116 protein-coding genes (2 of these 116 running past the window's edge) are annotated in these 115,343 nt (G+C 44.0%); 49 read left to right on the top strand and 67 right to left on the bottom strand.

Features of this window, described 5'->3' with window-relative positions:
* From L1D23_RS01595 to L1D23_RS01565, 7 genes are all read right to left on the bottom strand, one after another.
* Positions 1–709, bottom strand: the 5' portion of a protein-coding gene (locus L1D23_RS01595) for a response regulator (RefSeq protein WP_239863852.1). Its footprint begins 296 nt before the window's first position; 709 of the gene's 1,005 nt are visible here — the first part of the coding sequence; the start codon lies at positions 707–709; the stop codon falls past the left edge of the window.
* Between the two features lie 177 nt (positions 710–886).
* Positions 887–2,017, bottom strand: a complete 1,131-nt coding sequence (locus L1D23_RS01590) for a two-component system response regulator (protein ID WP_239863851.1) — start codon at positions 2,015–2,017, stop codon at positions 887–889.
* Positions 2,010–5,177, bottom strand: a complete 3,168-nt coding sequence (locus L1D23_RS01585) for a response regulator (RefSeq protein WP_239863850.1) — start codon at positions 5,175–5,177, stop codon at positions 2,010–2,012. Before L1D23_RS01585 ends, L1D23_RS01590 begins: the two co-directional genes overlap by 8 nt.
* On the bottom strand, positions 5,170–5,754 hold the full coding sequence (locus L1D23_RS01580) for a SpoIIE family protein phosphatase (RefSeq protein ID WP_239863849.1): 585 nt from the start codon (positions 5,752–5,754) through the stop codon (positions 5,170–5,172). The genes L1D23_RS01585 and L1D23_RS01580 overlap by 8 nt, the downstream gene beginning before the upstream one ends.
* On the bottom strand, positions 5,755–6,177 hold the full coding sequence (locus L1D23_RS01575; RefSeq protein WP_239863848.1) for an ATP-binding protein: 423 nt from the start codon (positions 6,175–6,177) through the stop codon (positions 5,755–5,757).
* A gap of 3 nt (positions 6,178–6,180) precedes the next feature.
* The gene (locus L1D23_RS01570; RefSeq protein WP_239863847.1) at positions 6,181–6,534 is read right to left on the bottom strand and encodes an STAS domain-containing protein; all 354 of its coding nucleotides are present in this window, start codon (positions 6,532–6,534) and stop codon (positions 6,181–6,183) included.
* A 15-nt stretch (positions 6,535–6,549) separates the two neighbouring features.
* Positions 6,550–7,473 carry a protoglobin domain-containing protein gene (locus L1D23_RS01565; protein WP_239863846.1) on the bottom strand — a complete coding sequence of 308 codons (924 nt, stop codon included), beginning with the start codon at positions 7,471–7,473 and terminating at the stop codon, positions 6,550–6,552.
* 237 nt (positions 7,474–7,710) lie between these two features.
* Here L1D23_RS01565 and L1D23_RS01560 point away from each other — a divergent pair, with 237 nt between their 5' ends.
* On the top strand, positions 7,711–9,267 hold the full coding sequence (locus L1D23_RS01560; protein ID WP_239863845.1) for a PAS domain-containing methyl-accepting chemotaxis protein: 1,557 nt from the start codon (positions 7,711–7,713) through the stop codon (positions 9,265–9,267).
* Between the two features lie 54 nt (positions 9,268–9,321).
* Here the strand turns inward: L1D23_RS01560 and L1D23_RS01555 are convergent, their stop codons facing one another.
* Positions 9,322–9,783: a TetR/AcrR family transcriptional regulator gene (locus tag L1D23_RS01555; RefSeq protein WP_239835359.1), complete on the bottom strand. Its 462-nt coding sequence runs from the start codon at positions 9,781–9,783 to the stop codon at positions 9,322–9,324.
* Between the two features lie 508 nt (positions 9,784–10,291).
* Here L1D23_RS01555 and L1D23_RS01550 point away from each other — a divergent pair.
* Entirely contained in the window at positions 10,292–10,591 is a 300-nt protein-coding gene (locus L1D23_RS01550; RefSeq protein ID WP_239835360.1) for a YfcZ/YiiS family protein, read from the top strand.
* A 114-nt stretch (positions 10,592–10,705) separates the two neighbouring features.
* Entirely contained in the window at positions 10,706–11,305 is a 600-nt protein-coding gene (locus L1D23_RS01545; RefSeq protein WP_239863844.1) for a hypothetical protein, read from the top strand.
* A 127-nt stretch (positions 11,306–11,432) separates the two neighbouring features.
* Here the strand turns inward: L1D23_RS01545 and rnb are convergent, their stop codons facing one another.
* Complete coding sequence (gene rnb / locus L1D23_RS01540; RefSeq protein ID WP_239863843.1) at positions 11,433–13,430, bottom strand: exoribonuclease II; 1,998 nt, start codon at positions 13,428–13,430, stop codon at positions 11,433–11,435.
* Positions 13,431–13,982: 552 nt separating this feature from the next.
* On the opposite strand from rnb, the gene L1D23_RS01535 reads away from it, so the two are divergent.
* Positions 13,983–15,905, top strand: coding sequence for a DEAD/DEAH box helicase (locus tag L1D23_RS01535; RefSeq protein ID WP_239835363.1), 1,923 nt, complete (start codon positions 13,983–13,985; stop codon positions 15,903–15,905).
* 56 nt (positions 15,906–15,961) lie between these two features.
* Here the strand turns inward: L1D23_RS01535 and L1D23_RS01530 are convergent, their stop codons facing one another.
* The gene (locus L1D23_RS01530; protein WP_239863842.1) at positions 15,962–16,930 is read right to left on the bottom strand and encodes an ABC transporter substrate binding protein; all 969 of its coding nucleotides are present in this window, start codon (positions 16,928–16,930) and stop codon (positions 15,962–15,964) included.
* Between the two features lie 128 nt (positions 16,931–17,058).
* Between L1D23_RS01530 and L1D23_RS01525 the strand changes: the two genes are divergently transcribed.
* Entirely contained in the window at positions 17,059–18,990 is a 1,932-nt protein-coding gene (locus tag L1D23_RS01525) for an ATP-binding protein (protein ID WP_239863841.1), read from the top strand.
* 10 nt (positions 18,991–19,000) lie between these two features.
* Here L1D23_RS01525 and L1D23_RS01520 read toward each other — a convergent pair whose 3' ends face one another.
* The 7 genes from L1D23_RS01520 to rbsD all read right to left on the bottom strand — a co-directional run bounded on the left by L1D23_RS01520 (position 19,001) and on the right by rbsD (position 26,670).
* Complete coding sequence (locus L1D23_RS01520) at positions 19,001–20,551, bottom strand: response regulator (protein ID WP_239863839.1); 1,551 nt, start codon at positions 20,549–20,551, stop codon at positions 19,001–19,003.
* Between the two features lie 167 nt (positions 20,552–20,718).
* Positions 20,719–21,723 carry a substrate-binding domain-containing protein gene (locus L1D23_RS01515; RefSeq protein ID WP_239863838.1) on the bottom strand — a complete coding sequence of 335 codons (1,005 nt, stop codon included), beginning with the start codon at positions 21,721–21,723 and terminating at the stop codon, positions 20,719–20,721.
* Positions 21,724–21,745: 22 nt separating this feature from the next.
* Positions 21,746–22,666, bottom strand: coding sequence for a ribokinase (rbsK, locus tag L1D23_RS01510; RefSeq protein ID WP_239863837.1), 921 nt, complete (start codon positions 22,664–22,666; stop codon positions 21,746–21,748).
* A 137-nt stretch (positions 22,667–22,803) separates the two neighbouring features.
* The gene (gene rbsB / locus L1D23_RS01505) at positions 22,804–23,682 is read right to left on the bottom strand and encodes a ribose ABC transporter substrate-binding protein RbsB (RefSeq protein WP_239835369.1); all 879 of its coding nucleotides are present in this window, start codon (positions 23,680–23,682) and stop codon (positions 22,804–22,806) included.
* A 58-nt stretch (positions 23,683–23,740) separates the two neighbouring features.
* A complete protein-coding gene (gene rbsC / locus L1D23_RS01500; protein ID WP_006960603.1) occupies positions 23,741–24,724 on the bottom strand; it encodes a ribose ABC transporter permease in 984 nt (327 codons plus the stop codon).
* Positions 24,721–26,226: a ribose ABC transporter ATP-binding protein RbsA gene (rbsA, locus tag L1D23_RS01495; RefSeq protein WP_239863836.1), complete on the bottom strand. Its 1,506-nt coding sequence runs from the start codon at positions 26,224–26,226 to the stop codon at positions 24,721–24,723. The genes rbsC and rbsA overlap by 4 nt, the downstream gene beginning before the upstream one ends.
* A 24-nt stretch (positions 26,227–26,250) precedes the next feature.
* Entirely contained in the window at positions 26,251–26,670 is a 420-nt protein-coding gene (gene rbsD / locus L1D23_RS01490) for a D-ribose pyranase (RefSeq protein ID WP_239863835.1), read from the bottom strand.
* A gap of 294 nt (positions 26,671–26,964) precedes the next feature.
* Here rbsD and L1D23_RS01485 point away from each other — a divergent pair, with 294 nt between their 5' ends.
* Positions 26,965–27,228 carry a DUF3012 domain-containing protein gene (locus L1D23_RS01485; protein ID WP_239835372.1) on the top strand — a complete coding sequence of 88 codons (264 nt, stop codon included), beginning with the start codon at positions 26,965–26,967 and terminating at the stop codon, positions 27,226–27,228.
* A 209-nt stretch (positions 27,229–27,437) separates the two neighbouring features.
* Positions 27,438–27,899, top strand: coding sequence for an RDD family protein (locus tag L1D23_RS01480; RefSeq protein WP_239863834.1), 462 nt, complete (start codon positions 27,438–27,440; stop codon positions 27,897–27,899).
* A 40-nt stretch (positions 27,900–27,939) separates the two neighbouring features.
* Here L1D23_RS01480 and L1D23_RS01475 read toward each other — a convergent pair whose 3' ends face one another.
* Positions 27,940–29,343: a UDP-glucose/GDP-mannose dehydrogenase family protein gene (locus L1D23_RS01475; protein ID WP_239863833.1), complete on the bottom strand. Its 1,404-nt coding sequence runs from the start codon at positions 29,341–29,343 to the stop codon at positions 27,940–27,942.
* A 52-nt stretch (positions 29,344–29,395) separates the two neighbouring features.
* On the bottom strand, positions 29,396–31,660 hold the full coding sequence (locus L1D23_RS01470; RefSeq protein ID WP_239863832.1) for an ATP-binding protein: 2,265 nt from the start codon (positions 31,658–31,660) through the stop codon (positions 29,396–29,398).
* A 306-nt stretch (positions 31,661–31,966) separates the two neighbouring features.
* On the opposite strand from L1D23_RS01470, the gene L1D23_RS01465 reads away from it, so the two are divergent.
* Positions 31,967–32,515, top strand: coding sequence for a hypothetical protein (locus tag L1D23_RS01465; RefSeq protein ID WP_239863830.1), 549 nt, complete (start codon positions 31,967–31,969; stop codon positions 32,513–32,515).
* 34 nt (positions 32,516–32,549) lie between these two features.
* Here L1D23_RS01465 and L1D23_RS01460 read toward each other — a convergent pair whose 3' ends face one another.
* The 3 genes from L1D23_RS01460 to L1D23_RS01450 form a co-directional block, all read right to left on the bottom strand.
* The gene (locus tag L1D23_RS01460) at positions 32,550–33,332 is read right to left on the bottom strand and encodes a transporter substrate-binding domain-containing protein (protein WP_239863828.1); all 783 of its coding nucleotides are present in this window, start codon (positions 33,330–33,332) and stop codon (positions 32,550–32,552) included.
* Between the two features lie 72 nt (positions 33,333–33,404).
* Positions 33,405–33,680, bottom strand: a complete 276-nt coding sequence (locus tag L1D23_RS01455) for a hypothetical protein (protein WP_239863827.1) — start codon at positions 33,678–33,680, stop codon at positions 33,405–33,407.
* Between the two features lie 65 nt (positions 33,681–33,745).
* On the bottom strand, positions 33,746–34,657 hold the full coding sequence (locus L1D23_RS01450) for a DMT family transporter (RefSeq protein ID WP_239863825.1): 912 nt from the start codon (positions 34,655–34,657) through the stop codon (positions 33,746–33,748).
* An 86-nt stretch (positions 34,658–34,743) separates the two neighbouring features.
* Here L1D23_RS01450 and L1D23_RS01445 point away from each other — a divergent pair, with 86 nt between their 5' ends.
* From L1D23_RS01445 to L1D23_RS01415, 7 genes are all read left to right on the top strand, one after another.
* Complete coding sequence (locus L1D23_RS01445) at positions 34,744–36,204, top strand: PLP-dependent aminotransferase family protein (protein ID WP_239863823.1); 1,461 nt, start codon at positions 34,744–34,746, stop codon at positions 36,202–36,204.
* A gap of 76 nt (positions 36,205–36,280) precedes the next feature.
* Positions 36,281–36,829, top strand: coding sequence for a DUF924 family protein (locus L1D23_RS01440; protein ID WP_239863822.1), 549 nt, complete (start codon positions 36,281–36,283; stop codon positions 36,827–36,829).
* Between the two features lie 163 nt (positions 36,830–36,992).
* Positions 36,993–37,400 (top strand): VOC family protein, encoded by a 408-nt coding sequence (locus tag L1D23_RS01435; protein WP_239863820.1) that lies wholly within the window; start codon positions 36,993–36,995, stop codon positions 37,398–37,400.
* 119 nt (positions 37,401–37,519) lie between these two features.
* On the top strand, positions 37,520–37,816 hold the full coding sequence (locus tag L1D23_RS01430) for a Dabb family protein (RefSeq protein WP_239835383.1): 297 nt from the start codon (positions 37,520–37,522) through the stop codon (positions 37,814–37,816).
* A 4-nt stretch (positions 37,817–37,820) separates the two neighbouring features.
* The gene (locus L1D23_RS01425; protein ID WP_239835384.1) at positions 37,821–38,135 is read left to right on the top strand and encodes a cupin domain-containing protein; all 315 of its coding nucleotides are present in this window, start codon (positions 37,821–37,823) and stop codon (positions 38,133–38,135) included.
* 2 nt (positions 38,136–38,137) lie between these two features.
* Positions 38,138–38,392 (top strand): Rho-binding antiterminator, encoded by a 255-nt coding sequence (locus L1D23_RS01420; RefSeq protein WP_239863818.1) that lies wholly within the window; start codon positions 38,138–38,140, stop codon positions 38,390–38,392.
* A gap of 72 nt (positions 38,393–38,464) precedes the next feature.
* A complete protein-coding gene (locus tag L1D23_RS01415) occupies positions 38,465–38,716 on the top strand; it encodes a DUF2999 family protein (RefSeq protein WP_239835386.1) in 252 nt (83 codons plus the stop codon).
* A 106-nt stretch (positions 38,717–38,822) separates the two neighbouring features.
* Here the strand turns inward: L1D23_RS01415 and L1D23_RS01410 are convergent, their stop codons facing one another.
* The gene (locus L1D23_RS01410) at positions 38,823–40,637 is read right to left on the bottom strand and encodes a M4 family metallopeptidase (RefSeq protein WP_239863816.1); all 1,815 of its coding nucleotides are present in this window, start codon (positions 40,635–40,637) and stop codon (positions 38,823–38,825) included.
* 392 nt (positions 40,638–41,029) lie between these two features.
* Positions 41,030–41,605, bottom strand: coding sequence for a hypothetical protein (locus tag L1D23_RS01405; protein ID WP_239863814.1), 576 nt, complete (start codon positions 41,603–41,605; stop codon positions 41,030–41,032).
* A 161-nt stretch (positions 41,606–41,766) separates the two neighbouring features.
* Between L1D23_RS01405 and L1D23_RS01400 the strand changes: the two genes are divergently transcribed.
* Positions 41,767–43,296, top strand: a complete 1,530-nt coding sequence (locus tag L1D23_RS01400; RefSeq protein WP_038158333.1) for a DUF3612 domain-containing protein — start codon at positions 41,767–41,769, stop codon at positions 43,294–43,296.
* Positions 43,297–43,581: 285 nt separating this feature from the next.
* Here L1D23_RS01400 and gntR read toward each other — a convergent pair whose 3' ends face one another.
* The 8 genes from gntR to L1D23_RS01360 form a co-directional block, all read right to left on the bottom strand.
* Positions 43,582–44,583 (bottom strand): gluconate operon transcriptional repressor GntR, encoded by a 1,002-nt coding sequence (gntR, locus tag L1D23_RS01395; protein ID WP_081305604.1) that lies wholly within the window; start codon positions 44,581–44,583, stop codon positions 43,582–43,584.
* 115 nt (positions 44,584–44,698) lie between these two features.
* Entirely contained in the window at positions 44,699–46,192 is a 1,494-nt protein-coding gene (gndA, locus tag L1D23_RS01390) for an NADP-dependent phosphogluconate dehydrogenase (RefSeq protein ID WP_239863813.1), read from the bottom strand.
* Positions 46,189–46,689: a gluconokinase gene (locus L1D23_RS01385; RefSeq protein ID WP_239863812.1), complete on the bottom strand. Its 501-nt coding sequence runs from the start codon at positions 46,687–46,689 to the stop codon at positions 46,189–46,191. Before L1D23_RS01385 ends, gndA begins: the two co-directional genes overlap by 4 nt.
* Before the next feature lie 85 nt (positions 46,690–46,774).
* Positions 46,775–48,091 carry a TRAP transporter large permease subunit gene (locus L1D23_RS01380; RefSeq protein ID WP_239863811.1) on the bottom strand — a complete coding sequence of 439 codons (1,317 nt, stop codon included), beginning with the start codon at positions 48,089–48,091 and terminating at the stop codon, positions 46,775–46,777.
* Positions 48,084–48,641: a TRAP transporter small permease subunit gene (locus tag L1D23_RS01375; protein WP_239863810.1), complete on the bottom strand. Its 558-nt coding sequence runs from the start codon at positions 48,639–48,641 to the stop codon at positions 48,084–48,086. The genes L1D23_RS01380 and L1D23_RS01375 overlap by 8 nt, the downstream gene beginning before the upstream one ends.
* A gap of 65 nt (positions 48,642–48,706) precedes the next feature.
* The gene (locus tag L1D23_RS01370; protein WP_006960566.1) at positions 48,707–49,723 is read right to left on the bottom strand and encodes a TRAP transporter substrate-binding protein; all 1,017 of its coding nucleotides are present in this window, start codon (positions 49,721–49,723) and stop codon (positions 48,707–48,709) included.
* A 267-nt stretch (positions 49,724–49,990) separates the two neighbouring features.
* Entirely contained in the window at positions 49,991–50,425 is a 435-nt protein-coding gene (locus tag L1D23_RS01365) for an Mpo1-like protein (protein ID WP_239863809.1), read from the bottom strand.
* Positions 50,426–50,502: 77 nt separating this feature from the next.
* A complete protein-coding gene (locus tag L1D23_RS01360) occupies positions 50,503–51,876 on the bottom strand; it encodes a diguanylate cyclase (RefSeq protein ID WP_239863808.1) in 1,374 nt (457 codons plus the stop codon).
* A 197-nt stretch (positions 51,877–52,073) separates the two neighbouring features.
* Between L1D23_RS01360 and L1D23_RS01355 the strand changes: the two genes are divergently transcribed.
* The gene (locus L1D23_RS01355; RefSeq protein ID WP_239863807.1) at positions 52,074–52,673 is read left to right on the top strand and encodes an alpha-ketoglutarate-dependent dioxygenase AlkB; all 600 of its coding nucleotides are present in this window, start codon (positions 52,074–52,076) and stop codon (positions 52,671–52,673) included.
* Between the two features lie 8 nt (positions 52,674–52,681).
* Here the strand turns inward: L1D23_RS01355 and L1D23_RS01350 are convergent, their stop codons facing one another.
* Positions 52,682–53,593, bottom strand: a complete 912-nt coding sequence (locus L1D23_RS01350; RefSeq protein ID WP_239863805.1) for a DMT family transporter — start codon at positions 53,591–53,593, stop codon at positions 52,682–52,684.
* A gap of 90 nt (positions 53,594–53,683) precedes the next feature.
* Here L1D23_RS01350 and L1D23_RS01345 point away from each other — a divergent pair, with 90 nt between their 5' ends.
* Positions 53,684–54,571: a LysR substrate-binding domain-containing protein gene (locus L1D23_RS01345; protein ID WP_239863803.1), complete on the top strand. Its 888-nt coding sequence runs from the start codon at positions 53,684–53,686 to the stop codon at positions 54,569–54,571.
* Between the two features lie 295 nt (positions 54,572–54,866).
* Positions 54,867–56,033, top strand: coding sequence for a GGDEF domain-containing protein (locus L1D23_RS01340; protein WP_239863801.1), 1,167 nt, complete (start codon positions 54,867–54,869; stop codon positions 56,031–56,033).
* Here L1D23_RS01340 and L1D23_RS01335 read toward each other — a convergent pair.
* Both L1D23_RS01335 and L1D23_RS01330 read right to left on the bottom strand, forming a co-directional pair.
* Positions 56,020–56,307: a hypothetical protein gene (locus L1D23_RS01335; protein WP_239836357.1), complete on the bottom strand. Its 288-nt coding sequence runs from the start codon at positions 56,305–56,307 to the stop codon at positions 56,020–56,022. The two genes, L1D23_RS01340 and L1D23_RS01335, sit on opposite strands and share 14 nt — an antisense overlap.
* 243 nt (positions 56,308–56,550) lie before the next feature.
* Positions 56,551–56,832, bottom strand: coding sequence for a pyrimidine/purine nucleoside phosphorylase (locus L1D23_RS01330; RefSeq protein ID WP_239863800.1), 282 nt, complete (start codon positions 56,830–56,832; stop codon positions 56,551–56,553).
* A gap of 575 nt (positions 56,833–57,407) precedes the next feature.
* Here L1D23_RS01330 and L1D23_RS01325 point away from each other — a divergent pair.
* The gene (locus tag L1D23_RS01325) at positions 57,408–57,854 is read left to right on the top strand and encodes a DUF2850 domain-containing protein (RefSeq protein WP_239865346.1); all 447 of its coding nucleotides are present in this window, start codon (positions 57,408–57,410) and stop codon (positions 57,852–57,854) included.
* 123 nt (positions 57,855–57,977) lie between these two features.
* A complete protein-coding gene (locus L1D23_RS01320) occupies positions 57,978–59,072 on the top strand; it encodes a mechanosensitive ion channel family protein (RefSeq protein ID WP_239863798.1) in 1,095 nt (364 codons plus the stop codon).
* 54 nt (positions 59,073–59,126) lie between these two features.
* Here the strand turns inward: L1D23_RS01320 and L1D23_RS01315 are convergent, their stop codons facing one another.
* The gene (locus L1D23_RS01315; protein WP_239863796.1) at positions 59,127–60,296 is read right to left on the bottom strand and encodes an MBL fold metallo-hydrolase; all 1,170 of its coding nucleotides are present in this window, start codon (positions 60,294–60,296) and stop codon (positions 59,127–59,129) included.
* A 109-nt stretch (positions 60,297–60,405) separates the two neighbouring features.
* Between L1D23_RS01315 and L1D23_RS01310 the strand changes: the two genes are divergently transcribed.
* The 8 genes from L1D23_RS01310 to L1D23_RS01275 all read left to right on the top strand — a co-directional run bounded on the left by L1D23_RS01310 (position 60,406) and on the right by L1D23_RS01275 (position 69,575).
* Positions 60,406–61,014: a TetR/AcrR family transcriptional regulator gene (locus tag L1D23_RS01310; RefSeq protein ID WP_239835402.1), complete on the top strand. Its 609-nt coding sequence runs from the start codon at positions 60,406–60,408 to the stop codon at positions 61,012–61,014.
* A gap of 436 nt (positions 61,015–61,450) precedes the next feature.
* The gene (gene vpsL, locus L1D23_RS01305; protein ID WP_239863794.1) at positions 61,451–62,845 is read left to right on the top strand and encodes an exopolysaccharide biosynthesis glycosyltransferase VpsL; all 1,395 of its coding nucleotides are present in this window, start codon (positions 61,451–61,453) and stop codon (positions 62,843–62,845) included.
* A 20-nt stretch (positions 62,846–62,865) separates the two neighbouring features.
* Positions 62,866–64,056 carry an outer membrane beta-barrel protein gene (locus tag L1D23_RS01300; RefSeq protein ID WP_239863792.1) on the top strand — a complete coding sequence of 397 codons (1,191 nt, stop codon included), beginning with the start codon at positions 62,866–62,868 and terminating at the stop codon, positions 64,054–64,056.
* Positions 64,057–64,060: 4 nt separating this feature from the next.
* Complete coding sequence (vpsN, locus tag L1D23_RS01295) at positions 64,061–64,579, top strand: exopolysaccharide export protein VpsN (RefSeq protein WP_239835405.1); 519 nt, start codon at positions 64,061–64,063, stop codon at positions 64,577–64,579.
* A gap of 9 nt (positions 64,580–64,588) precedes the next feature.
* Positions 64,589–66,793, top strand: coding sequence for an exopolysaccharide regulatory tyrosine autokinase VpsO (gene vpsO, locus L1D23_RS01290; protein WP_239863790.1), 2,205 nt, complete (start codon positions 64,589–64,591; stop codon positions 66,791–66,793).
* Entirely contained in the window at positions 66,793–67,485 is a 693-nt protein-coding gene (locus tag L1D23_RS01285) for a VpsP family polysaccharide biosynthesis protein (RefSeq protein ID WP_239863787.1), read from the top strand. Before vpsO ends, L1D23_RS01285 begins: the two co-directional genes overlap by 1 nt.
* 137 nt (positions 67,486–67,622) lie before the next feature.
* Complete coding sequence (locus L1D23_RS01280) at positions 67,623–68,198, top strand: hypothetical protein (RefSeq protein WP_239863786.1); 576 nt, start codon at positions 67,623–67,625, stop codon at positions 68,196–68,198.
* Between the two features lie 57 nt (positions 68,199–68,255).
* Positions 68,256–69,575 carry an O-antigen ligase gene (locus L1D23_RS01275; protein ID WP_239863784.1) on the top strand — a complete coding sequence of 440 codons (1,320 nt, stop codon included), beginning with the start codon at positions 68,256–68,258 and terminating at the stop codon, positions 69,573–69,575.
* 47 nt (positions 69,576–69,622) lie between these two features.
* Here L1D23_RS01275 and L1D23_RS01270 read toward each other — a convergent pair whose 3' ends face one another.
* From L1D23_RS01270 to L1D23_RS01245, 6 genes are all read right to left on the bottom strand, one after another.
* Positions 69,623–70,324 carry a DsbA family protein gene (locus L1D23_RS01270; protein WP_239863783.1) on the bottom strand — a complete coding sequence of 234 codons (702 nt, stop codon included), beginning with the start codon at positions 70,322–70,324 and terminating at the stop codon, positions 69,623–69,625.
* Between the two features lie 9 nt (positions 70,325–70,333).
* Positions 70,334–70,834, bottom strand: a complete 501-nt coding sequence (locus tag L1D23_RS01265) for a protein disulfide oxidoreductase (RefSeq protein WP_239863782.1) — start codon at positions 70,832–70,834, stop codon at positions 70,334–70,336.
* Positions 70,834–72,933, bottom strand: coding sequence for a protein-disulfide reductase DsbD domain-containing protein (locus tag L1D23_RS01260; RefSeq protein ID WP_239863781.1), 2,100 nt, complete (start codon positions 72,931–72,933; stop codon positions 70,834–70,836). The genes L1D23_RS01265 and L1D23_RS01260 overlap by 1 nt, the downstream gene beginning before the upstream one ends.
* A 92-nt stretch (positions 72,934–73,025) precedes the next feature.
* On the bottom strand, positions 73,026–73,391 hold the full coding sequence (locus tag L1D23_RS01255) for a hypothetical protein (RefSeq protein WP_239863780.1): 366 nt from the start codon (positions 73,389–73,391) through the stop codon (positions 73,026–73,028).
* 82 nt (positions 73,392–73,473) lie between these two features.
* Positions 73,474–73,893 carry a GNAT family N-acetyltransferase gene (locus L1D23_RS01250; RefSeq protein WP_239863779.1) on the bottom strand — a complete coding sequence of 140 codons (420 nt, stop codon included), beginning with the start codon at positions 73,891–73,893 and terminating at the stop codon, positions 73,474–73,476.
* Between the two features lie 49 nt (positions 73,894–73,942).
* Positions 73,943–74,581, bottom strand: a complete 639-nt coding sequence (locus L1D23_RS01245; RefSeq protein WP_239863778.1) for a LysE family translocator — start codon at positions 74,579–74,581, stop codon at positions 73,943–73,945.
* Between the two features lie 208 nt (positions 74,582–74,789).
* Between L1D23_RS01245 and L1D23_RS01240 the strand changes: the two genes are divergently transcribed.
* The 3 genes from L1D23_RS01240 to L1D23_RS01230 all read left to right on the top strand — a co-directional run bounded on the left by L1D23_RS01240 (position 74,790) and on the right by L1D23_RS01230 (position 76,719).
* Positions 74,790–75,617 carry an AraC family transcriptional regulator gene (locus L1D23_RS01240; RefSeq protein WP_239863777.1) on the top strand — a complete coding sequence of 276 codons (828 nt, stop codon included), beginning with the start codon at positions 74,790–74,792 and terminating at the stop codon, positions 75,615–75,617.
* A 77-nt stretch (positions 75,618–75,694) separates the two neighbouring features.
* A complete protein-coding gene (locus L1D23_RS01235) occupies positions 75,695–76,411 on the top strand; it encodes an AzlC family ABC transporter permease (RefSeq protein ID WP_239863776.1) in 717 nt (238 codons plus the stop codon).
* A complete protein-coding gene (locus tag L1D23_RS01230; RefSeq protein ID WP_239863775.1) occupies positions 76,411–76,719 on the top strand; it encodes an AzlD domain-containing protein in 309 nt (102 codons plus the stop codon). Before L1D23_RS01235 ends, L1D23_RS01230 begins: the two co-directional genes overlap by 1 nt.
* A gap of 173 nt (positions 76,720–76,892) precedes the next feature.
* Here the strand turns inward: L1D23_RS01230 and L1D23_RS01225 are convergent, their stop codons facing one another.
* From L1D23_RS01225 to yegD, 3 genes are all read right to left on the bottom strand, one after another.
* Positions 76,893–77,507 carry a fumarylacetoacetate hydrolase family protein gene (locus tag L1D23_RS01225; RefSeq protein ID WP_239835419.1) on the bottom strand — a complete coding sequence of 205 codons (615 nt, stop codon included), beginning with the start codon at positions 77,505–77,507 and terminating at the stop codon, positions 76,893–76,895.
* 191 nt (positions 77,508–77,698) lie between these two features.
* Complete coding sequence (locus L1D23_RS01220; protein ID WP_239863774.1) at positions 77,699–78,709, bottom strand: porin; 1,011 nt, start codon at positions 78,707–78,709, stop codon at positions 77,699–77,701.
* 388 nt (positions 78,710–79,097) lie between these two features.
* The gene (yegD, locus tag L1D23_RS01215) at positions 79,098–80,450 is read right to left on the bottom strand and encodes a molecular chaperone (protein WP_239863773.1); all 1,353 of its coding nucleotides are present in this window, start codon (positions 80,448–80,450) and stop codon (positions 79,098–79,100) included.
* A gap of 152 nt (positions 80,451–80,602) precedes the next feature.
* Here yegD and L1D23_RS01210 point away from each other — a divergent pair, with 152 nt between their 5' ends.
* The 7 genes from L1D23_RS01210 (at position 80,603) to L1D23_RS01180 (ending at position 88,095) form a co-directional block, all read left to right on the top strand.
* Positions 80,603–81,478 (top strand): LysR family transcriptional regulator, encoded by an 876-nt coding sequence (locus L1D23_RS01210; protein WP_239863772.1) that lies wholly within the window; start codon positions 80,603–80,605, stop codon positions 81,476–81,478.
* A gap of 102 nt (positions 81,479–81,580) precedes the next feature.
* Complete coding sequence (gene dgcN, locus L1D23_RS01205; RefSeq protein ID WP_239863771.1) at positions 81,581–82,591, top strand: N-acetyltransferase DgcN; 1,011 nt, start codon at positions 81,581–81,583, stop codon at positions 82,589–82,591.
* Position 82,592: 1 nt separating this feature from the next.
* Entirely contained in the window at positions 82,593–83,564 is a 972-nt protein-coding gene (gene dgcA, locus L1D23_RS01200) for an N-acetyl-D-Glu racemase DgcA (RefSeq protein ID WP_239863770.1), read from the top strand.
* 352 nt (positions 83,565–83,916) lie between these two features.
* Entirely contained in the window at positions 83,917–84,225 is a 309-nt protein-coding gene (locus tag L1D23_RS01195) for a helix-turn-helix transcriptional regulator (protein WP_239863769.1), read from the top strand.
* A gap of 154 nt (positions 84,226–84,379) precedes the next feature.
* Positions 84,380–84,988, top strand: coding sequence for a GGDEF domain-containing protein (locus tag L1D23_RS01190; RefSeq protein WP_239863768.1), 609 nt, complete (start codon positions 84,380–84,382; stop codon positions 84,986–84,988).
* A gap of 133 nt (positions 84,989–85,121) precedes the next feature.
* Positions 85,122–86,291 (top strand): substrate-binding protein, encoded by a 1,170-nt coding sequence (locus L1D23_RS01185; protein ID WP_239863766.1) that lies wholly within the window; start codon positions 85,122–85,124, stop codon positions 86,289–86,291.
* Positions 86,284–88,095, top strand: coding sequence for a diguanylate cyclase (locus tag L1D23_RS01180; RefSeq protein ID WP_239863764.1), 1,812 nt, complete (start codon positions 86,284–86,286; stop codon positions 88,093–88,095). The genes L1D23_RS01185 and L1D23_RS01180 overlap by 8 nt, the downstream gene beginning before the upstream one ends.
* Positions 88,096–88,144: 49 nt before the next feature.
* On the opposite strand, the gene L1D23_RS01175 is transcribed toward L1D23_RS01180, so the two are convergent.
* Entirely contained in the window at positions 88,145–88,339 is a 195-nt protein-coding gene (locus L1D23_RS01175; RefSeq protein WP_239835429.1) for a hypothetical protein, read from the bottom strand.
* A gap of 377 nt (positions 88,340–88,716) precedes the next feature.
* Between L1D23_RS01175 and L1D23_RS01170 the strand changes: the two genes are divergently transcribed.
* Positions 88,717–90,507 (top strand): M28 family metallopeptidase, encoded by a 1,791-nt coding sequence (locus tag L1D23_RS01170; RefSeq protein WP_239863762.1) that lies wholly within the window; start codon positions 88,717–88,719, stop codon positions 90,505–90,507.
* A gap of 171 nt (positions 90,508–90,678) precedes the next feature.
* The gene (locus tag L1D23_RS01165) at positions 90,679–92,463 is read left to right on the top strand and encodes an alpha-amylase family glycosyl hydrolase (RefSeq protein ID WP_239863761.1); all 1,785 of its coding nucleotides are present in this window, start codon (positions 90,679–90,681) and stop codon (positions 92,461–92,463) included.
* Positions 92,464–92,516: 53 nt separating this feature from the next.
* Here L1D23_RS01165 and L1D23_RS01160 read toward each other — a convergent pair whose 3' ends face one another.
* On the bottom strand, positions 92,517–93,131 hold the full coding sequence (locus L1D23_RS01160; protein WP_239863760.1) for a DsbA family protein: 615 nt from the start codon (positions 93,129–93,131) through the stop codon (positions 92,517–92,519).
* A 173-nt stretch (positions 93,132–93,304) separates the two neighbouring features.
* Between L1D23_RS01160 and L1D23_RS01155 the strand changes: the two genes are divergently transcribed.
* Positions 93,305–93,487 (top strand): hypothetical protein, encoded by a 183-nt coding sequence (locus L1D23_RS01155; protein WP_019274709.1) that lies wholly within the window; start codon positions 93,305–93,307, stop codon positions 93,485–93,487.
* Positions 93,488–93,536: 49 nt separating this feature from the next.
* Here L1D23_RS01155 and L1D23_RS01150 read toward each other — a convergent pair whose 3' ends face one another.
* The 8 genes from L1D23_RS01150 to L1D23_RS01115 form a co-directional block, all read right to left on the bottom strand.
* Positions 93,537–94,163, bottom strand: coding sequence for a LysE family translocator (locus tag L1D23_RS01150; RefSeq protein ID WP_239863759.1), 627 nt, complete (start codon positions 94,161–94,163; stop codon positions 93,537–93,539).
* 112 nt (positions 94,164–94,275) lie between these two features.
* Positions 94,276–95,061, bottom strand: a complete 786-nt coding sequence (locus L1D23_RS01145) for a LytTR family DNA-binding domain-containing protein (RefSeq protein ID WP_239863758.1) — start codon at positions 95,059–95,061, stop codon at positions 94,276–94,278.
* A complete protein-coding gene (locus tag L1D23_RS01140) occupies positions 95,051–96,109 on the bottom strand; it encodes a histidine kinase (protein WP_239863757.1) in 1,059 nt (352 codons plus the stop codon). The genes L1D23_RS01145 and L1D23_RS01140 overlap by 11 nt, the downstream gene beginning before the upstream one ends.
* On the bottom strand, positions 96,109–97,341 hold the full coding sequence (locus L1D23_RS01135) for a hypothetical protein (protein ID WP_239865342.1): 1,233 nt from the start codon (positions 97,339–97,341) through the stop codon (positions 96,109–96,111). Before L1D23_RS01135 ends, L1D23_RS01140 begins: the two co-directional genes overlap by 1 nt.
* 34 nt (positions 97,342–97,375) lie before the next feature.
* Complete coding sequence (locus tag L1D23_RS01130) at positions 97,376–98,125, bottom strand: outer membrane lipoprotein-sorting protein (protein ID WP_239863756.1); 750 nt, start codon at positions 98,123–98,125, stop codon at positions 97,376–97,378.
* Positions 98,118–99,377, bottom strand: a complete 1,260-nt coding sequence (locus L1D23_RS01125) for an FtsX-like permease family protein (RefSeq protein WP_239863754.1) — start codon at positions 99,375–99,377, stop codon at positions 98,118–98,120. Before L1D23_RS01125 ends, L1D23_RS01130 begins: the two co-directional genes overlap by 8 nt.
* On the bottom strand, positions 99,365–100,048 hold the full coding sequence (locus L1D23_RS01120; RefSeq protein WP_239863752.1) for an ABC transporter ATP-binding protein: 684 nt from the start codon (positions 100,046–100,048) through the stop codon (positions 99,365–99,367). Before L1D23_RS01120 ends, L1D23_RS01125 begins: the two co-directional genes overlap by 13 nt.
* A gap of 9 nt (positions 100,049–100,057) precedes the next feature.
* Positions 100,058–100,690 (bottom strand): hypothetical protein, encoded by a 633-nt coding sequence (locus L1D23_RS01115; RefSeq protein WP_239863749.1) that lies wholly within the window; start codon positions 100,688–100,690, stop codon positions 100,058–100,060.
* A 231-nt stretch (positions 100,691–100,921) separates the two neighbouring features.
* Between L1D23_RS01115 and L1D23_RS01110 the strand changes: the two genes are divergently transcribed.
* Positions 100,922–101,170, top strand: coding sequence for a hypothetical protein (locus L1D23_RS01110; protein ID WP_239836360.1), 249 nt, complete (start codon positions 100,922–100,924; stop codon positions 101,168–101,170).
* A 45-nt stretch (positions 101,171–101,215) separates the two neighbouring features.
* Here the strand turns inward: L1D23_RS01110 and L1D23_RS01105 are convergent, their stop codons facing one another.
* Both L1D23_RS01105 and L1D23_RS01100 read right to left on the bottom strand, forming a co-directional pair.
* Positions 101,216–102,646: an NAD-dependent succinate-semialdehyde dehydrogenase gene (locus L1D23_RS01105; protein ID WP_239863747.1), complete on the bottom strand. Its 1,431-nt coding sequence runs from the start codon at positions 102,644–102,646 to the stop codon at positions 101,216–101,218.
* A gap of 47 nt (positions 102,647–102,693) precedes the next feature.
* Positions 102,694–103,353, bottom strand: a complete 660-nt coding sequence (locus tag L1D23_RS01100; protein WP_345779099.1) for a DJ-1/PfpI family protein — start codon at positions 103,351–103,353, stop codon at positions 102,694–102,696.
* Positions 103,354–103,501: 148 nt separating this feature from the next.
* Between L1D23_RS01100 and L1D23_RS01095 the strand changes: the two genes are divergently transcribed.
* The gene (locus L1D23_RS01095; protein ID WP_239863744.1) at positions 103,502–104,449 is read left to right on the top strand and encodes a LysR family transcriptional regulator; all 948 of its coding nucleotides are present in this window, start codon (positions 103,502–103,504) and stop codon (positions 104,447–104,449) included.
* Between the two features lie 163 nt (positions 104,450–104,612).
* On the opposite strand, the gene L1D23_RS01090 is transcribed toward L1D23_RS01095, so the two are convergent.
* From L1D23_RS01090 to L1D23_RS22195, 4 genes are all read right to left on the bottom strand, one after another.
* On the bottom strand, positions 104,613–105,680 hold the full coding sequence (locus L1D23_RS01090) for a sensor domain-containing diguanylate cyclase (protein WP_239863743.1): 1,068 nt from the start codon (positions 105,678–105,680) through the stop codon (positions 104,613–104,615).
* Positions 105,681–105,981: 301 nt separating this feature from the next.
* A complete protein-coding gene (locus tag L1D23_RS01085; protein WP_239863742.1) occupies positions 105,982–106,350 on the bottom strand; it encodes a hypothetical protein in 369 nt (122 codons plus the stop codon).
* On the bottom strand, positions 106,351–107,610 hold the full coding sequence (locus L1D23_RS01080; protein ID WP_239863741.1) for a hypothetical protein: 1,260 nt from the start codon (positions 107,608–107,610) through the stop codon (positions 106,351–106,353).
* Positions 107,611–107,923: 313 nt separating this feature from the next.
* Positions 107,924–108,052 (bottom strand): hypothetical protein, encoded by a 129-nt coding sequence (locus L1D23_RS22195; RefSeq protein WP_275667189.1) that lies wholly within the window; start codon positions 108,050–108,052, stop codon positions 107,924–107,926.
* A 78-nt stretch (positions 108,053–108,130) separates the two neighbouring features.
* Here L1D23_RS22195 and L1D23_RS01075 point away from each other — a divergent pair, with 78 nt between their 5' ends.
* Positions 108,131–108,814 (top strand): substrate binding domain-containing protein, encoded by a 684-nt coding sequence (locus tag L1D23_RS01075; RefSeq protein ID WP_239863740.1) that lies wholly within the window; start codon positions 108,131–108,133, stop codon positions 108,812–108,814.
* A 194-nt stretch (positions 108,815–109,008) separates the two neighbouring features.
* Here L1D23_RS01075 and L1D23_RS01070 read toward each other — a convergent pair whose 3' ends face one another.
* The 3 genes from L1D23_RS01070 to L1D23_RS01060 all read right to left on the bottom strand — a co-directional run bounded on the left by L1D23_RS01070 (position 109,009) and on the right by L1D23_RS01060 (position 109,961).
* Positions 109,009–109,263, bottom strand: coding sequence for a hypothetical protein (locus tag L1D23_RS01070; protein WP_239863739.1), 255 nt, complete (start codon positions 109,261–109,263; stop codon positions 109,009–109,011).
* Positions 109,264–109,304: 41 nt separating this feature from the next.
* On the bottom strand, positions 109,305–109,520 hold the full coding sequence (locus tag L1D23_RS01065) for a DUF3820 family protein (RefSeq protein ID WP_239863738.1): 216 nt from the start codon (positions 109,518–109,520) through the stop codon (positions 109,305–109,307).
* A 93-nt stretch (positions 109,521–109,613) separates the two neighbouring features.
* Positions 109,614–109,961 (bottom strand): helix-turn-helix transcriptional regulator, encoded by a 348-nt coding sequence (locus tag L1D23_RS01060; protein WP_239835445.1) that lies wholly within the window; start codon positions 109,959–109,961, stop codon positions 109,614–109,616.
* A gap of 415 nt (positions 109,962–110,376) precedes the next feature.
* Here L1D23_RS01060 and L1D23_RS01055 point away from each other — a divergent pair, with 415 nt between their 5' ends.
* Entirely contained in the window at positions 110,377–110,898 is a 522-nt protein-coding gene (locus tag L1D23_RS01055) for a cytochrome b/b6 domain-containing protein (RefSeq protein ID WP_239863737.1), read from the top strand.
* A gap of 41 nt (positions 110,899–110,939) precedes the next feature.
* Here L1D23_RS01055 and L1D23_RS01050 read toward each other — a convergent pair whose 3' ends face one another.
* Together L1D23_RS01050 and L1D23_RS01045 are read right to left on the bottom strand one after the other, a co-directional pair.
* On the bottom strand, positions 110,940–112,106 hold the full coding sequence (locus L1D23_RS01050; RefSeq protein ID WP_239863736.1) for a D-alanyl-D-alanine carboxypeptidase family protein: 1,167 nt from the start codon (positions 112,104–112,106) through the stop codon (positions 110,940–110,942).
* Positions 112,107–112,317: 211 nt separating this feature from the next.
* On the bottom strand, positions 112,318–112,680 hold the full coding sequence (locus tag L1D23_RS01045) for an NADH:ubiquinone oxidoreductase (RefSeq protein WP_239865341.1): 363 nt from the start codon (positions 112,678–112,680) through the stop codon (positions 112,318–112,320).
* Positions 112,681–113,150: 470 nt separating this feature from the next.
* Here L1D23_RS01045 and L1D23_RS01040 point away from each other — a divergent pair, with 470 nt between their 5' ends.
* Positions 113,151–114,314: a threonine/serine exporter family protein gene (locus tag L1D23_RS01040; protein WP_239835448.1), complete on the top strand. Its 1,164-nt coding sequence runs from the start codon at positions 113,151–113,153 to the stop codon at positions 114,312–114,314.
* Between the two features lie 30 nt (positions 114,315–114,344).
* On the opposite strand, the gene L1D23_RS01035 is transcribed toward L1D23_RS01040, so the two are convergent.
* Entirely contained in the window at positions 114,345–114,557 is a 213-nt protein-coding gene (locus L1D23_RS01035) for a ribosome alternative rescue factor ArfA (RefSeq protein WP_239835449.1), read from the bottom strand.
* A 380-nt stretch (positions 114,558–114,937) separates the two neighbouring features.
* On the opposite strand from L1D23_RS01035, the gene L1D23_RS01030 reads away from it, so the two are divergent.
* Positions 114,938–115,147 carry a cold-shock protein gene (locus L1D23_RS01030; RefSeq protein WP_006960450.1) on the top strand — a complete coding sequence of 70 codons (210 nt, stop codon included), beginning with the start codon at positions 114,938–114,940 and terminating at the stop codon, positions 115,145–115,147.
* Positions 115,148–115,216: 69 nt separating this feature from the next.
* Positions 115,217–115,343: the beginning of a YaeQ family protein gene (locus L1D23_RS01025; protein ID WP_239863735.1), read on the top strand. Its footprint extends 413 nt past the window's final position; the window shows 127 of its 540 coding nt (coding positions 1–127); it begins with the start codon at positions 115,217–115,219; its stop codon lies beyond the right edge, outside the window.

Below are 115,343 nucleotides of genomic sequence, written 5' to 3'. Positions count from 1 at the left end.
CCAGCTCTTCGCTATCAGCCGGGACTTTCATTAATTTTTTTAAATCACAAACACTGGAATCACTGAGCAAGACCAATGCTTCTCCGGCAATGCCTTCTCCACTGAAACCTTGGCAGACTCCCGACACCTGATCGTTCTCAGCCAAATCACGCAGCGCCATATGCAATTCACTAACTTCGAAGATATTAACATTAGGAAGAGGAAGGTGTACGAAGACATCGAAGTGCCGAGCAAGGGCATCAGCCGCTCTACCGATAGAGACGTTGGCCACTTCCATATAAATATCGCGTCGACGTAATACGGGTAAATCAACAGACACAGGCGTGACTATTTGTGGCTGAGTGGGCTTTTCAACTAACTCTTTTAATACAGCGTTTAACGCGTCTTTATCGATCGGTTTTTGTATAAAAGCTTTGGCCCCAAGAGCCATGACCCGCTCTTTCGCTTTAGGCTGAATATCGCCGGAAACCACCACAACTTGTATGTTGATGTCACGATTGCTTATCTCTTCTAACGTACCAAAGCCATCAAGCTCAGGCATGGTTAAGTCGAGAAACATCAATCTAAAGTCATTCTGTTCTAGTTGTTCTAGTGCATCCAGACCATGGACGGCAAAAGTAATCTCTGCATTCAAAGAAGCAGGTAATGAGCGCGCCATTTGCTTTCGGGCTAACGCAGAGTCGTCACAGATAAGGACAGGAAAAGCCATGCATATACCTACTGCTATTCTTGTTACTAATAGTTTAAGTGTAACAGATAGTTAACTCATCAGACACGAATCCAACGAGATAAAACACATCTGATATGGGAACTCCGATCAGACAGTGTGATGTTGCCAAATGATACAAGCCAAGCTAGGCAGTAAAGAGCAACTTACCACGAACCGTTATTCTTCACCGCTCGCTTTTAACTGAAACGTGCTTTCATCAAACCCTTCATCTTGATAGGTGGATGCAATTTCTTTAAAAGTGTTTTCAATGTTCAAAAACGCGTCCACGATTAAAGGCTCGAAGTGGCTGCCTGAGCCTTCAGATATAATGTCCAAAGCCTTTTCGTGAGGAAATGCTGGTTTGTAGACTCGCTCGGAAATTAATGCATCATATACATCAGCTAATGCCATCAGTCTTGCGCTGAGAGGAATGTCTAATCCGGCCAGTCCCTCTGGATAGCCACTTCCATCCCACTTTTCTTGATGGCTATATGCAATTTCTTTAGCAACGGTTAAAAAATCGCATTTGAAGTCTATCGATTCTTCTACTGTCATTAACACTGCTCGCCCAAGAGTTGTGTGATACTTCATGACATCAAACTCATCATCGGTTAATCGAGCAGGCTTGAGTAACACACTATCAGGTATGCCAACTTTACCGATATCATGCAAAGGCGCCGATTTGTAAAGTAACTCGATCGCTTCTGGTGTAAGGTCCTCCACATAATGACCTCCACGTACCAGTTCTTCAGCTAAGGCTTTGACGTAATGCTGTGTACGTCGAATGTGGTTACCCGTTTCATTATCACGAGTTTCAGCAAGAGAGGCCATCGCACCAATGGTCGCGTCTTGCAACATTTCCAGTTCTCTCGTGCGTTTTTTAACTCTTCTCTCCAACTCTTCATTTTGCTCAGCTAACTCATCCATGGCACCACGCAATCTTAGGTGAGTATTAATCCGAGAAATTAGTATTGGTGGGCTGATGGGCTTGAGTATGTAATCCACCGCACCCGCGGCAAAGCCTCTCTGTTCATCTTCAATTTGTGACTTCGCAGTGAGAAAAATAACGGGAATATCGCAAGTATCGGGATCCGCCGCTAAACGTGTACATACTTCATAGCCATCCATTTCTGGCATCATGATATCCAAAAGAACAATATCTGGTTTTCTTTGCTTGCAGATATTTATTGCTTGCATCCCACCCGTTGCTACGAGAACGCGATGGTGTGGTTTCAGTAAGCCGCTAAGTAACACTCTGTTCTCAGCATTATCATCGACAACTAAGACGCTGGTTAAATGGTCATCCATGGTTTCCCCCAAACACTTTATCCACATCTAAGGGATAAATGCTGGCTGCTTTTCTTAGGGCAACACTTGCAGACAAGAAGTCACAATCGTGGATACACTTACAGCAAGTGTCGAATTCTTCCGACCCAAGTAAAGTATTGAGGTACAAATAATGCTCGTCAAGGTAATCGAGTGCTTGCGCATCTAACTCCTGAAGAAGCACATCCAGATGGTGTATGATTTTCACGCTTTCATCGTCTAAATCTCCCTTTGAATCAGAGGGTTGTGGTCGATGTAGTGCCTGGCATACGTCATGAACAAAGACCGCGAGATAATCTGACATTTCATTTCTAAGTTGCACCAGCCGCTCAGATAACTCCTCGCCTTCCAACTCTTGTTCAAGACGGGCCGCCGTATCAGATAACCGAATAGCACCAAGGTTAGCTGATGAACCTTTTAAGGTGTGGGTGCTCAGTTTTGCATAGTCGAAGTCCCCTTTATCCAAAGCAACATCGAGTCGTTTTACAAAGTCGTGTTCTTTGTCCACAAGTTGAGATAGAAGACGGTGATAAAGGGCTTCATTACTGGCTACTCTAAGTAAACCATTGTGGGTATCTAGGGCTTCAATTGCCTCAAGTAGTGATGCTGTCGATTGATTTTCTTCAACGGCTTTATCGACAGGACTAGGAAATGGGTGACTGTGACACGCTTGTGTTTTTTCCTGCCCCCCTTGCGGACAACAACGTTTTATCGTCGCGAATAGGTGCTCAGGGTCAATCGGCTTAGAGACATGATCGTTCATTCCAATTTTCATGCAACGGTCACGCTCTTCAACCATTGCATGGGCTGTCATTGCAATCAGTGGAACCGCGTCATATCGAGCATCACTGCGTATACGCTTACTCGCTTCATAGCCATCCATCACGGGCATCTGAAGATCCATGAAGATTATCTCAAACATATCGGGCGTGCCTATTCTTTGCTCCAAACACTCCAACGCTTCAGATCCGTTGTTTGCGACCGTAACCACGATGCCTTTTTCTTCCATCAGTTCAACTGCAATCTGTTGATTGATCTCATTATCTTCCACTAAAAGAACTGACAAGCCTTCAAGGTCTTTGTCCTTATAATGCCGACGAGACGGACTGGCTGGCCTTTCGTTACCACTTTGAAGACCAAAGAGATCCATGATGAGATCAAACAGATACGACTGTCCCACAGGCTTAGAGAGGAAACCTGCAATATCCAATGCTGACACTTCATCAGAGATATCATCTTTATCGTAGGCCGTGACGATAACTATCTTGGGCTGGTGCGCAGCACTGATCTGCTGCCTAATATGCTGGCTAGCTTCAATGCCGCTCATTGTCGGCATCTTCCAGTCCATAAAGACTAAATCGTAGGGCTTCCCAGAGGCTGAAGCACGTTTCAATTCATCCAAGGCCTGTTCACCACTACTGACAAACTTAGGCTTACAAAGGAACATATCGAGCAAGTCTTCCATAATCATAAGCGCGTGCTCATTGTCATCTACAACTAACGCATTGACATGATTGAGCAAATCCGGCACAACGACAGGCGTATATGCCCCCTCAGTCGACGCACCGACCAAAATATTAAAATGAAAGCTACTCCCCACATTCAGTTCACTTTCAACGGAAATCCTTCCCCCCATTAATTCGACTAATCGCCTACAAATAGATAGACCTAAACCCGTACCACCATATTTTCTCGTCGTGCTGCCATCAGCTTGAGTGAAAGCATTAAAGAGCTTGCTAGACTGCTCATCACTCATCCCAATCCCCGTATCTTTTACTACGAATCCCAGATCAATCTTGTCGTCTAGGGTTCTGAGTACTTTAACAGCAACAGAAATTTCCCCTTGTTCGGTAAATTTCACCGCATTGTTAACCAGGTTGATAATGATTTGCCCAAGCCGAAGTGGATCACCATAAAGCATCTTAGGAACGCCTCTAGGAATATCGAAGAGCAGTTCTAAACCTTTTTCGAACGCTTTCTGCCCAGTCACCATAGAAACGTTATGCAGAACATCGTCGAGATAAAACTCAATTTCCTCTATAGATAACTTACCCGCTTCAATTTTACTGAAATCCAATATGTCATTAATGATGCCTAATAAAAGCGAAGCTGAATTGTGTATTTTGGAGATGTAGTCATGTTGTTTAGGGGTTAAGTCTGTTTTCAAAGCAAGATGAGACATGCCAATAATGGCGTTCATCGGTGTTCGAATTTCATGGCTCATATTAGCCAAAAACATGGATTTGATTTCAACGGCTTCTTCAGCCTTTGCTCTCGCTTCATTTAGCTCATTTTCTACTTGCTTTCTCGACGTCACATCGCGAAGAAACATTGCTATACGGTATTCGTCATCGAACAAAAATATCGTCATTCCGAGATCAACGGGAATTAGTTTTCCATCGCGAGTATAGGTCTGTACTTCAAAAAACGAGCCACTCACCTTGTCCTGCTCATCAAGACTTATCTCTCTTGAAATCAGCTCTATTAAATCCTCTGGCAGTTCTGCATTTAATAAATCAAATAGGTTTTTTCCATCAGCTTCTTCCACGCTATAGCCATAGGTCTCGATAGCGGTTTTATTCCACAGAACAATATTTTTGTGCTTATCGACGATGACGACACTGGACGGCGCTCCTTCAATAATCGTTCGAGACAATGCTTCACTCGCCTGCAAGTCTCTAGTTCGTCGTTCAATTTCTGCTTCCAATCCCTCTTGATGAGTCGCCAGCTCTCGATTTTTAACTTGGAGTTCGTGCATGAGATCATCACGTGTTTTTTCAGACAGCACGTTTTTGATTTCAGCAAAATCTGATGGGGTAAGTGGCTTATTCGCATTGAGCGTCCAAGCCAACTCATGACTGGTCTGTGTAAGCGTCAAAAGAGGAATAGAGACATTAGGTAAGCTTTCACCGTCCGTTGAGCACCACAACGCTTGAATGCCGTTGTCATGAACCCTAACTTTAAGTTGTATAGAGGGTAAGGCTGCGAATAACTGGAAAAGTATCTCGCCACATAGGAAAATAACTTGATCTCTGTAATGCCTTTCATAACCCATCAAATCAAGCACAGCAATGAGTTTTCTGCGCAGCACAATTCGAGATTCATCATTGTTCGTTAAGCGGTATACATGCGGCCTATCCATCGGTATACCTCACTGCGATAGCGGTCGCATCGTCATAAGGTTTGCTAAAAGATTCAATAAACTTGGAAGAAAGTGACTCGACAGTTTCGTAATTCACATTAGGCAGTAAATCACCGTTGATATTTTCTTTAATGCCATCAGTGGTGAACATAAATACATCCCCATCAGCAAAAGTAAACTGAAACGGACGCAGAGTAGGCAACATTTCACCAACAATGCCAGGCTGTGCAGGAAAGGACCTTTTCTCGCTGGCAAGCTGACGTACAAGCGTATTTCCAATCCCAATACCATTGGCAGACTTATGAGCAGCATCAAAAAAGACGATCGTTACTGCCGCGCCTATTGAACCAAGGAAGACTCGGTGTAGCTCCGTCATCAACCACTCCACGTCTTCACATCCATGCTCTTCGAGAAAGTGCTCAATCTCACGCGCCAGCTTTGCAGCTTTACTCCCATGCCCAAGGGCATCAATAATCACGACGAGAAGAGCCTCGCTGAACTCCTGGATAAAGAAGCCGTCTCCCGTTTCTAACTCACCAAAGTAGGGAACAGCGCGAGAGCTGTATGAAAATCCCATCTACTCTCTCCATTTCACTACCTGAATTTGGGTTCCTTGACCAATACAGGTGTCGATTTCAAACTCATCCACCATTCTCTGCACACCTGGTAACCCCAAACCAAGAGAGCGTCCAGTTGAATAATTTTCTTCTAACGCTTTATCGACATCTTCTATTCCGGGGCCACTATCTTGAGCAACCACCTTCATTCCTCGCCCTTCTTCCCTTTCTAGCTTCCATACAGAGATAACCCCAGACTCAGCATATTTGACGATGTTCATCCCCAGTTCCGACACAACGGTTGATAATTCACTGACGGCTGGAGTGCTGAATCCAAATTGTGCAGCTAAGGTATACGTGGCGATCACTGAGCTCATAACATCGGATTCCGAGCGAATTTCGTATGTTTCAATTATGTCTTCCACTATGCTCGACGCCGTCATTCACTAACTCCCTATTATCGCCAGACCATCATCTATGCTGCTTACGCAGCGCAAGGATTCTGTCTGGTAAGATATGTTGACTAATGCCATGGCAATGCCCGGACGAATTCCTACGAAGATACAAATACGCCCCATGACTTCGACGGCACTGACAACCTGCATAAGCGAGTCCATGTCTTGCCTATCTAATGTTTTGACACCAGATAGATCAATAAGCACTCCTTTGATCGAGGTTGAATTCATCACCATATTCAACAGCTCTTGCCTGAACTCATCCAACACCGCTTTACTTAAATCCACTTGGATATTGGCAATAAGCGCTTGCTTCATTCGGTTGATGGAAATCGATTTATGCATCTTCTGGCCTACCTGTCACGACTCATCAGAGAGCTGTTTTAAAGCATCAACATTGAGCCCAACCATTTTGAAGGCATTCTCTAACGCATCACGAAGAGTCGCGTTGGTACAAACTTCGCCTACATTGATTCCCAACTGAACCATGGTTTGAGCGATAGAAGGAGAAACACCTGAAACCAAGCAATCACAGCCCATCAGTTTGGTTGCTTTGGTTATTTTAATGAAGTGATTAGCTACCGCAGTATCCACCACTGCTACACCAGAAATATCCATGATGAAAATCTTAGCTCTATGCTCAGAGATTTTATTCAATACCGCAGTCATGATGTCTTGCGCACGCTTAGAATCTATAATCCCTACTATGGGAAGCATTAAGATGTCGCGCCAGATCATGGTAACCGGTGTCGACATCGCTAGCAGAGCTTCGCTTTGCTCAGCGATCCTTTTATTAATTAAGCGCGAATAGGTATCCACGACAATCGTCGTATCAAGATGAAGTAATTTAGTGAATGCAGTGACCAAGGAACTGTATTCATCGCTGTATAAACTGCCGTCATACATTCGCTTAGTAAAAATCACCATTGAGATATTCATGCCAGCAAAGTACGTTGGTAAGGGTAATCCAACCCGAGCGTGTACCTCTCCGACATCTCTTCTCTGCTTTACATAAGCTTCATCGACTTTCGCTTCAAAGAATACGGTCCAATAACGTACTTGGGAGTCTTGCACTCGTACGAGTTTCTTTTCATCACCAAAAAATTGTTTATATTCTGGTAGCTTGTCGAGCCAATCATAAAAGTGCCTAACATAATCATCGAGCTTCGGTACCATCATGCTGCCGAACTTTCTGATCAGCGCCAAGTCAGCCTCATTCAGATCGTGAAGCTCAAGTAAACTTTGGGCACTGTTATAGTTTCCTGTCGAAGAAGTAAGAGACATACCAATAACCTCCATGATTATTGTATTCAAGGCCTTAGTCGAGCTGATTCCTTCCTGCACAGCTCATTAGTATCAGGATAGTCAATAAAATAAGACTGTGAGCAATAAGTTGAATAGTTAGAAACAAATTACTTTAATATCAATAAAAATCAGACAATTCTCTCACGTTTAAAAATTTGTACTTATACTGTTTGAGAAGTACCAAGTCATTTCTATTATTTTGTACGAGGTTGCTCGATGCGCATAAACGAACCTGTGACCCAGAAAGAAGTCACTTATCCTCCTGAATACAATTTGTTGTCCGTCACCAAGACCAGTAGTCACATCAGCTATGCCAGTAAAGAGTTTTGCGATGTTGCTGGATATAGTTTGGATGAACTTGTTGGGCAACCACACAACATCGTTCGCCATCCTGACATGCCACCTGAGGCATTTAAGGATATGTGGGAGTTTCTAAAGTCTGGCAAATCCTGGATGGGGATAGTAAAAAACCGATGTAAAAATGGCGATCACTATTGGGTTGATGCTTTTGCATCGCCGATAAAGGAAAATGGCAAAATCGTTGAGTATCAATCCGTTCGTCTCAGTCCCAATCGTAAACATGTCAAAAACGCCGAAAAAATTTACGCTCAACTCAAAGCAGGTCAAACACCTTTTCAGCTCAAAATGCCTCGCACCCGTCTATGGCAAAGGCTCTGTGCCGCATTTCTTGCTTCTGCTGTAATTTCCACATTGGTTGCATCTGTCTCTCCTATTGCTGCAATCTGGTTATTTTTCCTCCTAGCAACTGGTACTGGTCTCTTATTTACCAGACGATTAGAGGCTCTTTCAGCAGAGGCACGTAAAGTGTTCGATAACCCCCTAATGGAGCTGGTTTATAATGGGCACGTTGATGACCTTTCTGAAATTTCTTTAGCGTTAAAAATGAGACAATCAGAGCTCAACGCTGTAGTGGGGCGAATCCAAAACTCAAACGAGCAAATTGCAGACGCCGCTCAGTCATCAGCACAAAACTGTGAAACAACAGCAGACAACTTGATTGGCCAGACAGCGGAAACGGAACAAGTCGCTGCTGCGATCAATGAAATGCACTCCACCGCAAATGAAATTGCTCAAAATGCTCAAAGTGCTTCGGAAGCAACCGAGCGCGCTAATTCTGCTTTAGGTGAAGGGAAAACCTCTGTTGAACAAACCGTCACTTCGATGAACGAGCTTTCACAACAACTTGGCGTAGCAGCAGATGTGGTTCAACAACTCGCAGAGCATGGTCGTACCATCGGAGAAGTATTAGTTGTCATTCAAGGCGTTGCTGAACAAACCAACTTACTTGCTTTAAACGCTGCTATAGAGGCCGCACGAGCCGGGGATCAAGGACGTGGGTTCGCAGTCGTCGCTGATGAAGTGCGAAAACTCGCCCAGCGAAGCCATGAATCTACAGAAGAAATACAAAATATTATCACCCTCATTCAAACTAGCACTGACAAAGCCGTACAAGCCATGGACGAAGGTAGCAAACTCTCTGATATCTGCGTAGATTGCGCTAGCACATCTGGCGAGAAACTGGATGCTCTATTTGGGCAAGTGACGGATATTTCAGATCGCAACAATCAAATCGCGGCAGCGATTGAAGAGATGGCACGAGTAACAGAAGACATGAACGCCAGCGTGCAATCAATTAGTGAAGTCTGCTCAGCCACAAATATTCTGGCTAGCGATACGCGAGATGAATGTGAAGGGTTAGTTAAAAACCTAAATTCACAAGGGAAACTGGTGAATCAGTTCAGGAAGCTCTAGGCACAAAAAAGCCTTCAAATCTTAGAAGGCTTATTATCGTCGTCTACAACGCGTTTACTTAGCCATGCGAACCAGTGACTTACCAATTAGCCACTCTAATTCTTTAGCACTCTCTGCGCCGTATTGTGCTTCTGTCGTTTTGTATAGGCGCTCAATTCCATTCATTGCAAACTCATGTGTGCTTTGAGAGGTTACGATATGGTGGAATAGTAGGCGTAAAATCGCTAGAAACTCTGCGTTGTCTAACGCTTTCACCCAACTGTCTGAGAACTCTTGCAAGCTGCCGTCAAAATTCAAATGCTCAACAAACATTTTGAAAATTCGACCGTCTAGCGCTGCCGTGAAGTCTGTCTTCTTCGGAAAGTGGTGACTGATACCTGTTCGCGATACACCTGTCTGTTGACTTAGGGTTGTGTACGACATCTTGTCATAGCCCAGACGCAAAAGTTGATCCACTACTGCGTCCATAATCTTCTGAATCGTGATTTCAGTATCTTCTTTACTACGCTTTGGCATGTTCAGGCTCTTCTCTCTGTAAATCCATCTAACTCAAACGAGTCAATAATGTCGCCTATTAGATATCTTACAAGACACCCGTTATAGTCTCAGCAGATCCCTATAGGGAACCTAATAAAACCATCGTACCATATAATACAAACGGCGTCTTAGATGGGTACACAATGTCGTGTAAGATATACTTTTTATAAATCACCACATCCGTGCAATTTATAAAAGAAACAGGCATTATCTTTCATTTATATAATTTGGCTCACGATAATCATACAAATCGAACTCGCTTACAACTAACTGCACACCATCCTGACTCGATAATGACATGATATTTCGCAACAACATGACTAATGTCACACTATTTGACAGGTTTATCAATTCTCAGCTGTTTCCACAATATATTTATAAGATAACATTTCGTTTATCTATACCTTCTGGACTCTTGCTCATTTTTGTGGATTACCATCAAATAACTCGATAAAATATCCATAATTTTTGTAAGAGGATTGTCGTAATGAGCACAGAACTAGAACAAGCTGACGTATGTGAAGCATGTGGTTGCGCTGGTGAGATGGGCTTTATTATCAAAGAAGGGGATGACGTCGCAGAAGTCACGATTTTTTCCGAGGGAAAAGCCCTACTCGAAGCGGAGCTGAATAAATATATAGAGTTAGCAAAACAAGTTTCTGAGAATGTAGAGTATGAAGTCACAGCAATTGAAGAGACGTCCAAAGAGCTAACCGCTCGATTCAAGTTCGAAGTCAGCGCAGAAAAGCTTATTTTTGAGTTAAAAACGCGTTCACTGACACGCTAAGATATGTAAAAAGCGGACATCTAGTCCGCTTTTTTGGTGCCGTTACTCTCTCAATATTGACCCAGGACAGACTCCTCATTAATACTTAAGGCAAATTATCGTCTGGACTGTCTTATGAAGCATTGGCTTCTGCCTTCACTTATCGCTCTACTGTCTGCGCCTACACTTGGTGAGCCGATAGATCATTATCGTATTCTCAATCACCTTGATAACTATGGCAATCTAGACCTTCGCAATAAACCTTATCAAGAACTTCCATCAGGCTTAGTGATTAAAGGCAATCTCAACATTGCCAAAACCAGCATCAAAGAAATTCCTCAAGGCGTTGAGATACAGGGTAGCTTGGATGCTTCAAACAGCCAGCTCAAAAAGATAGCTAAAGGCGTGAACATCAGAGGTTACGCTAATTTACTTGCCTCACAAGTCACTCGCTGGCCATCAGGCATTAAAGTCGGAGGCTATGTCAATCTGACAGACACGCCTCTTACTAAGCTCCCTCCGCGCTTCAAAGTCAAAGGTGACTTGAGCGTGATAAGAACCCCGCTTGAGAAGCTCCCAGAAGGATTAGTCGTCGAAGGTAATCTTTATATTGGAGGGTCAAACATTACTGAATTCCCAAATAAGATGACTGTGAAAGGCAATATCTTCTTAGGTGGGAATCGGATCACTAAATGGCCAACCTCTCTAGATTTAGGTGGGGCAGTCGCGCCGTAGCATAAACCTCTCATCCCTATGCATTGACTAAAGTTCACCTTCCCTGACCCGAAAAAAATCCCCAAGCTAAAAACGCTTGGGGATCGGTAGTCTAAAAGTCATCGCTCAGCTGCAACTTTCGCTTGGACTAGGACTCGACTTGAGGTTCGGATGTTTTCACATCTTCAAACACCTGAGTTGGTTTTGCCACAATACTGCGTGTTTCTTGATTAACATCATTCAGCACTAGCTCAAGCACATCCCCTAGACGATAGATCACTTCTTTATCGATAGAAACAGTGCCAGCTTCACCATTGCACTCCAAGCGCTCTTTGTTCGCCAAAATTAAAGAGCCCGGAATAAATGCCGCCGCGCCATTCTCAATTAAGCGAACCCGAACACCTGCACGTGAGACATCAAAAATTTCACCATTATAGATGGTGCCTTTTGTTGGTTCTTCTGCGAGAGTTCGAGCATACAACCAATCCCCAACACTACGCTCAGCAATTTTATGATGCTTACGATGTAAAGCTAGCTCTTCACCCACAGTTTCATCTGCCGTTTGAACCGGCTCTTTACCCAGAATGTGTGCTTTAAGCATACGATGGTTAATCATGTCGCCATACTTACGAATTGGGGATGTCCAAGTCGCATATAACTCTAGCCCCATCGCGTAATGAGGCAATGGCTGATTACCAATTTCGCTATACGCTTGATACTTACGAATTCGGTTATCAAGGTAACTCGTCTCTTGCTTTGCTAACCAACGACGTAATTGAGCGAAACCTTCGAGAGTAGTAACACTTTCTACCGTAAATGGTAAGTCGCCTTCTGGGTTAATCAATGTAATAACGTCAGCTACTTTCTCAGGTTTAAAACCCGCGTGGGTATTGAACACACCAGAATCAAAGCTCGCTTTTAGTACTTTACCCGCACAGATGTTAGCAGTGATCATCGACTCTTCAACAAGGCGGTTTGCAGAACGTCGCATATCCGCGTGAATCGCAACCACATCGTTATCTTCACTCAGTTCAAAACGATAATCTGGTCGATCAGGGAATACAACGGCATGAGTTTCACGCCATTCTGCTCGAGCTTGAGAAAACGCGTAAAGATCTCGGACGACCTCAGCTATCTCATCATTTGGTTGCCAGGCATCGCAATGGCCGTTTTCAAGCCAATCTGAAACATGGTCGTAAACCAGACGAGCATGAGATTTGATATTTGCAGCAAAGAACTTAACATCATCACCAATCACCCCATCTTTACTCACCGTAACAGTACAGCACAAAGCTGGGCGCTGTTCGTTTTCAATCAGAGAACATAGCTCATCGGCAAGATCTCGCGGCAGCATAGGAATATTACGGCCAGGTAAATAAATCGTGAAGCCACGCTCACGCGCCACTTTGTCCATATCACTATCCGGTGTGATATAAGCCGTTGGATCAGCGATCGCAATCGTCAGCTCAAAATCGCCGGTTTCCGTTTTCTTAGCGTACAACGCATCATCCATATCTTTGGTTGATTCACCATCAATAGTGACAAAAGGGACGTGCGTCATATCGATACGCTCTAACTCTGCGTCATCTTTGATTTCCCAATTATCGATACCGGCCGGTTCGGTGTTTGGTAAGTCGTTTTCAGCTAATGTTACCCACCAAGGCGCGATCTTGTCGTCAGCGTCAGTAATCTTCTGTGAAATTTCTACAAAGAAGCCGTTATCCCCTTTTAAAGGGTGACGAGTCAAATGAGCGACAACCCAATCGCCCTCATTAAAGTCGTCGCTTTTCAAGCCTTTCTGAACTTTTGCTTTCAAAGATAGTTTTTTAAGCTGAGGATGGTCAGGAGCAACGTTCAACTTACCTTTGAATAACTTTACTCGACCAATAAAACGATTGACGCCCTGCTCCAAAAGCTCTTCTGGCTCAGCCACTTCACGCTCTTTCTCTGTACGAATAATCGCCTTCACTTTGTCACCATGCATACATTTTTTCATGTACGGAGGCGGGATAAAGAAGCTTGTCTTGCTATCGACTTCTAGGAAGCCAAAGCCTTTTTCAGTCGCCTTGATTGTGCCTTCCTTTTTAGGAAGGTTTTCTTGGATTTGCTGCTTGAGTTGAGCCAGTAGAGGATTGTCTTGGAACATTTTAACTTCTAACTAATTCGTTCATATCCCGAATGCAGTCGCATTCGACGCTATATTCTTCCTAGTCAACGAGTCATCAGCACTTCGCAATGACCACTCATTTTTTGGAGTCCATTTGTTGCCGCACATGGTACTAGGTAATGTGATCAATGTATATTGCAGAACTGTTTTATCATCAGTTGCTTCTACCAAGGAAACGTTTGATGGCTACTTTGCACACAAATAGTTTCACATGCCCCCAACTTTCGCTCACTGAGCACTCATTTTTGTCCATAGTGAGAAAAATATGTGATGTAATTCAATTTTTTCTGGCTTTTTTTATGCTTTTAGGGAATAATTCGCTCCCTCAAATCGATGCGACTACTTTTATGGCAAAGTGACCACGTGACACAATGCAAAGTAGTGAGCGGCATCGAGAGAATTTATGTCCCTAGTGGCTTGATGCGATTTACGACTTTTCCGCATCTGAATGGAATCAGCTCTCAACTGGATTGGTATTGGAATTGGTAGAGCTCATGGGACCTTTTGTTGACATAATATAGTAGGATCCCAATGACAGATTCTGTAATTCAGTTTAGCGATCTAGCGCTTAACGACTCTATCCTTTCAGCTCTTGACGGTATGGGTTTTGTTTCACCAACACCAATTCAGGCAGCGGCCATTCCGCACCTATTGGCTGGTAAAGACGCACTAGGTAAAGCTCAGACTGGTACTGGTAAAACAGCAGCTTTCTCTCTCCCTCTTCTTAACAAGCTTGACCTAGCACAACGTAAGCCTCAAGCCATTGTGCTTGCACCAACGCGTGAACTTGCGATTCAGGTTGCAGCTGAAATTAAGAACCTAGGCAAAAACATCTCTGGCCTTAAAGTACTTGAGATCTACGGTGGTGCGTCTATCGTCGATCAAATGCGTGCCCTTAAAAACGGTGCTCACATTGTTGTCGGCACACCTGGCCGTGTTCAAGACCTTATCAACCGTGACCGTCTACACCTAGACGAAGTACACACATTCGTTCTTGATGAAGCGGATGAGATGCTAAACATGGGCTTCGTTGATGACGTGACTGAAATCATGGAGCACGCGCCTGAATCAGCACAACGTGTACTTTTCTCTGCGACTATGCCTCCTATGCTTAAGAGCATTGTTGAACGTTTCCTACGTGATCCAGAAACAGTAGACGTTGCGGGTAAAAACCACACAGTAGACAAAGTAGAGCAACAGTTCTGGGTTGTTAAAGGCGTAGAAAAAGACGAAGCAATGTCTCGTCTTCTAGAAACTGAAGAGACTGACGCATCCATCGTATTCGTACGTACTCGTCAAGACACTGAGCGTCTAGCGGATTGGCTATGTGCACGTGGCTTCAAAGCATCTGCCCTACATGGTGACATTCCTCAGTCTCTACGCGAACGTACTGTTGATCACATCAAACAAGGTGTTATCGACATTCTAGTTGCAACTGACGTTGTAGCACGTGGTCTTGACGTTCCACGTATCACGCACGTATTCAACTACGACATTCCATTCGATGTTGAGTCTTACATCCACCGTATCGGCCGTACAGGTCGTGCTGGGCGTAAAGGTAAAGCGATCCTTCTAGTTCGTACTAACCAACTACGTATGCTTCGCACTATTGAGCGCGTAACTAAGTCATCAATGGAAGAGATCCAACTTCCACATCGTGACAAAGTTGCAGAAGCTCGCGTTGCAAAACTGGGGGCAGAACTTGAAGCAGATAAAGAACACAAAGCACTAGAGAAGTTCTCTGAGCTAGTTGAAAAACTGCAAGAATCTCTAGAGCTAGATGCAGCAACACTGGCTGCGATTCTTCTTAAGCGCCAGCAAGGTAAGCGCCCGCTATTCTACATTGGCGAAGACCCAATGATTGAAGCGATTGAGCGTGACAAGAAACGCCGTAAAGAACGTCGTGAAAATGGTCGCGATGGCCGTGACGGTGGCCGTAGCTTCAATACTCAAGATTGGGATACTTACCAACTTCAAGTGGGTCGTGAGCAAGGCGTACAAGTTAAAGATATCGTTGGTGCGCTTGCAAACGAACTTGGCCTGACGAAAGGCTCTATCGGTGCAATCAAACTTGCACAAGGTGAAACTTACGTTCAGCTACCAAAAGCGATGTCTTCAGACACTGCAGGTAAGCTACGCAAACTGCGTATCCGTCAGAAGCAAGTTGACGCTGTAGTGTGTGACTTCAATGATTTCCGCGAACCACGTCGTAGTGGTGGCCGTGATGGAGGTCGTGGAAGTCGCGATGGCAGCCGTCGTGATGGTGGTTACCGTGGTAACCGTGACGGCAATCGTGAAGGTGGCTATCGTGGTAACCGCGAAGGTGGTCGTGGCAATCGAGAAGGCGGCCGTCGTGATGGTGAACGTCGCTTCGACCGCAACCGTGGTGGCGATCACCGTGGCAACTACCGTGGTGAACGTGGTCACAGCCGTGACCGTCGCACCGAAGCTTAATTAGCTGATTTTTAAAATCCCCACCAGCGCAAGCTCGTGGGGATTTTTATATCTTGTCAATCGATAGCCTGCCAATGTGAAGGAGGAGCTAACCCCCAACGCTGCATTTCTGTAGCTGAATAAATCGCTCGTCCCTGCTCTCCGATGATTATAGGGATTTGATCGGCACTTTCTCCGTCTAATATTTTATTCACTAAGTTTGCTGCTTGCTTACCTTGGCTTTCTCCAAAAAGCACAACACCGCCACTTGCTTTCCCCTCACCGACAGCAAAGTCCCAAAAAGCAAATAAAGGAATCGTCGAATTTTCATTGGTCCATTGTAATATCTGCTCTGAAGGAACGCTTTCTCCATGCTCATCTTTCAAAGTATGGTAAAGACCAATAATAATGATGGATACATTGTCGGCAGCAGCACTTTTAATGGCGCTTTCCCATTCATGCTGTGTAGAAAGAAGTAAAATTTCAGTTTCAATACCTAAGTTATCTTTGATCATGTCATGTTGTCGCTCTATGTATTTGGCAGCAATCTTGGAAGTAATTCCAGAATCAAACATGACCCGTACTTTAAAATACCGCTCCGGATATATTACGCTGAGGTCGCCAAGAGTTTTAATATAAAGAGGAAGCTCTAGGACCCCTGTCACTTTAGCACTGCCTCGATACTGATAGAGTAGATAACGAGGATTGGCGTTCACACCTAAAAACACAATAGGAATAGACTCTTTATACAATCTAGGGAGCATGTAGCTCAGAGCATTATCATCGCCCAGAATCACTACATCAGGTTGCAAACTATAATAATAAGACAGGGCTTGATCCGCTCTAGCTTCAAACTCCTCCTTAGGTAACCTTTTGGTATCCATTTGGAATCGGTACAACACCGCAGATTGTGTTAAGGCCTCTTCAATCCCCTTCACGTAGCTTACATCCCATGGGTATTCCGCATGGTAACTTTCTATCAGCAGGACTTTTTCCGCTTGTGACACACTGGCATAAAACAATAAACACAAAACAAGTACCCTCATGGGCACCTCCTGAAACTGACACCTCACACTTTAGTTTAGAAGCAGAAACCATCTTTAGTGTGAATAGGTCATTATAAAACTTAATCAGCGCAAGCTATACTCAAGTAAAAACACGACTTTAGAGCCCTATGAGCCGCAGCAAAAAAGTAGAAGAAAGTATCAACAACCCGTTATATAGCCGAATTGGTCGTCGCATCATTTTACTCATGGTGACATTAAGCAGTGTAGTAACACTGCTTACTACACTGCTGCAACTGTCATGGGACTATGACAAAGAGTTCGATGATGTAGACCAAAGGCACGTCGAAATACGGGATGTTCATGCAAATTTGTTAGCTTCTTCTTTATGGTCGTTTGACTTGGTGGTTCTGCAGGAGAGGTTGGATGGATTAGTTAACTTACCTAAAATAGACTACCTTGAAGTGAACTCGGGCAATTACACATTCAACTCAGGAAAAAAAGTCACAGGCAATGTGGTGAAGGCCACCTATTTACTGACCTATCACGATCTTGATGATGGCCATACCGAGGATATCGGCACCATTTATGTTGAGTCAAATGCTCAAGAAATCTATGACTATCTTATTCAGCAATTCATTTCTACACTGCTTCTAAATGCCTTCAAAACCTTACTCGTGTGCTCAGTGATGATGTTTATCTTCCACGCCAGTGTTAATCGTCGAGTTTTTCAGATCGCACAATATTTGAGAGCCTTTAACCCTCGTCATCCTAGCCCACCTTTAGTTTTAAAACACAAGCGTTGGATAACAGAGAAAAACGATGAGCTCGACTGGCTTGGCGAAGGTGCAAACAAGATCAGTAGCAATATCACCCTTCTCTACAACAACATCAAAGAAGAGCAAGAACGTTTAGCCGATTTTACTCATGTCTCTTCAGACTGGCTGTGGGAAACCAATGAGCTTGGACAACTCACCTACTGTTCCGAGCCTATGAAAGAAGTCCTCGGGCTGACGACGGTTCATGGACTTAGCTTTTCTGATATTCCTGATTTGCAAGAAGCGACAAAACTCCATAAAGCCATTGCAAAGCGCAATGACTTCACTCAAGTTGAAGAAAGTGTCACGATCCACAGCATCACTCGACACCTTCTATTCCAAGCCAAAGCCCGCTATGAGAATAGTCATTTCTTAGGTTTTCGAGGCACGGCAATCAATATCACCGAGCTTAAATTAACCCAGATTGAGCTAGAAGAACTCAACCAAAACCTTGAGCGTATGGTGGCTTCCAGAACCTTGGACCTCAAACAAAGTATGGAGCAGTTACAAGAGGCGCAAAACAAGTTAGTTGAATCAGAGAAGTTAGCTGCACTCGGTGGGTTAGTTGCAGGGGTCGCACATGAAGTGAATACGCCACTCGGCATCGCTGTAACTGCAACATCAGTAATACGAGACGCGACACGTGAACTCAACGCCGCGTTTGCCGCACAAACTTTGACCAGCAGTCAGTTTGAAATATTAATGAAACGGATGTCAGACAGCAGCCAAATGTTGGAACACAACTTAAGCCGCGCTGCCAAACTGGTTAAGGACTTCAAACAAACCGCCGTAGATCAGGTCTCCGAAGCACGTTCTCAATTTAATGTACAGCAAGTATTGGAAGCTCTATTAGCCAGCTTACACCCTGAAACTCGCAAGATCCCTGTCGAACCTCTTTTGACAGGAGATAACACCATTTTAATGAATAGCTTACCCGGTGTACTAACGCAGATTATTTCCAACTTAGTGATGAACAGTATCAATCATGCCTTTGAGCAGCAGCCTAATGCGGCGATCAGCATTCATTTCTATCAAGTTGATGACATGGTCTTGTTTGAATATCGTGATAACGGCAGTGGGGTTGAAGAGTCACTCCATCAAAAAATATTTGAACCTTTCTATACAAGCAAACGAGGGCTGGGTGGCTCAGGACTCGGGTTAAACTTGGTGTTCAACTTAGTCAAACAAAAATTAAAAGGAGAGCTGGAATTCAGCTCTCAACCAGGAGAAGGTGTAATGTTCAAGCTCATTTTGCCAATGAACTTACCTTCAGAATCCGAATAAAAGTAGCGCTTTAGTCAGGAAGCGAATTACGGATTTCGATGAATTCATCCCAGTGCTGAACAAGTAATTCAACCAGTTCTGGTTCAAAATGCTTACCCTTTTGCGCCACCAGTTCGACCATAATATCTTCATCACTCCATGGTTCTTTGTAGCTGCGTTTAGACCCTAATGCATCAAACACGTCAGCTAATGCCGTAATTCTTCCGGTGACCGGGATATCTAAGCCAGACAAACCATTTGGGTACCCAGTGCCATCCCACTTTTCATGGTGATAGCCTGCAATTTCCTTAGCAACGGTAATCAGTCGACGCTTGGACTTGCTGAGAATATCCACACCATAATCGACGTGCTTTTTCATGATCTCCCACTCTTCTGCATTAAGTTTTCCGGGCTTATGCAGAATAGAATCCGGAACCGCAACTTTACCCACATCATGCAGAGGTGAGGCATGTTTAATCATTGAAGCATCATACTCACTTAAGCCATATAGCAATGCCAACTTTTCACTGAAAAGAGAAACACGTTGCACGTGGGCACCTGTCTCTTTACTGCGCGCTTCCACCGCATTTGCTAAGTTGTAAACCAACTCTTTGGACGTTTCACGGATATCAAGCATCAAACTGAGATTCTCAAAAGTCAGCCCTATGTTCTGCATGTAGATTTCAAGCAACTGCATATCCAGCTCGGTCAACTCTCTGCTGACATTCACATATAAGATGCAATCGACACCCTGATCGTCATGCGTATAGAGCACATAGGCATCACCAAAATTCTCAGACTTCTGCCCCTCAAAAACCCGCTTGCATCGTTCTGCCACTACTTCTGGTAACTTTTCAAAGGCGCATTCACTGTAGTAATCGACGAAACTCCCCGTGGCAGCAAGTGTTAAAGCACGAGATTCTTCACCATTCGGTCTTGGTTGAACAATGCAGTAAAGAGCAGATTGATCCAGCTTGAGTAATGAGGTCAGTTGCTCCAACACTGAAGTCGCATAAGCTTGCAAAGTATTGGTGTTTTGAACATAGGCTGAAGCTTCTATCACCTTGCTTAAGCCTTTTTTTTGCTGCTCAATCAGACACAAATCCCGATAAGAGCGAAGCATAGAGTAAAGTAAGGTCTTCAGCTTTTGTGTCGTCAGTTCGGTTTTTTCTTTGTAGTCATCGATTTCATATTCGCGAATCACCGTATCTTCCGGTGCTTGCCCTGCCTGCCCTGTTCGCAAAACAAGGCGAACCAAGCCATTACCTAACTCTTCACGAACATATTTGACTAATTCCAAGCCCGCATGTTCTGTTTCCATCACCACGTCGACAAGAGCAAGTGCAATATCATCGGATTCTCGGAAAATGTCTTTCGCTTCTGCTGCGGAAAAGGCAGAGATGAGATCGAGATACCTGCCCTCAAACTCAAAATCTGACAGAGCCAGTTTCGTCACCTGATGCATTTGCTCATCATCATCAATGAGAAGCACTTTCCAAGGTGGAGCCAAACGCTCAGCAGCACGGTTATCTTCACTGATTTCAGGCTGTTCTGACTGTCGATGGTCCGCAAACAATTCCATTTCTTGTCTAACCCCTTAATTACATTTCTCTAACTTAAGGTTTAGCACAAACTTATAGAAAAGGCTTACCTAGTAAATCAAACAGTTGCTTTTTTGTTGGTAGGCTCAGGTTTTTGATAACTCAGCAAATTTGAACATCGGATAGCTCGGGTGGCCACTATTTTTATTTACTGAATTTGATATACGGTTTTACGCTCAATGAGTGTAGGTTCTAGTTGAACGACTTGTGGCTCTGTTTCGCCACCATCGAGTTTTTTAAGCAATGCTTCAACGGCTGCTTTACCTAATCGATATTTAGGTTGATGGATGGTAGTTAACGCTGGTGTCATGAACTTAGAAATTTGAATGTCGTCGTAACCGACAATAGAAAGGTCTTGAGGAATACGAATCCCCTTTTCACTAGCCGCATTGATCACCCCCATTGCCATCATGTCATTACACACAAATATAGAGCTTGGAAGCGGGCCTTTGGCATGCATTTTAATAAAAGCCTCATGGCCGCCTTCACATTCAAAGTCAGCTTCAATAATCCAATTTGGATTAAATTCTAAGCTCGCTTCAATTAACGCACGTTTATAACCTTCGTAACGCATTTGTGCTTGGTGTTTAACCAAAGGGCCGGTTATACAACCTATTTCTTTATGACCAGCTTCAATCAAATGTTTAGCAGCCATGTAGCCACCGCGTAGCGAGTTGTCCTGAATTTTATCACTGGTAAATAACATCGGTCCCCAGTCCATGACAACAACAGGAATATCAGGGTACTTTTCGAAGACATCGATACGTTCACCTTCCAATGATGAACACATCAAAATTAAGCCATCTACACGCTTTTGTAATAAGGTGTTGATCGACTCACGCATGCGCTCGTTATCCCCTTCAGTATTACAAAGGATCAAATTATACCCTTGCTGATAGCAACTACGTTCAACCCCTTTCACGACCTCACCAAAGAAGGGGTTCGTCGAAGTGGTCACGAGCATACCAATGGTTTTGGTACGATTCATCTTAAGGCTACGTGCAAGCGCGGAAGGCGTATAGTTGAGTTCCTGAGCGGCTTTGTTCACCCGCTCAGAGATTTCTTCACTCACATAACGAGATTTATTAATGACATGACTGACAGTTGAAGTGGAAACACCGGCGAGCCGGGCAATGTCTTTCATTGTAGCCATGTAATTATCTCCTTATCTTTGACTAACTGTGTTGCTCCAGAAAAGCGTCAACTTCAGCTCGACTAGGGATTGAAGTCTGTGCGCCAAAACGTGTGACGGAAATGGCCGCGGCAGCGTGAGCAAACTTTATCGCCGATTCTAGTGGTAAATCTTCCAATAAACCAGTGACTAAGGCCCCATTAAAGGTATCACCTGCAGCGGTTGTGTCTGTTGCTTCAACTCTGAAGCCTGGGATTAGTTCACCACGGCCATTCTGACTTAGCCATACTCCTTTAGCCCCGAGCGTGATCAATACGATTTCTATACCTTTACGGTGAAGTGCATTTGCTGCTTCTTGGGCTGACTCGTTATCGATAACCGTCACACCAGTAAGCACTTCTGCTTCAGTCTCATTTGGGGTAATCACATCAATACAAGCAAGCAGCTCATCCGATAACTCACGCGCAGGCGCTGGGTTAAGGATGACGTTAGTTCTAGACGCTTTCGCGACTTTCGCGGCTTTTTCAATGCCACACATCGGCGTTTCCAACTGCATAAGAAGATAGTTGGCCTGACGGACTCGCTCTAGATCAACTTCAATCGCGTCTTCAGTCAACTTCGCATTCGCCTCTGCAGAAATACAAATACTGTTCTCACCGCTTTCAGCTACCTGAATCATGGCAATTCCGGTCGGACAATTTGGCTGCATTTTGACGCCAGCAATGTTGATGTTGTCCATTTTGAAGTTTTCACGAATGTTGATACCAAACGCATCATCACCAACGCAGGCGATGAATCCAGTATCTGCGTTTAATCGGGCAGCCGCTACGGCTTGGTTTGCCCCTTTACCGCCAGGGATAACTTGATAATTGCGACCATGTAACGTCTCGCCCGGGCGAGGAAAAGAAGGCACTTGGAGAACATGGTCAGCGTTAACACTACCTAATACCACTAACTTATTCATACGGTTATCCTCGGTTCAATTGAACCTTACTAATTTGGAACGGGAATAATAAGTTTGCACTCTCGCAAAAGCGCAAGCTTATTTGCCCTCTTCCCCGAAACGACAGGTTGAAAATGGAGAAAAGGGCAAAATAACGATTACTTGGCAATCACTTTAAGTGGTACTGGGATGTACTCTTCTACAGCCTGACCTTTCAGTACTTTGTCTGCAGCTTCAATCCCCAGTGAGCCAATCAGATCTGGCTGTTGTGCGACTGTTGCCGCCAGTTTGCCGCGGTTCACTGCTGCAATACCATCTTCAGTGCCATCAAAACCAACAATCATCACGTCTTTACCTGATGCTTGAACAGCACGTAAAGCACCCAGTGCCATTTCATCGTTCTGAGCAAAAACGGCTTGCACATTTGGGTTAGCAGCCAAGAGGTTTTCCATTACATTTAGGCCTTTGGTGCGGTCAAAGTCAGCAGGCTGGCTGGCCAGCAGCTCCATCTCACTGCCTTTCACTGCGTTCATAAAGCCTTCACCACGTTCACGCGCAGCTGATGTACCCGCAATACCTTCTAACTGGATCACTTTTGCTTTTTCACCCACTTTTTCCATGATGAAGTGACCTGCCATTTCACCACCAATCACATTATCAGAAGCAATATGGCTAACGACATCACCACGACTTGCACCACGGTCTAGTGTCAATACAGGGATCTTTGAGCGGTTAGCCATGCGAATTGCATTGGAAACGGCATCAGAGTCTGTCGGGTTAATCAGAATTGCCTTCACGCCACGTACCGTGAGATCTTCCACATTTGATAGCTCTTTGCTTGGGTCATTTTGTGAATCAAGAACAATCAGGTCATAGCCCAGCTCTTTCGCTTTCGCTTCAGCACCATCTTTCATCGTAACGAAGAAAGGGTTATTTAGCGTTGACAGTACGATAGCCATCGTATCCTGCGCTTGCGCCGAAACAGAAACGGTGGATGAAAGAAGTGCAGCAGAGATAAGAGTTGCGAGTTTTTTCATTGTGTTTAGTCCTTATGTAGGGTGGCTCGGAGTACTTACCTCCAAGCCTTTTTATGAATTACTTGTTCTTGTTGTCGACCAGTACAGCCAGCAGAATAACCACAGCTTTAGCGATCATCTGGTAGTAAGATGAAACGTCGAGCAAGTTCAGAGCGTTGTTGAGGAAGCCGATGATAAGCGCACCAATTAATGTGCCCATGATCCGACCCTTACCGCCCATAAGGCTAGTACCACCAAGTACAACGGCAGCGATGGCATCCAGTTCATAGCCCATACCAGCCGTTGGCTGAGCAGAAGAAAGACGAGATGTGATAATGATGCCTGCCAGTGCAGACAACAGGCCACATATAGCGTAAACACCAATCTTAACGCGATCGACGTTGATGCCAGATAGGCGTGTCGCAGATTCGTTACCGCCTAATGCATACACATAGCGGCCAAAGCGTGTGTGGTTAAGTAAGTACCAAGCCGCAGCGAAAACGATGACCATCAACCAGACTGGGACCGGAATGCCCAACGCATAACCTGTACCAAACCATGCGAAAGCATCAGCGGTATCGGTAAAGCCTGTCGAAATTGGACGACCATCGGTGTAAACCATAGTGACGCCACGCAACAAGGTCATGGTTACCAGTGTTGCGATAAACGCTTGCACCTTGCCTTTGGCGATGATGATACCGCTGATCGCACCCAGTGCCGCTCCAGCAAACAAGGCTGTTGGAACCGCGACCAATACAGGCACTTCCAAAGCGATCAAACTGGCGGCAAAGGCACCACATAAGGCCAGAACCGAGCCGACACTCAGATCAATCCCTGCGGTCAAGATAACCAACGTCATACCTACTGCAATAATTGCGTTTACGGAGGTCTGACGCAGAATATTAAGAATGTTATCGACCGTAAAAAAATTGGGGTTAAGGAACGATACAACAACAATCAGGAAGATAAGTGCAATGAGCGACTTTTGTTCAATCAGCCACTCTTTGCTGAACAGCTTCTTGCTGCCCGCTTCGTTTGGTTTGCTCATGGTATTAGTACTCATGCTGCTTCCTCATTTATTTCTTTGCCTACTGCACACGCCAACAACTTCTCCTGATCGGCGTCTTTGGCATCAAACTCACCACTAATGCGGCCTTCATGCATCACGATGATGCGGTCGCTCATTCCCAAGACTTCCGTCATTTCTGAAGAAACCAGAATGATACTCATGCCATCGGCTTTGAATTTGTTGATGAGCTGGTAAATTTCTTTCTTTGCACCGACATCGACACCACGGGTGGGCTCATCAAGGATCAGTACTTTAGGTTTAGTCATCAGACCTTTCGCTATCGCCACCTTCTGCTGGTTACCACCAGATAGATTGCCAATGATCTGATCGCGAGTTGGGGTCTTGATGTTGAAGAGTTTGATGAAGTCTTCGACAGCAACCACTTCATCGCTATGCTGAATTCGACCACCTTTGGTTAACTTATCCAGAGAGCAAAGCGACATGTTCTCTTTTACTGACAAGCCTAAGACTAAGCCGTCACCCTTACGGTCTTCAGAGATATAAGCGATACCGTTAGCAAGGCCATCTTGTGGGCTCACTGGGTTGATGGTTTTGTTATTCAGATTGATTACCCCGCGTTCACTGGGTAGAGCGCCATAGATAACTTTCATCAACTCAGTCCGTCCAGCCCCCATCAAACCCGAGACACCGAGTATCTCACCACGCTGGAGTTTAAAACTGACATCGTGAACGCCAGATCCCGTTAGCCCAATCACTTCAAGGCAGATGTCACCGTGTTGAACGTCAATACGTGGATATTGCTCATCTAGCTTACGACCAACCATCATTTCAATCAGTCCATCTTCGTTGGTAGACGCTACAGAGCACTCTCCAATGAACTTTCCGTCACGAAGCACTGTGATGTCATCGCAGATTTCAAAGATCTCTTTCAAACGGTGAGAGATGTAAACAATGCCGCAGCCTTGTTCACGCAGTTCGCGAATCACGCTAAACAGAGACTCTGTTTCTGTATCGGTTAGCGCATCCGTTGGCTCATCCATAATGATGACTTTAGATTCAAATGACAGCGCTTTGGCAATTTCTACCATTTGCTGCTCACCGAGACTGAGCTCACCCAACAATTGTTTAGAGCTGTGCTTAACATTGAGCCTCGCTAAAAGCTTGTCGGCTTCGGCGTACATCCTATCCCACAGAATACGCCCCATTACGCCTGTACATTCTCGGCCAAGGAAAATGTTTTCAGCGATGGTCAATTCAGGGATCAGGTTAAGCTCTTGGTGAATGATACTGATGCCAGCTTCCTGTGAATCGCGTGGGCCATTAAACGCAGCTGGTTGACCTTGGTAATGAATGCTGCCTGAATCTTTACTGTAGATCCCAGTTAGCACCTTCATCAAAGTGGATTTACCCGCGCCATTTTCTCCCATCAAAGCCATAACTTTTCCGGAGTAAACGTTCAGGCTGGCTTTATCCAGAGCTTTCACACCGGGAAATGCCTTCTCAATTTCGCTCAGTTGTAGGATAGCTTGAGTCATAATTGGTCCTCAGTCTCAAACGGCTTAAAACACAACGCCCGCTTGAAAAATAACGTTCGCATAAGGTGTACATTCACCAGTTCGGACAACAGCACGGCTATGTTGCGTGCGTGTTTTGAATTCTTCATGTGATACATAAGTCACTGTGATTGCTTTTCCTGTCGTTTCCTCTTCAACACGCAGTTCCGAAATCAAAGCTTCATGGTGTGTTGGACTAACAGACGCAAACTCTTCTGCAATCACTACCCCTTCAATCTGTGATTCTGAAAGAATTACTCGAACCGTTTCTAGAAAACTCGGAACCCCATGGGTCAAGGCTAGGTCTAGACGCTGAACTTGCTCTGGGATTGGCAGGCCAGCATCACATATCGTGATTTCATCAGTATGGCCTAGTGATGCGACCAAGTAGGAAAGTTCAGAATTTATCAGGGTACTTTTTTTCATTTCATTGACCTATCGAATGCACGTTCAAACTGCAATAACCTTAACTTTTATTAACAAAAAACTCATCGAAACGTTTCGATGAAATCATAAGCTCTACCGGCATTTTTGCGAGAGTCTCATTCATAGAGTGTGAAACGGATCTTTAATTGATGTTTCTGACAGCACCAAACAGTGACCTAATTCACCGAATTTAACGTTTAGAAAGCATCTAAAGTGCGACTTATCACTCGTAATTTACACACTTGGTTTATGATTTTAGGTATAGTGTCGCAAACAAAATTACAGAGAAAAACAATGAAGAGACTAATTGTCATCCTTGCTACTGGTTTCGCTTTGAACGCCTGCAAAGCCGAAGTCGGCACACAAGATTGGTGTGACAATATGCAAGAAAAGCCCAAAAGTGAGTGGAATGCACAAGGGGCATTAGATTTTGCCAAGCACTGTGTATTTCAGAATACAGTTGGCAGTGAAGCTTGGTGTCAGAGCATATCAGACAAACCAAAAGGCGACTGGACTGCAAATGAAGCCACCAGCTACGCCAAGCATTGTATCCTTTAGCAGAACTCACCGAGCTGTTTCTGAGTATTTGACCACTCAATAGCTCAATAGCTCAATAGCTCAATAGACAGGTTTATCAGAGGGTATCTGATTAATTGTAGGGAGAATACTTCTCCCTCAACTTCTGATACATTTCCTTTGCTATTAATGACAATAAAACCATCAAGTCTATCTATCGTTAGGCTCGGCAACTGGCTAGAAGGTAAAAAATGAACAATACATCCATGGTATACGCAGGTTTTTGGATCCGCTTAGCGGCATCAATCATCGACACGATACTACTGTTACTCCTCATTACACCACTTATGCACTGGGTTTATGGGGAACTCTATTGGAGCTCAGATGATTTCCTGCTGGGTGGTTGGGATCTGGTGCTCAATTGGGTTTGCCCTCTCATTGCGACTGTCGCATTTTGGGTCTACCGCTCCGCAACTCCGGGAAAAATGGCACTCAAGCTGGAGGTATTGGATGAAGAAACAGGCCACCGACTGACATTGTCTAAGTCACTCCTTCGTTATCTCGCTTACTACGTCAGTGCAATTCCACTCTGTCTCGGTTTTATTTGGATTGCTTTTAATGGAAAGAAACAAGGTTGGCATGACTTGATCGCCAAAACGGTTGTCGTGCGCAAAGTAACCGAACCTGTAAAACAAACACAATTTCTTGGCTAAGCAGGCAAACAGAAGGGGGAATCCCCCCTTCTATCATTGGCTACGCAGGACGACCTATAGAGTAATATTGAATCCCTCGACTCGAAAGGCGTTCTGGGTCATACAGGTTTCGGCCATCAAAGATCACTGCTTGATTAAGCACCTGTTTAATGAAATCGAAGTCCGGTGCTTTAAAATTCTGCCATTCGGTACAAATGATAAGCCCATCAGCCCCACTCAAAGCCGCTTCTTTGGTTCCCATCAAGCTCAAACCTGAGCGAGTTCCATAAATTCGCTGCGCCTCTTCCATTGCTTTGGGGTCAAAAGCTTGAATCTTGGCGCCCGCTTCCCATAATGATTCCATCAAAACACGGCTAGGCGCTTCACGCATATCATTGGTACGCGGCTTAAACGCCAGCCCCCACAAGGCGAATGTCTTGTTGCGTAGATATTCTCTACCACCAAAATGGGCCTGCACTAAATCAAACAACTTGCGTTTCTGATAGAAATTCACATTCTCTACAGCTTTTAGAATCTCACTACTGTAACCAAAGCTTTCAGAGGTTTTGATCAACGCCTGAATGTCTTTCGGGAAACATGAACCGCCATAACCACAGCCAGGGTAAATAAAGTGATAGCCGATACGCTCATCACTCCCTATCCCTTTGCGAACATCCTCGATGTTGGCCCCCACACGCTCAGCAATGTTAGCCATTTCATTCATAAAACTTATTTTGGTCGCAAGGAGACTATTTGCCGCGTATTTCGTTAGTTCAGCCGACTTTACATCCATAAAAATCAGCTTCTCATGATTGCGATTAAAAGGAGCATATAGCTCCCGCATCAAATCCTTAAGGAGCAGATACCGAGGATGATGTTTATCCAAACCAATAATAATTCTGTCTGGACGCATACAATCCGTCACGGCACTGCCTTCCTTGAGAAACTCCGGATTAGACAGGACCGCAATGTCCAGCTTTTCTAAGCCGCGACGGCTCAGTTGCTGCTGGATTTCACACTCTACAGCCTGTGCAGTTCCAACGGGAACCGTGGACTTGTTGATGATGATTTTATCGGTGTTGATGTAAGACCCTATCTGCGAGGCTACTGCTAACACATGGCTGAGATCCGCCGAGCCATCTTCATCTTGAGGGGTGCCGACGGCAATGAAAATAACATCAGCCAGAGCAAGCGCTTCTTCAGCGTCAGTCATGAAAGTGAGTCGGTCTGCCGATACATTTTCTTCAACTAACTTTTCTAACCCCGGTTCATATATTGGAATGACCCCTTTTCTAAGCTGTTCAACACGATCTTCATCCACATCAATACAGAAAACGTTATGACCGGCCTCACTCAAGACTGCGGCCTGAACTAAGCCAACATAACCGCTACCAAAAATTGCTACTTTCATCATCACACCAATGTTTATCACACTGATATTCAGTTTGTTGAGCAAACGTGACATGACGCTTAAGGTTTTGCGGCAGTATTTTTACAGTTGATGATAGTTCGTTGACTCACTGAGTAGCAGACAGAGGATCCAGAGAAAGGGCAATCCGAGTGCCTTTATTCACTTCACTTTGAACATTAATCGCACCCGCTAATTTTTGTGTACAAATGTTATAAACCATGTGTAGACCGAGTCCAGTCCCTCCTCTAGCTCTCAACGTAGTAAAGAAAGGTTGGAAGATTTTCTTTTGATTTTCGGGTGTGATCCCAACGCCATTGTCTTCAATTACAATATTAATTTTGCCATTGATTTCTTTGGCATTAACGATGATAACCCGCTCATGACTGAGCCCTTCACCATCAAAGCCATGAAGTGCACTGTTGTTGAGTAGCTCTTCAATCACACACTGAAGTGATATCGGCGGCAAAAAGACCTGAAGTGACTCGTCACATTGTATATCGACGTCAATGGATTTATCCAAGAGTGTCTCATTCACATGGAGTACAGCATCGATAATCATCTGCTTTAAATCGACCAGTTTTGGTTCCTCTGTGGTCATTTTTTGGTTGATCTGTTTCAGCTTGCTGACCAAATCGACAGAACGTTCGACATTATTGACAACCATTTCAACACACTCATTCGCCACAGTCAGGAACCGATTCAAATCCTCCGTAGTGATGGTTTTTTGAACAAACTTCTTGGCCACTTCATCAAGTTGCTCACTGAGTACCGAAAGGCTTGTGACTGAAATACCCAACGGCGTATTGAGCTCGTGAGCGACACCGACAACCATTCCTGTCAAAGCAGACATTTTCTCCGCTTCCATCAGCTGGTCTTGAGTGCGCTTAAACTTCTCAATCAGCGTCTGAATGGAGTGTTCACTGGTTTCAATTTGCATCGCCTTATTTTCGATTTCATCTTCGACTTCATCTATTAAAGAGCGTAAGCTGACGATCATCGAATGAAGTGAATTAGCCATGACATCTTTATCGCTACTTGGAACCACGGCAACATCATCGAGATTTCCCTTTGCTACGTGGTGTAAAACTTCAATATTCGCTTCCAGTCTATCCATCAAACGATTAAAGGAAATAGCAACATCTCCAGCTTCCGTACCAAACTCAACAGGGACACGCTTAGAGTAATCACCATCTCGGCTAATATCTTCAATCACTCTTAAGGTCTCCAGCCAACTCATTTGAACCCCGTGTTCAGTGACATTCAAACCCACCTGTTCATCTTCAGGAGAGACTCTATCAAGATCGAAGCATTTCAATAGCCGGAAGCATAGATAGGAATTCGCACCAGCCCAAAGCAAAATGGCCAATAGACCAATAACTTGCACTGCCACATCCCACAATAGATCACCATTTTGAGTTAGGCTCAATGAGTACCCTGTATAAAGGACACCTAACATGCCACAGAAAAGGTGGACAGGAATAGCACCAACGGGATCGTCAATACGCAAGGCGACAAGTATTCTTTCTCCGTAATAAACGGTGAAGGATGCCAATATTCCGAGCAGAACCACCTCGAAAGTACTTAAGATATTTGCGCCTGCGGTCACGATGACTAAGCCGCCTAAAACACTATTCAAAGTAACAAAAACAGGTACATACCTAGACCGATGAACAAGCATAAGCGTAACAAACCCTGCAACGGCACCGCATAGCAGGGTGTTAAACAGTACCACTGGCACACGGGCGTCAAACTGGTAGAAACTTCCTCCATTGAACCCTAACCATGCAAATACCATAAGAAATACGCCTATTGTGACTAACGTATGGTTATAGGATGGGATTTCATTGACTTGTTGAGGGCTAATAAACCGGTCTTTACGAGGGCCAATGATCATAGTACCGACTAAACCAATCATTCCACCCACAACGTGAACAGTAGCACCGCCAGCAAAGTCCTGAAAACCTAATGTATAAAGCCAAGAGTTTGGATTCCACGTCCAATACGACACTACCGGATAAGTGAGAATACCTATAAACGCAGAAGCATAAATGTAGCCGCGAAAACTCATCCGCTCCGCAACACAACCAGAGACAATAGTGGCCGCTGTTGCAACAAACATCAGATTAAACATCACAACAGGTAAATCATCAGCCGCAAGTGGGAAAGTATCGAATGAGAGTAGTGAGCGACCTTGAGCTAGATGAAAACCGACCAGCACATAAACCACAGACACAACCAAGAAGTCAGCCATGTTCTTCATTGCGACATTAACGGAGTTTTTCGCACGAACACAGCCTGTTTCTATCAGAGTAAAACCAGCTTGCATGAAAAAGGCGATACACGTGCAAACTAGCAACCACAGAAGAGACATAAATTCTGTCCCAGCCATACTTACCTTTAGAGTTATATTCCCTACTTACCAGTAAGCGTAGCGTAGTCAATGACGTTCCACACTGATACCTAAGGGTTATAATTTTCAAAACGCACATTTAAGCCGTAACAGGTCTTTACCAAAAATTGACCAATAAAGTGTGGCAGCCTGTTTAAGATTTCACTAAACTATCGCTGTTGTGGGTGCGTACCTCATCTCACTCTTCCCTATTTCGAAGCTCCACTCAGTTCATTTACCTTTGAAATAGGTTTTCTCATAAACTAGAAGCAATTAGTGTATTCATTTATGGACCAAGATAAGTTTACTCATATCTATCGTTTGCCGACCGCGACTCAAATTCGCATAGCCAAATGGCAGCAAACATTTAATGGCACTTCGGATTTGGTGCTACATCAGGCGATAGAAACACGGAATAAGCAATATCGTAAGCCTAATTTTTTTCCGACAGGCTGGAGTGTAAGTCTGTTCAACAAAGAAGACATTTCGATTACCAATCATGGCAAGTATATCCAGACAGCGATGAGAACCATGGTGGACAGGAAAGTTTCCTACAAACGTATTTATTTAACACGTATGCCTATCGAAGAAGCCGAGCCTGCATTACTCCAATTTAAGCTCGAGTGGATTTCTAAACATAACCACGTTGCACGCAAATACAACCAAATTAAGAAAAAGGAATTTCTACGCTACGCTCGTGAAGAGGAAGAAACATTATATCCGTCCATCCCTAAAGGTGGCTTCGATAAAGCACTTTGGAACCAATTGGTCAAATCAGAGCTTGGCCCGGAAAAGAAATTCGACAATCCGTATTTCGTAAAAAAAGCTAAAGTCTAAAATCTCAAAATGCAGCTAAATAGCTGCATTTTTGTTATTCATATTTTTCCATAATTTCTCGATACAAAGACTGACCAGACTCTCCTTTCGTGCTTTTGAGCATATCCATACCCTTCTGCAATTTAGCAATGACTTCTGGCTTTACATCTACATTAAATGCGAAATAGACCTGCCCCTCTCTGACCACATACACTGACTCAAAGAGATCAGGATCCACATTTGCCTGCTTAGCCCACCATATGGCTGCACGATGCGCATATACGAAAAGATCAATCCGCTTTTTCATCAGTTGTTCTGCTAAGGTGGTGACATAATTGGCTTCTTGCATCGAATTTCTAGGTAGCCCCATGGCTAGCAATGTCTGCTCCCCAATATCATCCCTAATAACGCCAATGCGATAATTCGCCATATCCATCGGTTTATCGATGCTAATATCGGCGTCTTTACGAGCCATCACGACAATCTGTATCTCTGCTATTGGTCCAACCCAATGAAATAAAGGCTCTCGATGCTCGGAGCGAGTGGTAGAAAATAACACTGAATCATCCCGTGTTAGAACAGTTCGATAGGAACGAGCCCAAGGCTGTAAAGTCACTTGTGACAACTCAACTTCTTCGCCTACCATTTTGCTTGCTGCACGCAGAATTTCGACCGCATATCCTGTAATCTGATCATTTTCAATATAGTTTGCAGGAGGATAAGATTCGGTGAAATAAGAAAGCTCGCGTAGGTCATCTGTTGAGCCGGAGACAGAGACCGAAGAAAAGAATATTGACCATGCAATAATTAGTGACTGAAGAGAAATTATTCGCTTCATGACAAACTTCCCGCTAGTGAGTACTTTATAAATTTAGCCCACCAAATGGGAGTTCTAAAGAAAATAGAGCAATTAAAGTAAGCCGCTACGCTTCAACCCGCGACGAACGCCAGTACACATTTTGCCGAAACGACGAATTTCATCGAATTGTGGAATAATACCTCGGGCTATCGCAGACTCCCAATAACACAGTTCGGAGTCTAGCAACTCCAACAATTTTTTAGGGCAACCCACACAATTCCCCTTTGAGCCGCAAATAAATGTCTCTGGAGCGTAAATGGGTAGTTCCTGCTTCACTTGTTCTATGATAGCAAGCATAGCACTCACTCTATCTGGCTTTTGATTCATAGCTTGTCATGGTGGTCATTCTGAAACAGGCATTATAAAGTTCGAGAAATGGCTGCCAATACCCACTAAGAATTACTGGTTGCCATATTTGAACGCGGCTTACTCGGGCATTGATGTTTGGGCACTTTAACAACGAGATAAACAGCGAGAGCTGCTAGCGCAAACCCTAACATGGCCAAGCGATCAAACGACTCATCAAAAATGAACCATGCTTGTATTGCCGTCATCGGTGGTACAAGGTAAAACACCGATGCAACCTTTGAAGATGCGCCATTTTCCACCATATAGAGCAACAGTAATATGGCGACGCAAGAGAGTACGACCACCAACCATCCTAACGTTAGAATGAATTCAAGCGTCCAGTTAACCTGCATAGTTTCAAAGCTCATCGCATAAGGCAGAAATACACATCCCGCTGCTAAATACTGAATCAAAGCGCTACCCACCATATCGACACCTTGACAGAAACGCTTCTGATAAAGAGTGCCTAGCGTAATACCAACTAAAGAGAGAATACACAAGCCAATTGCCACCACCTTGTGGGTTTCATCTTGCCATTGGGTTTTGCCTATCAGTACAAGGCTAATACCAACGAATCCCAAGGCTAAACCAAACCACTGCGAAAGCTTGAAGTGCTCCCGCTGGAAGACGACCAGTAATACCGCAGTTAATATGGGTTGTATTCCTACTAACAATGAACTCAAACCAGCTGGCATACCGAGTTTTATTGCTATATAAGTGCCACCCAAATAAAAACCATGAATCAAAACACCGACCATACAACTGTGCCAGAATAACTTTCCCTTCGGTATGGACCGTCGAAGCAAGGTAACCAGTAACCAAAAGAATCCAACATTTGCCAACATGCGTAGCGTCAATAATGTTGCCGGTTCTGCATACTGCAAGCCAAATCTTGCTCCAACAAAACCCGATGCCCAAAGCACGACAAATACAAACGGGATCAACTTCACCAACATGTGATTTCCTCTGGCTCTTATACTCTAATTAGCGCTACTTTAATAAGGGACAGAAAATACAAAAAGACACAGATTAGGCATTTTAAATGGGTACAGATTTTCAAACCGACAAGAAGTTCACGCAAGTGGAACAGCATATACGGCTGGCAATTAGCAAAGGTGTATATCAACCCGATGACAAGCTTCCCTCTATCCGACAGTTGGGTGCAGATCTCAATGTCAGCAAAAATACCGTGATTCGTGCTTATCAGGAGATGGAAGCCGCTGAACTCATTTATGCTGTACCAAAGTCTGGTTATCGTGTTAAAGCCGTGCGCTCAACGCAAACACAGCGACACCAACCGCAATCAGTCGACTTACTGTCCGTTTCCAGAGAGATACTTAGCTATCCGGAGGAAAAAGAACTTTTACCAACGGGCTCAGCTCATCCAAACATTAACGCGCCAGCGATCAAAACACTTTATGCCGAAATCGGTCGCCACAGCCGAATACAGAGCCATATGCCCAGCCACTATCAATTACCGCCGGGCAACAAGAAACTGATTAAACAACTATCTAGAATCAGCCGCGACCTCGGAGTAGAAACCAGCTTGGATGACATTGCCATTACGCACGGTGCCCAGCAAGCTATCAGCCTTGCTCTACGAGCCTTGACTAAGCCCGGAGATATTGTAGCTGTAGAGTCTCCCTGCTATTTTGGCAACTTACTTTTAATGGAATCTCTTGGGTTGCAAGTCGTTGAAGTTCCAAGCTGTATCCGCCGCGGAATGGAGCCACAAGCGTTAGCCAATGCAATACAAGAATGGCCTATCGCAGTGATTCTTATCACACCCAACTTTGCTAACCCAACTGGCTCTCGGATCCCAGAAGAAAGACGATTAGAGCTACTCAAAGTTTCTCGGGATATTCCAATTATCGAGGACGATGTGTTTGGCGCACTTACCTTTGATGATGGAATCCCCCCTTTAAAGACACTCGATACTCAAGATCGTGTCATCTACGTAAATTCACTATCGAAAGTATTAGATTCTCGCTTGCGAATTGGCTGGATTCTTGCGGGTCAATATCACTCTGCAATTGAGAAGTATCTGATCTGCGATAACATGGGTAGCCTTAATTTGATGCAATCCGCGGTAGGAGAATTTCTCTCTAGTGGTAAATATCGCCAGCACATTAATAAAATGAAACGCATCTATCAACAAAACACACGGCGTTTCAGCCAGCAGCTTATAGAGGCATTAAATCAATACTCTGAACTGAAAAACCACTATCATCTTTCCCAGCCTCAAGGTTCTTTTCTAGTTTGGTTGGCTTTACCAAAGTCGGTAAACAGTTTTGAACTTTATCAGCAATGTAAGAAGCACCGAATCAGCATCTTACCCGGCACGGTCTTTGACACGGAAGGTCAGTTTAGCCATTGCATTCGCTTAAGCTGCGCCAATTTTGAAGATAACTTAGTATGGCAGCGAGGTCTCGAACTTTTCGCAAAGCTGGTCTATCAACAGTTCACCCGCCATAGTAAAAAAGAAACAGCAATAAACCTCTGATCAAACATTTAAATTTAGTTATCTCTCTCGTATATTGAAACGACATACAAGCCTATTCATCACAAGGACAAACACTATGACTCCAATCACCGCAGAGGAAGTACTGTCATTTTGGTTTGAGGAATTAGAGCCAAAAGATTGGTTCATTAGTAGTGAAACTATAGACAATAAGATTCAACAACGCTTCGGCGATCTTATAAAGCGTGCAGCCCAATGCGAACTGTACAGCTGGCGAACCAATGCTTTAGGTCGCCTAGCTGAAGTAATAGTACTCGACCAATTTTCACGTAATATTTACCGAGGGACTCCGAGTGCTTTCGCGCAAGATCCTCTTGCTCTTTCATTAGCACAAGAAGCTATCGCTTTAGGAAAAGACGCTGAATTAACGCCCCAGCAGCGCGCTTTTCTTTACATGCCTTTCATGCACAGTGAATCTGCCTTAATCCACGAACGTGCGGTGGAATTATTTCAAGCGCCAGGAATGGAAAACAACTACGAGTTCGAAATCAAGCATAAAGTCATCATTGACCGATTTGGCCGCTACCCACATCGAAATAAAATACTAGGTCGCGAAAGTACTGAAGAAGAAATTGAGTTTCTAACTCAGCCAGACTCTAGCTTTTGATCCTATTGGTTTTTCAACTTGCATTTTGCCCATCACAGCGCTTAATGATGGGCAGTAAAGCCCTTTTTTATAAAGCAAGTCATTAACAGGGCTCTATTTTCTGACCAGCTTAATTTGTGTTAGCGTATGAATGATTATTCTGATTGCTATGGAGTAGCCAAATATGATTGAAGTAAAAGGATTAGATCACGTCGTCCTACGAACAAACAAGATTAAAGATATGCTCCACTTCTACCAAGACATCTTTCATTGCCCTATTGAACGGGAACTTCCAGAACTGGGCCTAACACAGCTCCGAGCTGGTGACGCCCTAATCGATCTTGTTCGTGTTAATAGTGAGCTGGGTAAACTAGGAGGCAAGGCCCCCAGCCAGAATGGCCGTAATGTCGATCACTTCTGCCTACAAATTGCCCCGTTCGAAGAAGATGAACTGCTGAGCTACCTCGATCAATGTGGTCTAAATTACGAACCGTTTGCCGAGCGTTATGGGGCACAAGGCTTCAGTCGTTCAATCTATGTCTATGACCCAGAAGGCAATGTGGTCGAGCTCAAGGCAAAACTAACGCCATAGCAGTATAGAATAACGACTATGCTCCAATCACCAAACTAACTTTCAGTTTTGCCATTTTGCTAATCGCAAAGTGGCAAACTCGTCAAAAAATATAGAGCACACTTACTTCAGGAATAATCATGATCAGACATATTCTTCTCATTCAGTTTAAACCCGATACTACACCACAACAGGTGGAGGATCTGAAGACATCTTTCCTATCTATGACAACCAAAGTCGAAGGTGTCGATAGCGTAGAGTGGGGGCTCAACGACAGCCCAGAAGGAAAAAACAAGCATTACACACACTGTGTAATGATGACATTTTCTGATGAAGATGGTCGCAACCATTACTTGCCACATCCTGAACATGAGGCTTTGAAAGACATCTTCAGACCTATCCTAGAAGACATTGTTGTATTTGATTACACGGTATAGCGCGATGAACCTTCTGCAATCCATCCCTGAAGATTTATCTCAAGAAGTGTTTGAAGATCTGTTGTCTGGAAGTAGCTTTCGTCTGGAGCGTATCGTCTCAAAGGGGCAAAGTTCCGAGCAAGGTTTTTGGTATGATCAAGACGAACATGAATGGGTCATCGTACTAACAGGCTATGCTCGTCTTCAGTATCAAACGGGTGAAGAAATCGAGTTGAAAGCCGGTGACCATCTCAAGATTCCGGCCCATACTAAGCATAGAGTCAGCTATACCACGCCAGATGAAGAAACGATCTGGCTTGCCATCTTTTATAAGGACTGAGCATGATCTCTTGTAACCAATACGATTACATCGAAATAGCTTGTCTCTACCATATCCCTGTTCGGTTGGTAATGGAGTCAGGCCAGATTGTTGAAGGAAAAGCGAAAACCACTAGCTACGATGAACACCGCAGAGAGTGTATCGTTATAGTATCCTCTACAGGCGATCGTCACGTACCTACTGAAAGTTTGGTATCCATGACAGCTCTCATAGAGAACCCACATTTCACAGAGGTAATATTCACTCAAGTCAGTTAGCTGACTCTACAACGCCAACCGGCTTGATGTTAAACTGCCCTTCTATTCAATTAGTGGTTAAAAGGTATTTCGATGAACCCAATTTTAGAGACGCTGAAAGAGAACAACATCAGCGACGAGCAAATCAACGAACTGTTTCAGACATTGACCCAAAACCCTCTAGCAGCAATGGCCACCCTCAGCCAACTTGGTCTGCCACAAGAGAAGCTACAACTTCTTATGGGCCAAGTAATGCAAAACCCGGCTCTCATCAAGGAAGCCGTTGAAGAGCTTGGGTTAGACTTCTCTAAAGTCGAAGAAGCAAAAGCAAAACTTCAGAACTAGACTAAGACTAAATACTCGGCTTCATGCTCTCGGTTTATGGGAATAAAGCCTAAATAAAAACAAAGGGCCTGCAATCGCGGGCCCTTTCACTTAAGAAGTTGTGTTTTTAATCTAATCTTAATGTCACGCCTGAGTAGCTAGAGTAGCCTCTTAGCATCACATGGTAAGTCGTACCCGGTGTTGCTGATAAGCTACACTGTTCGCTGTTACCGTAACGGTATGGGCGACAGTCATAGTTGCCAGTTGTAGGTTGACTACCTGCTTTAACATAAAGGTCCGCATCACCAGTACCACCAGAGATAGAAACAACAACACTTGACGCAGAATCTACCGTAAACGTGTAAAACGTTTCAGAAGAACTAGAGCCTGATAGGTTAGTCACTGGAGTGCCTTTTACCAGAACGTTTGGAGAAGGTGTGCCACAAGATGCGTTTACGCCTACTGTAGTAAATGCCTCTTCAACATCAGACACGTTGTAACCCATATCGGCTGCTGCTTTTGCTACACCACATGCACCTGCGTCGAATGTGCTGTTCGCCGTCCAGTAAAGCTGGTTAGCCAATGTAAAGATCTCAAAACCTTTACGTACGTCCCAACCCGCTTTGTTCGCCAACAAGTAGAATGCTCGGTTATACACACCACTTGAATAGTGAACATTTAGGCCATCGTAGTACTGAGAAGCGTGGTCGATCGAGCGACCGTCTTTGGATGGCAGATCGAAGTAACGTAGACCGCCTTCAGACTTAAAAATGTCCGCACCTACAATCCAGTCAACCGAGCCTTTCATGTAGAATTCCGCTGCTTCACCTGCGATATCAGAGAACGCTTCGTTCATACCACCTGACATGTTGGAATACACTAACCCTGAGTTTTGCTCTGTAAAACCGTGGCTCACTTCGTGTGCACTTACGTTAATATCAACCAGCGGGTAGAATGTGTTCTTGCCATCACCAAATGTCATGGATGAACCATTCCAGAAAGCATTTTCGTAGTCAGTTCCATAATGAACACGCATGGTTAACTGGAAAGTTAACGGCGATGTATTCATCCAGTCTTGGTACATATCAAAAACAACTTTACCAAAGTAATGCGCATCATTGAGAGGCGAATACGCACCATTCACATATTTGTGGTCGTTGTAGTTGGTATCATCACTACATGGGTAACTAAATGCTGAGCTGCCTGACTTACCGCCATTCAAGTCCACCGTTTTTACCGCTGGGGTATTCATCGTACAGGTTGTACCTGTTTTATCGACAATAAAACCCGGATAGTCCGTACCGTAGTTGTATTGACCTGTCTTTTCGTTACCACCAGGGCCTGTACCTGTCGCTTGAGCGTGGTTTATGCCTTCCCAATGTTTCAGCACTTCGCCAGTTGTAGCATCAACCAAGTAGAATGGGCGTCTTGGTACCTTTGCCGCAACAAAAAAGTCTACCATGTAAACGACTTTTGCAGTTTGAGAGTCATCAAGCCACACCATCAGCTTCGATTGGGAGTTTTCGAACGGAGCATCAGAAGCCCCGAGAGAGTGCTTCTTAAACGCGTTTTTCGCTGCTGCGAGCGCTTGTTTCTCATCCAGAGTGGGGGCAACGGTTGCCAAGTCACCACTGATTCCCTGTGCCATGACGCCGTAAACTTCACTCTGGCTGCTTTTTGTCTGAGTGGCGACCACTGAGGTGTTGAACACCGGAAGACCCATGTGGGTTTGTTGATAACGAACCTTCACTTTACCATTCGGCAAAACAACTCGTTTCACTTCAGCGAAGCCGGTTTCCAATGGGACGACGCTGTTTGATTGAGCGTTTAACACTTGCTGTAGTAATGCATCATTTTCAACTTTAACCATCTCTGCGGCTGTTGCTGGTAGGCTAGCTCCTAATCCAGCAGCAATCAGATAAAGCATTTGACGTTGTTTCATTTTACTTTCCTGTTATTGGTATAAAATCCTTCTCCCCAACGGCTCAATAGGAAGTATCTCTGCGATAAATCGCACCAATAACATGAGTGATAGCCACACATTCAAGCAAGTTACATACAGAAAAATAATTCATTAGGTGGCAACAAAAATCCACACCAATTACTCATTAAAATTTTAATTAAAGAAAATTCGATCAGAAAGTGATCATAAAAACAAACAGATAGCAACTAATGATAATTTTATGCAATCAAAAGAGGACATATTTTTATCATTAGTGACACGTGATGCTCAGTCACTTTTTTCCTTTTCATTTCATAAATTTACAGAACATCAGATATAATAAAGGCCCGACACGCTGTAGAGCCTTAATGACATAACAAATTGTAGTTAGATTAGCGACTTAGTGTGTAGCAGCACTCCAAATCATAGTCGTCACCATTCTTTGCCGTATACTCTTTTGCTTCAGTACATGCACGTGGTTTGCCTTTCTCATCCCCTTTCACCAAGCTGATCCAATGGCGCATCGCGGAAATTTCACTGCTTTCCTGAGGAAACATAGTGCAGGTCTCTAGTTGGATGTCATCAATTTCAACCAACTCGACACAGCCTGTGCCTTTTTGATTGCCGAATGTCAGTTCAACATGGCTTCCTGTACCATCTCTAAACAAGATAGATTCAGGGTCTTCTTTCTCACCAGTGTAAGCAACAAAGTGTTTAGAGTGCTTCAAACCACTGTGACTACCATCTTTGAAATAAGCCATTACATGGCGATAGTCGATAACATATGCAGTAACATCTTTATGTGATCCACTCTCAAGTGGAAATAAACGATCTAGCAGTTGTTTTGCTTTTACTTGCTTCTCGGTGGTTTGATTTGAATTCATCTTTTCTACCGCGAAGACTGCTTCAGCGATAAATGGCTTGTCTTGTTTTTGGATTTCTGTTTTATCGAAAGTAAGCATATTCATAGTGTTTCCCTCGCGGATATTTCACAACTTTTCTGTCCTAGAGCAAATATTTCAAACTTGCGTTTAACTGTTTGCAGATTTGTGACTTTGCTTACTTTGTATACTAGTGAAATTTTGACTACAATTTCACAACAAAAATTTTACAATGTGAATTTTACAAAATGATGCTGTCAAAAAGTCTAATTCGTCAGTCCCACTTTTTAGGGACCAAGATTCGAAACCTACGTAAACGCAACCATTTAACCATGGAAGATCTCTCGGCTCGCTGTATACGGGTTAATCCAGAATACGCCCCTTCTGTCTCCTATCTATCAATGATTGAGCGTGGGAAGCGTGTCCCTAGTATTGATATGTTGGAGGTCATCGCTGAAGTCTTCCAAAAAGATCCGACCTGGTTTCTGGATGATGAACCTGAGCAGGCCGACATCACACCTGATAAAGGTAATAGAGGTGGCATTAGTGGAATGGCACTTGAGCCAAGCTTCCTCTTCTCGAATGAGATTTTACAAATTGCTATTCCAGAAATGCTCTCTCAAACCGGTATTACTGGCCGCCAGTTTGCTCACTTATTGATCCGTGCCCATCAGGAAAGCAACCAAAACCACTTTCCTGATCTAGAACGTGCTGCGGAAGAAGTCGGATTGAAACGCCTTAATTTGTCTGCAGAAGATCTAATGGATATTGCTCGTAGTATGGGGCTAACGATACGCTGGGTGTCACGTCCACCACAAGATATTGTCGATGAACTTGGAGTTAGCGCAAAGCAGGTCGTCACCTCTTTCTTTGAACCGCCTGGTTTTATCTATTTAAACGAGATTCTGAAACAATACCCGACTCGCCTGAAATACGATTTGGCCGTCTACATCGGCCATTGTGTCCTGCATAGTAAAGAGGGATTAAAGAGCGTCTTGTCTGTTGGTCACGCCAATAGCTGGGAAGAACACAACCAAGCCGCACCAACCTCAGATCTCAACTCTCAGGATATTTTACAAGCATGGCGAGATTTTGAATCGAGCTTTTTTGCTGGTGCTCTGTTATGTCCAAAGGTGCCTTTCCGCCAGTTGCTCGACCGTAGCGGTTACGAGATTGATGTTCACCTCAAAGCAGGGGTTTCCCCTTCTGTAGCAATGCGCCGAATGACGGTGGTGTCACCTTATCCACACTGGCATTACTTTGATGCCTATGGCCAGAACAAACTAAAAGCGGTTTATCGCGGTAATGGCATCCCACTTCCTTGGGGAAACATGCGTAAGGTTAACGACCCTTGTCAGCACTGGGCGGTATTCAGAAGGCTTTCTGAGCCTCAAAACGGCAGCTCAGCGCAAATCTCTATTCTCAATGTTGGTGACGAGCCAAGAATCTACTGCTGTGAGTCAGTCAACATGACAGATCCTGCGGGCAACAATCGAGTTCTCTGCGCGGGTATCGATTTGAACCCAGCGATAGATGCTCAAGGTGGTGATTCACGCAGTATCGCCGAAGAACTGAAATCTTTGTGTGTTGATAACGGCGGTAGTGCTTCGATTCCTCGCCATATCCAGAGAGAATTCACCACGATTGCCAAGATTCTCAATATTAACTGGATTGAGCGAGGTATTCAGACCGACGCAAGGGTGATCTGTTCCAGAGGCGCTGTGTGCCCTCGAAAACCAAGCTGCTATAACGGATGTCAGGAAAATGTACTGATGTGAGTTGTAAGGGCCTAAAAAGAAAAAAAGCCAATCACAATAATCGTGATTGGCTATATATGAATGTGAACAAAAATAAGGTTCACTAACAACGTCAGTTGGCTAGGTGACCCTCGGCTTAATAAGGGTCATCACTACTAAAGCATGAAGCGTGCCAACTTTAATTATCAATAAAAACCATTGTTTTTGTTCACTTCTGCATCAGATGCATGAAAACCATGCGCATAATCCATTTCTAAATTGCACTTAATTGCAAAATGCAAATATCAAACAAATGCATTTTGCAAATTACAGGCTTTCTCCTAATTCGATTTGATATCCCAAATCAATACTCGCTTTCCAGCTTTCAACACCTTTAAGGCGTTGAATTAATTGCTGTGCTGCAACTTGGCCGATCTCTTCACGTGGCGTAATCACTGTCGCTAGTTTTGGCGTCATTGCCTGACTGATGTCATGACCATGAAATCCAACAATCGCCATTTGTTCTGGGATCTTTATTCCACGTCTCTGGCATTCAAACAAAGCACCAATGGCTAAATCGTCATTGGTACAGAAGATACCGTCTACCTCAGGGTGCTTTTGTAAAAGCTCACCTAATAGTTTAGCGCCCAAGGTAAACGACGAAGCTTCCTCCGTCTGGAGAGTAACTGGCACTTTTCCCTGCTCTTGAAGTGCCAGCTGATAACCGTCCATCTTTAGTCGGGTCCGTTCATCCATCCGCGCAGCAAAATACGCAATGTTCTCTCTTCCCTGCGCTAACATGGCTTTTGTCATGTCCCGAGCCGCAAGCCTGTTATCAAACCCAACAGCCTGCTCAATGCGAGGCGAGAAGGAATCCATGATTTCCACCACAGGGATTGATGCGGTTTCCAGCATCTTGCGGGCCTTGTCGGTATGGACATTCTCCGAAAGGATTATGGCATCAACGTTATACGACAGCAGAGAAGCAATGCTCTTTTCTTCAAGCTCTTCACTGTAGCCGTAGTGTGCGATCATCGTTTGGTAACCTGCTGGTGTGGTCACCGATTCAATACCACGTATCACTTCAGCAAAAACCTGGTTAGTTAAGGAAGGAACCAGCACACCGATAGCATTCGACTTCGCATTGGACAGAATATCCGGTGCGCGGTTGGGAATATATCCCAACTCTTCCACCGCCTGATTAACCTTTTCTTGTATTGCTTGAGAGACAAGAGAAGGGTCGCGTAAACAACGACTGACAGTCATTTTTGTCACCCCAACTTTATCTGCAATATCTTGCAACGTAGGGCGTTTTTTCTTATTGGCCATTGATGATGTTTCTTTCTGCTCTTTATGTTACTGGTAACATTTTACTCATAAAACAAAACGAATTTATTGGTTCAGATAACAAAAAAGCGCTCGCTTTGCAGCGAACGCTCTGTTTTTACACCGTGAGTTGCGTTTTGTTTGGCTCACTCCAAGTTAAATGAAACTTTTCATCTTCTGGTTTATCCACTCTGGAATAGGTATGCGCTCCAAAGTAGTCTCGCTGAGCCTGAAGCAAATTCGCTGGTAAAACACCGCAACGGAGCGAATCGAAATAGCTCAATGCAGAAGAGATAGCCGGCACTGGTACGCCATGAATAGCCGCATTAGACACACTGCTTCGCCAGCCACATGATCTCAGCGCGATTTGCTCGATAAAAACATTGGCGAATAGAAGATGTTCCAACTCAGGTTCATCTTGGTAGGCCTTGGTGATGTCCTGTAAAAAGATGGCGCGGATGATACACCCTGCTCGCCAAATTTTAGCAATATCACCAAAATCTAGATTCCAGCCTTCTTCAACAGAGGTTGTCTTCAGCAGGTCAAAACCCTGTGCGTATACCACGAGTTTGGCGCAGTATAATGCGTCGTGCAGCTCATCGAGCATAGCTTTTTTGTCAAAGCCACCCGCAGGCTTGGTGTGCGTTTTCAGCACTTGTTCCGCATTCACTCTTAGTTGCTTTTGTGCACTTTGTGCTCGGGCAAATACCGCTTGAGCAATGGTGGGCGCAGGCGCACCCATTTGTAGGCTGTTCACCGCCGTCCACAACCCAGTCCCCTTCTGGCCCGCTTTATCAAGCACCACATCAACAAACGGTTTTCCTGTTACTGGATCTTCTGTCTGCAATATCTCTGCGCTGATTTCCATCAAGTAACTATTGAGGACACCCTTGTTCCAACTTGAAAATACTGCACTGATCTCTCTAGCCGACATCTCAAGAACATCGAACATGAAATGAAATGCTTCACAGATAAGCTGCATATCAGCGTATTCAATACCATTGTGAACCATTTTAACGTAGTGCCCAGCTCCCGCAGGCCCTAGGTATGCTGCACATGATTCACCTTGTTCAAATTGTCCGACTGGCAGACCTTTTTCATCCACTTTGGCGGCAATCGCTTCCCACATCGGACGCACATATTCCCAAGCTGCTGGGTCACCACTAGCCATAAGAGCCGGCCCTGTTCGAGCCCCGACTTCACCTCCAGAAACCGCAGTACTAAAGAAACGCAATTTGCCTTGATAGTGAGCCTCTCGGCGCTCAGAGTCCGTCCAAAGGCTGTTGCCGGTATCAATCACAATATCTTCGCTATCGATACCAGCAATGAGTAAATCATCAATCACCTTATCAACAATCTCTCCGGCTGGAACAGACAAGGCAATCACACGTGGTCTTTCCAAAGTCTTCAGTAACTCAGAGAGATTAGACGCCGCAACAAATTGACCTTTGCTGGCTATGCATGAAACGAGATCCGCTTCCGAAGCAGCCCGTTGACGGTTAGCTTCATCAATATCAAACCCTGTGACATTAAAGCCATGGTCAAGTAGATTCAACGCGAGGCTTTTACCCATCACACCAAGGCCAATCATCGCAATGTTTGACTGGCTCATAACGCTCGCTCCTTCAGCGCTATAAGTGCTGATTCCACTACGGTATCGACATCCGACCTAATATCGATAAACAACGCTTCATCGTCGCTTGGTTCAACTAAGGCTTCAAACTGACTTTTGAGCATCGCTTCGCCATTAAAATAATGGTTAGCACGTTGCTTGTGTCGAGACCATATAGTATCGAAGTCACCTTTCAAATAGACGATAGCCAGTTGCTGATTGTTACGACGAAGAATATCTCTGTACGCTGGTTTGAGTGCAGAGCAGGCAATCACCGCAGCATCATTCTCAACGTAAATTCGGTTTAGCGTTTCTAGCCAGCCTAAGCGGTCGCAATCATCCAGTGGAATTCCTTGCGCCATTTTCTCCACATTGGCTTTTGGATGGTAATCATCACCATCATAAAAAGGCAGAGACAACTTATCGGCAATCTCTTTACCAATCAGGCTCTTACCACAACCTGAAACGCCCATTACTAATATTTTTTTCACTTTCATTGGGTAATACTATCCTTAGCCTTCCAATTATCAGAAGGCTGTGAATACCAATTTCAATACTTTACTAATTCAAAATGCTTTGCGGTTATTTCCACCACATAGCGAGATCTGGGAACATAATCACTAGGCTTAATACGAAGATCTGCAGGCCAATAAATGGCAACAGTGAGCTGAAGATTTCCCCTAAACTGATGTCTTTTGGTGCGACGGACTTAAGATAGAATGCTGCCGGCCCAAACGGAGGCGATAAGAATGAAACCTGCATATTGAGGCAGAACACCACACCAAACCAAACTGGGTCATACCCTAAACTGGTAATAATCGGCACAAAAATCGGCATAGTCAGCAGGGCAACGCCAACCCAGTCAAGGAACATACCGAGAACCAGCAGAACTACCATCATGATCAACAATGTTGCGAGAGGACTACCGCCACTCAGGCCAAGAATGACTTCTTCAACGAAGTCGATACCGCCCATTAAGTTGTAGATTCCAACTAATGCGCTCGCACCAATACCAATCCACATGATCATGCCGCAAGTGCGCATGGTCGCGATTGCACTCTCTTTGAGCATGTTGATATTCATTTCACCACGAATGATTGCTGAAATCATAATACCCACAACGCCCAGTGCAGAAGCTTCAGTTACAGAGGCGACACCGGTGTAAATGCTCCCAAGGACAACCGCTACAGACAACAGCGGGAAAAACAGAGCCTTGAAGTAGCTAACTTGCCTTTCATCTTCTTCATCACCATCACTTGGAATAGGGGCTAATGAAGGATTGAGCTTACAGCGTACTAATACGTAAGCGATGTAACAGCCAGCAAGAATAAATGCAGGTAAGAAAGAAGCCTTGAACAAATCACCGATTGATACACTCGCCGTCATACCATAGATAATCAGAACAATACTTGGTGGAAGCATAGTGCCCAGTGCGCCGCCTGCACAGGTGGTACCAATCGCTAATTTTCGATCATAACCAAGACGTAGCATCTGCGGCAGAGCAAGAATACCAAGCAGGACTGTTTCTCCACCAATCACGCCTGACATTGAGGCTAGAAGAACCGCCACCAGCAAGGTTTGCACAGCCACACCACCGCGTACTTTACGGCCGATAGATTTCATCGCGTCAAACAAGTCCCTGGCAATGCCTGATCGATCAAGCAGCGCAGCCATGAGAACAAACATAGGCACAGCAAGGAACACATAACCTGAAGCAAAACTGTAAGTGCGGCTCGCGATCAAAGGCAGTGCATCTGGTCCAAACCAGCAAAGAGTGAAGAAAATGGCGACAAAGCCTGTGACAAAGGCCAACTGCATACCTGTGAGCAGCAAGGCAATCATCATCAGCAGCATGAGTACACTACCCCATGCGATGCCAATAGAAGATAAATCAAACATCGTTATTCTTCCTTAGCCCCATAACTTCCTGAATGAGGTGTAAGACAAACTGGATAACAAGAATACAAAGGACGACAAAAATCAGGCCCTTGAGTAGCGCTGGGTAAGGTGCATTCAGAACAGAACCAGATGTTTCAAGGCGAAGCTCACCCCACGGGGCATACCAAGACTCTTTCGCCATCGCAAAAGACGCGTAAGCCAGCATGCCAGCAAATGCCAGCCCCACGAGATGGTGAACAATATTGAGGTATTTACGTGTCTGTTCGGACACAGAATCGTAAATTAATACCACTCGCACATGCTTATTAGCAGCAAAGGCATAGATACCTCCAACAATAAACAGTGAACCACCAATGAAGGACGCCGTTTCGTGAACCCAAGTTGTTGGCGCGTTAAAGGCATAACGCATCAGAACTTCATAAAACGAAATAAATACAGTGAAGATGAATAACCAGCTGAGCAAATTACTGATTTTTATAATGGCTCTGTCGAGAAAGTTTCTCGGTTGCTCACCCTGCTGTTGAGGTGGATGTGTGACGTTGTCATTCATACCAATCAATTCCAAAAAGAAGGAGGGCTACGCCCTCCAGAGAGAAGCTAGAACACATGTTCAGCTTAAAGAAGGCCGTTTTCTTCTAGGAAACCAGTCACTGAGTCATACACTTTTTTCGCATTTGGTGAACGCTCAGCAAACACTTTCCATTGAGACTTAGCAATTTCACGGAATTTCTTACGCTCTTCGTCAGACCAATTATGGATAGTGATGGATGGGTTCGCTTGTGCTTCTTTCACTGCAGCCTGATCCGCCATTTTCAACTGAGTTGTCATGTCGTAAGAAAAATCACGGACTGAAGTTTGTAGAATAGTTTGCAAATCTTCAGGCATCTTGTCCCATTTCTTCTGAGATACAGAAATATCGATCAGTGGTAATGAGTGGAAGCCCGGTTGAACTGGGTGCGTAGCAATATCATTCATGCCCGCTTTTTGGTTGGTTGAAAATACCGTGTAGTCCGCTGCATCAATAACACCTTTACTCAAACCAGTGAAGACTTCAGAGCCAGGCAGGTTGACAGGCGTTGCACCGGCAGCGGCGAACACTTGCTGAACCAAACCTTCTGGCGCACGTAATTTCAAACCTTTCAAGTCATCAACACCGTTAAGCGGCTTTTTAGAGATAAAAGATTCAACGCCCGTTGTTGAAGCACCAACAAACTTCACACCATACGGTGCATAAAGCTCAGTCATCAGTTCATTACCGCCACCGTAGTTCATGTACTGCAGAAGCTGGGTCGTATCTGACCATGCACCGACCATGTTACCAATTAGGCCAAAAGCAGGATCCTTACCCGAAAAGTAACCCGTTGCTGTCACTTGCCCATCTAGAATACCCATTTTTATCGCGCCCAAAGTTTCAGTGTGTTTCACCACTGCCCCTACTGGTAGAAGGTCGATGTCAATTCGGCCATTCGACATTTTCTCTACGCGCTCTGCCCATTTTTGTTGAACTTTAAAGTTCAAATCACCAGATGGGTCAGAAGACTGAATCTTCAGTTTGAAGTCAGCGGCCAAGGCCGAAGTCGCAAAAAGTCCTGTCAAAGTGGCAGCAAGCAAAGGTTTTGTCATCGCTTTCATAGTAGGGGTGTCCTTAGATTGTTTCATTTATTCCAATACAGCTTTTAAGCTGTCGGTATGAAACCGGCTTATTATTTTATGTTACCGGTAACTCTGACGCCAATGTTACCGGTAACAAGAAAACGTTTTCCATGACAAAAGTCACAAGTTTCAATTTTGTTAATAGCAAGATGGCTTAAGAGCAGAAGAAGTGTGAGCTAAAACACATACGACGCTCCAACAGTTGAGGGACTGTTAGAGACAAACGTTTTGTCGAAGAAGGGTGTGCTATTTCTGGCGAAATACCCAGACAGGACCGATAAGAAGAAAAAGAAGATCTTCAAAGAATGAAGGCTTCTTACCCTCAATTTTATGTCCAATGAACTGCAACATCCACAATACGGCAAATAAGATCAGCGAAACGAGGAGCACAGGCACCTGAAGAATTTCCAGAGACCAGATCAAAGAAATACACGCCAATGTAAAACCAAGCATCATAAGAAATACGCTCAGCGACAGCTTAAAGTAGAAAATCATGACAGGTAGCATCGCAACCCAAACCCAGTTTAGGGTAAAACCAAAAAACGAAATCGATGGAATTGACCAGATTAAGCCAACAATGGATAAGAAAATCCCTGGCACTGCTACTTTGTGGATTTTCTGGTTCACTGGATTTTGATGGCTCTCACCATAATCACTTAGCCACTGGGTCAGATCTCGCATTCTTATCTCTCTAAATCATGCTCTTATAGTATTGTCTATAGCACGAATTCATAGATTCTGCTGACCTATATTCGTGATTACATTCCGCTACGCTGAGCTTGACGGCGTTTTTCCTCATACATTCTGGCATCAGCGACTTTCAACATATCATCTACATTTTTAAACTCAGGAACATACATCGCATAACCGACACTGACGTGAATATTAATAAGGTGTTGCTCATAGATAACAGGTGTATGGCAAATGGCTCTCTGTAGCTCAATATTGAGAACATCTACATCACTAGCGACAGACATCCGAGGCAACATGATCAAAAATTCATCCCCTCCGATTCTGGCTACCACATCTGAAGATCTAAGCACGCTCTTAATCCTTTCTGCTACGGCAATCAACACCTTATCCCCTGCCACATGGCCATAGGTATCGTTAATCAGCTTAAATTTATCAAGGTCTACATTGAGGATGGCAAACGTCTCGCCTTTCTCAGAGTGAGACACAGCCTCAAAATGACTTTCAAGGGTGTACATGAAATACCTTCGATTAGGTAGAGATGTTAACTCATCATGCAAGGAACGCTGATCTGCAGCTTGGTAAAGGCGATAAATTGCGACAAAAGCAATCAAAAGAACTAGGACCATTGGGTAACCTAGCAGACGAACAACATGTACTCGGTACCATTCACTCTGTTGCAGCAAATCGTCCTTCGTCGAGGCTCCAATCGTCCAGCTACCATAGGGGAAGTGAACAGTTTCAGTCGCAAAAGCATTATTAAAAGTACTCTGCGAACCATAGAAAACTTCCCCATCCTGCCCAGAGCTATCCACTCCGCGCATCGCTATATTGTATTTGAAGGATAACTCTTCCACGCCGGCATCAATAAACAAAGTCTCGAGGGAAATAACAACACTGCATACCCCCCAATAGTCACGGTTATAAAGCGGATCGGTAAAAATAGGAATACGCGCTATTAAAGCCCTTCCTCCCTGTACCAGGTTGACGGGACCAGCAATGAAAATTTCTTGAATTTCACGGGCTTTGTTTATTGTCCGCCATTGGCTTGGCACGGTCCGATAATCAAGTCCTAATGCTTTTTCGTTTCCTTCTAACGGGTAAATGTATTTAATAACATCATCTGGTGCTAAACCAATAATCGTGATGTGACTGGCCTTACGCATAATACTGGAAGCGAGTAAATCCCACCCTGAATACTCGAAGCTAGGGTGACCTGCAACCAATGCTGTGAGATCATTCACAGCAAAAATATCGTACACAATAGCTGACTCTAATTCTGAGCGAACAATAGACAGCTCCTCTTTTGCTTTATCGAGCAGGCTACCTCTTAGGAAGTTTTTTTGGCTACGGTCAGCCCACTCTATCAGTCCTGTTGCAAAACAAAGCAGTGTCAGTGCCATCAAAAAAACGGACCCACGACTGCTAAATCGATACTTCATTCCACCCCCAGATCAAGCTCTCTAACACATTGTTTGAACCATATTTCAATACTAATGAAAGTACTGCTTCTAGTCCTAACCTGTTAGAGGTATATAATTATTATTATGGCTATTGTTTTAGCACTTACATAAAAACTACATGAACTTGGGTAAGTTTTCATCGATTAAAGATAAAATTATTGATAAGAGAGTAGATTTTGGATTTGTTTAATGCTCTACCTTATGAACAAAGGTGGATAGAACTGCCCAATGGCCGTTTGTTGTGGATTAACGACTTTATGCCACCCAATGAAGCCAATAGTTTGATGTCCTGCCTTAAGCAGGTCACACCTTGGTCACAAGAAGAAATACAGCTGTTTGGACGTATGGTCAAACAACCCCGTTTGCAAGCTTGGTACGGCGATAAAGCTTACACTTACTCCGGCTTAACCATGCCAGCGATACCCATGACAGAAACACTAGACTCGATCAAATTACGATGTGAAGACGTTGCGAGTCAACCTTTTAACTCGGTATTACTCAATTTATACCGAGACGGCCAGGACTCGATGGGAGCACATCAGGATAATGAACCAGAGCTTGGAAGCAATCCGACCATCGCATCACTTAGTCTAGGAGCCACGCGTCGCTTCGTACTGAAACACATTCACACAGGACAAACTTACCGTTTAGAGTTGTCTCACGGCAGCCTATTAATCATGGCAGGTGAAATGCAACACTTCTGGAAACACAGCTTACCGAAAACCAATCAACAGATTGGAGAAAGAATAAACCTGACTTTCAGGATGATCTACTAGTCCTTGCTTTATGCGGCTTTTAAACTTTTACTTTTTAACCACTTAGGTAACACAACACAGGCAATGTTGGCTGCAATAATCAGAGTTAGCCCCAATACTTGGTACGAGTTATAACGCTCGTTATAAAACAGCACCTGCCAGGCCGCGGTAAACAACAGATTGGTAAAAATAAGTGGCGCAAGTTGTGAGCCTGACTCAGCCAGTTTGTACGCTTTTGAGCGAAACACCTGCGTATTAATGATCAGCACTGATAAAGTACCAAGCGCCATCACAATAAGCCAAGGACTTACGTCCGATGCTTGATACATAGCATGATGATCCACTAAGCTGAATGCGACTAACGGTGTGATAACAACAGCGGCGAATAGGAAAGTCCACAAATTGATTTCAAATGCATTCAACCTACTTTGACTAATACGATAAAGGCTGAGTTGGGATCCAGCATTAAACACGCCCGCTGCAAGTCCCACTAAAAGCTCAGCTCTGAAGTTGAACCCGCTGACATCTCCCGCCAGTAGAACCACACCAACAAAGGTAGTCAGGAGCCCTAACAGGTTCACTGCTCCAATACTGATAGAAAATATAAGCTTTTCTAACAATGGGATAAACAACGGGCCCGTCCCAAATAGAACCACACTTTCCACCAAGGTCAGATGCTGGAGTGAGTAAACAAAACAAACTTGGCATGCCCCGATACACAAGGCTCTCAACCAAATTGGTCTCTGTTCATTGCGGTCTGGCCAACGCACATCTTTGCCACAAAACGCTAGAATTAATACCATTGCAGGCAGGATAAATCTAAGAAAACTGAGTAGATTAGCGTCAAAGTGCTCACTCAAAAACTTGGAAAATAATCCGGTTAATGACAAACTGAATGTAGAAGACAACATGAATAAAACTGGGTACAACTGACTGGGCATAACTCCTCCGTATTTAGCACTTAGTTTAGAAGCCGTCAGTACAAATTAAAAACGAGTAATATTGACACAATAAGTAAGAAAAACTTACAAATGAGAAAACTAGCGCCTCTTAAATCAATTTATTCATTTATCGCAATTGCCGAGACTGGCAGCATGACGGAAGCAGCAAAAACGCTGAATGTGAGCCACTCAGCAGTAAGCCAAGCGATTAAATCTTTAGAGACTCAGATTGGACAAGCGCTGTTTATTCGTACTGGACGAACAGTTACACTCAACGCTGCCGGTCGCCGTTACTACAAACAAGTCGCGCCAGCAATAGAGCAAATTATAACCGCCACTCAACACCTAATTGATGAGCAGCAAAGTCAGCGGATAACACTTAACATGGTCAATTCATTAGCAATGCATTGGTGGATTCCGCGAGTGAACCGTTTTAATCAATACGCGCCTCAACTGGATATTCGTATCTCTAACTTAATTGGCCACTTTGTAATGGAAAATGAAGGTGTTGACGTCGCAATTATTCACGGCAAAACGGATGACTGGCAAGATTACTATTGCGAGTTACTGGCTCATGATGAGTTAGTGATGGTCGCCAGCCCTGAACTGGTCCGTACGGGCACAACGCCAGAGTCGCTTCTCGCACACTACCCCGCAATTATCGCTGCAAATGATAGAAGAAAGTATGACTGGCAAGTATGGTGTGAGAGCCACCAACTACCAATACCAAGCTCCGTCAATAACTTAAGCTTTTCGGCTTCCATTCAGGCGGTTCAGGCATCAATCCGTCAGTTAGGGGTATTTGTGACCCACCGACAATTCATTCGTGACGATGTTCATCATGGTTCTCTAGTCGAAGTCGGAAACCCCGTACTCAACCCTCATCAAGACTTTTACTTCGCTTGTCAGCGAGAAAAGCTTAAAAATGAACACGTCCTTACATTGCGTAACTGGCTGAGAAATGAATTCAGTGCTTAGTATTTTCTATAGACTATTTTATTATAAGGAACAGACCTAGCATTTTATTTTTTCAATTTAATCATAGATTTAAAAACGACAAAATATTAACGCCTTGTGTATTTAAGCATCAAATACAATTAGTTACATAAGCGCCAAAATTTAGTGATTAATACTAGTCAGCCATATAATAAGAAATAGGGTTCATATGATTATTTCTTCTCACTAAATTTCCTTGAATAATACCTTCATTCAAACTTCATTTTTTCTTCTAGACTTTAATTGCCGGATTGTGAATTTACAGGCAGGGAATTAAATGGCGGGATTTGTAGGACAACATTTAGAAGAAATGGCCGATATGCACTCAGCTCGTAAGTGTAAAGTCGTTCTTCTTTGTTCGATCGTCACTCTGGCTATTCTTGCCTATTATGGTTTCATGCACATCACGAATCAGAATTACCTGTTCGGTACACTCAATATTTTGTGTGTGGGTATCTTAATTGCCAATCTTTGGTATTTGAATTTCAACCAATCAGACAACCTTTCAGACTTAATACTCTCAGGTGTTTTACTCTTTCAGGCAACCCTATTATTGGTATATGGTGACAACGCATCTGATCGGCTGTTTTGGTTATATCCAATACTTGCTGCCGTGATTTTTGTATGTGACTTTCGTACTGGTCTAATACTAAGCTCTGCTTTTTATTTACTTACCTTTTCGACTTGCTTGTTTACCAATATCATTACGGTTCCCCTACCGATTTCCATCGACCGCTTTCTCATCAGCCTATTTGCTCTCTATCTATTATGTAATACATCATCATACTTTTACGCAAAAGTCGTTAACTATATTCAGTCTCTCTATAAGGAAGGTATAGAGGATCTCGCTTATCGTGATCAGTTAACTGGCCTTGCTAACCGTTGGAGTTTTGAAAGTTGGGCGCTGGAGAAACTAGAAGAAGTGCGAGATAGTAACACTATTACTGCAATGGTCTTTCTCGACATAGACAATTTCAAAGCTATTAATGATACATACGGGCATGAAGTTGGTGACCGTGTTTTACAACACTTTTCCAAAAGGTTAAGAAATAATATTCGCTCCAAAGATAGGAAAACAAAGAAGCACGATTATTCAATCGCACGTTACGCTGGAGACGAGTTTGTTTTGCTCCTTTATGACGTACGCAGCATCAAAGATCTTAATGGTATTTTGAATCGTATTTGTCATCTATTTGAAGACAGTTACCAAAGCACGGAAAGAATCAACAAGCTCACTGTCAGCGCTGGGGTCGCTATTTTTCCTGAAGATGGGGATTCGTTACCCGAACTAACTCGCTGTGCAGACAAGGCGATGTACGCGGCAAAACACGGGGGCAAGAATCAGTATCGCTACTATCAACTTGACCATGCGGACATGGTTAAAAGCGTGGAAAACCCTGACCCAAATAAAGTAACGCCAATAAAAAAGTTTAACGGCTCATAAACATGAGCCACAGGCAGAACGCCATTACAACGAGCATCCACGCTGCATAACGGGTAGAGTTAGGTTTGTCTTTCTTGGGTACCACAACAGGTTTCATTGCCGTTTCTTTAGCCGCTCTCGCTGCGGTTCTAAGTGAACTGCGCTGAGAAACTTCATCTCGGCGTTGCTGTGCTTTATTCGCTACTTTACCAAATCGGTGCAACTGATCTGCAGTAAGCTCCTGACTGGGATCGTAACGAGCATGTGGGTCTTTGTGTTTAGGTACTACAGCCATCATCGACCTCCTCTCGAACCGGTTCCGTCAGATTAAGTATAGCCAATGTCCTAAATGATAAATTTGTTTATTACTACGGGACATTTCGGGATTCCCGAACAATAGACCGACAAAAACCTCACGTTCCCTTGTATTCATGCCTAAATTAAAAATAATTTAGGCAAACTCTTTGCCAATTTATTACCTATCGAAGCAAGATCAAAAGAAAATCACCACGTGTATTATCACACGTGGAGTTGGGATTTATAGATACTCACATAAATAAGCCGTCGTTAGAGACACTCTTAAATCAAAAGAAGAATCTCCGCTAACATCAAATGATTCCCCACTAGAATAAGTCGTCCAAGCATCTTCTCCTACACGCTTAATCGTCAGGCTACCTTTCACCACTGTCATACGCTCTGGATCTGCAGTGCCAAACGTATACTCACCAGGAGCCATAACACCGACACTCGATTGCTTACCTTCTTGCTCAAATCCTAGCGACTGAACATTGCCTTCAAAATACTTATTTATTTTGATCATGTATCCTCCATGAAAATTGCTTTATGTTTCTGTAACCTAGGACTTGTTGTAACGGAATCATTCTCCCCAATCAAGCTCGAAATAGCTTCCCGTATTAGACGGCAAGTTTATAAAGTAATACAAAAGCCATAAGTCACCGTATAAACGTCCATAGGCAAGAAGGAACTTGATATCTAAAGATGAAGCTTAGATTCCAACCAAGAGATTATCTCGTATAGATGGCTAATCGAGCGCTGCACAAACAGGAAGGTAGAACTCTTATCAGTGTCTTAAGCACCTTGTAGATCTTATCATTCATTGTATTTTGCAGCATCATAAGACTGACAGGCTATACTTACTGGCAGTAAAATAGAATATAAGGCATTGGTAAAACCTTATATTAACGTAAATAAACCGTGCATTTTTTGGGCTTAAGATCAAACTTATCATTGATAGTAAACATCAATGTTTAAACTCTTACACCAGACTCAGCGAAATACAGGTAAACTTCTCAACCAGTTTACTGATCAGAGCAGTTGAATGTGGCATTAAACAGAGCAGCAACCAATGCACCAAGATGGAAAAAGCGCTCTTATATGGAAAAAGAAGCTTTTCTAAAATTGTCTTTTGTTACGCTACTAGTCACTTTGGCGGTAGCTTTCTCGTCTCTTCTTTTCTTCAGCTATCAAGATTACGTCCACCCAAAACACGTTTATGGGCGATGGATAGAAATTGGTACACCTGAATATAATACCGAGGTTCTAACCTTTAATGAGAGAGGAGTTTATCGTAACGATCGATTGGTCACGACCAACTTTGATTTTGACGGTAAGGTTATCACAGTGACTACGGGGGGAGGCATTTCTATTTATCAGGTTGCTGGCACATTCAAATCTCCACAACTTCGTCGTTTAGAACCCAACAGCCCAACTCAACGTTTCATCAAAGCGGGTTACGAAAATACTGTCGATATGGGGGGTAGTAGTGGTTCAGCGAAAAACCGTCGGGCAGCCCTATCAGAGCACTTCAGCAGTAAAAAGTAACAATACCAGTCCAATAACAAGCCATATACACTCTTACAGTTGCCATCTCATAAATTGACGGTAGTTTCCCTACCTTCAAGCCTTTATACTGGACTCAGTGAAATTAACAATAAGAACTGTTTAATGAATGAGTTAGTTGCATTTTTGCCTAAGAATCTTGTCACCTTACTGCAAAGCTGGGATACCAATGTTTTATTTATTACCGCTGCCAGTTTTTTTGCTTGGGTAGCTTGGCGTATTATCTATAGCCGATTAGATATTCTTGTTGAAAAAACCCACTTCCATTGGGATGACTTAACTCTCCACGCTCTAAAGACCCCTATCAGTACTCTTATCTGGTGCTGGCCTGCGACCGTTTCACTCGGTTTCATTCTCGAAGACTACTTGGATTCCAAATTAAATTGGCTTAGCACGCTTAAGCTTCTTCTTGTGATTGCCATTTTCATCTGGATTATCATGCGGTTGATCAACAATGTTGAAGAGTACGTACTAAAGCAGCATTCTCGTGATGAAACAACGGTTCAAGCGATCGCTAAAGTATCAAGGCTGTTCTTCATCATTATAGGTATGCTAACCATCATGCAAGCCTTTGGCCTGAGTCTATCTGGCTTGTTGACCTTTGGTGGTGTCGGTGGCTTGATTGTGGGTTTAGCCGCGAAAGATCTGCTCTCGAATTTCTTTGGTGGAATGATGATTTACTTCGATCGCCCATTCAAAGTCGGGGATTGGATTCGCTCTCCGGACCGTCAAATCGAAGGTACCGTAGAGCGTATTGGATGGCGAATGACCATCATTCGTACTTTTGATAAACGCCCTCTATACGTCCCAAACTCAGTGTTCAGTCATATCGTGGTAGAGAACCCATCGCGTATGCTCAACCGACGAATCAAAGAAACAATCGGTGTCCGCTACGACGATGGCGAGAAGGTTGCTCAAATCGTAAAAGACATCAAAACAATGCTCAAAAATCATCCTGACATTGATACTAAGCAAACCTTAATCGTGAATTTCAACGCTTTTGGACCGTCTTCATTACAAATGATGGTGTATACCTTTACTAAAACCGTAAACTGGATTCGCTATCATGAAGTAAAAGAAGATGTGTTACTTAAAATCATGTCTATTATTCACCGACATGACGCTGATATCGCCTACCCAACTCAAACACTGAAGTTTGATCCACCCATTTCAGGCGAAGATCTACAAGACAAAGCCTAATAAGAAGCCCACAATCTGTGGGCTTCTTATTAAATATCATTATTTTTTAGAAAGTTAGAATGTATTACTTGGCAAGATTAAGTCAGATTTTGCCAAGATTTCATCATGATTTTCCCACCAGAATGATGTATTAATCTCATTATTAAGTTCAATCGTTTCTCCAACCATAGGAGTGACTAAATCCGCTCCTATGTCATTCGCCTCGGCAATCAGATCTGTCATCGGCTCGTCCCATTTGTGAGCAAACAATTCAAAAGTAGACCAATGCACAGGGAAGAGCTTTTCTGCTTCTAGGTCCTTAAAGGCTTGCATCGTATGACGAGCCTGCATATGACCCCAATTTTCCACCGGGAAGCCCTTACCATCTTTCACGTTCGCGGCGACTTCAATAAATGCCATATTAAAAGGGCCTAACCTCTCACCTATCTCTTTAAAATGTGAATCATAAGCAGAGTCACCACTGTAGAACATAGAGCCAGACTGGCCATGAATGGCCCAAGAAGCCCATAGCGTACTATTCGAATCCAGCCCCGTTCTACCAGAATTATGGTTAGCTGGCGTTGCCGTAAGTGTGACACCATTAATTGAAGTGGACTCCCACCAATCAAGCTCTTGAATCTTGTCTGGGTTAACTCCCCATTTTTCAAGGTGTCGGCCTACAGCCAGCGGAACCATAAACATTACGTCTTTATTGGCATAGTAGCGGACCGTCGATTCCTCTAAATGGTCATAATGATCATGAGAAATAACGATAGCGTCTGGAAGCGGTAAGTTATCGCGCTCAACAGGAGCTTGTACGTTTCGTGAAAATAGCTTCTTGGCAATCCAGGGGGATGCATATTCAAACACAGGGTCGATCAAAATTCGTGTTCTGTCGATATCAATAAATAAGCTTGAATGACCCAACCAGGTTACGCGTATCTCATCACTACGATGAGCCAATTTATCAGCATCGACAGGTGTATGTGGCAAGGGTGAATTCGGCTTCAAGGCTGCTCTTTCAAAGAAAAATTTCCACATAACCGAAGACAGACTTTCGGAGCTTGGAACGTTCGGCATTCGAGCGATAGCCTTACCGTTCTGAAATTGCTTTGAGTTGACAATCCGTTCAGCTCTTAAACGCTCACTTTGTCGCAACTCAACATTGTTCTCCGCTTTAAGAAGCTGACTGAACCCCATAACACCTAGTGCTGAAACTATCGATGCTTTGATCATATTGCTCATTTTCATGACCTACTGGCTACCCAAGAAAGTAAACGATGGTGTATACTTTAGTTACTGCAGCATTAAAAGTAAACACCATCGTTTACTTTAAGTATTTTGAGATGAATGCATGATTAAACGAAGCGATATAAAACAAGAAGATATCATCAAATCCGCCATTGAAGTTTTTTCTCAAAAAGGCTTTGAGCAAGCGAGTATGGAAGGTATTTCTAAACACGCTGGAGTCTCCAAGCGCACGTTATATAAATATTATCCAAACAAGGATGCTCTGTTTGAGGTCATTGTAGATAAGCTAATGTGTCGCTTTAATGAACAATGTGAGCTGAAATTTGAACCTTCTGTGTCAGTGGCGGAGCAGCTTGTTGATATCACGCTCAAGCAGATGTGTTACATCAACACCGAAGACTTTCAAATGACTGCTCGCTTAGTGATGGCCGAGTGCATTCGCTGCTCTCATACTTCTCAATTACTGATGAAACAGTTTGCAGCCATAGAGGACTCGTACGGTTTGAATCAATGGGTGCAGCAAGGAATTAATGCCGGTGCTCTTGAGGTTGAGGACATCCCCATGGCTATCGAGCAATTCATAGGCAGTATTAAGGCCATCGTTTTCTGGCCACAATTATTGGGACACCAGCCACCCGCAAGCTGCGAACAGCTGAAATCAACGGTTGAGTACGCAGCACAAACTTTTGTTGCCAGATACACCAAGAAATAACCCTAAATTAGGCAAGTGTATTAACCATTGCTCTTGCCTAGCACCTCTCTTAGAACACTCATTAGGCATTACCGCCCCTAAAAACCAATACTGTATTTAATAAAAAGTAAATACCAATCAATCCAAATTCTTATAAATGAGAAAATAGAATTTCCATTTTCGTCTTCAATTTAAGAATAGGAGAAAAATTTTAAATAAAATTCTCTCATTAAAATAACCCGTAAATTATTGAGTAAAAAGCCTAATATTGTTCTAAGTGATTATTTATTAGCAACTATCCTATCCATTTCCCTCTATACAAAAATAATACATCGCCAGTCTTAATAATGAGCCACCTTATATCATTGCAACATATATAAAGATGTTATAAAAATGCGCCTTGCTATTTTCACATCAATAAAACCTTACAGAGGTTACATGTATTTCAGGAGCCCCAATGAGTGAACGAGGCAGGATACGTATTACCAATTATCACGGTAAAGTCTTTTACCGTTTGATTGACTGCTTGGTAATACTCAGCGCGTTGTATATTGCAATAAAAGCCAACGATCACATTGTTACTTTAGGCTACATTTCTGCTGGGCTTTTAGGTGTCATCATCTACTCTTTCATCGCTGAAAGCCTAGATATATACAGCCATTGGCGCACAGCTAAGCTTCGTTCCCTTGCGCTTTACACCTCGTTTTGCTGGTTCTCGACCGTTGGTGGGCTCACTTTACTTAGCTATTTTTCGAAAACAGGCCCCGACTTTTCTCGCCTGATCATTGGTTATTGGATCGTACTGACCTTTGCCACTTTGCTTATTTGGCGAACGTTCGCTTTTATGGCTCTTTATTATCTTCATCAGAGAGGGGTTCATACCAAAAAAGCCGCTATTATTGGCTTGACGCCTCAAGGTTTGGAATTATCGAAAAACCTGAGTAATCACCCAGAGTTAGGCATTAAACTTACCGGTTTTTATGATGACAGAGAACCTAAAAGACTCTCTAGCGATTTGCCTATACTAGGGACAATAAAAGATGCGTTGGCATTAGCAAAGAACGGGGAAGTACAAAATATCTATATCGCTTTACCTATGCAGGCACAAAAGCGCATTTCCGATATCTTAGAAGCTTTTTCGGATAGTACCGTTAACACCTATGTCGTACCGGACTTCTTTACTTTTAACTTGCTCCACTCTCGCTGGTATACCATTGGTGACGTCAACGCTTTCAGCATATTTGATACCCCATTTAATGGTTTATCAACCTGGCTTAAACGCCTAGAAGACCTTGTCCTAAGCAGCCTGATCCTAGTGCTGATAAGCCCAGTACTCACTGCCGTTGCGATAGGCGTCAAAATCTCATCTCCAGGACCTATCATATTCAAACAGCTTAGATATGGCTTAGATGGAAAACCAATCAAGGTTTGGAAATTTCGCAGTATGAAGGTCATGGATAACGGAGAAAAAGTGGCTCAGGCGACGAAAAACGACCCACGTGTCACTAAGTTTGGGGCTTTTATTCGTCGTACATCACTGGATGAACTACCTCAGTTTATCAATGTCCTTCAAGGACGCATGTCTATCGTTGGCCCGCGTCCACATGCCGTGGCGCACAATGAAGAATATCGTACGATCGTGAACCGATACATGCTACGTCATAAGGTTAAACCGGGCATCACTGGCTGGGCTCAGGTTAATGGTTGGCGCGGCGAAACGAATACTATCGACAAAATGGAGAAGCGAGTTCAGTTCGATCTCGACTACATCCACAGGTGGTCACTATGGTTCGACATAAAGATCGTTTTCCTCACTGTTTTTAAAGGTTTTGTCGGCAAAAACGCCTACTAAGTCATGGACATGATTTTATTATGAATAGATTCAACAAACTCATCTCACCCACTAGCGGTTTTCTGACGATTGCGATGTCTTATTCCATCTGTGCTGCACCAACACCGGTGCCGATCGAAACAGAGTCAGGCATCGCTATTGTGCCTTATCTGAACCTATACAGTGGCCATAACAGCAACGTAGCAAAAGAAGAATTCAATGAAACCAGTTCTTGGTTTAGCGTGTACGAGCCCGGCGTTGGGTTCGAGCTTGAAAATGGCAAACAAAAGCACAACCTAGGATACCGTATCCAACGCGGTGAATTCTTTAGCTCTCAGCGGGATAACTACACCGATCATTTTCTGGATCTCACCAGTTACTGGGAAGCAAATTCAAGAAACGCACTCGACCTACGTTACAGCTTAGCAAAAACGCATGAAAATCGTGGTGATAACGACACAACGACTGACCTCGACTACAACAAGTATGTCTCGAATTCTTTCAATCTTGGTTATCGTTATGGCAGTACCGAAGCGAAGGGACAAATAGAGGCCAATGTCGGTTGGGGGGACTTGTCGTACAAGAATAACCGCAATGTAACTCGTTACCAGGATTGGGATGAAGGACGATTCAGTACCGCTTTCTTCTACAAGGCATTTCCAAAAACCTCTTTGTTAGCACAGTACATTGTCAATGACAGAAGTTACAACGAAGTCGCTCCTGGCTCTAGTGAACGTGATAGCTTGCATCACTTCATTTATCTAGGCACATCTTGGGATGCAACAGGAAAACTTCGCGGGAGTGTGAAGGTAGGTTATCAAAATAAAGAGTTTGATGCCTCACAGCGAAAAGATTTCGATTCTTTCTCTTGGGATATTGATGTCGCTTACTTGTTAAGAAGCTACTCGGCACTAGAACTGAAAACCAGCCGCAAGTCGACCGACCCTAATGGACTTGGCGGTGCAATTGATACCTCAGTTTACAATGCGAACTGGTCTCATAACTGGACGGAGATCATCTCAACAAACACTGAGCTTTCTTATATGTCAGAGGACTATACGGACAGCACGCGAGAAGACGATACGTCGAAAGCCAGCGTTTATCTTGATTATGATTTCCGTCGTTGGTTGACGTTCAAAGGCGGGGTGTCTTATGAATCACGTGATTCAAACCTAAACAACTTTAGCTATGACCAATCCGTCTATTACATAGCGCTAGAAGGTGTAATGTAAGCTCATGAAGTCTCTATTTTCAATTCTGCTGCTATGTCTTTCATTTCAAGCTATGGCTAGCGATGAGCTTTATCGTCTTGGCGTTGGTGATCTGATCAAAGTTCAGGTCTATGATGAACCTGAACTGTCACTTGAAACTCGAGTCAGTGACAGCGGTTCCATCGATTATCCTTTTCTAGGCAGCATCGCTCTCAAAGGCCGTACGCTCAGAGAAGTAAAACAATCGATCCATGATGGCCTACTCGATGGTTACTTAGTGAACCCTAACGTTTATGTCAGCGTTGTCGAGTACCGTCCTTACTTTATCAATGGTGAAGTCATCGCATCCGGTGGCTATCCATTTCATCCGGGGTTAACCGTCAACAAAGCGATCACTATTGCCGGAGGCTTCACCGAGCGTGCGTCAAAAACCAAAATTTTTGTCTCATCCAGTGATGAACCCAACTCTGAGCCGACTCGTGTTTCCCTACTTCACCGAATCCAACCTGGTGACATTATCACCGTTGAAGAAAGCTTCTTTTAATTGAATATTATGGAAAATACCCAGAATTCTCCGGTGAGCAAAGAAGAGCTCATTGATATCCGCCAATATTTCAAAGTGCTGCTTAACTACAAGTGGCGCATCATTGTTTTTTCACTATTGGTGACTGCTATTGCGGTATTGGTTGTATTGTCTTTACCATCAAAATACACCGCCCGAGCCACATTATTAATTGAGTCCAAACAGGCTAATATTATCTCAATCGAGGAGTTTTACGGCTTAGATACCAAAAGCCAAGAATACTACCTCACTCAAATCGAGATTCTAAAATCGGATCGCGTGTCTGAAGAGGTGATCCGTCGCTTGAATTTGGCTAACCATCCTGAGTTTGATCCTCGTGCACAAGAGGAATCTGACACTTCACTGAAAGACAAGTTAATTGAATGGTTTCCTGTATTACAAGCCTTTAGAAAATCCCTACCAGAGCAGGATCTTGAAAAGTCGGAGTACGCCAGAAACAAATTAGTCTTGTACAAATTCAAACGCGGTTTAGCGATCAATCCGATTCGAAAGACTCAGCTCGTACAGATCTCTTATACCAGCAGAGATCCAGAATTATCAGCACAAATTGCCAATGAAATTGGCCGTGTGTTTATGGATAGCAACATAGAAGCCAAAATCGAGGTCACTCAACAAGCTTCCAGCTGGCTTAATGAGCGTATTGGTGATTTACGTGAGAAGTTGCGCCAATCGGAATCTCAGCTCCAAGCCTTTTTGCAGGCTGAAGGGCTGGTTGATATCCAAGGGGTCGAGAGTCTGGCTTCGCAAGAACTCGCAGAGCTGACGTCCCAGCTCAACAAAGCTCGGGATCGCCGAGTCGCTTCGGAAACCTTATACCAAGTGGCCAGAAATTATAAATCTGATTCAAGCCAGCTATCAGCACTTGCCTCGGTCCCTGAAATCTCAAATCACCCGACGATTCGTGACGTCAAAGTGGCGGAAGTACAGGCAGAGCGAAAGGTCTCTGAGCTTTCAAAGCGCTACGGGCCTAAACACCCAAAACTCAAAGCCGCGATCGCCGAGCGAGAGTCCGTGAAGAAAAACCTTCGTTCAGAATTAAACCAGTTACTGAACGGCATCAATAATGAGCTTAAAGCTGCAAAGCAGGCTGAGCAAACCATTCGTCGAGAACTCGAAAATCGCAAAGTCGAGTTTCAGGCACTAACGGTTAAAAATGCCAAATATTCAGAGCTTAAACGTGAGGTACAGACCAACCGTGAGCTATTTGATTTATTCTTAAGTCGCCAAAAAGAAACCAGCGCATCAAGCGATTTCAACGCCAATATTGCACGCTTTACGGACTACGCTAGCCCTCCGTTAGCACCAAGTAAGCCAAATCGTAAAATGATCGTGATTCTGGCGTTTTTGGCCTCTCTGAGCTTTGGTTGTGTAATGGCATTTGTCGCGGATGCAGTAAATGATACTTTCACAGATATCAAGCAGGTATCCAAGCAACTGTCTCTGGAGATTCTGGGAATTGTGCCGTCACTAAAAAACAAACGTCCACTGGATAGCAAAGCTTATTTTGATGAGCGTAATCGCCAGTTAACAGAAGCTATACGTACTGTTCGTACGGGTTATCTACTGGCAAACTCAAATAAGCCTAGCTCTGTAGTCATGGTAACCTCGTCGCAGCCTGATGAAGGGAAAACCACCTCTGCACTAAACCTTGCGCTATCTCTGGCTCAGATGGAAAAGACTTTATTAATCGACTGCGACTTGAGAAAACCCACCATCGCACGTCGATTTGGGTTGCCATCAGCGCAGCCTGGGGTGACAAACGTATTGACGAAAACCCACGCCATTGAAGATTGTGTATATCGGGATGATGAGTCAGAGTTGGATATACTCGCTGCGGGCACGTACACCAACAACCCGCTTGAGCTGATCTCTTCTACCAGCTTTTCTGACTTTATTGAGCAATTAAAAACGAAGTACGATCGCATTATCATCGATACACCACCATGCCTCGCCGTCAGTGACGCATTTATGCTGTCTCGCTATGTCGACTCTGCTGTTATCGTTATCAACGCGTCTCAAACCCGAACCAAGACAGTACGTGATGTCGTCGGTAAGCTCGCTCAACAAGGAACAAGAATCGATGGCGTTATCCTCAACAAGCTTAATGTAAAGAAAGCTTCAGCCTATAGCGGTTATAAACAGTACCAATCATACTACGGGGTCGAGAACGCCTAATGAAAAGTAAGTTGGCCGCTTCTTTGTCTAAGTTAGGATTGGCATTGTCCGCTATATTTGTCCTTTATCTCTCATATCACTTTGGCGTAGCGTCTCTCTACGCCAAAGCGGTATCGAACCAGATTGAGCTATGGGATAAATCAGCCGATAAACCTAAACTCAGTGACATCGAGCAGGCTGAAATGCTCATTGAATCGAGCATTAAGCACCACTCTTCACATCCACACTATTTCGATTTACAAGGAAAAGTGTACGAGTGGAAAGCTTACATCAGCGATGATGCAGAGAAACAGGCTTATCTTGAACTCGCGAAAAATGCTTATCTTATTAGCGCTGAGCTTCGACCCAACTGGCCCAATACTTGGGCCGATTTAGCGACTTTAGAGACTCAGCTTCTAGGATCTAACCGAGAGCAGTATCTGCATCAAGCGGATATAAAAGGTCCCTACATACCTCAGGTAAACTTTAAAATCGCCACTTTAGCTTTGTCCAACTGGCAACAGTTCTCACCCAATGAGCGCAAGCTAGCGATGCCCCACATCTATAGGGCGATTAAGCATAAAGATGTCCGACAGAGATTTCGTGACTACCTGACACAAAACAAGAAATTCCGCTTCGCTTGTATCGTAATGAAGCAAATGCCGGATATCGACTACGCATCTTTAGCCTCATGTCGTTACCTAAACATATAAGTGTTTCAAAAATGAGTAAGCAAGAGAATCATTTTTAAGAAAAACAGAATCTTAGTTCAATATTTGTCGATTAATCAGCGTAAAGCCATATACTGGCTGGATTGTCGCCTCACTATGAGTAAGTAGGAATTAGCATAATGAACCACAAAATATGGATGTTGATAACCAGCATAGTGTTTTCAACACACAGCATGGCAGAAGAAGTCTCTAACGTTGCCTGTTCAGATATTGATGCCATTGAGGCTTCATTAAACGACACGACAGATGTCACCTCGACACTGATTAGCTTACTCTCGAGCTGTCCTGAACAATCAACTGATATTTTGGCAATGGCTTCACAAACACATACAAGTGAGAGCCTTGCGGTTCTGGATGCAGCCATTCAAACACTCGCTCCAGAACAAATAGCTAAAGCGACAGCAATTATTGTCAGCCATGCAGCGCCTGATGCCTACGAACAACTTATCCAGCAAGCTGTGCTGGCTGCTCCAGATTACGCGCAAGACATTGTGGATGCCGTTGCAGAGCTCAACCTTCTTGACCCAACCGACATTCTTGTCGCTGCTATTTCAGGTGGTGCCGACCCGGCGTTAATCAGTGAACCAACCGCAGCAGGTATTGCGACAGCTCCACCTTTGGCGGTGAATCCGGGTGCTACGACCGCACTTGGCACGGGCAACGGTAGTGGCGGCGGTACTGCCTCGCCTAATTAAGTTGAATTTGTATTGTTAAGGCAGGCCTTGAGCCTGCCTCTTTTTTGTGCTTTTTATATGACACGTTTCCTTGAACGACTCATTTATCCTGCGTTTCTTCTGTTTGTATTTTGGCTACCAATTCCTTTGGGAGGTAACCGTCCATGGGCATGGTCGATTAATGAATTTATTATCGCGGGAATGCTGCTTCTCTGTGTGATTTGTTATTCCAGCGATCGTTGGCGACATAGCCTTAAACGAACTCAGTCGCTGTTAGTACCATTAACTATTTTTACGGTATGGGCTTTTGCTCAGCCTCTATTCCCTTTTGGGTCTTTTGAAGACACAGGGCTGGCACTCGTTTCTTCCGTTAAAACACTGCATTATTTACAGCTTTGCTTAGTCGCATCAGTGGTCATTACTAGCATGCCAAGACTCAAAACCCTGCTCATCGTCATGGTCAGCAGCGGGGTGTGCCAAGGTTTTTATGCGGGGGTCATTCAATTGCTCGACCTGCCTCTCTCACCCATGTTTGATTTACCCGTGGGTCATCGAGCCTCAGGGAGTTTTGTTTATCACAATCATCTGGCAAACTTCTTATTGATCAATCTTTGTATCGGCTTTGGCTTGCTAATCGCACAATTGCAAGATAGCCAAAAGCAAAGTATTCGCCTGTCTGCACAACGCTTTTTCGCCGTGTTCTTATCCGATAAGGCTTTTATTCGTTTGGGCTTGATCATTATGGTCATTGCTTTAGTTTTGACCCGGTCGCGAATGGGGAACGTCGCTTTTTTTGTCGCTTTAACAACGGGCAGCTTACTCCTATTACTGCTGTATAAAAATAAACCTAAAAGTATGTATGTTCTTATTGCCAGCCTATTCGTGATTGATACTGTGATCGTGAGTACATGGTTTGGTTTAGACAAGGTCAAGCAGCGTTTAGTCGAAACCAGCCTGAGTAATGAGTCGCGAGACGATGTGATTTATGCTGCCTTGGAGGCCATTCAGCAACAACCATGGCTTGGTTATGGTGGAGGAAGCTTTTACTCTTCATTTCAGGCATTTAATAATGGAAACATCCAATTATTTTATGACCATGCCCATAACGACTATGTACAGTTTGTTTTTGAATATGGACTAATTGGTAGCTCAATACTAGCTCTTATCGTTATTGCCTCTCTTCGTAAATCTATAGTGGCATTTAAACAACGTCGCAGCCGCCAAATGAAAGGGGCCGGGCTAGGAGCTTTTATGGCTATCTTGGGAATGTTAATCCATATGAGTGTCGACTTTCCATTGCAAGCACCTGCTACTACTCTCTATTTCTTACTTTGTCTACTCATCGCTCACTGGGCTGTTACCATCCCTGCCGTAAAGCGTAAACGCCCAAATGATTAGCGAGTAAGCGAACACTCCTTCTCAATGAAGGAGTGTTCCTTTTTTAATTACAGGTGTTTTTCAACCACTTCTTCTAACTTTTGGTATGGTACGTACCCTGGGATAACATCTTGTCCGACGATCAATGCAGGTGTTCCTCGCAAGCCAAAACCATTGAACAAAGCGTAATTGTTCTCTAACTGTTGTTCGACGTCTTCAGGATTATTTAAGTATTGCTCCGTGCCTGTTTTCTTGGCAATTTTAGCCAGAGAAACCGCATCATGAACTCCGGGTTTTGCAACCAACAATTCATGCACCTGCGGGTATTTCTCCCGTGCGTTATGCCATACATTTAAGGCATAGCCTGCTGAATTGACGTTAGACATCCCTTCCTTTAGAGGGACGTATAAGTTAATGATTTTAACCTGAGGATAATCCTCAATTAACTTCTCCAATTCAGTATCAAGTTTTTTGCAGTAAGGGCAGCTGTAATCCGTCACATTGATTAATGTCAGCTCAGCGTCTTCTGCCCCCATAGAAGTGTGTTTCGGGTCATTAATATACGCTTTGCTGCTCGACAAAAATTGATCAAACTGCTGCTGTTGTTTGACATACAAACCCAAACTTTCATGAAGCCCATCGACAATACTCGGATTGGCGTTAAGCATTTCGACAATCTCACTGATCTTCTCATCCTGCGTTTGTGCTTGGACTAAGGGGGCGATAGCAAAAGTGCTCATCGCTAAGATAATTGCTAATTTTTTCATCACTTTTTATTCCTATTGATTTAGCCAAAGCCTAACCAGCATTCCTGGTGGTGTAGTGATTCCTGTTGTAATACTTTCCACCTTGCCCTCTTTGACTATAAAAATACTTGGGGTCACAGAGATATTCCAACGATTGAATATCTCCCCTTTTTGATCATTAATATTGCTAAATTGATAATCTTTTGCCTGCATGAACCGCTTAACACGCTCTGAAGGACCTGACGAACCGGCAACACCGACCACTGGATAATACTGGCTGAGCCAATCAACCGTAGGGCTGACAAACTTACATGCAGGGCACCATGTTGCCCAGAAATAAACCACTACAGGTTCTTCATAGCTCATCGCAATAACGTCAACGAATTGATCATCCATAGTCCTCCCCATAATCGGTGGCGCAGACTCCGTAGGCAGACTCTGACTACGAAACCAATCCATAGCAGAGGTAATGGCAATACCCAATACCACCAGAATCAGAACCTCTTTAAGCCAGTAACGTACAGAACGTTTCACTAGCGGTTTCCCCCTGCAGTTGCAATCGCTTCCATAACCGCGTCACTTGATAAAATGACGGGCAGAGGGATACCCTGAGGTGCTTCAGGGCCATAGACGATATTGAAAGGAACACCAAAGCGACCATTCGCTCTTAGGTAATCAGTGACTGAGCCATCAGGATGTGTCCAGTCTCCCTCAATCAGAGTCATCGAAGGATGCTTCAGTGCAGAGTAAACTGGATCCTGAAGGATGACTCCAATCTCATTTGCTTTACAGGTGACACACCAATCTGCCGTGACATTCACAAATACGGTTTGCCCCTGTTCCACAGCTTGATGAATGCGTTCGTCAGACAGAGGCTGCCAAACAAGATCATTGGGTAATGGTGTCGCCCAATGTTCGGTCGTCAAGCTGGCTAGTACAAATCCACCTGCCAGCAAGAGTACGGCTGCTGCGCCAGAAATTGCCATCGCTTTATCGCCATAAACCTTCTTAACGCGGGCCAGAATCAGCACTACTGAAAGCAACGCTATTAAGACGATCCAGAACGAAGGAATATGGTTGTTTAACAGTGATAGTAACCAGACACTGGTCATTAGCATCATGATGCCAAACAAAAGTTTGAGCTTGTTCATCCATGCGCCAGGCTTAGGCAGTAAGTTGGCGATTCCAGGGAAAAGTGCAACACCAATCCATGGCAGCGCCATACCCAACGCTAATGCCGTAAAGATAGCCAATAACTCCAACGAGCTGGCGGCTAAAGCAAACGCAACCGCTGTGCCTAAAAACGGAGCCGAGCACGGAGTTGCCAACAGAGTGGCAAACATACCTTGGGTAAAGTGTCCGGTGTAGGAGTTATCCCCTTTTGATGCCGCCCAAGTGTTGGCTTGTGATGAAAGACGAATTTCGAACAGACCCAGCATATTGGCACCGAACAGACCAGTAACCAGCACCATAATGGCAAGAAACCATCCACTTTGGAATTGGATTCCCCAACCGACGGCATTGCCCGTCAGCTTGAGCACCAAAAGAAATGCCGCAAGTAACCAGAACGAAGTAAGAATACCTGCCGAAGACGCCAAGAATTGCCAGCGAATCTGGCGTCGCTCTACCCCCTGAACCGCAACGATACTGCTCAGCTTCATCCCCAGAACAGGTAATACACAGGGCATTACATTCAGGATTAGGCCACCAAATAAGGCAAAGCCGATCATCGGCAACAGAGATATATCTTGCTTAACGATGGCACCATTAACGACAGCAACATCTTGCTCAGCAAGGAAATTTTTGTCCTGAACTGTGACAAACACGCTCTGGTCATCAAACTCAATCTCCCCGAGCCAACTCGACACTTCAAACGTAGCAATGACCGTGTTTTCATCAACATTAACATTGGTTAACTTGTAGCTATACTCTTTAGCCTCATCGGTATGCCCATCCACAATTAGCTCAGGTTCTTGCCAGCCCAGCGCCTTAGTCATCTTTACCTGAAGAACATTCTCGCTCGTATCCCAAGTCGCTGTTGCATTAGATAATAAAGGAGAAGACTTAGGTACCTGACTGATCGCCTGAGCATGTTTATAGAGCGCTTCTTGATTAATCATTAAGTCACTTGGCATAAACGTGAGCGAGAATGGATAATCGGTAAGCACGCAGATCGTCGTACAAGATGACATCGTTAAATTAGCATCGATCGACACCGGCTGAGAGAAATCTTCAACCTGCAACGTCATCGGTATGGTCACCTTTTCCTTATAACCGAGAGTGTTGATACCCAATAGACTGAACTGATCGGGGTAAGGCCAATGCCATTTCACATTGGCTAAATTCGTTGATTCACCCCAGTCAATGGAAGGTGCTATCCCCCCTTCACCAGGGCTACGCCAATAGGTTTTCCAGTCATCATCAAGCTCGACCTCAAGTAACCCCTCGACTGTTTTTGCCGATTCGTCAATTTGACCCGTAAGAACGAGGCGGGTTTTGAGTGGCGGGTGCTCTTCCTTACTCATCCAGCCTGTATCGACTGGTGTTGACGCATAAGCCATAGACAGCACCGCACTCAGCGCAAGCAACAAAGATATTATGCTGACAGCGGTGCCTTTAAATAAACTTCTCATGTGTATTTCCAAAATAGTCACCATTTTATTCAATGGTTGATGTAACAGACGTATTGAATCCTCTGACAAAAGTCAGAAATCAGTGACTAAATTTATTCTCTAAAAACACACAAGGTGAGGTGAACCCTAGACTTGGGAATAATGGGTTCAGTAAAGGAAGGAGTCTCTGGCCGTACCTGGGTCAGCCAAGCAACGATAATCACAAAGAGCAAAAACATCGGTACCATCATGTTATCAAGGTTAACCTTGGCACTACTGAGCAGTTTTTCTGTCAGATCGCATTGTTTTTGAATCTCGTCACTATTATCGCTGAACTGGATAGTGTCTGTAACCACAGACTGCTTAAACGAGCACATACTGATGATACTGGTATTCTGCATAAAGCAGATAGCAAAAACCCACCCAACTAAAAGTAGGGTAATTCTCGCCATTGCAGCAGATTTCAAACGCTTGATCATCAACTCTTTTAAATCCGAGTGTTAAACCGCCCCATTATCGGTGTGCGGTCAAAGTGAGTGTTAGTGTAGTGTCAGAACTTTACTAGACAACTTTCTTTTGTAAAAAAATCTTATCAACACCAGCGGTAGGAAAGCCGTCATAACGTCCAACCTCTTTAAATCCTAACTTAAGATAAAAATCTGGCGCCTGAAACGAGTAAGTATCCAGATAAATATCCGTGACACCGTAAGCTTTGGCTTCTTGCTCTACACGCGCCATCAGCTTTGAACCAGTTCCAGCAGAACGTTTGACTTCATCAACCCACAAAAATTCAACAAATAAAGTATTCGTGAATATCTCTCCCGTTAAGCCACCAGCAAAATTGCCACTTTCATCTTCTGCAATACAAGCCAATGAGACAATATCTTCATCTGGAAAATGCTTAAGATTAAATGACTTCAAACCATTGTAGATGGCATCTTTAATATTTTTCGGCGGGTTTAGCATAAAATTAATGTGCATAGAATTCCTTTCCTAACAATAAGTAAGGCCAGCTAAAGCCGGCCTTACCTTACAAATCTGCGATAAACGAGCTTAGCATCCAAATTGCTAAAATGACAAAGATCATTCCCATAAATTTATGCTGATAAGTCCTGAACTTTGCATTTTCTAGCAAGGGTTTGCCCAAGGTACCGACCAACGCCACGAGCAGGAAATTGAAAAGCAACCCCAGCACATTGAGCAATAATCCCAAGACTAACATTTGCTCACCAGATGATGCTTCAATCTTAGCCGAAACAAACTGTGGCAAGAACATAACAAAAAAGACTAACGCTTTCGGGTTGAGTAAATTACTGACCAGCGCTCTTTGATAAAAAGCCCCTGCCAATTTAGTTGATGACTCTAGTTCAGGGTTTCCACTGTCATTGGCACGCAAGCAATCCCAACCCATTTTTAGCAAATAACTCCCACCTAAAAGATGGAGTGCTTTGAGTGCTAAAGGACTCATTGCTACCAAAGCAGAAACACCCGCTGCTGCGAGAAGGGTCAGGATCACGCCTGATGTAGCATTCCCCAAACTGGCAAACACACCGACCCTGCGGCCATAACTCATACTTGAGCTAGCGATCAAAAGCATATCTGGGCCAGGCAGTAACAAAAGTGCCACCACCGCGGTTAAATAAACAGGAAGCACTGAAATATCAATCATAGTTATTATATTAGCCAGAAAAGAAAAGGCGGAATTTTATAGCAACCTAAAATCAATAACCAGATTTTTAATTCATAAAATGCCCAAAAAATCGACACATAAATTAACAATAAAGCCTTCATATATCCTTAGTCAGACAGCAATTTTGTACAAAAATAAATGAAACTTATAAGCTAGACTGGTGAGGGATTAATAACAGGGTGTCTTCATGGCTGAGAAGAACAAAAAGGAATCGGCACGTTTTCAACTTGCCTCTGAGCTTGGCGGGCTTGAATTACTAGACGCAAAATACACGAATCAAAACTTTTCTCGTCATAGTCATGAAGGCTATACCGTGGGTGTCATAGAAAGAGGAGCGCAAAAGTTCTATCGAACTGGTGGCAATCATATAGCTCCACAAGACAGCATCATTTTGGTCAATGCAGATGAAGTTCATAACGGTCAGACAGCCACTGAAGGAGGGTGGGAATACAAAGCCATGTACCCTCTTCCTGAACAATTCACACAATTAACAAGCGGCTTAGCTTCAAATTTGTCTACTCCCTACTTCCCTGATCCCGTCGTCTACGACCCAGAGATGGCGCAGCAGCTTAGGCTTGTATTTGATGTTTTGGAGAAATCAGAGAATAAACTTCTCCGAGAAACCTTAGTTTATGGCACTCTCATTAAGTTGATGGCTCGACACAGTAAAAACCGTCATTCCAGTGATTTGATCACATCAAGCTCTGCCAGCCTCAGCTTAGTGAAAGAATTTCTTGATGATTTTCCCCAAGCCGATGTATCTCTTGAAGACTTAGCAACACTCGCCGAGTTAAGCCCGTTTTATTTGGTTCGAAGTTTTCAAAAGCTGTATGGTTTGCCTCCGCATTCGTACCAAATTCAGTCAAGGCTGAGATACGCAAAACGGCTTCTCAGGCAAGGGATGAAAATTTCCGATGTCGCTCAGGAATCCGGGTTCCACGATCAAAGCCACTTCCATCGCCACTTCAAACGAGCGATGGGCGTCACACCAAAGCAGTACTCCAGCAGTATTTAACTGAGCAATTTTATACAAGGCACACGCTTTGACGTATGCCTTAATAAATAGCAAGTCTAACAACTAACCTGATTTTTATGAGTAGCACAACATTGAACCCTTCTTACTCGCCAAGCAAACCACGCTTATTCATACAAGGAGCCTTGGCTATGATGCCATTGAGCATTGCCGTTATTCCTTGGGGACTACTGGCCGGCTCTTTTGCGATAGATGCTGGACTGAGTGTGGCAGAAAGCCAAGCGCTATCAGCGATTCTTTTTGCCGGCTCCGCTCAACTCGTCGCTACTGGCATGTTAAAAGCTGGGGCTGGGCTCACCACTATGCTTTTAGCCACATTTTTTATCACCTCACGCCACTTTTTATACAGCGTCTCTATGCGCAGCAAAGTCAGTCCATTACCACTCAATTGGCGCTTAGCGCTTGGTTTTTTATTAACAGATGAACTGTTCGCTATATGCGGTCAACAATCTGAGAAACAATTTGATCCTTGGTATGCACTTGGGGCGGGGCTGAGCTTTTATGTCTGCTGGAACCTAGCGACATTGGCCGGTATTGTAGCTGGAAGCCAAATACCCGCAATGAATGAGCTTGGGCTGGAATTTGCAGTCGCCGCAACCTTCATCGCAATCGTGACACCAAACATTAAGAGTTCGCCAACACTCATCGCCGTTCTGGTTTCCCTGGTTGTCTCTGTTCTGTGTCACTATTTGATGATCGATTCAGGTCTTATGGTCGCAAGCGTTTGTGGCATGGTAGCAGGCTATAGCTGCGAGACGTTAAGAGGGGAAAATTAATGGTTATGCTGTCCATTTTCGCAATGACAATGCTGGTTTTTCTCAGCCGTTATTTGTTTCTTGAACCTAAATTACCCCTTAGATTAAATCCTAAAGCACATCGCTTACTCAGCTATTCAAGCCCAGCTGTCTTAACCGCCATTTGGGCACCGATCGTATTCATGCCCGAAAATCAACTCTGGCTAGCACCAGACAACCCTTATCTAATCTCAGCTATGTTAGCGGCAATATTGGCATGGAAGACAAAAAATGTGCTGCTGACAACCTTAGTAAGCATGGTTGTGTTTGTCGTTCTGCAATGTATTTAACCCAACATCGAGGCCAGCAATACAATTAAGCAGCTCAATGTCATCATTCAGGTGACGAGAACCCCTGCGACTGACTGAAACCTTTTGGTAGCGAGTGACAGCATTCCATAATGATAACCTCTGAATGCATTTCCTTCAGAGGCTATCCCTCCCAATGGCTTAACGGTAGAGAACTATTGCGCTACCCACTCAATTTCTATTAAAGTCTTGCCGTTAGCGATCAAACGGCCAAGAAATACATCACCCAAGTGAACTTCTCCCACCCCTTGTGGTGTCCCCGTCATGATAATGTCACCGTCACAAAGCGTCGTGTAAGTTTTCAGCTCTTCAAGAATCGTTTGAGGAGGATAGAGCATCTGTGTTACCGCCCCTTTTTGAACACGGACACAATTAATGAATAACTCAAGCTCAAGTGATTCAATCGCAATACCATTTAATGGAATAAATCGGCTGAACACCGCAGAACCATCAAATGCTTTAGCACGCTCCCAAGGTAAGCCTTTGTCTTTGAGTTTGGATTGCAACCCACGCTTAGTTAAATCTAACCCTAAACCGACCGCACTGTATTGACCATTGCGTACAATAAAGCAGATCTCCCCTTCGTAATGCAGAGTTTCACCATGATGAGCCATCAACTGAGAAGAGATAGAGGAGGAAGGTTTATTAAATATCACCATTTCATCAGGAATCGCATTATTCAGCTCTTTGATGTGTTCAAGATAATTTCGTCCCACACAGAGGATCTTGGTCGGGTGGATAGTTTTCTCGCCAATTTTAACCGAATGCATGCTTCTTCCTTGATGATTAACGCTGACGGCCATGTTAATTCAACCGATTGATGAATTGACCAATTGCGTATCGAAACTAAGATCCAATACCCAATATTGATGCACTCAAAGCCTAAATAACAGAAAAACGCCTACCCAATACAGGATAGGCGCTAACACAAGTATGTGTTGAGGCAGTAGATGTTATTATTTTATAGGAAGTAACGAGCACCAATAGTCCAATTGTCTTCCTCTTTCACGTTGATATCATTGCCTAGGTCAAACTGATAACCCACAAACCCCATAAACTTAGGTGTGAAGGTATACTCCGCCTGCAATGCAGACTCACTGTACTGAGTTTTATTGGTCTTATCGTTAATCTCTGCTTCATAGTTAGCACTTAAATTCCAGCCGTTACCAAATGCATAAGCCAATAAAACTTCATATTGATCGCTTTCAGCCATGGTTCCGCTACTCACCACATCATCGTTCATGTTTTCATTCATTGCATAAACAACGGCCGAATATAGTCCATCACCGTATGAGCCTGAGCTAAATGCAAACACATGCGAATGCGCGTCTACATTTGCAACGTCACCGCCATTGTATGAATAGCCTAGGTTGAAACCATACACGCCTATTGATAGTGCAATTTGTCCACGAGCATCATACAGCGTGCTAGACGTCGAGTCAGTGTGCTCTCCTTGCCAAGCTAGACCTAAGTTTAAGCTTCCCATGTCACCAAGCTCGATCGCCTTGCGGTAACTGACCATGTCCTCGCCCCGAGCCGTACCTAGATTGTTGTGATCGTCATATAGGTATTCGTTGGCAAACGCGATAGGTAAATCCGCAACACCTGCTACGTCATAGTATGGAGACCACTGTGTCCCAACAACAAATCGGCCAAACTGATCATGAGTTGCGCCTATGTAACCCAGACGGGTAGTAAAGGAAGTATCACCACCATCCAAGTAATCGAGTGCCCATTCACCTTTTGCATCGACTGTCACACCATTACCCAGATCTTGCGTACCCGAGATGTTGATTCGAGGAGAGACATCATGCACTTCAACCTCATCTGCAGAGTCATACTCACCAATACCTACATCAACGTAGCCACCGATAGAGATTGTTGAACCTTCGCTGTTGTAAATTTCTGCAGCGAAAGCGTTAGTACCACATGCTGTTGCCGCAATGACAGCGGCTAATAATTTAATTTTCATAACTTAACGTCCGTTTAGGGTTGTAACCTCTGTCCGTGTATGGCCTGAAGGACCAAAGCATCACGAACATTTAAAACGTAGTACGAAATATTCAAAAATTAAGTGCAATTAATTGCTTATAGCAGGATTTTATTAGCAAATACTCAAATAATAAAAATATGAACAATTTTTAACCACATGAAAAACCTACCTTTTTTAAGAGAGGTAATAAACTTTCACTTTGAACGATCGACTTCACATTTTTAAAAATTTAATCGGAACTTTTTTAAAAAAAGTAAAAAGACCTCTATCAATAGAGGCCTTTTTAAGCTAAATCCAGTCAAATTAACAGGATAGCGACTAGACGAAATGTAACAACAAGAAGCAAACTTCGTTATCCATTAATAGACTATCTGAAAATGGTATTCGCCCAACGTGCAAGTCCCGCTGTCACAGAGCCAAAATAGTTGCCACTGACCAAAGGTATCTCGGGTAATACTGATCTTACTGCTCCTGCTAGAATAGGTGAGCGAGCAGAACCTCCTGTCATATAAATCACATCGGGTTTTGTACTGCTTTGTTTAATAGCTTCAACCACCAACGCTTTAATTTTTTCGGTCGGATTCAAGATCGCTTGCTCTATTTGTTCGCGCGTCACAGAAAGAGAAACGACTTCAGAAAGTAGATCTAAATTTGCGTCATACGTTTCAGCATCAGCCAGTGCTATCTTGGTTCGCTCTGCTTCACGAATCACTGAATAGCCAAGCGTCTCTTGATGCACTTGTACTAGTCGAGCCAGCTTTTCAGGCTCTCGTGCTTCCTTCCACATTTGTCGTAGTAGCTTGAGGTTGTCATGCGCGTAAAATTTTCGCTGTGCCTGAACATCATTAATTGCAATGGGGTTCCAAAACTGAGTAGTGGGTATATCCAAACCAGACTGACTAGTAGACCCCATCCCAAACGCCTGCATAAAGCATTTAAAGGCAGTGAAAATATCTAGGTCATTGCCGCCTATTCTTTGACCTGAATGCGCAATCAATGACTGGGTACGATCTTGTTTACCACACCAAGTTGGTCCCATTTGAACAAATGAACAGTCTGTCGTTCCGCCACCAATATCTACAACCAGTACATTTTTGTCGGTTGTTAGACTCGCTTCGTAATCCAAGCCAGCCGCCAAAGGCTCAAACTGGAACTCAATATCTCTGAAGCCTGCTCGTGAAGCAGCACGACGCAAAATGCCTTCCGCTTGAACATTCGATTCATTACCCCCTCGGCCAAGAAAGTTAATCGGACGCCCAATAACGGTTTGTGAAACCTCTTTTTGTAGTGCGAACTCAGTCTGCGTCTTGATATTGGCCATCATGGCACAAACCAAATACTCAAAGAAAGCCAACTGCATATCGCGTAAGCCAGTGACACCAAGAAAAGATTTTGGTGATTTGACATAATAGACATCTTTCGGGTCTTCCAAATAAAGCTCTAATGCTTGCTGTCCAAATCGCACATCATCAAAACGTACCTCCAGTCCTTCTTCACGGTTTAGCTTAATCGCCCGACGCAAAACACTTTCGCTGATATCACTTCCAGGTGAAATATCCAAGCAGCGAAATAAATACTCCGATACCACTTCTGCCGTTGGTGCGCACAGTGTTGACGAAATATAGTAGTTATCTCCAACAAGAGGGATTTGTCTGACCTCGTCATTGACTAACTCTGCCACCGAACAGTTCGCCGTTCCGTAATCGAATCCAATCGCCATTAATCACCTCTCTATGCTTCTGCCAAAATAGGGCCGCACAGTAAAGCCTACCCGCATAAACAGGTCAACCCGGTTTGGTTAAATCTTTTTAACTTGTTCTGTTTGTTTTAAAGTGACGCTAAGTTATTCACGTTCTTAGAGGGAAATTGGCTGTGAACCTACGTCAGATAGAAGTGTTTTATGCCGTCATGCAGACTGGTACAGTTTCGGGCGCAGCGAAGCAGCTTCATGTTTCACAACCCAATGTAACCCGAGTACTGGCGCATACTGAGCAACAACTTGGTTTCACCTTATTTGAGCGGATTAAAGGTCGACTAATACCAACTCAAGAAGCACACTTTCTGATTGCAGAAGCCGAAAAAATATATCAGCAGCTCGGACAGTTTCGACGCTTAACCAGTAAGCTCAAACACGGTCAACATCATCTTCGTATTGGTGCTCCGCCCATCCTAGCATCGGGGTTTCTTTCTCCAATGATCGCCCAAGTGTGTAAGTATACCGATTATACCTTAGAGGTGTGTACAGCAAACAGAGATGAGCTCATTGAAGGTTTGGTCAAAAATGAATGGGATCTCGCAGTATGTTTTGGAGAAGAGACAGCGTCCCCCATCGTCCAAAGCACACTATATAATACCGAAATGAAAGCATTACTTCCCACAGGAACATGCGAAAACACTTCGGTCACACTCGCGGATTTACTTGAAAGCTCGTTGCCATTAGTCACCCTCGACACAAGAGACCCACTTGGAATTCAACTACATCAAAGTATCCTTGCCACTTTCCCCAGCTTTCATCCCAAAATCAGTGTGAGAAGCTATAACGTTGCCGCAGAAATGGTAGTACATGGCGCTGCAAACGCCGTTGTCGATCCTTGGACGGCTCAGCATTATCAATTCAACCCTCAGGTTCATTGCGCCTCACTTACCCCTGCTATACCAGTGACGGTATCGTTACTCTATTGCCAGCACTCGCCACTGTCAGTGTCTGCCAAATGGTTCGCAGAGCAACTTAAGAAAGATACGATTTAAACGTATAACTTGATGTTATACCCTACAAACGAATAAGTATTCGGCTCTAAACACTGGTTTTAATAGAGTTAGAGAATCTCTAACCCGATAACCAGGATGCTTATGTCTATCACTCAACCCTACCTACTCTTCCTAGGCGATGTCACTGACCCTATTGCCGCCAAAACTGCACGAGGTATTGCACTCTGGAGACCGGAACAGTGTGTCGGTGAGCTCCGCCTGACAGATGACACTGTCACTCTCAACCTACCTAATCTATCTCTACAAGAAGCCAAAAACCAAGGAGCAAAAACTCTGGTGATTGGTACTACCAACGCTGGTGGTTACATACCCAACAACTGGCTAACTTGCCTAATCCAAGCGGCAGAACTTGGTTTTGACATTGCCTCAGGCATGCATCAGAAGCTAAAAGAGATCCCACCGCTTGCTGAGTTGGAAAAGCAAGGAATAACTCGCCTTCACGATGTCCGTCATTACGATCAAAGCCTTGAAGTGGGCAAAGGCATTCCACGTCAAGGTAAGCGATTATTAACGGTAGGTACTGACTGTTCCGTGGGTAAGATGTTCACAGCACTCGCATTAGAAAAAGCATTAAAAGACATTGAGGTCTCAGCACAGTTCAAGGCAACTGGACAAACCGGTATCCTCATTGACGGCCAAGGTATCTCAATTGACGCTGTTGTTGCGGATTTCATTTCAGGCGCCGTAGAAAAAATCAGTCCGGAATTTGTCGATCATGATTGGGACATCATCGAAGGCCAAGGCTCCTTGTTCAACCCTTCTTTTGCTGGTGTCAGCCTTGGTTTACTTCACGGTGCACAAGCCGATGCACTTGTGCTGTGCCATGAAATAGGCCGCCCGCACATTCGCCATTTACCTCATTGCCAACTACCCAGTATTGAAACCACGATCCAGGCGAACCTAGCCGCTGCACGACTAACCAACCCTCAGGTACTGCTTGCGGGGATCAGCCTCAATACATCAGCAATAAGTGAAGAAGAAGCAAAAACACTATGTGCAGACTGGCAGGACAGATATCAAGTGCCTGTCACCGATCCGGTACGCTTTGGTATAGCAACCATTGCCGCCAATATTAAAACTCTGAGAGGGTAACATGGACATTACCGCTTGGAGTGAATCGATCCCTCTCGCAAAACCGTTTGCTATTTCACGTGGTGTCAGAACCCACTGTGACATCGTCAGAGTCAAGATTTGCTATCGTTCACATGTCGCATTAGGTGAGTGTACGCCTTACCCAAGGTATGGCGAAAGTGTTGAATCAGTGTTAGAACAAATTCAACAGGAGATCCCAAGACTCAATACGCTTCCACCTAAAGAAGCAAAAACTAAACTGCAATACATGTCTGCAGGTGCAGCGAGGAATGCGCTCGACTGTGCACTATGGGATTTGATGGCAAAAGAGGACGGATTACACTTTCCATCTCCATACTTTGATATTCGCTCTAAAATAGAAACAGCGATGACAGTTTCGATCGACACACCAGAGAAGATGGCCCGGCAAGCCAAAGAATACGTCTCTCAAGGCGCGACTATACTGAAAGTCAAACTGGATAATAGGCAAATTCTGCCAAGGGTCACAGCCGTCAGGCAAGCCGCCCCCAAAAGTAAAATTATTCTTGATGCCAATGAAGCATGGCAAAATGAATCCCTAACGACTCTATTTCAGGCACTCCACACGCTCAACATCACCATGATTGAACAACCCGTGCCTAAAGGCTACGACCATATGCTGAAAGGGATACCTCACCCTATTCCTTTGTGCGCTGATGAGAGTTGCCACACTAGTGACGATCTTACAAAACTAGAAGGCTGCTATGAGATGATTAACATTAAGCTTGATAAATCAGGAGGCCTGACTGAAGCGATAGCTCTGGATCAGCAAGCCAGAGCCAAGGGGTTCCACATCATGGTGGGCTGCATGCTGGGCACTTCTCTAGCAATGAAAGCCGCTCTGCCTATTGCCACACGTGCGGACATCGTTGACTTAGATGGCCCTGTTTTATTAGGTACTGATATTCTTGATAGCTTGAAATACCAATCTGGCACTTTAGGTCTAGACAAATAAATCAAATAATTTATTTTTTAGAAATTATAAGCTCGCATTAAATATTATTTGTTTTTTGCGAGGTTATTGCCCACTTATTGATCAATCAATAACCCAAAGTAACTAGGCAAAACTAATATTAAAGTACTAGAAAAACAATTATAAAAAATTCATACGATACATTATTCAAATATAACCCTAAATTGACAAAACATTATTCTCAAGTTCATAAAATCCCTGTCGATAACAGTGAAAAAGTCATTACTTATTTAATAGATATACCTAAAAACTTAGAATCTAAAAATTCCTTAGTAATATATCTAATACTATAAGGTTAAAATGGCTCTGCTTTGATAGTGGAGGTACTCACTGCATGACCAGCCCATTACCTAGAAGGCTAAGAGACATAAGAAAGAAAAGAGGGATCACTCAAGAAGAGCTGGGACAAAAACTAGGAATGGAGTCAGGAAGCGCTAGCGCTAGAATTAGTCAATACGAAACTGGTAAACATGCTCCTGATTACACGACTGTAAAACGCATATCTGCGGTATTAGGTATAACCGTCGCTTACTTCTACTGTGATGACGATACACTAGCAAATATCATAATAGAAGCATCCAGCCACAGTGAAACAACAAAGCTTGATATTCTTAAAATACTAGAAGGGATTCAAAAACAATAAGTTAGCATCTTTGCGGTTTTGGATAGACACAACAATGATTTCTGAACTCGACCTCGCCATACAACTGATAAAAATCATAATTCTTCTCTACATTTCCTACCTTTTATTGCGCCATCAAGTGAGCAATAAAATATTATATGGATGTGTATTAGCTATGGTCTCGATGATCATTGAGCTATACATCAACTATTATCAGTTATCGTGGCCAACGATTACTTTTGAGCATCAAGATGTCATCTTACTGATTTCATCGACAACGCTGCTTATAGCTCATGCATTGATGCTATCTGGAGTATCTTCGTTATATTTTAAACTCAAAGAAGAATCTGAGAAAGATCACCTTACTCAACTTCATAATCGAAAGTTCATGCCTAAGATACCGGAAAAAAACTACGATGTGATCTATTTGGATATTGATAACTTCAAGACGATTAACGACACATTAGGGCACGATTATGGAGATGCTCTACTGGTACTCTTCGCACGATATTTGTCACACTGTGTTTTGAAGAATGAATATTTAGTTCGTTACGGAGGTGATGAGTTTATTGCTTATGTCCGGCCAGGTCGCAGTAGTGATTTTATTGAGCGTTTACTAGATTATGTAGCAAACTCCGAGATTGAATTCAGCTATGGCGTTTCCGGCAGCAAGAATGGTGAATTATTTTCGGCAATTACACGAGCAGATAAAAACATGTACCTGATGAAAAGGCGCAGGTCGTCGTCAAAAGGGCGCCGACCTGCTCAAGCGAATGAATCATGAATGCATTTCGCTATCTCCTGAGCGATTTTTGCTGTTAGCAAAGTAATATATCTCATTGCCTTACAACACTTTACTTAATGCGCTTTTTAAACTTTTATTAATAGAATACGAGAAAGGATTCTCAAGGTAGCTTATGGTGATACGGATTAGGCATAAGATAAAATTGGTTTCTACAGCATTGATTTTGCTGTTCACCGTCAGTTGCCTTCCCCAGCAACCCAATATCAAACTTGGTGTTGTTTTACCCCTAACAGGAAGCTTTTCCATATACGGTCAACAAGCACTAAAAGGCGCCCAACTGGCAGTAGACCAAATCAATGCACAAGGTGGGGTACTCAATCGCCAGCTGGAGCTTGTTATCCGTGATAATCAAACCGATCCAGCGAAAACCGTGAAATACAGCCGTGAGCTTGTGCAGCAAAATCAAGTATTTGCCTTGTTTGGCCCTGTAAGCAGTGCAGCCCGTTACGCGATGGCAGAAGTTGCAGAAACTTTTTATACGCCCCTTTTTTATGGGATCGATTACGAAGGACGTCATTACAGCCGATATTTGATTTGCTACAGCACAATACCTGAGCACTACATTGAACCCATTGTCCCTTATTTGATAGAGAATATCGGTAAACACTTCTATATCTTTGGCTATGACTACATTTGGCCGCACAGGATGGCTAAGAGTATTGTAAAGTCAGTCAGTACACATCAGGGAAACGTCACCGATATTGAATTTACCCCATTTGGTATAAAAGACTTCACTCCCGTATTCGAACGTATAAAAGAATCTGGTGCTGAAACATTGATGCTCACCCTGCCAGGGGCTGACGGTTTTACGTTCTTATCACAGATGAAATCTTTTGACTTTGGCCGCGATGTTCAGGTTGTTGCTTTCGCTGCTGATGAAACCTATCTGTCCAATCTCGATAACGATTCACTGGAAGGCATACTGACAGCTCTGCACTTTTTCAGTAGCAACGACGATCCCATTCTGCAAAAATTCGTCAATGACTACAAAGCTCATCATGGCGCCGAATCTGTTGTGACCTACTCTAGTAAAGCTCATTATGACCTCATTTACTTGCTAAAAGCCGCGATTGAACAAGCTGGGGTTGTTGATAAAGAAGCCGTCATCAATCAGCTACCGGGATTAACCCTATACGAAAAAGATCTAGCAATTAAACTCAGAGATGACCATCATTTTGAGCTACCAATGTACTTAGGCCAATTTGCGGCTGGACAGCTTAACGTCATCGAGCGACTAGGGACCATTAAACCTGAGGATCAAAGATCTATAGGCAATGAATAAACTCAGCGTAAAGATTTTCATCATACTTTTGCCTCTAGCAATTTCATTGCTGATCTTCAGTTACGCCTATTATAACGCGAGAGAAAAGCTCACCATTGACCATATTTATCAATCTGTACAGCTTTCTGCTTCGTTAGGAGCGAATGAAATTAGCCATTATGTTGAGGGTCGTTTCACTGAGTTTGATCGACTCAGTAATGAAATAAGTACCTGTAAAGAAGGGGAAACGTCTCTATCTTTATCCGCTTCAGACGCTCTAAGTTTCACCAGCGGTTTTTCCGCACTCGCGATTTCCGATTTATCAGGTCAAGTGACACACTTTAGCCTGTCATCAAATAAAAGTAATCGCTACGTGCTGCGTAAAAATATCAAAGGACTGATTCTCCTTCCCGAACATGTCCTAGCCTTGCTACACACTTCTTACCAAGAATGGCAAACCACCTACCCTGAAAACCTCAGGCTGGAAAAAGAAACACTCGAACAATTACTCGCCCTAAACAAACGTGGCGAAATCAACTCTCAGGCAAGCCGAAATTTGAGTAACTTATTGGTAAAGATTCGCGAAGGACGGAGCCTTCCTCGCCAAGTCATCAGCTTAGCCAGTGCAGAAACCATTTCAAAGCTTGGTCTAATCTTTGATACTGCAAGTTACTTCTACTCTCGCCCCCTTATTAACTGTAATCAACAAATCATCGGCTTCTATACCGCCGTGTTGGATCGCACTATTGTTGAAGATCATCTGTACCAAATAAAAAATACTCTTACCCAAAGTGGACTTGAACATGTGGATGTTCTTATGGTTCGCAACCAAGGTCTTCGTTCATTATCCTCTGTCAACCACTTACCGCTGGACTCTCTTGCCACAACGGGGCTGAACCCAACCAATAAGCCACAGATGAGAAATGACCTTGGAGGAATTCTCATCAATCAACCAATTGTTCTCCATACTCAGAACCACCTCATCTCGGTCAATAACCATCTCCCTAAGGTTCCCAACAGCCAAAAGGGTGTCAGTTTGATAGTATTTGTATCGATGGACGAGTTGAAATCGAGAAATCTATTGTTACTACGTGAAGTGTTACTTTACTTAATGATTGCACTGTTTTTATTCGTCTCTTTGACACTTTTTCTCTCCAGTTATATCGCATCACCAATTGTTGACCTGCGCCGCCGTATTTCCATACTATCGAGAACAGGAAAAGCAAATACTGACTTTTCAGTCCGTGATGATGAGATTGGCCAACTTTTTAGTGCCTTTTCCGACATGGCTTACAGCATCAAGACTAAAGAGTCTCAACTGGTTAAACTGGTACGTGAAGACCCTCTAACTGGCATTCTTAATCGACGTGCATTAGTCGACCACGCTGAAGATATCAGCCGCCATAATGCGCCTTCTTGTATTTGTATGATGGATCTTGACCACTTCAAGCAAATTAATGACAACTACGGCCATGCTATTGGAGACTCGGTGCTGAAAACCTTCTGCACTTTGGTTACGAGCGAAATTCGAGAATCGGATATCTTTGGCCGACTCGGTGGAGAAGAGTTCGCATTAATCTTACCGGAGACCCAGCTTGAAGAAGCAGTGAACCTAGCGGAAAGAATTCGAAGTCGAGTAGAAATACAGCTTGTCGCCAGCTTACGCTCGGTAGTAAGTAGCCAGGTAACAGTAAGTATTGGGGTTGTCGAGTGGCTGGATGATGACTTTGACAGAGCACTCTCGAGAGCTGATAAACACTTATACATGGCTAAAAAGGAAGGGCGAAATCAAGTTAAGTTTCAAGAAACGATAAGCCCACACTAATACTATGTGGGCTTTTGTAGAATCACAATAAATCTGCCCCTAACATGACTTACTCATCAAGCGACATCCCTACCTGGCCGAGTTTAGTCTTAAACTCTTCAATACTGTCCGCCTGATAAGTGGGCGAGCCATTAAAATATCGTGGTTTTTCAGGCAGCATGGCATTTTTCAACGCGTTCTCCTGATCAAGATCATCATGGTAAACGGTAACGCGATGTGGAATGTCCTGTTTAAATGTCGCCATTTTCTATTCTCCTTTTCGTCTTACGTATACACGAGTTTAAGCGTAGAAAAGAAAATCAATCTGTCAAAGCTGGTAAAACGCTCATCAACCACCACCAACGACCAAGGCCCACAAATAGAAAACAACACACATATCAAATAACGATACATCACGAAATTACCGATACTAAATCTATCAATTAAAAGACCTTATAATTTATATAACTAATTGAAACTGTTGATTTTGAGATCTAGAACATTAGCTCTAGCTATGAATTACATCTTTCTCATTTTTATTATTTGATATGCATTCATTTTTATAAAAAATGTATTTTTTAACATTTTAATAACTTAATCTTTTATGAAGAATGGAATGGATTGTTTAACAAGGAGTCACACATGCAAGTAAGCATAACAACAAAAAAATCCATTCTCGCAACTGTTATCAGTACCACCATGTTATCAGGGTGTTTCTGGGATGACCCACGTGAGGTGGCAAAATACGTCAGTGAAAATATCGACAGAGATGAAGTCGTTAGCCACTTAGTCACACTTGAAGGCTTAGCTTCTACGACTACCGATGGCAACTCTATTACTCGTGCAGCAGGTACACAAGGCTATGCTAACTCGGTTGAGTTCATTGTTGAAACCATGAGAAAGCATGGTTACATAGTTACAACGCAAGAGTTTGACTTCCGTGCTTGGGAAGAGCTGGCTGGCACGAAAGCCAATATCGATGGTAAAGATCTTATTAGCGTACGTGAGGCCGATGACGGTGTTGAACCCGATTTTGCCGTCATGTCTTACTCAGGTAGTTCAAATGGGCCAGTGAGCGGTGAGATTGCCTTCGTGACACCAGACTTCCGTTTTGATGCCCCTGATTACGACAGCACTGATGGCTGTGAAGCCTCAGATTTCACAGGCAAAAATGTGGCTGGAAAAATAGCGGTAATACAACGTGGTGGCTGCTCATTTGACGCAAAAGTGGTTAACGCCGAAAATGCAGGAGCAAAAGCGGTCATTGTTTTCAACCAAGGTAATGATGAAGGCAGAAAATCTGTCGTTAACGGCACGCTCGGTAGTGATACTAAAGCGACCATCGCCGCTTTGGGCGCACGTTTCGATCTTGGTCAAGAGTGGTACAACAAAGCACAATCTGAAGCGGTATTGGCAAACCTGACGGTCAACGTTCAGGATGAAGACGTAGTAACACAAAACATTCTTGCGGAAACTCCTCGTGGTAACGCTGATCAAGTGGTCATGCTCGGTGCACACCTTGACTCTGTTCCAGAAGGCCCAGGGATCAATGATAACGGCACGGGCACAGCGGGTTTGCTTGAATACGCGGTCACACTGTCTGAGCTTAAAGTGCCTGTTAAAAACAAAGTTCGTTTCGCGTGGTGGGCGGCTGAAGAAGCAGGTCTAGTAGGCTCTGAGTACTACACCAATGACTTGTTCCAACCAATCTACAATGATGCACAGGCTCAAATTCTTGAAGAGCTTGGTTTAGAGGATCCTAGCCAGCTGACTGAGGAACAGATTGAGCTGGTTGAAGCCCGTTACACTGAACTCAACAAAGTGAAGCTGTACCTCAACTTCGATATGATCGGCTCACCGAACTACATCTATGGTGTGATGGATGGTGACTTGTCTGATACCAAAGATAGTCCAGATAACGCTTACACTGGCGATTTCAAACCGCCATATGGCACCTCTGATATTGAGTCTATCTTCCAGGAGTTCTTTACTGAAAAAGAAGAAGCAACCATTCCTCAAGCTCTGTCAAAACGTTCAGACTACGCTGGATTTGCAGATTGGGGCGTAGCATTTGGCGGTCTGTTCACGGGTGCTGAGAAAGTAAAAACAGCTGAAGAAGTTGAGAAATTTGGTGGCGACATCGATGTCGCTTACGATAAGTGTTACCACCAGAGTTGTGATGACGTGAACAACGTCAGCCAAACAGCACTGTTTACCAACACTCAATCACTTGCGTATGTAACCACTTACTACGCAATGAGCAAGCAATTGTTCCCAGAGCAGCCAGAAGAGCCGGAAGTGCAAGCACTACGTGCCTTCTCTACAGCTGAGGCGCCAAAAGAGAAACTACGCATTGGCGAAAGACTCAAAGCGGCAGACAGCGTCTCTGACCACGATCACTTCCACGGTGACTTTGATCAAGACCTGAAATAATCACCTTTCGTAATACAAACGCCGTGCCTCGCACGGCGTTTTTCGTTCTATCTCACGTTTTCATCACTGAGCTTCTTTCTACGCCCCACACTCTCGCCAAAAGGAGGAGTCAAACCCCATCAACTTCCACTAGCCTTAAATCAACCTCAATAAGAATGGCTAGATTGTTGAATGAAGAAGTACAATATTTATCAGGTCTTTACCCGTCTGTTTGGCAACACGAATACCACCAATCAGCCATGGGGCAACATAGATACCAATGGGGTTGGCAAGTTCAGTCACTTTACTGAAAAGGCTTTAAATGAAATTCGTGATTTGGGCATCACACACATCTGGTTTACTGGCGTACCACACCATGCCCTAGTCAATGATTACACGCATGTAGGAATCGATAATGACCACCCTTCGGTTGTCAAAGGCCGTGCAGGCTCTCCTTACGCGGTAAGGGACTACTACTCGGTCAACCCAGATCTAGCTGATGACCCCAGTCGACGAAATCAGGAATTCGACGATTTAATCAGTCGCACCCACAATGCTGGCCTCAAAGTGATCATCGACATCGTACCTAATCATGTAGCTCGTGTTTATAAAGGATTAAACAATCCTTCGGGTGTGGAAGATTTTGGGGCTCACGATGACACCAATGTCTGCTATCACAAAGACAACAACTTCTACTATATTCCAGGTGCTCCTTTTGAACTGCCAAGCGAATTATCGCCTGAAAAGATCCTTGGAGGAGAGGCACATCCTCACTTGAAGACGCCTTATCAGGAGTTTCCAGCGAAATGGACAGGCAACGGCTCAAGGAAAGCTCAACCGTCCATTGATGATTGGTACGAGACCGTAAAAATCAATTATGGTGTTCGCCCTGACGGCAGCAAAGGCTTTCCTATATTACCGGAAGAATACCGCTTTAAGCCTCATTCGGAGCACCATCAATTCTGGCAGGATAAATCCGTTCCAGATTCATGGAAAAAGTTTCGGGATATAGCACTTTACTGGCTTGAAAAAGGCGTCGATGGCTTTCGCTACGATATGGCCGAAATGGTGCCTGTCGAGTTCTGGAGCTACCTCAACTCTTCGATAAAAATGTCTAACCCAGATGCCTTTCTAATGGCTGAGGTCTATCAGCCGGAACTTTATCGCGACTATATCCAGCTCGGAAAAATGGATTACCTTTACGACAAGGTTGATCTCTATGACCTGTTGAAATCAATTATACAAGGTCACGGTTCTACGCGAGAGATTGGCCGCATTGAATATCAGCTACGCGATATTGAGCACCATATGCTGCACTTTCTCGACAACCATGATGAACAGAGACTTGCCTCGCCTGAATTTGCGGGATGTGCTCAAAAAGGCAAACCCGCTATGTTGGTGTCTACTTGCCTATCAAGCTCTCCTAGCATGATCTATTTTGGTCAGGAAGTCGGTGAGCCTGGAGCGGAGTTCGGTGGATTTGGTACACCTAGCCGCACATCGATATTCGACTATGTGGGCGTCCCTCACCATCAGCGTTGGATGAACCATGGCGCTTTTGACGGAGGCCAACTGAGTGAGGATGAAAAAGCGCTCAGAGCCTTCTACCAAAAGCTGCTTAACCTGACGTTAAAAAGCCCTGCGCTATTGGGTGGCTATCACGACCTTTACGCCGCGAACTTTGACAATTTCGGCGAAATGCAAGATCAGTTGTTCGCTTTCGCCAGATCCAGTGAAGAACAAAAGCTGATTGTTGTTGCCAATTTCAGCACGCAACAAGGTAAACAAGTCGAACTGATTCTCCCTTACTCACTCATTACTGAGTGGCAGCTGCTTCCCGGACAATATCGTTGGATAGATAGGATGGGTAACTCGGAGTACACCCTGAATGTGACTCAAACATCAGCTTCCATTTCTATGCTGCTTTCACCACTGGCAAGCCTGCTTCTAGAGCTTACATCACACACTTTAGAATAAGGCGATCGCTGTTCCTCTGCTCTCACCTGTATTAAGACTTAATGCGCAATACTCTAGGCTATTAAACGATGGATCTGCTCAATGGTATCTTGGGCAGATTCATAATCAACGGGCAGCTCGACCACACCATTGGCCGTCTCTACAAACAAAGATGGGAAACTATTACCACCGATAGAGCGAGCGAAACCCAATTCCTCCATAAATTGTTGGTTCAGAGCTTCAGACTGAAAATCTTGCAAGAACTGCGCTTCATCGAGCCCAATCTCCGCTGCTATCGCGATCAATACTTCGCTGTCACTCGGGTTTCGTGCTTGAAGATAATAAGCGTGCTGAATAGCACGTAGCATCTCTTTCTCCGCTCCCTGCTTACGTGCCGCTAACACTGCTCGACAAGAAGGATAAGTTGAGCGCTTAGGAGTGTTTTTCGTCCAGAAGTCATAGTTGAACTCAGTGCCCAGATAGTTTTCGATCTTTTTCCAATATGAGGCAATTTGTTCACGCATGGCGATGGGCATAGGCTCCATGGAGTCTGGCGCCAATCCACCCACCACATACTGCACTGTCACCTCATCAGCTAACTCGTTCTGGACTTTTTCCCAAGTGGGCTTGTAACCCCAACACCAAGAACACATAGGGTCGTAAACGTAGTAGAGTTTGGCTGCTTGCATGAGTTCATCCTTATAATACTGAGTAGCGAATCAGGGTCTACATCACCAATTCGTCTATTTCTCTTAGCCCCATAGAGGTAATTGTACCCTCTGCTTGATCGAGATCATTTTAACAAAGTGATTACATCATTTATGTTGACATAATGTTACGGAGATTAACAAGAGGGATGCCCATGGAACTGAAAAAAGACCCAAGATGTTACACTGACGTTTGTGTAGGTGGTAAATGGTTTCACCATGATCACTGTACCAGTAAAGCGTATATGCTCAAGGGCGGCGCAGACGTGAGTGTAGAATTTAGCAAAATACCTGAAACAGAAGACGAACTAATTGAACTGTTGATTCAGAGTGTTTAAGCAGCAAGCGCTTAGCAACCCTCATTGCTAAGCGCTTGCTTTTATCTGTCTATTTGTTGATTGCGAGGTAAGTACCAGCCGCAATCATTACACCACCAGCCCCTTGATTCAGCTTGCGCTGAGCACTTGGAGTTTTCAACACTTTAACCAGTCGCCCTGCACCAATCGCTATCATCATTAACCCTGTCATCAGAGCAACAATGCTTAATACCGCAGCCAGTGTAATATCCTGACTATTAAGAACGGTTAAGTCCATAAACGTTGGCAGGAATGAAATATAGAATAGGATCACTTTAGGGTTTGAAGCCGAGATCAGAAAGCCCTGTACAAATCCGGCGATATGAGACGGTGCTTTTGGTGTTTGATCTTGGTGAATCGCTTCACTGGCCTGAGGCAGTGCTTTGATCATCTTATAGCCGAGATAGATGAGGTAAGCCGCACCGACATAGCGAATCACGACAAACAGTGTCGCCCAGTTTTCTGCTATTGCAGCCAACCCCAAGCAGGCTAAAAGGAGATAGATAACATCGCTGGCAACCATTCCAGCAGAGAGCGAAATACAGTGTTTTGCGCCTGAAACCATCGCACGAGCAACAATGGCAAATACGCCCGGCCCAGGTGTGATGCTAAAGATCAACATAGCGATAAAAAAGGTGATCGCACTTTCAACGGTCATGATTCTACCTCAATCAGTTTTCATCACAGAAAAATAACATTATTGACTCAAAACACAATGCCTAAATAGACAACACAGTGACTAAGCCTCTAGCCACTCTCTCCTGACATGATTACCACATACTGGTAAATTTGCTTTGCATCGCTCTGCTGATGGGAATACTGTCGTCACCCATTATCGCCACCATTTTGCCGGTAAAATCCTTCTTCACTTTGTCTATCATCGAGACATTAACCACACTCGATCGATGTACTTGCCAAAACAACTCCGGATCCAGCTGAGCCAGTAGTTCCTTAAGTGACGTTCGCAGCACATACTCGACTTTGTTGCCCTGCTCTCGCTTGTATAGAGAAACGTATTTGTCTTCCGCTTTGAAGTAAAGAACCTCTGATAAAGCAATGAGATGGATCTCTTCACCTTTGCTTGCTCTAATCCAACTTAAATATTTCGGCTGAGCAGGCGCATTGAGCTGCTGAATCTGATTCAGCAAAGTGCCAAGTTCCGTCGCGGGTTCAGCTCTATGTAACCTCGCTTTCAGTTTTTCAACGCATTGAGTAAGACGAGCATCAGAGACAGGTTTAAGCAGATAATCCACCGCATTAGTTTCAAAAGCTTGGACAGCGTATTCGTCATACGCCGTCACAAACACAATATGAGGTTGGCAATCACGCTTAGAGAGCTTCTTCGCCAGTGACATACCATCCAGCCCGGGCATTTTTATATCCAGAAATACCACTTGAGGCCGATGTTGCTCGATCATTTCAAGGGCTTGCTCACCATTTGCAGCCTGCCCGACAATATCGAGCTCTGGCCAATACTCAGCAAGCGCCTGATTAAGATGACGACGCAACAACGGCTCATCGTCGGCAATGACGGCGGTAAGAAGATCAGTTTGCATCCATGTTTTCCTCAAGTTTCTCCAATGAACGACGTTGTACAGACAACTGAGCAATCACACCACCCGATGCATTCTCTTTCAGCTTCAGTGACGCATGTTGACCAAACAAAGTGGTGAGCCGATGACGAATATTGTCCAGCCCAATACCTTGCCCAGCATGACTAGGCGTATCGCTAAAACCAATCCCATTATCGATAACAGAAATGGTCACACTATCCTGATTTTCAGCAACCTCTACTGTTATTTTTCCACCGACAGAGCTGGGTTCAATGCCATGTTGTACTGCGTTCTCCACTAGCGGTTGAACCAACAGAGGCGGTATATTGAGGTCACCCAAACAATGGGCAGATATTTCATAATTCAAGCGCTCTCCGAGCCGTATTTTTTGAATGGCAAGGTAAGCATCCACCAACTCTAGTTCGCCTTTCAAGGTCGTACTGTTCTGGCGATTTTGCTGCAACGTCCCGCGTAATAGCTCGGTCAGTTTCTCTAGCATCAGCTTGGCACCTTTAGTGTCGTCATCAATCAGCACCATAATGTTCGCCAATGTGTTGAACAAGAAATGAGGTTCAATCTGGCTTTGCAGCTGTTTCAGTTGGCTTAGTAGCAGTGCCTTCTCTTGCTCCGTTTGAATACGACGAGCCCGTTCGAGCTCCTTTTGAGCCTGTAATTTTTGCTCATGCATATAAAAGTAAAGCAAACACGCCGTGGAGAAGATAAACCCAAGGATAATCACTGGCTTCATCTGACTAAAGTCTGCAAACTTATCGTACCTACTCAGCCAGTAGTATGCGTTTAGTGTGCCAAATACCATTGAGCTACCAATGGCCATGATGCTGAGTTGACGCCGAGTCCAACGCTCACTCGACCACTGTAACAAGTGCGAGCTCAAAACCGCACTGTACCCGTAACCAAAGCTAATCAGAATATGCTCCCAAAATGGGCTCGGCCAAATCGTTTGTGTCACAAACGCAATAATCAAGCAAAACACCGAGGTGAAGACAAGACTTTTTAAGAAATCAACCGTACGAGTAGTAACGTCAGTCATCAAAATTTTCCTTTTAGATTTATAAAAATCATACGCTTATCAGCTAAATTTGCATATACAGATTCATGGCTTCCCGTCATAAAACGGGCAGCAAGTTCAACGTCGACCGAAGTCTGTCCCGAGTCATAAGCACTGTAGTTAATCCACTGTGTTGCAATGACACCGCCGTCTTGTGGCGATAATAAGAGATCAAAAGTAGGCTCTACACTCTCCAGCCATAAGGCATTTTTACTCCATTGCCACTGACTCCAGCTAGTAGGATTCAAACTCCAATGAAACATGACATTATGCTGCACCAGATTGATATGGTTGAGCCCCTGAGCGTACGAATGTGACAGGCCAGCGGTGTTGGCGCTTTCTGATAAAGCAGTCGCTCTTTCCAGTCCCTGTCGCCAATCCTCTTTGCTCCATGCCCGATTGTCATACCAATATTCGACAATGATTTGATTACCGGCTTGGCTAGCCCAATTAAGCCCAACCAAACCTTGAAAGCCACTACTTTTGTTAGCCAGAATCACTGGTGAGTAGAGGCCTTGCTGCTCAAACCCTAGGTAGTCTCTCTGGTACACAAAAGAAGCGTGGTACGCCCATGACGCATCATAAACAGACACCATGGAGCCGCCAATTAAGCCTTGTCTTACATCGTCATAGTAAGCAATGCCCTGCCATTCCGTCTCATCTGTCAGCCAGTAACGACGCAGACCAATGCCCTGTTGCTCAGTTCTTTGTTCAAGCTCGCTAGACTCTTGCTTTGTCCAGCTGGAATCGCTGTAAAGCAAACTCCACTCTCCCGAAAGGTCAAAATATGATGCCATTGCGACACCTGCGCCCTCCTCTACCTGAATTCCCACTGGGTTGCGCCGATAAGGTTTGAACAAGTCTAAGGGGCGATATCCATACCCGACTCCCCAGTCGAGGCGGATTTTACCCAGCGTCATATCAAGCGGTAGTACGCCTGTCTCCCAGACGCCTTGCCAAAAAAGCTCCTGAACAATCAACTCATTATCAGCTGAGTCGGATGAGTCGCTCGACGCTAGTTGACTACTTTGCGCTGCGAGCAAGCCACTCCAGCTTTGCCACTCGGCTTGCACACGAAGCAACACGTCTAGCTGCTCAGTGTGAGAGGCCGTATGCGGTTCAAACCAAACGGAGTCTCTGTGCTGATTCTGGTTACCACTGACCGTCCAGTCCCAATTGAAACTTGGCTGAGCAAGGCCACTGCCTGGAACCATTGCCGCCAACGCGAAAATCAAACGGTAAGTCACGTTACAGCTCCGACAGTGCGTTACGCGTCAAAAATGCCGGAATATAGTATTTATCTTCAAGTTGATGAGCCGTCACTTGCTGATATTCAATCACCGTTTTCTTCGCGGGCTGAATTTTGTCAATCAAGGTCATGCTCACAACTCTCAGCTGGCCATCGCGCTCACCCTGCTCAAACAATGCCTGCTTAGCCAGCTTGCCAGATTTTAAGTACAAGTCGGCTTTGATCGGGAAATCGCTCTCCGATTCTAACCATAATTCGATGCGATCGTAACTCGCACCTGGAGTTACAGACTGCAGAGAAAGCTGGTTTGCCAGCACTGCCCGCTCATTGATGGTCAAGGTTTCCTGAGCCGTCAGCGTCGCTCGGTAATCCTGACTCCAAGTGAGAGTAGATACATCGCCAATGGAGGCTTCACCGAGTAGCTTTTGCATTGGTGTTATACGGATCGGGCGACGACTTTTAGGCATCACTAGCCAATAGTTGTCTCCCAACATCAACATCTTTTGCCCCGCTTCAACCGGTGACTTAAACACAACCAAAGACTCTCGTTCGGGGCGCGTATAAACATTGTATTGGCGTGTTTTATCCAGCTCTCCGTTTTTATACAAGGTAACGAGAGAAACCACTTTGGCGGACGCCGTATCAAGGCGATAGGCATCTGCATTTTTGACCATGGTGGCCGTGTCATTAGCGAACGCACCAATACTCAACAGACTCAATCCGATGACGATAGAAAGTGATTTAAACATAGGTCAATGCCTCCGTTATCGGCTTATTGACACCCTTTCGGGCGGATAGAAACGCAGCGAGAATGCAAATCGCCATGACACCCAATGCGCTATAACTCAGCAGCTCGGGTGAAAAATAGATATTGAGTGGATAACCGTCGGTTCGACCCGGTGGTGGTGGCATTTGCACATCCACCACCATCAGGACAATACTGGTGACGCCTGTTAAAAGCCCGCCCAAGAGTGTGCCGATACCAGCTAACAGTGTTGCTTCGCGCACAAAGCCCGCCACGATTTCCGCAGGATATGTGCCTAATGCGGACAAGGTTCCGATTTCACGCGTTCTTTCCGTCACCGACATTGTCATGGTGTTAAACAGAGCAACGAACACCACCAGCGACATCACCGCTCCCATAATGCCGAAGATTCGATCGTATAAGTCTTTCACTTTGGTGTAGAAAAAGGCTCTTTGCTGCCACGGCGTGACTTCCAGTGCTTGACGGTGTGGCAAAGAAGCGAGTTGTTCTTCCAGCCAGCTCTGAAGCTTCAATGTGTTTTTTGTTTCGTAGAGGAAGACCGATAAGGTACTCACTTTATCGCTCACCAGCAGTTCCTGTACCGATTCAATATGCAGGTATAGCTGGCGCTTATCTAAGTCCGGCACACCCGTTGAATAGATACCATGAACTTTAAAGTCGAGTGCATTCAGTGCGCCGTCGCTCGTCGTCGCAAGCACGGTGATCCAGTCACCAACTGATACGTTGAGATTACGCGCCAAATCGACGCCAAGCATCACCTCAGGCTCCGAGGGTTGATATCGCGAAGAGCGAATATCAGACAAGGTTTTACCCTGACGCACGTCGAGAAACGGCCCCTTCATATCGAACTCACGCTCATTCACACCAGTACCGACAAAAATGGTCGATTTATTGCCATTTGAGACCAGCCCTGTGAACTCAATCCTAGGCTGAATGCCTCGTATATCCGGATTCGATATCAGTTGCTTGTAGATCGCAGCGCTGTCTTCCAGACCATTCGTCAATGGCATGTCTTCATCTTTCTCGAAAAATCCGGGAATGCTGATTGTCAGATGGCCCGTATCCCGCGCTGTTGATTCTTGGAGTGATTCATAGGTGTAAAGCCCAAACCCACCCGCTGACGTCAAAGCAAAAACGGCAATCGTGATGATAAGAGCGGACAACACACTGCGACGACGATTTCGCAGCAAATTCAGATACGCTATGCGCACTGATTGAGGAACTAACTGGCCCATTTCATCGCCTCCTCGCTTATTCTGCCATCCACCAACGAGAGTGTGCGGTCACACTGATTCGCCATTCGCTGATCATGCGTAGCCACAATGAAGGTCGTTCCCAACTCATGACCAAGGGTTTTCATCAGCTCAATCACACGCTGTGCGGTATGGCTATCCAGACTGGCGGTTGGCTCATCGGCAATAACCAGCTTGGGTTGATGCACTAGCGCTCGCGCAATGGCGACGCGCTGTTGTTGACCACCCGATAGATGGTCAGGTCGATGGTGAGCGCACTCTTCCAACCCCACTTTGACAAGCATTTCCATGGCGAGCCGTTGCTGCTGTTTGGCAGAGTATCCGTTCAACATTAGTGGGTACGCCACGTTTTCCCATGCACTCATTACGGGAACCAAGTTAAAGCGCTGGAATACAAAGCCCATGCTGGTCCGCCTCAATTGCGCCGATTGTTGTGCCTCTCTCGGGTATAACGAGCCGTCGAACGTAACCTGACCTTCATACTCACTATCAAGCAAACCAAGAATATTCAGTAGCGTGCTTTTACCAGAGCCTGACGGGCCACAAAGCGCGACCATTTCACCATTACTGATTTCGCCAGTGACGTTGCGGAGTGCCTCCACTCGCTGCTGACCGAGTTGGTACTGCTTGGCTAGATTTTGAAACTGCAACATGCTCGCTCCTTAGGCGTTATTGGCCATCGCTATCGCTTGTAACGTCATCGGATGTTGGCCATTGAGCGTTGACATTTCCTGTGCCCATTTCTGCGCCTGTAAGCTATCTTCTGCACGAATGGCCGCCTGAATGGCGTAGATGTAAACCCAGGCAATCGCATCAAAGGATTGAGACGTAAATGCTTGTTCAGAGAGAAGCCCCGAATACAGTTCATAACCACGTTCGAAATGATTGAACATGTCGGGCAATGATGTATAGGTCGCCGCCGCAACGGCTCTTGCCAATAGTGACTCTGGCAGCCCTTGACGAATCTCTTGCAGTGGAACAGGCGTTGTATCATCCGATAGCATATCCAACCCTTTGGCAATCGTACCGAGCCCTTGCTCGACGTATTTCATCTTGTTCCAAGGAAGAAAAGCATCGCGTCCCATCAAGGTTTGTGTGCTACCGAGATAGACCAATGCCAGAGCATCACCACCTTGTCTTTCGATCTGACCTTGCAGTTGCTCATAGACGGATTCAACCTGATCTTCATCGCCTTGAGCGGCTTGATTATATTGCTCTATTAACTTGTCACTTGGCGCTGCGACCGCTTGAGCGCTAACCAGTAAACACAGACCTAATTGATACGTCAGTTTCATTTTGTCGTTCCTTCTTCTTAGCTGATGTTCAAAGGTTAATCAGCGATGAGCAAGGCTGCTTGGGTATGCGACGAACGGTGGTTGGAAGACGTGAATGGTAAAAATAGAGCGTGAATGGTGAGATTTTGTTCAGCCTCTGCGGCTTATCTGGAAATCAACGGCTATGATCGTTAAAGTAGCGCCATGATTAGTTATCGCATTGAAATTCAATGTGACGAGAGAGAAGAAATTATGTTTAGCGATGATCGCATCATTGATAATCTGGAAGAGCTTGAAGCTTTTCTCCTCGCTGTAGAAAGCGGCAGTTTTGGTTTGGAAGGCATTGCGGGTATCGCACTTGCGACAAACAATGCTGATGGCCGCCACTTTGTGGCAGTACTGGATGATAATCACCAACTGCTGCTAGCTCGCTGGGTGACCGACGAAATCTTCAAGACAGGTCAGGATTTAGTCCGCAACGGACCGAAGAAAAGCCATTAAAATAGCCCGCAATTGCGGGCTATTTTAATTCAGGTGTTTAAGCAGTTAGCTCAGACCACCAAAACACAGGTATTTCACATCCATATACTCATCAATACCTTGCTTGCCTCCTTCGCGGCCAATGCCGGATTGTTTAACGCCACCAAAGGGCGCAACTTCTGATGAGATAATCCCATCATTAATCCCAACCATTCCGTATTCCAGTGCTTCAGCCACCTTCCAGATACGGCGAATGTTATCACTGTAGAAGTAAGCGGCCAGACCATAGATGGTGTCGTTGGCCATCTCTATCAACTCTTCATCGCTCTCGAACGCCAATACCGGTGCCACAGGGCCAAAAATCTCCTTCGAGACAATATCCATTTCTTGAGTCACGTTCTTCAGGATAACCGGCGCAATAAACTGTCCAGCTTGAGACACTATAGGAGAAACAGGCTGCGCCCCTTGTTCAATCGCCCCTTGAATTAAACTCTCAATACCCTCTTTGGCTGCTTGGCTAATAACAGGCCCAATATTGACGCCTTCTTCCAAGCCGTTACCAAGTTTGAGCTGTTTTACCGCTTCATCAAATTTAGCCACAAATTCATCGTATACATCGCGATGAACGTAGAAGCGATTGGCACACACGCACGTCTGGCCTGCATTACGGAATTTAGATGCCACGGCTCCAGCTACGGCAGCGTCTATGTTCGCATCATCAAATATGATGAAAGGAGCATTACCACCCAACTCCATTGAAGTGCGTTTAATATCGTGGGCACTCTGCTGCATCAAGAGACTGCCGACACGAGTTGAACCCGTGAAAGACAGTTTGCGAATCAGCGGATGAGAGGTAAACAGCGCTCCAACTTCTGGTGCACTCTCCCCTACAACCACTTGCAAAACATCGCGAGGAATACCCGCCTGATAGGCAAGTTCCACTACTGCAAATGCACACAGAGGAGTCAGTTCAGCGGGCTTGACGATAAAGCTACACCCAGCGGCAAGAGCTGGCGCAGCTTTACGAGTAATCATTGCTATGGGGAAGTTCCACGGCGTAATCGCACTTGCGACACCCACTGGCTGCTTAATAGTCACCATACGCTTGTCCGGCGTTGGCGCTGGGATGGTTTCACCGTAAGTGCGTTTCGCTTCTTCAGCAAACCATTCAACAAAGCTCGCGCCATAGAGCACTTCACCTTTCGCTTCCGCTAGTGGCTTACCTTGTTCTAGTGTCATTAAACGACTGAGGTCATCTTGGTTTTCAACCAGTAATCGAAACCAACACTGCAGGATGGCCGCTCGCTGTTTACCAGTCAGCTTGGCCCACTCTTTCTGAGCATTGTGAGCCCGAACAATTCCCTGTTCGATTTCCTCCTGAGTGGAAATCGGTGCATAACCCAGCAGCTCTTGCGTCGCGGGGTTATGCACCGCGACACTTCTGTCCTGATCCGACACCATAAAAGACACTAAACTCTGATTACCTATTTGCTGCATTGTGATTACCTTGTTCTTAGCCTATTGCTGAACCCTGCACGCTATTCCTAAAAAGCCTGATTGGAGAAGCGAGAGTATTGTAACGTATCCGCCACCTCTTGAGCTTTAGATTGAGAGCTCATTAAATGTAGCAGCTTTAACGCAGCTTGATAGCTAACCAAACTGCCATTGGATGTAAGTACATTACCATCCACAACATAATTTTTATCGCTCAGTACCTTAACTTCTGGATAGTCACTTTGAAAATCACCCTCACCTCCTGCCCATGTCGTCGCTTGCTTGCCATTTAACACACCAGCTTCAGCTAACAAATACGCCCCTGAGCAATTGCTTGCCATCCATTCTGCGTTTTTGGCGGTAGAGGAAATATAGTTAATCAAAGCCTTATTGTTGATCAATGGATCCATATCATAGCTCGACGTGAGTATTAATACATCAAGCTTAGGGGACTCTCCAATCCAAGTGTCCACCCCCAGCTTTAATCCTTCTTCTGTTGTCACTGTAGTCGTATTCGTAACGGAAACCGTCACTACATCATAGTCACTGAACCACGTTAATCGGTCAGCAACCCCAAATACTTCCAGTGGTCCTGTCACATCTGATGTGAGAACGCCATCATAGACCAAGATACCAATCTTCTTGTCTGCTGCCGATGCGGTTGGCCCCAATACAATTAAGGCGAGAATCAGTGTACATAGTGCCGCCATACGGACTTTAAGTTTTCCAATCATTATTGTTTACTCCACTGTTGAAACAAAATAGTTATCACTATCTTATCGGGCATCTTTAATGATTGAAGTGGCATGCTTACATATCTATAGTGAATAATATTCACGAATAAATAATGGAGTTGGCATGGATAAACTACGCTCGTTACGGTTTTTCATTGCAACGTTAGACACAGGAAGCTTCGCGGCAGCAGCGACAAAGTACGGCAGCGACCCATCGACCGTCAGTAAAGCCGTGCATAGGTTGGAGTCCGAACTTGGCGTACAGTTATTTCTCCGCTCAACCCGGCGACTTAAGTTAACACTTGCTGGCCAGCAGTATGAACAAACCGCAAGACGAGTTATTGAAGAACTCAGCACTTGTGAAAAAGATTTAAAACATGCAAACAGTTCACCATCAGGTACATTAAAACTTAACCTGCCTGTCTCTTATGGGCGCCGTTATATCCAGCCTTTGCTCAAAGAGTTTCGTCGTCAATACCCAAGTATTGACTTAGACATCTGCTACGATGACTCTTACGTTGATATGATTGATCAAAGCGTTGATGTATCAATTAGGTCAGGTGTTGTGCAAGATCGGCAGCTGATCGCTCGACAACTGAGTCCTATCGATTACTTGATTTGTGCGAGCAAAGAATACCTTGAGCAATACGGTGCACCCAGAGGACCGGAGGAATTTCACCAACACACTTGGATACGCTTTCGCTTTAGACAAACCGGAAAATTACTCGGGCTGAGACTTGCTACCACTGAACATACTCACCGAATCGAAACAGCCAGGAGCATTGTCGTTAATGATGGTGAATCAATGGCAGAGCTTTGTGCTCAAGGGTTAGGGCTCACCCAAATTCCTCATTTTATCGCCCGAGACTGGCTTAAAAGTGAAGAGTTAGTTCCTATTTTTCCCAGCTTTCGCCCACAAAACGAAGGCGTTTACCTTCTCTACCATCAACGTGAATATATGCCTTTACGAGTAAAGCTCTTCGTAGACTTTGTCGTTGATGCAATACAGTCTCAAGCAGAAACGCCACGGCACACTTGGGTAAGTCACCTAGAGATTAAACTCCCCACATAGCGCAATACCTTCGCTTTCGTGGTTTAAAACACTATCAAGACCTGCAATTATCAGCGCCAGATTTGTATAAAACCAATAAATAAAAAATCATCTGTTCACACTGGATGATTGCTATCTCTGAACATTATTACGGCAAATTGTCCTGATAAGCGTTTATTATTTTTCAGCTCTTTATCTCACGGCTATACAAGTCCGATATATGTGGTGGAACAACGTAAGAGATAGTTTTAATTGCATGGCTTGATACCGTGTTCTTACCTGACGCCTTAGACTGATACATTGCTTTATCGGCTATTTTTATCATATGTCGCAAGATATTTTGTATGCTTTCTTTATCGGATTGGCATGAAGCCAACTCTTGATAGTTGATAGAAGACACGCCAATACTCACGGTTAGTGCATAGGGTTCAACAAACTGTTTTTGTATGGTAGATCGAATTCTTTCCGCACCTTGCTTTGCTTGATCCAGATCGGCATCCAGCATAAGTACCATAAACTCATCCCCACCTAGCCGAGCACATGCATCCGTTGTTCTCTGTGCCCTTTTAATTGAATCCGCAATGATAATAAGAAATTCATCGCCAACAAGGTGCCCATATTTGTCATTGATCGCCTTGAAGTTATCGACGTCTATGACAGCAATACTAAGTGGTAACTTTTTGCGCTTGCATAAGGCTAATAATTCTTCAAATTTCTTTTCCAGCCCATTACGATTTAGGAGCTTAGTCATGTGATCTTGTAAATTCATTTTTTCAAGCTGTGCATTCGCTTTTTTGAGCTGCTCATTCGCTTCTTTGAGTTGCTCTTCAGCTAGCTTAATTTGAGTGACATCGGTGTGAGCTCCAAGCATTCTGATGACTTTACCTGTCTCATCACGTATTCCAACACCACGACATCGAACCCAAATGGTTGAGCCATCTTTATGTTGATACCGTACAACTTGATCGTAAGAGTGTTCAGGGTTTTCACAATGCTTTTGAAAATTGACGATGGCCGTTTCTAGATCTTCAGAATTAATAATGTCTTGCCATTCAGAGGCCAGATGCTCCATTTCTTGAGGGTCATAGCCAAGTAACTCCCAGAAGCCAGGGCTCATCCATTCATTGTTGCCATCGACCGTATCCCAATACCAAATACCATCTAGGGCATACTGATATATGAACTCAAAGATGGAGTCATCTTTGGATACGAGATTGTATAATTCTGACTTCAGGTAGTTTGTCTCTTCCATAAGATATCCTGACGAGTATTAGCCATAATGTTGTCGTTGTTACAAGTATAGACAACCCACAGAGAACAAATAACCCTGATGTATTATTACAATCAGACCCATTCACATAGACAAATCAAAGCGCTAAATAGCTAGCCTCTTTTATTGCTACTTTCTAACTTTGACAAAAAAGAGTCAGCCTAGCGGTCTGACTCTTTCGTTCACTTTCGTTCACTTTTGGACACTTTCGAGCTAGTGCGACGAATTAAATCGCACTAGCAAACAGGCTTAGTTGAGGTGCAGATAATGTAGTTGTATTCAGTCAGGTTCCAATACCTAGACCTTTCTCGAGGATAGCCAGAAAGAAAACTATTATCCAACTCCAAAACCCCAAAGCATTCCACCACATAAAAGCCTTAAACTTTTTAGAATCCGTTGTTTCACGATGCCGAATAAAAGGATACGCAATGCAATAATTAATAAACCGACTTCCGACATCCCAAGATGCTTGATACTTCGGTCGCATATAACCTTTATCGTCGTAATATTTATTTAAATCTTTCGCTAACTGCTTATCTATGAAAATAATGTGCTTAAAACTACCTAAAGAGATCACTGGCAATACAAGCACTGATGGAAAACACCAGACAATAGCAATAACACCGAAAACAACTATTAACCAATCAAACATTTATTTATTACCCAAAACGTCTTCAACCTTTTCATAAATAACATCAGCTCCCCATTTACCAGCGGTCGAACCAGCCACACCACCGACAACACCACCTGCAACCGCTCCGCCAATTGCAGCAATCGCGAGGACAGGAGCCGAGGCTGCTACCCCAATAATTAAGGCAATACCAGAAATCGTTGCCACCGCTGCACCAGCACCAACGGAGCCACCTTTAGCACCACCGACAACGCCACCAATAAATCCAGCGACCTCTCTAGTCGTCGTCTTACCACAATTCCCTGAGCCATCCACCTTACAGGCTTCATAGATGTTATCGATTCCGCTTACCGCTCCAACAGTGAGACCGATGTAACCTAAGCCTTTCGACGCTGAAATCCCAAGCGCAATATTGCCAATCCGTTTCCCTAAATCTTTGACAAACCCTTTCTTGAGAATTTCATCGGCATTATGAATCATTGACCTAGAGGAGAGCTTGAGATTGCGCTTCACTTGCGTGTGAATGGGAAGCTGAACACTTCGCTTAGACAACCTCGCAAAGGAGCCATCCAACTTTTTAAATAAGGCGGCACGCTGCTCAAAAAATCGATTATTATTGACATAGCCTACTTTTCGCTTGGTTTCGAGGTGCTGAACATGCAGAGTATTGATTTCTAACAGCACATTCTGAATATTTTTCAGATTCTGTTCGACCAGCGCTGATGTCGCTCCCACCCCTGTGGCCACTTGTGCATAGTAATCTGTAGGCAACCCATCATTACGGATTCGTTCATCGAGCTGATGAGAGAATAAATCAAAGTGACGATTGAGTGTGGCGACTTCTTCATCCGCTAGCTTGCCTAACTCAGCACTGGCAATTTTGGCTTGTTCTAGCCATTCATTAAATAAGCGTTGGTCATCTGGTGTTTTCGGCTCTGTCGTGGGTAATAAAACAATCTCTCCCTGACGCACTGGCTCATTCAAATGAGTATTGCACTGCTTGATATACAGCTTTTGTTCTTCTTTGGTTTCAGCCGTAAATAAGCTCGCCCACAACGCATCTTGGGATTGTGTTACTGGCGATTGCATCCAACCAAGTTCAAAGACTTGTACTGCTTTTTCACGTTCAGCAATCACTCTTTTTCTGTTTTCTGCCCATCGTTGTTCATCACTTTCTGAATACGTTAATTCAGCCTTACGTTCTAGGCGTTGGCGTACTGCACGTTCTTTTGTCGTTTCTTGTCTTACTTCTGGCGCTACAGGAGCAGATTCATATCTCATGGGAATCGGCTTGGCTGAAAAATAAAGAGGATGATAACAATGTTTTCAATGATTTATAATTACCAGTAATGATCAGTGATAATTTCACTACCCAAACGGTTGCTTTGACAAACCAAACAACCATAGTGAAGGTTAAAAACGTTTTGATTTGCATTCTATCGGGTAACTTTTTGTAGGGTAAAACGAACGCCTCCGAATTTGTAGCGTATCAGTTCTAGCTCATTTCGGGGCATAAGGTGTTTCAGGGACTTCGCTAAATTATGGTGAACCTCTAAGTATGTGGCAAAATGTTTTTGGCCACTATAAATCCTTTTTAATATTCAAAGACTTGGATCTGAACTTCATCAAAAATCGTAGCTAACCTTGCTGCGTACTCATCGAGCTTCGATTCGCGCTCTTGCTGGACCATGCGTGCCGGACCAAAGACCTTTTGCGGAGCCAAGACTGAGAAGCCTGTAAACTCTAATATTCCACGATAAATAGGGCAATACAGCAGCTGGCAGAGAGTCTCACTCCGTCAATGGAATCGATACAAACCACTATTGAACAACTGGCCGAGCATTCCAGTGCAGCCGCTGGCACCATAAAAATTAACTTACCCTCCAGTTCAATCGGGCAGGAGCACATACTGCCGCTGGTCATCGAGTTTATGGCTAAGTATCCGCAAATCAATTGTGATTTACATTTTGATGATCGTAACGTGGACTTGGTTGAACACGGGTTTGATTTGGGGATTGGTGTCGCCATAAATCAAGACTCTCGACTTATCGCAAGACCGCTACTGACACAAGACATCGGTATCTATGCCGCCCCAAGATATTTAGCGCAATATGGCGAACCAAAGGCACTAGAGGATCTTGCCAATCACCACTGCATTCCTGTGCGTTCGCTCACCAGTGGACGTTTTCATTACTGGCGTATAAACGATGCTGAGCATGCCAAACTCTACGAGCCTAATGGCAGACTTGTGGTCAATAACTTCGCTGCGGCCAAACAAGCAACATTAGCGGGGGCTGGGATCTCTATGCTTGGTAGCTGGTTATTTCGAGACGAATTGGTCTCAGGCGAGGTAAAGCCCATTATGAAACAATATTGGGGCGCACCGACCACAATTTGGGTTTATTACTCATCCAGAGAGTATTTGCCGACACGTGTGAGGTTGTTGATTGATTATCTAGTCGAGAACATCTACAGAATGGCTTAGATGGCAGTAGTTGCTTATTTTGCAACCACTGAAGGTCCTAGGTAGTTATTTAATAAGTAATGTGCATTTTTCCAGATCTATGCCGCCTGAAACGTTTTGGGGCAGAAATGAATCAAACCCAATATTCGGACTTTTCAAATGAAGACAATGAGTCTTTTAGGAGTAAGAAAGAGGCTTTAGTTGCAACTGCTAAATTAGGTAGATTGGTACTTCGGCTGATAACCACTCTGCCTCGCAAACTTTTGCATTGCTTCGGCAAACGTTGTTGTTTTGCCTTTAGCCTGAACCTGCATTACTTGATAGCCCATCTTTTCCAACGCTTGGCGTTCAGCTAACACAGCCTTATCATCTTGATGGCTACCTTGGGCAGGCTGATGAATGTAGCACCCTTCTAGTGGGCCATCTTCGACCAGCTGGTGATGCCTCAATGCATCAATATCAAAATTCATAGTCAGTCTTTGTCATTACAATGAAGAGATTTTTTGGTCGATTACATTCGCTTTAAGGGCTTTACCACACTGTCTAACCCTTCGATTTTCAACGCCAGACAAAGTTGCAATAGCTGCCCAAGTTCACCACTCGGCCAGCCTTTTTTATCAAACCAAAGCAAATACTCTTCAGGGAGGTCGATTAGAGCACGCCCAGCATATTTGCCAAATGGCATCTGGACGCAGGCTAATTTTATAAGGTTTTCTTTTTCTAGCATGATGGTAGGGCTGCTCAGAACTCATTCTTAGCTTAGGGTATCATTGAAACTGCTTGTCGTACAAAGCGCGATCACCATTAACTAACATTATGCTTAATTCACCGTGTGAGCGTATTCGACCACGATTTGATTACCTTCGATGTAAGCATTCTGAATTTCGCCATCAACACTCATGCGACTTTGAAGGTAGACCACCTTAGGTCCGTTTTCATTAGCTTCCTTGAGGGAAGGAAAAATCTGTTTCGCATCTAGGTGAAGCAATCGACAAAAATGGCTAATAAACGACATAGTCAAAGGCTCTTCTCCGCGCAACAACTGCGAAAAGTTCAATTGGCTGATCCCTAACTTTTTAGCAAACTCCATTTGTGTGAGACGCATTTTAGATTTCTGAGACATCCACGTGTTGTACAGCGCCTCTCTATCCTTCTCAGTAAATTCCATTGGTGAATCCTTGTATTGCTTAATGAGGGGGATTCTGTGCACTTTCTTTCTCGGAGATGTCAGCAAGGCGTTAACGTTAGTTAAAAGTTTGGTTGGCTCGACACGCACCGCTCTTGAAAGCATAGCGACTTTGATGGTCAGTCATTGACTTAGACATAACTAACAAGGCAATGATTAACTCCAGTAATAAATCAACAGTAAAAACCAGTTGTAGGTTTATTAATGGATATTCTTCCATGAATCTATTCGGGACTACCCTTCCAAAATAATAACAACCAGTTGCCAATATTAAATTTTTTTCGTTAGATCTTCACTTAATTAACAATATAAAATAATGGCATTATCATATGTTATTTTTATATTTTAGTGGGCAAATAATAATTGATTCTATCTGGTGTAAATATTGAGGGAAGATATGAACATAAGCGATTTTAGCTATGATAGAGCTTCCAAGGTATTTCATTGGCTGATGGCTATCATCATCTTATACACAACAATAGCAGGCTATGGGATGCACTTCACGACTGTAGGCTCACCGACATTTAATTTCTTATCGACATTAAATATGTCTCTCGCCACTATTGCCGTTCCAGTGTTTTTAGCCCGATGGGTTTGGAAATATTTTAGACCAAGCTTTAATGATGAACTAAACACCTCAAGCTTTCAGAAAAATATGGCTAAGCTGATACATTCATTAATGTATTTCACAATGTTTGGAGTATTTACCTCAGGCTTTCTTATGTTAGAGCACCCTTATTATTTTTTCTGGGTTATTGAAATTAATCACTTCATTACCGAACCCGAGGTAAGCTCATTTTTCTTTAAAGTACACCGATTCTCCTGCCTTATTCTTGCCTCATTAGTCACGCTTCATATCCTTGCCGTGATTCATCACCATGTCATTAGAAAAAACAAGATTCTCAAATTGATGATCTAAAGCGAACTAAAAAGCGGATGCTGCACACATCCGCTTCTCAATCAGAACCAACTTGAGATCAAACGTTTAAACCAATCGAGTACTTTTTTAAACAAGCTTCCCTCGTCCACATCCGTTTGGGCGACAAGGTCCACCGTAGCGACTTCCTCTCCTTCAACGCCGTAGATTATCTTACCGACTTTTTCTCCAGAACGAATAGGAGCCACCAACTCACGATCAAACTCTACTGCCGCCGTAAGTTTGCCTGCACTACCTTTTGGCAAGGTCATATAGACGTCTTGCTCCACACCCACACTCAACTTATCTTGTTCACCCATCCAGACTTTTGCTTCCGTAACGATATCACCCGCTTTCGTCGGTGATACTGTCTCGAAGAATCGAAAGCCATAGCTTAACAATTGCTTGCTTTCTGATTCACGACTTTTAGTGCTACTTGCACCCATCACAACAGCAATCAAACGCATATCCCCGTTAGTCGCTGAAGTAGCCAAACTGTAACCAGCCCCACTGGTATAGCCGGTTTTCATACCATCAACATTCATACTGCGATCTCGCAGTAAACCATTTCGATTGTATTGGGTAATACCATTGTATGTGTATGAGGTTTCGCTGTAGAGAGGGTAGATATCCGGTAAATCACGAATAATCGCTTGGCCTAATCTAGCGATATCCAACGGTGTCGAGTATAGGCCGTTACTGTCCAAACCGTGTGGATTGGTGTAAGCAGTATTCTCTAGGCCAAGCTTTTCAGCCCACGAATTCATCAGGTTGACAAAGGCATCTTCACTTCCAGCGACGTACTCTGCAATCGCCACGCTGGCATCATTACCTGATTGCACGATCAGACCTCGATACAAATCTATGAGCGGAACAGTGGTACCCACTTCGATGAACATCTTTGATGAATCAGGGAAGTTTTTCGCCCAAGCATTTTTACTGATCACAACTTGATCATCTAGCGTGATATTACCTGCTTTAACTTCCTGCCCAGCTACATAAGCGGTCATGAGTTTGGTTAAGCTGGCCGGATTTAACTTAATATTCGCATTTTTTTCGACCAATACTTGCCCGGTGTTATAGTCAATAAGAACATACCCTTTTGCCCCTAGTGTAGGGGGATCAGGAATAATGCTTGGTGCAGCAAGTGCACTCAATGACACAGCAATTGAGGAGAAAAGGGCTGCTTTGAGGAGAAACGTTTTTTTCATGGGACGTTACCAACTTAAGTCACAATTAGAGTTTTTATATTGTTCCGAATATAAACAAACCGCAATGATATTTATTTGCTTTGTAATCAATCGTTACTCTTATTAAAAAGTTTTATTAAATTATGAGAGTTTGACTCCATATACCGGAAAGTTAATACAAAAAAGCCAGTGTTCACAACACTGGCTTTATCAATTTGGGCAAGATTAACGATTATGCTTGTGCTTCCTGCACCTTCTTCGGATTAGGTGTAATGCTGTCTCGATAGCTGAACCACAAGTAAGTCACTACTAAAGAGAAGAACAGGTACGACAATGCAAATACTAGTGGTGAGGTTATTAACTCTTCCGACATGCTCCAGCTCACACCGACCACGGTAATAGTTAACTTAGAAAGCATGCCACAAATAAGTAGCAACAGCGCTAGCTGAGGGAAACGCGTCGTTCTGAATGCAAACCAGTAACAACTACCTACCGCTAGAGCAGAGATAGACAGGCCTAACATGAAAGAGTGAAGGTGATCAGCGGATAGTACACCTGCTGATATTGACGCCATTATTATCAGAAATAGTTTCATCATTGCCTCGCTTTTTAAACTTGGAAAAAGCTTCCTTTCATTTTTGCAAACTCATTTTGTGCATATTTTCGCCTATCCAATACGAATTACAACCCCTAAAATGATACATTTTTTGTACAGCTGATGGCTCTGTAACATATGTAAAATAGTGGTTAAAAAAACAATAAGTAAGGTTCCTTGCTACTCAAGCGCAAAGCACACAATTTAAGCCAAAAGAGAAACAAAGAGTTACATTTAAGTAACAATGTTTACATCTATATTCATTGGTAATTTTGTGATCAGATGCATTTTTAGCCATCGATTGAGTCGTAAAATGGGCTGCTGAAACCTAAGTTTTCACTTTTAAAATTCACTATCTTTTGAAATATCAAAAAGAGTGTGACTCTAGCCACTGTTCGGTAGATTTAGACTCGAATAGACCATAGGGCTTTGTTACCTTTGCGCGCATTCAATATTTCGTACTACATACCATGCCTTCAGAGTACAGAATCAAAAAGATCGTTGAGATCGGCGACACCCTACATCGCAGTGGCTGCGCGCCATATAAATTAGAAAAATATACCCAATTTTATGCCCGTAAACATGGCGTAGATGTCATGATTCAGGCCACACCGACAACGGTCAATTATCAATTCCCTGACGATAACAATGCGGTGGTCATGAAACGGCACCAGCCGGCGTCCATTAACCTTAGTTTGCTGGCAAATACTATTATTCGGATTAATCAGCCAAGTAAAGAGCCTGTCCCGGAGCCCGTAGGTTACCCTAAATGGGTGACTGCTTTGGCGAATATGGGTATTCCTCCTGCGTACCTTATGCTGGTTGGCAGTACATTAGAGGCCGTGTATATATCCATTTTTCTTGGCTTCCTGGCATGGTTGGCACAACAAGTTTGTAAAGCAAGGCGCTCTATAGCTGTTGAGTTTGTTGCTGCGTTGGTCACAGGCATCTTGGTGGCGTTTTTTGCCAGTACAAGTTCCGATCTTCCAGTCTGGGCTCTATGTATCGCCGCCATCGTTCTCTTCGTGCCTGGCTTGTCGATTGCTAACTCACTTGAATGTCTCGCTTTCAATGATTTAGTCTCCGGCACCAGTTTACTGGGGCAAAGCTCACTCACTCTTATCAAGCTCTTTGTCGGTATTATCATGGGCTTGAATATAGGTGAGTCCATTTGGGGGCAAGCAGATGTCACTGCTTATATTAATGAGATACCCACTTGGCTCCATATTTCAGGTTTGTTTCTGATTTCAGTCTCTCTTGGCATCATTTTTAACGCCAGACCAACAGACATTTTATTGGGTTTACCCGTGGCGGTGTTGGGGATGTGGGGGCCATTCTATCTAGGGTTTGAAAGCGGGTGGGTCGTCGGCACATGGATAACCACCGTTTTGATTACCTTATATGGTACATGGGTAGCAAAGAAAATGGACTTAACCGGATCCATCTACATTGTGCAAGGGATTATTATTCTCGTACCAGGAAGTCGAGTCCTTGTCAGTGCGGGGCAATCCGTGTTTGAACAATCTATTTTGCCTATTCCAAGTATTGGCCTTTCTGCACTGTTCATGTTTTCAGCTATTGTCGCGGGGCAGGTCACCGCTTACTCAATTTACTCTCCAAAAATCGAACGTTAACTCTTAAAGAGCCCTATTCAAAAATGACTTTTAAGCCGCTTTTGAATAGGGCTCTTTACCCTTATGTTTCGTCTTACGTGAGAAGCTCCCTTTTCCTTTTTTCGCTTGTTCAACTCGTGTTTTAAAAAGTGGACTAGTAACGACTGCTTTTAGTGCATTGTCTTTTATTTCACCTCGTCCGACCTCTAAATGTGCCTGAAGCGACTCATTCGGCAAATTATTTTTTCTGGATCTCTTGCCCATAACTTTGTCCTATCGATGTTTTATAAATAACTAGATACTGATGACAACCTACTCACCAAACCTGAATTTAGCAGGATAAATCACCATACAAAAGAATGTTACACTATCTACAGCCTAATCAGTAATATTTTCGAAACTCTACCTAGCGCAAATTTTGGATGAAAAGACCTTGGTAACTGAAAAGTATCATATGAATTTTATTGACTTAGTTCCACTTAGCTTTAGACTGGATGGCAGCTAGAAAACGGTTCTTGTTTTTATTTCGCCGTTTCGTTGGATTTCTTGTATCTCTTCCGTAACGTCGTGCGCAATAGCAATCTCCTTTTCCACGCTATCGTTGCCGTCATGGCTTTTACAAAGATTTATCAAGGATACATATTATGTCTAATACTGTTACTGGTACAGTTAAATGGTTCAACGAAACTAAAGGTTTTGGTTTCATCCAACAAGAAAACGGCCCTGACGTTTTCGCTCACTTCTCTGCAATCACTGGTGACGGCTTCCGTACTCTAGTTGAAGGTCAGAAAGTTGAGTTCACTGTATCTCAAGGCCAAAAAGGTCCTCAAGCTGAGAACATCAAACTAGTTTAATTTTAAACTGGAAAAGATTTACAATAGCCAGCTTCACGCTGGCTATTTTTTTATGTGTAGCAAATAACTATGGCACTCAAACCCACCATTTATAAGTTTCGTATCTCTCTCTCGGACACCAACCGAGATGTGTACGACTCCCCACAACTCACTATTGCGCAACATCCCTCTGAAACGATTCCAAGGATGGTTGCTC

The sequence above is a fragment of the Vibrio sp. Isolate24 genome (assembly GCF_022398215.1).
Lineage (GTDB): Bacteria > Pseudomonadota > Gammaproteobacteria > Enterobacterales > Vibrionaceae > Vibrio > Vibrio coralliilyticus_A.
Note: the sequence above shows the minus strand (reverse complement) of the source record. Positions and strands in the feature narration are given on the sequence as shown.

Bases quoted from the DNA above. Each gene is read 5' to 3' on its own strand.
- L1D23_RS01590 (WP_239863851.1), bottom strand. From the start codon at position 2,017: ATGGATGACCATTTAACCAGCGTCTTAGTTGTCGATGATAATGCTGAG.
- L1D23_RS01585 (WP_239863850.1), bottom strand. From the start codon at position 5,177: ATGGATAGGCCGCATGTATACCGCTTAACGAACAATGATGAATCTCGA.
- L1D23_RS01580 (WP_239863849.1), bottom strand. From the start codon at position 5,754: ATGGGATTTTCATACAGCTCTCGCGCTGTTCCCTACTTTGGTGAGTTA.
- L1D23_RS01575 (WP_239863848.1), bottom strand. From the start codon at position 6,177: ATGACGGCGTCGAGCATAGTGGAAGACATAATTGAAACATACGAAATT.
- L1D23_RS01570 (WP_239863847.1), bottom strand. From the start codon at position 6,534: ATGCATAAATCGATTTCCATCAACCGAATGAAGCAAGCGCTTATTGCC.
- L1D23_RS01565 (WP_239863846.1), bottom strand. From the start codon at position 7,473: ATGTCTCTTACTTCTTCGACAGGAAACTATAACAGTGCCCAAAGTTTA.
- L1D23_RS01560 (WP_239863845.1), top strand. From the start codon at position 7,711: ATGCGCATAAACGAACCTGTGACCCAGAAAGAAGTCACTTATCCTCCT.
- L1D23_RS01555 (WP_239835359.1), bottom strand. From the start codon at position 9,783: ATGCCAAAGCGTAGTAAAGAAGATACTGAAATCACGATTCAGAAGATT.
- L1D23_RS01550 (WP_239835360.1), top strand. From the start codon at position 10,292: ATGAGCACAGAACTAGAACAAGCTGACGTATGTGAAGCATGTGGTTGC.
- L1D23_RS01545 (WP_239863844.1), top strand. From the start codon at position 10,706: ATGAAGCATTGGCTTCTGCCTTCACTTATCGCTCTACTGTCTGCGCCT.
- rnb (WP_239863843.1), bottom strand. From the start codon at position 13,430: ATGTTCCAAGACAATCCTCTACTGGCTCAACTCAAGCAGCAAATCCAA.
- L1D23_RS01535 (WP_239835363.1), top strand. From the start codon at position 13,983: ATGACAGATTCTGTAATTCAGTTTAGCGATCTAGCGCTTAACGACTCT.
- L1D23_RS01530 (WP_239863842.1), bottom strand. From the start codon at position 16,930: ATGAGGGTACTTGTTTTGTGTTTATTGTTTTATGCCAGTGTGTCACAA.
- L1D23_RS01525 (WP_239863841.1), top strand. From the start codon at position 17,059: ATGAGCCGCAGCAAAAAAGTAGAAGAAAGTATCAACAACCCGTTATAT.
- L1D23_RS01520 (WP_239863839.1), bottom strand. From the start codon at position 20,551: ATGGAATTGTTTGCGGACCATCGACAGTCAGAACAGCCTGAAATCAGT.
- L1D23_RS01515 (WP_239863838.1), bottom strand. From the start codon at position 21,723: ATGGCTACAATGAAAGACATTGCCCGGCTCGCCGGTGTTTCCACTTCA.
- rbsK (WP_239863837.1), bottom strand. From the start codon at position 22,666: ATGAATAAGTTAGTGGTATTAGGTAGTGTTAACGCTGACCATGTTCTC.
- rbsB (WP_239835369.1), bottom strand. From the start codon at position 23,682: ATGAAAAAACTCGCAACTCTTATCTCTGCTGCACTTCTTTCATCCACC.
- rbsC (WP_006960603.1), bottom strand. From the start codon at position 24,724: ATGAGTACTAATACCATGAGCAAACCAAACGAAGCGGGCAGCAAGAAG.
- rbsA (WP_239863836.1), bottom strand. From the start codon at position 26,226: ATGACTCAAGCTATCCTACAACTGAGCGAAATTGAGAAGGCATTTCCC.
- rbsD (WP_239863835.1), bottom strand. From the start codon at position 26,670: ATGAAAAAAAGTACCCTGATAAATTCTGAACTTTCCTACTTGGTCGCA.
- L1D23_RS01485 (WP_239835372.1), top strand. From the start codon at position 26,965: ATGAAGAGACTAATTGTCATCCTTGCTACTGGTTTCGCTTTGAACGCC.
- L1D23_RS01480 (WP_239863834.1), top strand. From the start codon at position 27,438: ATGAACAATACATCCATGGTATACGCAGGTTTTTGGATCCGCTTAGCG.
- L1D23_RS01475 (WP_239863833.1), bottom strand. From the start codon at position 29,343: ATGTCACGTTTGCTCAACAAACTGAATATCAGTGTGATAAACATTGGT.
- L1D23_RS01470 (WP_239863832.1), bottom strand. From the start codon at position 31,660: ATGTCTCTTCTGTGGTTGCTAGTTTGCACGTGTATCGCCTTTTTCATG.
- L1D23_RS01465 (WP_239863830.1), top strand. From the start codon at position 31,967: ATGGACCAAGATAAGTTTACTCATATCTATCGTTTGCCGACCGCGACT.
- L1D23_RS01460 (WP_239863828.1), bottom strand. From the start codon at position 33,332: ATGAAGCGAATAATTTCTCTTCAGTCACTAATTATTGCATGGTCAATA.
- L1D23_RS01455 (WP_239863827.1), bottom strand. From the start codon at position 33,680: ATGAATCAAAAGCCAGATAGAGTGAGTGCTATGCTTGCTATCATAGAA.
- L1D23_RS01450 (WP_239863825.1), bottom strand. From the start codon at position 34,657: ATGTTGGTGAAGTTGATCCCGTTTGTATTTGTCGTGCTTTGGGCATCG.
- L1D23_RS01445 (WP_239863823.1), top strand. From the start codon at position 34,744: ATGGGTACAGATTTTCAAACCGACAAGAAGTTCACGCAAGTGGAACAG.
- L1D23_RS01440 (WP_239863822.1), top strand. From the start codon at position 36,281: ATGACTCCAATCACCGCAGAGGAAGTACTGTCATTTTGGTTTGAGGAA.
- L1D23_RS01435 (WP_239863820.1), top strand. From the start codon at position 36,993: ATGATTGAAGTAAAAGGATTAGATCACGTCGTCCTACGAACAAACAAG.
- L1D23_RS01430 (WP_239835383.1), top strand. From the start codon at position 37,520: ATGATCAGACATATTCTTCTCATTCAGTTTAAACCCGATACTACACCA.
- L1D23_RS01425 (WP_239835384.1), top strand. From the start codon at position 37,821: ATGAACCTTCTGCAATCCATCCCTGAAGATTTATCTCAAGAAGTGTTT.
- L1D23_RS01420 (WP_239863818.1), top strand. From the start codon at position 38,138: ATGATCTCTTGTAACCAATACGATTACATCGAAATAGCTTGTCTCTAC.
- L1D23_RS01415 (WP_239835386.1), top strand. From the start codon at position 38,465: ATGAACCCAATTTTAGAGACGCTGAAAGAGAACAACATCAGCGACGAG.
- L1D23_RS01410 (WP_239863816.1), bottom strand. From the start codon at position 40,637: ATGAAACAACGTCAAATGCTTTATCTGATTGCTGCTGGATTAGGAGCT.
- L1D23_RS01405 (WP_239863814.1), bottom strand. From the start codon at position 41,605: ATGAATATGCTTACTTTCGATAAAACAGAAATCCAAAAACAAGACAAG.
- L1D23_RS01400 (WP_038158333.1), top strand. From the start codon at position 41,767: ATGATGCTGTCAAAAAGTCTAATTCGTCAGTCCCACTTTTTAGGGACC.
- gntR (WP_081305604.1), bottom strand. From the start codon at position 44,583: ATGGCCAATAAGAAAAAACGCCCTACGTTGCAAGATATTGCAGATAAA.
- gndA (WP_239863813.1), bottom strand. From the start codon at position 46,192: ATGAGCCAGTCAAACATTGCGATGATTGGCCTTGGTGTGATGGGTAAA.
- L1D23_RS01385 (WP_239863812.1), bottom strand. From the start codon at position 46,689: ATGAAAGTGAAAAAAATATTAGTAATGGGCGTTTCAGGTTGTGGTAAG.
- L1D23_RS01380 (WP_239863811.1), bottom strand. From the start codon at position 48,091: ATGTTTGATTTATCTTCTATTGGCATCGCATGGGGTAGTGTACTCATG.
- L1D23_RS01375 (WP_239863810.1), bottom strand. From the start codon at position 48,641: ATGAATGACAACGTCACACATCCACCTCAACAGCAGGGTGAGCAACCG.
- L1D23_RS01370 (WP_006960566.1), bottom strand. From the start codon at position 49,723: ATGAAAGCGATGACAAAACCTTTGCTTGCTGCCACTTTGACAGGACTT.
- L1D23_RS01365 (WP_239863809.1), bottom strand. From the start codon at position 50,425: ATGCGAGATCTGACCCAGTGGCTAAGTGATTATGGTGAGAGCCATCAA.
- L1D23_RS01360 (WP_239863808.1), bottom strand. From the start codon at position 51,876: ATGAAGTATCGATTTAGCAGTCGTGGGTCCGTTTTTTTGATGGCACTG.
- L1D23_RS01350 (WP_239863805.1), bottom strand. From the start codon at position 53,593: ATGCCCAGTCAGTTGTACCCAGTTTTATTCATGTTGTCTTCTACATTC.
- L1D23_RS01345 (WP_239863803.1), top strand. From the start codon at position 53,684: ATGAGAAAACTAGCGCCTCTTAAATCAATTTATTCATTTATCGCAATT.
- L1D23_RS01340 (WP_239863801.1), top strand. From the start codon at position 54,867: ATGGCGGGATTTGTAGGACAACATTTAGAAGAAATGGCCGATATGCAC.
- L1D23_RS01335 (WP_239836357.1), bottom strand. From the start codon at position 56,307: ATGGCTGTAGTACCTAAACACAAAGACCCACATGCTCGTTACGATCCC.
- L1D23_RS01330 (WP_239863800.1), bottom strand. From the start codon at position 56,832: ATGATCAAAATAAATAAGTATTTTGAAGGCAATGTTCAGTCGCTAGGA.
- L1D23_RS01325 (WP_239865346.1), top strand. From the start codon at position 57,408: ATGGAAAAAGAAGCTTTTCTAAAATTGTCTTTTGTTACGCTACTAGTC.
- L1D23_RS01320 (WP_239863798.1), top strand. From the start codon at position 57,978: ATGAATGAGTTAGTTGCATTTTTGCCTAAGAATCTTGTCACCTTACTG.
- L1D23_RS01315 (WP_239863796.1), bottom strand. From the start codon at position 60,296: ATGAGCAATATGATCAAAGCATCGATAGTTTCAGCACTAGGTGTTATG.
- L1D23_RS01310 (WP_239835402.1), top strand. From the start codon at position 60,406: ATGATTAAACGAAGCGATATAAAACAAGAAGATATCATCAAATCCGCC.
- vpsL (WP_239863794.1), top strand. From the start codon at position 61,451: ATGAGTGAACGAGGCAGGATACGTATTACCAATTATCACGGTAAAGTC.
- L1D23_RS01300 (WP_239863792.1), top strand. From the start codon at position 62,866: ATGAATAGATTCAACAAACTCATCTCACCCACTAGCGGTTTTCTGACG.
- vpsN (WP_239835405.1), top strand. From the start codon at position 64,061: ATGAAGTCTCTATTTTCAATTCTGCTGCTATGTCTTTCATTTCAAGCT.
- vpsO (WP_239863790.1), top strand. From the start codon at position 64,589: ATGGAAAATACCCAGAATTCTCCGGTGAGCAAAGAAGAGCTCATTGAT.
- L1D23_RS01285 (WP_239863787.1), top strand. From the start codon at position 66,793: ATGAAAAGTAAGTTGGCCGCTTCTTTGTCTAAGTTAGGATTGGCATTG.
- L1D23_RS01280 (WP_239863786.1), top strand. From the start codon at position 67,623: ATGAACCACAAAATATGGATGTTGATAACCAGCATAGTGTTTTCAACA.
- L1D23_RS01275 (WP_239863784.1), top strand. From the start codon at position 68,256: ATGACACGTTTCCTTGAACGACTCATTTATCCTGCGTTTCTTCTGTTT.
- L1D23_RS01260 (WP_239863781.1), bottom strand. From the start codon at position 72,933: ATGAGAAGTTTATTTAAAGGCACCGCTGTCAGCATAATATCTTTGTTG.
- L1D23_RS01255 (WP_239863780.1), bottom strand. From the start codon at position 73,391: ATGATCAAGCGTTTGAAATCTGCTGCAATGGCGAGAATTACCCTACTT.
- L1D23_RS01250 (WP_239863779.1), bottom strand. From the start codon at position 73,893: ATGCACATTAATTTTATGCTAAACCCGCCGAAAAATATTAAAGATGCC.
- L1D23_RS01245 (WP_239863778.1), bottom strand. From the start codon at position 74,581: ATGATTGATATTTCAGTGCTTCCTGTTTATTTAACCGCGGTGGTGGCA.
- L1D23_RS01240 (WP_239863777.1), top strand. From the start codon at position 74,790: ATGGCTGAGAAGAACAAAAAGGAATCGGCACGTTTTCAACTTGCCTCT.
- L1D23_RS01235 (WP_239863776.1), top strand. From the start codon at position 75,695: ATGAGTAGCACAACATTGAACCCTTCTTACTCGCCAAGCAAACCACGC.
- L1D23_RS01230 (WP_239863775.1), top strand. From the start codon at position 76,411: ATGGTTATGCTGTCCATTTTCGCAATGACAATGCTGGTTTTTCTCAGC.
- L1D23_RS01225 (WP_239835419.1), bottom strand. From the start codon at position 77,507: ATGCATTCGGTTAAAATTGGCGAGAAAACTATCCACCCGACCAAGATC.
- L1D23_RS01220 (WP_239863774.1), bottom strand. From the start codon at position 78,709: ATGAAAATTAAATTATTAGCCGCTGTCATTGCGGCAACAGCATGTGGT.
- yegD (WP_239863773.1), bottom strand. From the start codon at position 80,450: ATGGCGATTGGATTCGATTACGGAACGGCGAACTGTTCGGTGGCAGAG.
- dgcN (WP_239863771.1), top strand. From the start codon at position 81,581: ATGTCTATCACTCAACCCTACCTACTCTTCCTAGGCGATGTCACTGAC.
- dgcA (WP_239863770.1), top strand. From the start codon at position 82,593: ATGGACATTACCGCTTGGAGTGAATCGATCCCTCTCGCAAAACCGTTT.
- L1D23_RS01195 (WP_239863769.1), top strand. From the start codon at position 83,917: ATGACCAGCCCATTACCTAGAAGGCTAAGAGACATAAGAAAGAAAAGA.
- L1D23_RS01190 (WP_239863768.1), top strand. From the start codon at position 84,380: ATGGTCTCGATGATCATTGAGCTATACATCAACTATTATCAGTTATCG.
- L1D23_RS01185 (WP_239863766.1), top strand. From the start codon at position 85,122: ATGGTGATACGGATTAGGCATAAGATAAAATTGGTTTCTACAGCATTG.
- L1D23_RS01180 (WP_239863764.1), top strand. From the start codon at position 86,284: ATGAATAAACTCAGCGTAAAGATTTTCATCATACTTTTGCCTCTAGCA.
- L1D23_RS01175 (WP_239835429.1), bottom strand. From the start codon at position 88,339: ATGGCGACATTTAAACAGGACATTCCACATCGCGTTACCGTTTACCAT.
- L1D23_RS01170 (WP_239863762.1), top strand. From the start codon at position 88,717: ATGCAAGTAAGCATAACAACAAAAAAATCCATTCTCGCAACTGTTATC.
- L1D23_RS01165 (WP_239863761.1), top strand. From the start codon at position 90,679: ATGAAGAAGTACAATATTTATCAGGTCTTTACCCGTCTGTTTGGCAAC.
- L1D23_RS01160 (WP_239863760.1), bottom strand. From the start codon at position 93,131: ATGCAAGCAGCCAAACTCTACTACGTTTACGACCCTATGTGTTCTTGG.
- L1D23_RS01155 (WP_019274709.1), top strand. From the start codon at position 93,305: ATGGAACTGAAAAAAGACCCAAGATGTTACACTGACGTTTGTGTAGGT.
- L1D23_RS01150 (WP_239863759.1), bottom strand. From the start codon at position 94,163: ATGACCGTTGAAAGTGCGATCACCTTTTTTATCGCTATGTTGATCTTT.
- L1D23_RS01145 (WP_239863758.1), bottom strand. From the start codon at position 95,061: ATGCAAACTGATCTTCTTACCGCCGTCATTGCCGACGATGAGCCGTTG.
- L1D23_RS01140 (WP_239863757.1), bottom strand. From the start codon at position 96,109: ATGACTGACGTTACTACTCGTACGGTTGATTTCTTAAAAAGTCTTGTC.
- L1D23_RS01135 (WP_239865342.1), bottom strand. From the start codon at position 97,341: ATGGTTCCAGGCAGTGGCCTTGCTCAGCCAAGTTTCAATTGGGACTGG.
- L1D23_RS01130 (WP_239863756.1), bottom strand. From the start codon at position 98,125: ATGTTTAAATCACTTTCTATCGTCATCGGATTGAGTCTGTTGAGTATT.
- L1D23_RS01125 (WP_239863754.1), bottom strand. From the start codon at position 99,377: ATGGGCCAGTTAGTTCCTCAATCAGTGCGCATAGCGTATCTGAATTTG.
- L1D23_RS01120 (WP_239863752.1), bottom strand. From the start codon at position 100,048: ATGTTGCAGTTTCAAAATCTAGCCAAGCAGTACCAACTCGGTCAGCAG.
- L1D23_RS01115 (WP_239863749.1), bottom strand. From the start codon at position 100,690: ATGAAACTGACGTATCAATTAGGTCTGTGTTTACTGGTTAGCGCTCAA.
- L1D23_RS01110 (WP_239836360.1), top strand. From the start codon at position 100,922: ATGTTTAGCGATGATCGCATCATTGATAATCTGGAAGAGCTTGAAGCT.
- L1D23_RS01105 (WP_239863747.1), bottom strand. From the start codon at position 102,646: ATGCAGCAAATAGGTAATCAGAGTTTAGTGTCTTTTATGGTGTCGGAT.
- L1D23_RS01100 (WP_345779099.1), bottom strand. From the start codon at position 103,353: ATGGCGGCACTATGTACACTGATTCTCGCCTTAATTGTATTGGGGCCA.
- L1D23_RS01095 (WP_239863744.1), top strand. From the start codon at position 103,502: ATGGATAAACTACGCTCGTTACGGTTTTTCATTGCAACGTTAGACACA.
- L1D23_RS01090 (WP_239863743.1), bottom strand. From the start codon at position 105,680: ATGGAAGAGACAAACTACCTGAAGTCAGAATTATACAATCTCGTATCC.
- L1D23_RS01085 (WP_239863742.1), bottom strand. From the start codon at position 106,350: ATGTTTGATTGGTTAATAGTTGTTTTCGGTGTTATTGCTATTGTCTGG.
- L1D23_RS01080 (WP_239863741.1), bottom strand. From the start codon at position 107,610: ATGAGATATGAATCTGCTCCTGTAGCGCCAGAAGTAAGACAAGAAACG.
- L1D23_RS01075 (WP_239863740.1), top strand. From the start codon at position 108,131: ATGGAATCGATACAAACCACTATTGAACAACTGGCCGAGCATTCCAGT.
- L1D23_RS01070 (WP_239863739.1), bottom strand. From the start codon at position 109,263: ATGAATTTTGATATTGATGCATTGAGGCATCACCAGCTGGTCGAAGAT.
- L1D23_RS01065 (WP_239863738.1), bottom strand. From the start codon at position 109,520: ATGCTAGAAAAAGAAAACCTTATAAAATTAGCCTGCGTCCAGATGCCA.
- L1D23_RS01060 (WP_239835445.1), bottom strand. From the start codon at position 109,961: ATGGAATTTACTGAGAAGGATAGAGAGGCGCTGTACAACACGTGGATG.
- L1D23_RS01055 (WP_239863737.1), top strand. From the start codon at position 110,377: ATGAACATAAGCGATTTTAGCTATGATAGAGCTTCCAAGGTATTTCAT.
- L1D23_RS01050 (WP_239863736.1), bottom strand. From the start codon at position 112,106: ATGAAAAAAACGTTTCTCCTCAAAGCAGCCCTTTTCTCCTCAATTGCT.
- L1D23_RS01045 (WP_239865341.1), bottom strand. From the start codon at position 112,680: ATGAAACTATTTCTGATAATAATGGCGTCAATATCAGCAGGTGTACTA.
- L1D23_RS01040 (WP_239835448.1), top strand. From the start codon at position 113,151: ATGCCTTCAGAGTACAGAATCAAAAAGATCGTTGAGATCGGCGACACC.
- L1D23_RS01035 (WP_239835449.1), bottom strand. From the start codon at position 114,557: ATGGGCAAGAGATCCAGAAAAAATAATTTGCCGAATGAGTCGCTTCAG.
- L1D23_RS01030 (WP_006960450.1), top strand. From the start codon at position 114,938: ATGTCTAATACTGTTACTGGTACAGTTAAATGGTTCAACGAAACTAAA.